Raw genomic sequence first — 109,939 nt, forward strand, 5'->3', positions numbered from 1 at the left:
TCGGGCCGCGTCGTACTCGGTGGTCTCCCGGTGGATGCGACGCGTCCCACCGTGCCGGTCGCGTCGATGGCGACGATGGGCGAACCACTGCGCATCCTGCGCACCAACATTCGCTTCCTCGGTGGCGGCTCGCCGCCGCGTGTCATCACCATCACCAGCGCGGCCTCGGGCGAAGGACGTACCAGTACCGCCATCGACCTCTCCGCCGTTCTCGCCGAGGCCGGGCACACGGTGCTGCTCGTCGGCGGCGATCTGCGAAGCTCAACCCTGGGCACCCGCTTGGGCATCGAGCAGAACAGCGGCTTGTCCACCGTCCTCTCCGGCGAGCACAGCGTGGACGATGCCATTCAGAACGATGTGTTCGACGGTGTGTCGGTGCTTCCTGCGGGGCCGGTGCCGCCGAACCCGAGTGAGTTGCTCGGATCGGACCGCGCTCAGGAGGTGCTGGAAGCGCTACGCGGCCACTACCGCTACGTGATCGTCGACACCCCGCCTCTGCTCGATGTCACCGACGGAGCGATTCTCACTGCATTGTCCGACGGCACAGTGGTTCTCGCGCGCACCGGTCGCACCACGCGTGACAAGCTGCGACGTGCCATCAAGGCAATCGACGGCGTCGGCGGCACCGTGCTGGGAGTGGTGACCACCTTCGAACCCGCGGCCCGACGCCTCCTCGGTGGCAGCTCCCCGGCGGATGACTCCAGTGAAACGGCAGCTGCTGCAGAGAGTTCCACTGTTCCGTCCACGCAAGCAGCTCCATCCGGCCCCGCCCACGCCGCGGCCGTCAGGCCGAAGCCGGCGAAGAACGACTCTGCGACGTCCTCGGCGAGCAGAGGATAGCTCCTATGTCAGGTGGGTGGACGGTCCGAGTCGGCGTCCTGGTGACCGCAGCCGTGGTGTCGATCTCCTGCTCGCAGCAGGCTCCGATCGTGCTGCCGCCCGGCGCGCAGACGGCTCCCGTCACGGCCTCTCCGGCGACGTCGGAGCCGCCGCCACCGTCCAATGTCGGTGGTACCGCGCCGGGTTCGTTGATCTCGGCCGAGCCGATCGAGGACATCGCTGCAGACATCACCGAGTTGGGTGCTACCGCCACTCGTGTGGTGTACCGATCGACGTCGGGAGTCACCGGGGAGCCGACGGAGGTATCGGGCACCGTGGTGATCCCGGGTGGCACCGCGCCCGAGGGTGGCTGGCCCGTGGTGTCCTACGGCCACGGTACGACGGGTGTGCTCGAGGCGTGTGGGCCTTCGAGGTACGCCAACCTTCTCGGCAGTGCCCCCATCGTGGCGGCGCTGGTGCTCAACGGCTTCGCCGTTGCCATGACCGACTACCAGGGGCTCGGGCTCGGTGGTTCGTATCACCCGTACCTGGACTCGAAGACGTTCGGCTACAACATGATCGACGCAGTCCGTGCGGCCAGGAACTTCATGCCCACCCTCAGTTCGCGGTGGGCCGCCTACGGTGTCTCGCTCGGCGGTATGGCGGCCTGGGCGGCAAGCGACCGCAACGCCGAGTACGGCGGCGGGCTCGAGCTGGTGGGCACCGCAGCGATGGTGCCGGTGTCGGACATGTCCGGCCTGGCCGATGCTGCCGCGAATCAGACACTGACGCGGGCCCAGTACCCGCTGCTGATGTACGCGCTGCACACGTTGGCGATCAGTCATCCCGAGATGAACCTCGACGACTACCGATCCGGGTTGGCGCGGGAGCGGTGGGACGACTTCATGGAGTGCGTACCGCCGAAGTCCGACGACGTGCCGGGGCTCTTGGCGGGTCTGCAAGCAGCGGACCTGACGCCCGTCAGCATCGAAGCGACGGATCGTCTGCGCGGTTACCTGGCGGATATGGCTCTGCCGCAGCAGCGTTCGACGACACCACTGTTGGTGATGTACGGCAGCGAGGACGATCTGATTCTCGAACCGTGGACCGAGAAGGCGTTGCAGCGCGCCTGTGATTCCGGAGACCTCGTCGAGTACGAGCTGCATCAGGGTGAGGGGCACGGCAATCTGGACAGCAGTCGGTCGCTGCCGTGGGTCAAGGGCATGTTCGCCGGTCAACGACCGGTGAACACGTGCGAGCTGAATCGATGATCGCCCCCACGGGTGTGCCGACCCTCAAGGACTACGGCCGTATTCTGTTGTCCGGCTGGGCATTGATTCTCGCCGCGGCGATACTGTCGGCTGCCGCCGGCTGGTTGGCGACGCAGTTGGTCGAGCCGACGTACACCGCAGCGTCTCGGGTGTTCGTCACCGCGCCCGGTCCTACGTCGCCCAAGAATTCGCTCGACGGCAATCGCGGGTCACTGGTTCGCGTCGAGACGTATGTTCAGTTGGCCACCGGGGAGCAGGTGTTGCGACGTGTCATCGCCTCGCAGGGGTTGGCGGTCGAACCGGAGGCGCTGAAGAACGACATCACGGTGGTGCCCACTCCGGGCTCGGCCTTGATCGAGATCTCGGTGGTGAACTCCGACGCAGAGCAGGCTCGGGACATTGCCAATTCTGTTGCAGTGCAGCTCATCAAGCTCGTCGGTGAGATCGATCTGGGTGCCAACGGAGCGGTGTCGGCAGTGACACTCGTCGATGCGGCCACCACTCCCGATCAGGTCACCACACCCAGGCCGACGAGCAACATGATTCTGGGGGGAGTGATGGGCACGATCCTGAGTAGTGTGCTGGTTCTGGCATTCGGAATTGCACGCGACTCGATCGACCATCGCGATCAAGTAGAGAACATCGTGAAGCAGGCGACCGCTGCCAAGCGGACGTCTGCTGTGGAGGGGGTCCGATGACACTGTCGCGAACGAGCCGAGTACGCCGAGCGAGCGGTGCCTGCGCACTGGCCTTGATCCTGGCGACGTCGGGGTGTTCCTCCGACGATCCGCCTGCCGACCCGTACTCGGTGTCGCAATCCGCAGCGTTCGGTGCGACGCTCGACGCCGATTACGGTGAAGCGGGCCCCGGTTCGCTCGAGAGTGCACAGCAACTGCTGACCATCGATCGCCGGGTCAGCGCTGTCTCCTCGGTCGCCGCACGGGTGGTCTACTCGTCCACCTCGGGCGTGGACGGGTCACCGCAGCGCGTATCGGGCACGATCTTCGCACCGGAAGGCACACCGCCCGAGGGTGGTTGGCCGATCATCGCGTACGGCCACGGCACCACCGGCGTGCTCGAGGACTGCGCACCGTCGACCGATCCCGAACTGCTCGGCAGCTCGCAGATCGTCGCAGCGCTGGTGCGCTCCGGGAACGTCGTCACGGTGTCGGACTATCAAGGTCTGGGGCTGGAGGGTTCCTATCATCCCTATCTCGACGCCCGTACCGTCGGCAACAACCTCATCGACTCTGTGCGGGCCGCCCGCAAGCTGATACCCGAGGCGTCGACCAAGTGGGCGGCGTTCGGTGGGTCCCAGGGCGGTCAGGCTTCCTGGGCCGCCAACGAACTCGCGCGTAGCTACGGCGAGGGCCTCGACCTGGTCGGCTCGGTGAGTTTGGTACCGGCGGCCGATATGGTCGGTCTGGCGGAGGCCGCCGCGAACGGCACGCTCACCGACGATCAGAAGCCACTGCTGCAGTGGGTTCTGGTGGGCTTGGCCCAGTCTCACCCCGAGCTGGACCTGGACGACTACCGCAGAGGCATCGTCGCCGAGAAGTGGGACGAGCTCTCGGCGTGTGGCGGCGCTCTCGCTGCCGACCGCACGTCCCTGGCGGCGCAGATCAGCGACGACGATCTGCGTCCGGCAACCCCCGAGGCGACGGCGAAGCTCGCGGAGTACCTGCGGCAGATGAGCTTGCCGATGTCTCCGGCCGCCGCACCGATGCTGGTTCTCTACGGCGGCAAGGACACGTTGATCTCGCAGGCGTGGACCGAGGCCGCCATCGCGGCCGGCTGCGCCAGCGGCGACACGATTCAATCTGTGCTCCAACCGAATTCCGGTCACGCAGACATCGACGGTGCTGCTGCGTTCGGATGGCTCGAAGACCGGTTCGCCGGCACCGAGGCCATCAGCTTCTGCCCGCCTCCTGCGTTATGACCCTTCAGAAGGTACCCATGACCGCCACACCCGACAGCACTGCGACCGCCGCCACCGCGGTCGCCGATGCCGGTACCAAGCGACCTGCCCGCATCGTCGGGCTCGACGGCCCCCGCGGATTCGCCTGCCTGTGCGTGCTCGCCGTGCACGTCGGCGGACACTATTCGCCGCAGACCGTCCTGACCTACAAGCTCGGGGTGCTGGGACAGGGGTTGATCTTCTTCTTCGCGCTGTCGGGCTTCCTGATCTTCCTCCCGATGGTACGAAAACTGTTCGCAGGCAAACCGATGCCGAACAACGTCAGCTACGCGATGCATCGACTGCTGCGGGTGTTCCCGGCGTACCTGTTCATCTTCTTGTTCGCCAACTACGTGATGCGTGCGGTGTTCGTGGAGAACGCCGCGGTGGCCGAACAGCATTTCACCGACAACGGTCTGGGCATCCTCACCGACCCGTTGACGCTGGTGGCCAATCTGACGCTGGTGCACACCTACATTCCGAGCATGATCCAGACCGGTATCAACCCGTCGTGGTCGCTGTCGCTGGAGTTCGCGTTCTACATCGCACTACCGCTGCTGACGAGCATCGCGTTCTTCCTGCGCAAGCGCACGTCCATCTCGGCACCGGTGCTGGCGCTGATCCCGGTGGTGATCATGTTCGTCATCGGAATCACCGGAAAGCTGTACACAGCCTCGCGCGTGGGACCGTCGGGCATCACCGATCCGAAACTGCTGGAATGGGGACCCAACGAGATCGCGGTGCTCAGCCGCAGCTTCTGGTCGCTGGCAGACAATTTCACGTACGGGATGCTGGCGGCAGTGGTGTTCGTCGCGATCGACAACGGACTGCTCAAGGGCGCGATGGTCACTCACATGCGGTGGTGGACGGGCATCGCGATGATTCCCACCGCGGTGATCTCACTGATGCTGATCGATATCAATTCGCGCTGGCAGACCTCCACCGTGTCTTTCGGATCGGCATTGCTCATTCTGTTCATCATCGTGCCGCTGGCACGCGGTGAGCGGTCGAAGTTCGCCGAACGGGCCGATTGGGCACCGCTGAGCTACGTGGGCATGATCTCGCTCAGCGTCTACCTGTGGCACTTTCCCATCCTGATCATGTTGGGGCGCTTCGGATGGATGGCAGGCGACAGCCCGTTGGGGCTGCTACGGAATTTCGTGCTGGTGAGCGCGGTGAGCATCGCATTCGGAGCGGTGACGTACCGCTTCATCGAGAAGCCGTCGTTGACGCATGCCCGTAGATTCAAGGCGAGCAAATAGGTTCATGCACACCGTCCGTAGGCTCGCCGCGCCGCTGATGCTCCTGCCTCTGCTCGCGGGATGCGCCGTTGTGGTGCCGCTGGGAAGTCAGGCGCAGGGGGCACTGGCATCGGTGGTGCGTGGGTCCGATCCGGAGCCGATGGACATTGCTGATCCCGGTACCGGAAGCGGCTCCATCGTGAGTGCCGAGACGATGCCGAATCTGCCTTTGCCGGTGCGGATGTCGGGTATCGACGCCGCGAAGGTGGTGTACCGCTCGGTGCAACCGGGTGTGGGCGAGCGCGAGGTATCGGGCACGGTGTTCACACCCTCCGGTGATGCGCCCGAGGGTGGCTGGCCCGTCATCTCCTACGCCCACGGCACCACGGGTATCGAGGAGGCATGCGCGCCGTCGAGGTCTGCCTCGCTGCTCGGCGCGTCGGCGCTCGTACAGGGTTACACCACAGCCGGATTCGCGGTCGCCATCACCGACTACGAGGGCCTGGGGCATCCGGGAAACCATGCGTACCTGGACAACATCACCGCCGGCTACGACGTGATCGATGCCGTACGGGCATTGCGTACGGTCTTTCCCGATGTGGGTACGCAGTGGGCTGCGTTCGGTGGTTCACAGGGCGGTGGTGCTGCTTGGGCCGCGAACGAACTTGCAGGCTCCTACGCGCCGGAGCTCGATCTGGTGGGTGCCGTGGCTCTGGCACCCACCGCGAACATGGTGGGCCTGGTGGACAAGGCGGTGGCGGGTACGTTGACGGAGGACCAGGGGCCGGTGCTGCAGTGGATACTCGAATCACTCGCTCGGCGTGACGAGAACGTCGATCTCGACGATTACCGCAGCGGGAATGCCGAGCGGGACTGGGACACGCTCACCCAGTGCACGCTGGACAAGGCGGGTGCGCGCACAGATGCGGCGAAGAGGCTCGGCAGCAACGACTTTGCGCCCAAATCCCCTGCGGCCGCCGAGGCGCTGCGTGACGAACTGACGCAGATGGCCCTGCCGAAGGGGCCGGCGTCGGCACCGATGTTGGTGGCGTACGGAGATGCCGACACCTACATCGATGTGGCGTGGACCGATGCGGCGCTGCAGTCGGCATGCAGGCTGGGCGATGTCATCACCATCGACCGGCAGGCCGGTCGCGGTCACGGGGACGTGAACGGCGACAACGTCAATCAATGGATAGGGGATCGCTTCGCCGGGACACCGGCGCAGAACGACTGCACGTGAGTAGGGGGGAGGGTCATGGGGTTTCGGCAGAACGCGAAGGTACGGGCCAAGGACGTCGTCAAGAAGCGTCTCGGACGCGGCATTCCGGTGGAGACGATCGACGAACCGTATCTGGTGGTGGCGGTGCTGGGGCAGTCCAATGCACACGGTGGGGGTCGCGGGTTGGATCGATCGGGTCTCGATGCGCCGCATCCACGGGTGCATCAGTGGGCTGCGTCGGGCCGGTCGAAGAACACCATCGTGGCGGGCAGCAATCCACTGTTTCACGAAGTGCCATCCAAGGCAGTCGGATTCGCTCCGACGTTTGCCGCGCATCTCGCGGATGCGACGGGAAGGCCGGTATTGCTGGTTCCGTATGCGCGCGGTGATTCGGGCTTCGCACGGATCCACGGTATCTCCTGGGATCCGGCGGAGACCGGGGCACGCGTCAATCTGTTCTGGGATGCATTGCAGCGCATCCGAACGGGACTGGCAACCAAGCCCGGCAACGAGCTCGCGGCGGTGCTGTGGCATCAAGGTGAGAGTGATGTGCCGTTGCTGACCGGGCCGGTGTATGCGGAGAAGCTCGACAGCCTGATCGACATGCTGCGCGGTGAGTTCGGCGACGTCCCGTTCGTCGTGGGCCAGATGGTGCCGGACGAGATCGAATCAGGGGATGCGAACTACGCCGTCATCGATGCGGTGCACGCCGATACGCCCAGACGTAGGGCAGGAGTGGCGTACGTGCCGGGTCCGAGGGGGCTCTACAACAGCGAGACCGAAAAGATTCACTACAACGGCGAGGGGCAGCGGGAACTGGGACGGCGGATGTGGGAGGCGTTCGTCGGCATGTCCCCGAGCATCCGACGTTCGACCGACAATGCTTGACACAGGCCGTGAATGCGGCGCTAATAGGTGGTCGAGAGTGTCCGGAATGGGGCTTCCGGAGAAGTCGGCAACGCAGCGGACGCGTCTGGTTAATGCAGTAGAAACATGTAACGACCTGCGGGTTCGTGTCGATCAACATACCGTTACCAAGTGACACGATAAGTACGACAAGATAATCTGCACGACGGGGTGGCACGGAGCTGTGTCGATCACGCAGGGGTTCGGCAACGCGTACGTACCGAGGGGAAATCAGTGTCAGTCAGCGATCTGGAAGCGCAGAGTTCGGTTGTCTCACGGCGTGACGCACGACGGTTGCGCAGGGTGACGTCACGTCGTGAATGGGAAACGCATTACACCGAGGGGCTCCGTGTCACCGACACGGTGGTCGTTCTCGCTGCTGTGACGGTGGCGCAGATCATTCGCTTCGGTGATATCGATTTTCGCGAACCGTGGTCCATCGTCGGCTACTTCGGGATATCCGGAGTACTGGCCATTCTGTGGCTGACGTTTCTCGCCATCTTCCGCACCCGTTCGCCACGGGTGATCGGCAACGGCTCGGAAGAGTACCGCCGCATCGTGTCGGCCACGTTCCGGCTCTTCGGAACCATCGCGATCCTCTCGCTGCTGTTCCGTCTGGACATCGCCCGCCTGTATCTGGCGATCGCATTACCCGTCGGGCTGATCGGGCTTCTTCTGAGTAGATGGGTATGGCGAAAAGTAGTGTCGCGCAAACGTGCTCGTGGTGGATACCAGACCTCGGTGCTGATCGTGGGCAGTCGTAGTTCGGCTCTGGCCATGGCCAAGTCGTTCGAGCGTTCGCCCGAAGCCGGTTACAGCGTGGTCGGTATCTGCCTGCCCAACTACGAGCCCGGCAACGATTCGTCGTTCACCATCGACGGCGTCGAGATTCCGGTACTCGGGGATGAACACAGTGTCGTCGAGGCCATCGAGACCTCCGGTGCAGACACCGTGGCGGTGACGGCCACCGAACACATCGGCCATCACGGTCTGCGAAAGATGGTGTGGGACCTCGAGAAGAAGAAGGTCGACCTCGTGGTGTCGCCGGGAGTGGTGGATGTGGCAGGTCCGCGTCTTGTGATGCGTCCGGTGGCGAACTTCCCGCTCATCCATGTCGAGAAGCCGCAGTACAACGGCGCGAAGCGATTCAGCAAGACGGCGTTCGACTTCCTGTTCGCCGCCTCGGTCCTGCTGTTGATTTCACCGGTCCTGATCACCCTCGCCGTGATCATCAAGCTCACCAGCAAGGGCTCGATCTTCTACAAGTCCGAGCGAATGGGCATCGACGGCAAGCCTTTCCAGATGATCAAGTTCCGCAGCATGGTCCAGGATGCCGACAAGCGAGTGCAAGAACTGGCTGCCCTCAACGAAGGGGCCGGCGGGGTGTTGTTCAAGATGCGCGAGGACCCACGGGTCACCCCGGTGGGCAAGGTGATGCGCAAGTTCAGCCTCGACGAGCTGCCGCAGTTCGTCAACGTGCTCAGGCGCGAGATGAGCGTGGTGGGTCCGCGACCGCCGCTGCGCAGTGAAGTGGAAACGTACGACGGTGAAGTCCGCCGTAGGCTGCTCGTCAAGCCGGGCATCACCGGGCTGTGGCAGGTGAGTGGCCGATCGGATCTGTCGTGGGAGGAGAGCGTGCGCCTCGATCTCTCGTACGTCGAGAACTGGTCCATGACAGGGGATCTGCTGATCATCGCGAAGACTGCGGTCGCAGTCCTCAAGAGCGACGGCGCGTACTAGTAGCTCCGACGCTCATCCTGCGGTCGGTCGGTTTTGTTCGTATCATTGCGCAATGACAACTGTGTCGCAGAACGGACGTGATGTTTCCATGGGACAGAACACGTTTCACGATTTCTTGGCTGATCGCATCGACGTGATCGCGAAGGTTCATCTGAACAGGTCCACTTCGCTGCACGCAGTCATCTCCGACAGTGTCGATGCCTACACCTCGGCGTTCGCGGAGTATCACGGAACCGAGGCACCCTTGGATCTCCTCGCTCCGGAGGTTCGCTCCGAACTGAGCGACTTCATTCACCGCTGCGCCGAGGCCGTCGAGGAGCCGGAGAACCCGCAGTTTCCCGTTCGTCGCTGAGAAACCTTCGCTTTGCTGGTTGTTCAGCTCGTCCTGTGACCGCAGTCTCCTGGGTGACGGGCGTGATCGCCTGTGTTTACTATTCCCGTATGTGCGCGTGACCTGAAGGCGGTGTCCTCCAGGTGCTTACTGTGACGGGCCGTCACGGGCTCTTGTCGAGTACGCCATTGTTCAGAACGACCGACGGGGAATGGAACAAATGCGAATCACAGTGTTCGGTACCGGCTACCTCGGTGCCACTCACGCGGCATGTATGGCCGAGCTCGGCCACGAGGTTCTCGGCGTGGACGTGGACCCGGCGAAGCTCGCGAAGCTCGAAGCCGGCGAGGTCCCGTTCTGGGAGCCCGGTCTCGAAGAGGTGCTGCAGCGCAACATCGCGGCCGGACGGCTGCGCTTCACCGCGTCGTATCAGGAAGCTGCGGACTTCGCAGAGGTGCATTTCCTCGGTGTCGGTACTCCCCAGAAGAAGGGTGAGTTCGCGGCCGACATGAAGTTCGTCGACTCGGTCATCGAAACTCTCGCGCCGTTGCTCACCAAGCCGGCCGTCATTTTCGGTAAGTCCACCGTCCCCGTTGGAACGGCCGAGCGGCTCGGCAAGATCGCTCGCGAACTCGCGCCGGCCGGTGACGACGTCGAGGTCGCGTGGAACCCCGAGTTCCTGCGTGAGGGCTTCGCCGTCAAGGACACCCTGCACCCCGACCGTCTGGTGCTGGGCGTCGATCGTGCCCGCCCGGGTCGCGCCGAGGAGCTCGCCCGTGAGGTCTACGCGCAGCTGCTCGACGAGAAGATCCCGTTCCTGGTGACCGATTTGGCCACCGCCGAGCTGGTCAAGGCGTCTGCCAATGCATTCCTGGCCACCAAGATCTCGTTCATCAACGCCATTGCCGAGGTGTGCGAAGCTGCGGGAGCCGACGTCACCGTCCTTGCCGACGCCATCGGCCATGACGAGCGCATCGGTCGCAAGTTCCTCAATGCCGGCATCGGCTTCGGCGGAGGCTGTCTGCCCAAGGACATCCGGGCGTTCATGGCCCGGGCCGGTGAACTGGGCGCTGACCAGGCACTGACGTTCCTGCGCGAGGTCGACAACATCAACATGCGACGCCGTACTCGCATGGTCGAGCTGGCACGTGAGGCCTGCGGCTCTCTACTCGGTGCTCGGGTCGCCGTGCTGGGCGCGGCGTTCAAGCCCGATTCGGACGACGTCCGCGATTCACCGGCCCTGAACGTTGCCGGACAGATCCAGCTTCAGGGGGCGGCGGTCAACGTCTACGACCCCAAAGCGATGGAGAACTCCCGCGCACTGTTCCCCACCCTGACCTACACCAGTTCAGCGCTCGAGGCCTGCGAGGGTGCTGACGTGGTGTTGGTTCTGACGGAGTGGAAGGAATTCAAGGCCCTCGCTCCGAAGGATCTGGAGGGCGCGGTGCGCAAGAAGACGCTGATCGACGGGCGCAACTGCCTGAGCCCGGAGCAGTGGCGGGCGGCGGGTTGGAACTACCGCGGGCTGGGTCGTCCTTGAACCATGCTGTGTCGTTGTGAAACGCAGGCGTCGTTCAGTCGAATGAATTCTCGCTGATTGCGAGCTCCTTACCGGCGAGAATGGTTCTTAGTACCGGTTTCCGATTTGTAGTCGGTGCTTAGCACGATTTACGGTACTAATCACGTGCACTGGTCTGGCATGTGGATGCGTGCGTCCTGCTGTGTATACATATTTACCGAATAACCGATGTAGATCTTGGTAAATATCACAGACCAGGTGCAATTCAGTTGCTACGTAGCACTTTTGAGACTCTACGGCTGCTTGTGTTCGCTGAGCGGCCTCGGGTGTCGCACCGTTAGCCTCGGTGTGGTAAACACCTTGAACGCTGTTATTGATTTGTGATCTGCATCGCTCGCGTGGTGGTAGTGCTATCCACGTGGGACTATTTCAATTCGATACCAGTCGAAATTCGGATTGGTCTGGATCGGATTCATGTGCTGGCCGATGGTGAGCACTCGAGTGCAGAGGAGGGGAGCACGTGGCATCTGTCGGGGCTGCACAGCGCTCTCTGTGGGGATCTCCGCGTCGACAGGACGCGGTGGTGGCTCGAAGGCTCACGTCGCGACACGTTTGGGAGGATCAATACGTCCGGCGGCTTCGGGTGACCGACGTCGTTGTTGTCGCTCTCTCGGTCGGCCTGGCTCAGATCGTGCGCTTCGGCGGTGCCGAATCCACCGGTCTGCTCTCGACGATGTCGTACACGGGGCTGTCGGTCGTCATCGCCGGAGTGTGGATCGCTTTCCTCGCGATCTTCCGCACGCGATCACCGCGAGTCATCGGTAACGGCGCGGAGGAGTACCGACGCATCGTATCGGCTACGTTCCGACTGTTCGGTGTGATCGCGATCGTGTCTCTCCTGTTCCGGATCGACATCGCACGGCTCTACCTCGCGATCGCTCTACCGGTCGGCCTGCTGGCCCTGCTGGTGAGTCGGTGGATCTGGCGCAATGTCGTCAGTCAACTCCGGGGCAAGGGTGAGTACAAGACCTCGGTGCTTATCGTGGGCAGCCGTGCGGCAGCGGTGTCGATGGCGCAGTCCTTCGAGAAGTCCCCAGCCTCGGGCTTCGCGGTCGTCGGAATCTGTATGCCTGGGTACGACGCTCCGCGGGACGGCGTGGTGCACATCGAGGGCACCGACATACCGGTCTTGGGTGGTGAGCACGACGTACTCGACGCGATCGAGGAGTGCGGTGCGGACACGGTTGCGGTGACGGCAACCGAGCACCTCGGACACAAGGGTATCCGCAAGATGATCTGGGATCTGGAGAAGACGAACGTTGATCTAGTCGTCGCGCCGGGAGTCGTTGACGTTGCCGGCCCGCGATTGGTGATGCGTCCCGTCGCAGGCTTTCCGCTGATCCACGTCGAGAAGCCGCAGTACAACGGAGCGACACGATTCAGTAAGACCGCCTTCGACCTCACGTTCGCTGCTGCGGTCTTGGTACTGATCTCTCCGATCCTTCTGGTTGTTGCCATCGCTGTGAAGACCACCAGTCGTGGCCCGGTGTTTTACGATTCAGGCGAACCAACGTGCCTACGATGCCTCGCATCAGCCTCGCTGATCGGGGCCTTGCACGGCTACCGATCGCGGCTCTGCGGAGCTGGAACGGAGTAGGACGCAAGCAGTGACAACTTGTCCGCGCTGGCACTGCCCGCATCGGGGTGGAACACGGCGAGGACGAGGTTCTCTGTCGTATCGCCGAGTACCAGCTTCTCTCGGTTGAGGGTGAGTTCTCCGACGAGAGGATGGTCCATGGTGATCGGCCAGCTCTGCCGGGGTTGAACGTCGTTTCGTGCCCACACCTGGCGAAACCGATCGCTCTCGAGCGAGAGCTCGCCGACCAACTCGATAACCCGCGCGTCGTTCGTGTCGCCGCCGACCGAGCGTCGGAAGCCTGCGACGAGGCGAGCCGTCGTGTCCTCCCAGTCCGAGTACAGAGCCTGTTCGTCGGCATCGAGAAACACCGATCGAAGTCGGTTCTCGCCGACCGCGAGACGAGGAGAAAGTGCGGTGGCAAGCGGGTTCACCGAGAGCACGTCGAAATATCGGCCCTCGACGAATGCGGGTAATCCCAACGTGAACAGCAGCTTCCGGATTCCTTCGGGAACCGTTTCGCGTCGCGGTCGACGACGACGCCGACGGTCGGGCGAACTCTCGGTGAGACCGAGAAGGTAGGCGGTGCCGACCGGGTCGAGGCCGAACACCCGAGCCAGCGCTTCGAGAATCTCCGGTGACGGATTCCGATCCCGTCCCTGTTCGAGACGAAGGTAGTAGTCGGCACTGATGTCTGCCAGCAGCGCCACTTCGGATCGGCGCAACCCCGGAACGCGCCGGTTGCTCCCGCCCGACAAACCCACCTGATCCGGCCGCACACGCGCTCGCTGAGCACGCAGAAAGTCCCCGAGCATATTTTCCCGCGCAGACATGAAACGAAGTGTAGATCGCATCGACGGCACTGCTCGTGTCCCTGCGGGGACCACTGTCGACGGGGTGTACCCATCACGTCGACACGAGGACCACTGTTGGTGACAGATCGAGAAAAGCCGCACCGCGGCGTGCGAGACGAGGAGCGAACAATGAGTGGTTTGGCCGTAGTGACAGGGGCGTCGTCCGGGATCGGCCGCGAGTACGCCCGCCGTTTGGCGTCGACCGGAGTGAACCTGATCGCCGTCGGGCGTCGAAGGGAACGGCTCGAGGAGCTCGCGACGGAATTCCCTGACGTCAGCGTGCAGCCTGTAGTCGCGGACCTCTCGATGCGCGACGGCATCGAAACGGTGATCGATGCTGTTGCAGCTCAGCCGGTTACGATGCTGATCAACAACGCCGGCGTCGCTCACTACAAAGCGTTCATCGACTTGCCGAGAGAGCAAGCGGAGGAGCTGGTCGGTGTGAAAGTACTCGCACCGACGCTGCTGACCAATGCGATTGCACCGCACATGGTCGCGCGAAATGCGGGGCAGATCGTCAACGTCGCCGGCATGATCGCCTTCAGCGGCCCGGCCAGCCTCGAAGAGGTACCGTTGCGGCGCGCTGTGTACGCATCGAGTCTTGCGTACGCCGTTGCGTTCTCGCAGACCCTGCATGCAGAACTGTCTCCCCATGGGATTCATGTCCAGGTGTTGCTTCCGGGTGTGGTTGCCACCGAGTTCCACGAACGTCAAGGCATGGATCTGAGCGCCGCCCCGCGGATGAGCGCTGCCGATGTGGTCACCGCGAGCCTGCGTGGACTGGAGCTCGGCGAGATCGTGACCGCTCCCGGTGTGGAACAGGACAACCTGCTGCACAGCGTGTTCACGGCGGACCTCGTTGCCTTCGGCGCACAGGCGCCGGAGCTGGCGACGCGCTACCGCGAGTAGATGATGTGTCGTCTGTACTGACCACACGCCCATCGCAACCGAGGAGAATGGATGTCGACTCAGTCGAATGACGAACCACGGCAGCGCCTTACGGCGGCGTCACCACGCGTAGGCTTCATCGGCCTCGGTGATCAAGGCCTGCCGATGGCCACCGCCGTTGCCGAGAGCGGCCTCGATCTGCATGTCTGGGCCAGGCGTCCTGCCTCGCTGGCGGGGCTGTTCGGAGTGCCGCACACCGTGCACCACTCGGTCGCCGAGCTTGCTGCTGTCGTCGATCTCGTTGCGTTCTGCGTCGGCACCGACGACGACGTGATTCAGATCGTCGAACGCGACATCCTGCCGCACTTGCGCCGCGGGGGGATCGTCGTCAACCACGGCACCGGAGTTCCGATGAACGCGGTGCGCCTCACGCAGATGTGCGCCCCATTCGGTGTGCAGGTACTCGACGCTCCTGTCAGTGGTGGGCGCCCGGCTGCCGAAAGCCGCACTCTCACAGTTCTCGTCGGCGGATCCGAGGCAGTGGTTGATGTCGCTCGTCCGGTGTTCGAGTCCTATGCGACGCACGTGGTCGGCGTCGGCGAGACCGGTACCGGTCAGATGGCCAAACTCGTCAACAACGCATTGCTGATGCTCAACCAAGCCGCCATAGCCGACGTGCTCGAACTGGCCGCTCTCGCTGGTCTCGACACCTCCCATCTCGTCGACGTCCTTCGCCTGGGATCCGCCGACAGCCGTGCGCTGCAGCTGATGAACACCATGATCAACCCGGACACGGTCGACCACCTCGCGCAGGTGGAGGCCCTGGACATGCACTTGTTCGATCGAGCCATGCGCGATGCAGGCGTGTCCGCTGGGCCGACCACCGAACGCGGATTGTCTGGGGCGCAACGGCTTTCCTCGGTGATCGGGCACCTCAACTCGCCTCGGGCGCAGCCGTACCCGTGACGGGTGGACCGACGAGAGTTCCGGACGTCGATGCATACCCCACTGCAGGCGTCAGTTGCGCCGCGATGCGACGTGGATCGTCCTGGGGGAGTGAGTCGATGAGGATGCGTCGTGGATGTGATGCGGGCCCGGTGATGAGGTATTTCTGACCGGGTCGCACGCGGGCTGCTTCGGTGAGCACCTGTTCCGGCCACTCGGATTTAGGAGCGGAGTCGGTGTCACGCAACGCGTCGGTGACGATGCGGCGGGGGTCGTATTGCCGCAGGTTCATCGATTCCCATTCGCTGCGCCTGAGCGGAACGCCCATTTCGGCTTCGGCGGCCGTGCGGGTGGTGTCGACGAAGTGGCGCACGGTGCGCACGGCGCGGGTGAGTTGGTGGGCGTATCCGGGGAGGCGCGAGGGGCCGAGGACGAACCCGGCGATGATCGCGACCAGGAACAGTTTCTCGAAGGTCAGGCCGAACATGATGAGAGCTCCGGTTTCGGTGATGTCAGGGCGCGTCTGTCGTGTATTTCGGTGATCACGATTGCTGCCCCGAACAGTGTGGCCATGGGAACCGCGACCAGGAACATCGACAGGACGTCTGCGGCGGGCGTGACCAGTGCACTGAACAGCGCGATGGCGACGACGCTGATACGCCAGCTGCTGCGTAGCCTGCGCGCGGAGAGGATGCCGAGGCAGTTGAGCATCACCAGCAGGGCCGGGAGGACGAAGGCGATGCCGGTGGCCAACACGATCTTCATGACGAAGTCGACGTAGTACGAGGCGTTGAGGATGGTGCTGTCCTGGTCGGAGGAGAAGCCGGCGAGGACGCTGACCATCCGGGGGAAGATGGCGAACCCGAACACGCAGCCGGCGACGAACAGTGGAGCGGCGGCCGCAGAGAAGCCGTAGACGTACTTCTTTTCCCGACTCGTCATGCCGGGGGTGAGGTAGGCGAACAGCTCACGCAGCCACACCGGAGACGACACGATGACGCCGGTGAACAGGGCAATCTTCAGTTCGAGATCGAAAGCGCCGGTGACGGTTTCGAAGTTGAGGCTGGCCTGGCGGGTGAGGGCGAGTTCTTCGACGGGTGCGCGCAGGATGTCGAGAATCTGATCGGACAGCGCGAATCCGATTGCTATGCCGACGAGCAGCGACACCGCCGCGCGTATCGCGCGGCGACGTGCCTCGCGCATATGCCCCGCAAGAGGCATGGTGCCCCGTGGGGTGGCAGGCAGTGTGGCTGATCCCTGCGCGGCGGTGGCTGTGCTCACGACGTGTGTCGGTACGGAACCGGAGTGGACGCAGCGTCGGCGAACACCGGTGCCGGCGTGTCGTCACGTGTTGCGGTCTTCTTCTCCTCGCGCACTTCGTCTTTCAGAATGCGCAATGACTGGCCGACGCCCTTGGCGAGTGAGGGGAGCTTGGTGGAGCCGAAGACGAGCAGCAGGATGGCGAGAACGATGAGTGCGTGCCAGCCGGTGAGGTTGTGCAACATGGTGTTTCCTTCGGGAGTGTGGGGTGAGGGTGATCAGTTGGTGGGTGCGGTGCCGCCATTCGGCGGGCCGCCGGCCGGGGGAGTGCCGCCGCCCATCGGGGACTGGCCGCCTCCGCCTCCGCCCGTTCCGCCCGAGGGCGGCGCGCTCATGGTCGGTTCGGTGGTGGCGTCGATGGCCACGGCGAGCGATCCGACGTAGCCGGAGGTGGGATCGCCGGTGAAGGTTCCCATCTCCAGGTCGTAGCCGTCGCCGAAGACGTTGTCGTTGTCGAGGCTGCCCATCTGGGTCAGGTTCGTCGCCGAATCCGGGTACAGGTCCGTCTTCTCCTGGTAGATGGTCTCGAGCATGTCCTGCGGGAATGCGACCTGCGATGTGGCGATTGCGTTCTCGACGTTGGTAGCCGATGCGGCGTCGGGATAGACCTCGTAGTGAATGTGGGTCCAGCGACCGGAGTAGCAACCGGGAACGATCGTGTCGAAGGTGACCGTGCCGTTGGCATCGGCGACCTGAATTCCGCGAAGGTACGTTTCGTCCTCGATGCCCTCGGAGTACATCGAATACTCGCCGGAGGCGTTGCACTGCCACAGGTACACGGCCGCGCCGGTGTAGGGGCCGTTGCTGTTCGCGAGGTCGGTGAGGGTGAAGGTGAGCGAGAGGGCAACCCCGCTGACCGTGGTGCCGCCGTCCAGGCTGGACGTGATGTCTCGGCGCACGATTCCGGACTCTCCCAGTACGTTGACGCCGTTCGTGCCGTCGGCCGGGTAGGGGCCGTTGGTCTCCTGGGGGATCTCGGTGGTGGCGCTCGCGGTGCTCGCCGACGTGGAAGCTGCTGTGGTGGTGCTGCTTCCGGCGCTGGAGGTGCTGGAGCAGGCGGCGAGCGCGAACGCTCCGGCCCCGGCACCGACGAGGCTGAGCACACGTCGGCGAGTGACGAGGGTGGTGATGTCGAACCCGGCACCCTGATCGACCACTTCCTCATCGGGGCGGTCGAGAAGTCGTCCCTCGTAGGTGGGTCCGGCAGAAGTGTTGGTGGGCTCTGGAATTCGGGGCATCGTCGGTCTCCTCTGAGATGGCGTCGGTTCTTTCGGTAGTGCCAATACTCTGGGACGTTCCGGTGAGGACGCTGAACCATCGCTGCGAGGTTCCTGTGAGCCGTGCGCAGGGGGTGTTCGCGTCTAAAGGAAGCTAAGGCTAACCTATAGACTCCGATCGCCGAGCTACAGGACTTTCATGACTCATCGCCTCACGTTCCGCTTCGCTGCAGCGCTCACCGCCGTGGCGGCCGCGTCCATCGCACTGGTCGGCTGCAGCTCGTCCGCTCCCGCCGACAGCCCGACCGAGTCGCCGTCCACCGGCTCGTTTCCGCTGACCGTGCACCACATGTACGGCGACACCACGCTCGACGCGGTGCCCGAACGGGTCGCGACGTGGGGATTCGGCACCACCGATGCGGTGCTCGCCCTGGGTGTCGTCCCGGTGGCAATGCCGTCGGCCGAGTACGGCGGAGGCGACGATCTGATCTATCCGTGGGTGTCCGACGCGATCGAGTCGTCGGGCGGTCCGGCCCCGGTTCTGCTCGACAACGTCACGGACGCACTGTCGGTCGAGAAGCTTCTCGCCACCGACCCCGACGTCGTGTTGGCTCCGCACTCCGGACTGACCCGGGCCGAGTACGACGCGGTGACCGCTGCCGGAGTTCCCGTCATCGCCCCGCCCGAGGAACTGTGGTCGACGCCGTGGCGCGACGTCATCACCACGACCGGTGATGTTCTCGGGGTCCCCGAGCGCGCACGCGATCTCGTGGCCGATCTGGACCGCCAGGTGCAGGACGCAGGCGCCCGACATCCCGAATTCGACGGCCGCACAATCGCATACGTGTCCGAGGCTGCCGACGTGTACTACCTGCTGCTGCCATCGGACCCGCGAGTGGAGCTGCTCGAGAACCTCGGCTTCGTCTCACCGGCATCGGTGACCGACCTCGCGACCGACGACGCCACCTACTCGACGACCGTCTCGGCGGAGAACATCTCGAAGATCGACGCCGATGTGGTGTTCACCCAGGTCGATACCGAGGACGCCCTGCAACAGTTCCTCGATTCGCCTGTCTCACGCCAGATTCCGGCCGTTGCGGCAGGTGCGGTCGCCGGATTCGTCGGGCAGGAAGCCGGAGCTGCAGTGGGCCCGACGGCACTGTCGATTCCGTACTTCCTGCCGACTCTCGTCGACGGACTCGCCGAGGCTATCGCGGTGTCCGCGAACTGACCCGAACCACCGCATCGCGCAACGTCTTCGAGTGCACACCCACACCGCCGACGGTCCTGGAACGCTCGATCGCGGTCTCGATGCTCCACGAGGAGGCGTCGAACAGGGCGGTGATGTCTTTCGCGGTGACGGTGGCCTCGTGCGGCGGCTCGCCCTCGGGTGAATGATGGTGTCCGCCATCGTGCAGATGCCCGACGATGAGCAGTGAACCACCCGGTGCGACCCACTGCGCGATGCGTCGATAGAACTCCAACTGTGGAATCGACGGATGCGCGTAGTGGGTCATCACCAGATCCCATCGCTCGGTGGGGTTCCAGGTCGTCAGGTCGGCTTCGATCCAGGTGACGTCGACCCCCGCTGTCTGCGCTTGTTGCGCGGCGGACTGGAGGGCGGCTGCGGAGATGTCGGCGCCGGTGACCTGCCAGCCTTGCTCGGCAAGCCAGATCGCCTCCCCGCCGGCACCGCATCCTGCGTCGAGCGCGGTACCGGGCGTCGATCCGGCTGTTTCCTCCACGAGATACGGATTCGCGGCGACGGTATGGGATGTTCTGTCATCCCAATGGTGCTCCCAGTAGTCCTTGTCGAATGCGTGAGTCATCGATCGTCCTCTCCCGGTGGGGTGCCGGTATCAGAGTGACAGCCCGTGCCTCGACATAGCAAGTATTTTTGCCGTATCGGCAAGTGCGGCGCTGTCTCAGTGAGGGGCGTCGGTGATCATTCGATTGCGGCCGGCGCGCTTGGCCTGAAACATCAGCGCGTCCGCTCTGTCGAGTGTGTTGCGAAGGCCTTCGTTCGGTCGCTGGAGCGTGTACCCGGCAGAGAACGTCACCCCCGAAGGCGTGGTTGCGGCGGCAAGGGCCTCGAGTGAACGAAGAGCACCGCGACGATCGCAATTGTGGAGCGTGATCACGAATTCCTCTCCGCCCCAACGTGCCAGGAGTCCATCCAAGCCGATGCAATTGCGGGCTTTCGACGCGAAGTCGCGGAGCAACGCGTCGCCGGCTGCGTGGCCGAAGTTGTCGTTGAACTGTTTGAAATGATCTAAATCGAGAACCGCGACGACTGTGTCGACAGAATCGCCGTCGACGACGGACACCGCGTAGTCCGACCAGCCGCGACGGTTGAGTGCCCCGGTCAGTTGATCCGTTCGGGACGCATGCAGGATGCCGTCCTCGATTTCCTTTCGTTCGGTGATATCGAGAGCGGCAGCGAGCGTCCACTCGGCATCGGACGGACCGGTGAAAGGAACCAGAGTCAGGAGAACCCAGCGAATCTCGTCGTTGGGTCGAACGAACCGCACCTCGATCTTCACTGGTTCTTCCGCGGCCGTCCCGGCGGCCATCAGATCCTCGACGCTGCCGTGGAGCGGAAGGTCGTCCGGGTGAGTGTGCACCGTCGCGGATCGACCCATCAGTTCCGAGGAGGCCAAGCCGACGAGCTCGCAGTAGGCGGCATTGACGTCGACGAACAATCCGGCGGCGTCGGAGAGAGCCTGCGCCACGGGGCTGGAGGCGAACATGCGCCGGTACCAGTGATCCTCCACGACGCAACGACCCGCTTTCTCCCTCCCGCATCGAGAGTCTAGTCCAGGTCGGGTCGGGCCCAGCGGCACGCGCGCGTGTGCGAAACCGGGCGTTCTCGCGCCCGATCGGCACCGTCCAGGGGATTGGCACTCTCAACCGTCGAGTGCCAAAATGGAGGCACATTCTCACTCGAAAGGAGTCCGCAGTGACCGTCACCTCTCCCCACTTCGATACACGTGATTCGGACGACGACATGCCACCGAAGTGGTGGAACCGACGCATCCGTACCCGCGCTCAGGTGACCGAGATCGCCGTCATGTTCGGCGCGCTGTCGATCGTCTCCTTCTGGGCTGCCGGGCTCGGCATCGCGGCAGGACTGATCGCCGTCGCTTCCGCGCTGTGGGCCGATCGCAGCCCAGATCTCGCAGGCGAGCGAGCCGAACGCTCCGACACTGCCTTGGCCGTCGGCACCGGAATTCTCGGCATTGTCGTCGGCGTCGGATTTGTTGTGATGGTGTTGCCGTACTGGTGACGTGACCCTCCCCGAGGCCGGTCGATCGCACAGCGGTCGGCCGGTTTCGTCGTTTCGAAGAGAATTTCCGTTTTATCTGCGACGGTCCGTTGCACTAACGCATTTTATGTGTGACGCTGTGTTGCGTACACATTGTTCGGACGCAGGCGGAAGGACCACCATGACTGCAGTCGACGACGCACGAACGCTCTACCGAGACAACCTGCATGCACTGTCGACGGCATCGGTGCATCAGCACTTCGACGCCTTCCTCGACATCCCGTGGGATGAGCCCGAGTACGCGATCGTCCCCAACGATCCACGCTGGGTACTTCCCGACGAGGATCCGCTCGGCCACACCGACTGGTACAAGTCGCGTCCCCTGGACGAGCAGATCCACATCGGTATGTACCGCCAGGCCAGCATGGTCAAGGTCGGCCTGCAGTTCGAGCAGATCCTCATCAGCGGACTCATGCACTACGCCCTCACGCTGCCGAACGATTCACCCGAATTCCGGTACTCGACGCACGAGGCGACCGAAGAGTGCCACCACACCCAGATGTTCCAGGAACTGGTGAACCGCATCGGCATCGATGTACCGGGCGGGCCCGCGTGGTTCCGCAAGATCGTGCCGGTGCTCGCACTGTTCGCGAGCCGATCGGCACCGTTCGGATTCTTCGTCGGCGTCCTCGCAGGAGAGGAGCCGATCGACCACATGCAGAAGGGAATCCTGCGCAGCGGTGCGGTGGGGCACCCCCTGGTGATGCGCGTGATGCAGATCCACATCGCCGAAGAGGCGCGGCACATCGGCTTCGCGCACCAGTACCTCAAGCACAAGGCACCGCGGCTCGGACGCGTTCAGAAGGCGTCGATTTCGGTTCTGATGCCCGTCATCATGCGAATTCTGTGCGACATGATCATGAAGCCCAGCAAGCAGATGCGACGCGACCTCGCCATCCCCGACGACGTCGTGGACGCCGTGTGGTGGAACAGTGAACCGTCACGAAAGGCATTGCGCGACACCTTCGGTGACGTGCGGATGCTGGCCGACGAACTCGGAATGATGAACCGCGTGTCCCGACGCGTGTGGCGCGCCCTCGGTATCGACGGACGTCCGTCGCGCTACCGCAGTGAGCCGTCGTTCGGCTGAGTTTCCTCGACGACGCTTTCGAGGGGCACCTGCGGGATTGCGATCCCGCGGGACGCTCCGAGTCCCTTGACCTGCAGCCAGATGGTGTCGGCCAGGAACGTGGCGAAATGATCTAGGCCGGTCCGTGATTCGGTCTGTCCGCTCCAACTGCGCACCGCACCCATGCAGCCGGAGACCAGGCCTGCCACCCACGGCCGCACCAGCGACCAGTCGTCGGCGGTCAGGTCTGCGTGCACGAGTGCCAGGAACGCGGCGACGCTCACTTCCAACTGCTCGGCCAGCATTGCGTTGGTCTCCTCGAGGGGCGTCGGTGCCTCGGCACTGACGTCCTGCTCGACGAAACGCGTCCACGCGGGATGCTCGGCAACCCACCGCACGTACGTGCTCACCACGCGATGGACCACATCGCGAGGTGTTCCGGTCAACGCGAACGACGTGACCAACGTGGCCGTCAACTCCGAGCAGATGGCCCGCTGAATGGCCGTATCCAAGTCGGTGCGATCACGAAAATGCCGGTACAGACCGGTGCGATGCACCCCGGCCTCGGCGGAAATCTGAGCGGTGGTGAGCCGCTCACCGGGTGCGATGTCGCGCGCCAGCACCGTCATGGCGGCGTCGATGATATGGCGTCGACGATCGGTGTTGTGCTGTTCCCAACGCCGCTTACGGCCATCGGACTTCGGGCGTGGGCCACCGTCACTCATGCTGCATGTTCTCACGTCCGCACTGGTCGAGGCTGTCAGTTGCTGCGTTTACGAAGCGCGAACAGAACACCGGCCGCACCCACCGCGACGACGACCACCGCAATGATCCAGATCGGAAAGCCGCTGCTGTCTTCGGTGTCTTCCGCGGCGGCGGTCGGTGTTGTTTCGGTAGGGGCTGGGGCCGCCGCTGCTGCGGTTGCCGCCGACGTCGGAGACGCCTGGGTGAGTTGGAACGGGATGCTGCCGGTGATCGGATGCCCGTCGGCGGAGACCACTCGGTAGCCGATGTTGTACTCACCCGCAGCGCCGAGCCCGTCCAGATCTACGGTCACCGTGCTGCCGTCGACGACGGGATCCGATGCTGCCCAATCGATCCCATCGGGTGCGATGACGGTGACGGTGGCGAAGTTCGACTGCACGGACTGATTGAACGTCAGGGTCACCTCGTCCGGCGCGGCGTCGAGCGTGGAGTTCTCGGCAGGATTGCTGGACTGTAGAGACGCATGAGCAGCTGCCGGGGCGACCGACAGTGCCGTCGCGGTGAGAATGGCGGCTGCGATAACGGCCAGGCGTTTCATCGGGTGCTTTCTTGTTGTGGTGCAGGGTTATTCGTGCGGGGGCTCGCCGGTGACCTTGTGGTCGGCGAAGTTGAGGCCCTCTCGCACGAGACGGGCAAGGTGACCGTCGGCCAGGCGGTAGATCACGTTGCGGCCGTCGCGTCGGGTCTCGACCAGTCCGGTGAATCGGAGCTTGGCCAGATGCTGGCTGACGGCGGTGCGGGAGGTTCCGGTGGCCGTGGTCAATGCGCTGACGTCGGCGGGGCCTCGGTCGAGTAGCCAGAGGATGTGCAGTCGGGTGGGGTCCGAGAGCATCCGAAAGGTGTCGCTGGCCGTGGCCAGGCGGGCGGAGTCCGGTTCGACGGCATGGTCGAGACTGATGCGCGGTTCCTTCTTCGGTGGCATCGAACGTCGTCTCCCTACGCGGAGACGACCACCGACATTCGGGAGCGACTCCACAGGCGTGCTGCGGACAGTGCCGCAAGTGTAGCCAAGCCCGTGAGCGCCATCGCCGCGGTGAACAGCCCGAACCGGGCACCGACCCACCCCGCAATCGGATACGTGAGCAGAAACGCCGCGTGCGACAACGAGAACTGCGCTGTGAAGATGGACGTCCGAGTGCTCTCGTCGGATTCACGACGCAGAATCCTCGCCGACGGCGTGTTGATCATCGACGTCCCGACGCCCAGCAGCGCCCATGTCGTGGCCAGTGCAACCCAGGCGGCCGGCCCTCCGTGCAGGGTTGCCACCAGTGTTGCTGCGGCAGTTCCGGTCACGGCTACTGCCGCCCCGGTGAGCATGAGGGTGTGATCGCTGATGGATCCGAGGGCTCGCGGGACGAACAGTGCCGCGACCATCGAACCGGCACCGTACACGCCGAGAGCGATGGCCAGCTGGCTGCTCGATCCGCCGAACAGATCGCGGACATAGACCACGGAGTTGACCACCACGAGAGCCGTCGCTGCGGCGACCACCGTGTTCAACGCGAGCAGTCCCTGTAGTTCGGGATTTCTGACGAACGTAGCGATGCCCGAGGTCGGTCTTCGGGTCTTGGTTGCGAGGTGTCTCGGTAATGCGGTGCCGAGCACCAGTGCCGCGGAGACGACGAACCCCAGAGCTGTACCGACGAACAGCGTGTGGAAGCCGATGACGGTCAACAAGGCTGCGGCGATGAGAGGGCTGACCAGAGATTCGAGGTCGTAGGCGAGTCGCGAGAGTGTCAACGCGCGGGTGTACTGCTGCGCGTCGGGCACCACGGACGGAATGACCGCCTGAAAGGTGGGAGTGAAGGTGGCCGACGCGGCCTGCAGCACGAAGATCAGCACGTAGACCTGCCACACCTGATCGACGAAGGGCAACGCCAGCGCGGTGAGTGCTCTGACGACGTCGGCGGTGACGAGCACGAACCTGCGGGGAAGCATGCTGGTCAGTGACGAAACAATAGGAGCGACAAACACATACGCGATCATCTTGATCGCCAGAGCGGTGCCGAGCACAGCGCCTGCGGCACTTCCTGCGATGTCGTACGCGAGCAGCCCCAACGCGACCGTGAGCAGTCCGGTGCCCAGCAGCGCGACGACCTGCGCGGTGAAAAGGCGTCGAAAAGCGATGTTGGCGCGAAGCATGGGTTCAACGTACACACATGTGCGCACTTGCGCACTGATGGGATCGATGTTCGTGTTGCAGGCCGATCGCGATATATTTCGGTACCGTTCAACGGTCGGCGTCACAAGTGAGGTGGTTCATGACCGTTACGCGAAACGCATCGAACGAGGTGATGCGCCGTGCCGTCGATCGTCTGCCGTCGATGATCGGGTACTGGGACAGCGCGCTCCGGAATGTGTTCGCCAACCGTGTGTATGCGGATTTCTTCGGAATCGAACCTCAGGACTTGGTCGGCAAGCACATCCGAGAACTGCTCGGTGAGACGCTGTACGAATTGAACCTGCCGTACATCACCGGCGTCCTCGCCGGTGAGCAGCAGCAGTTCGACCGGACACTCATCGACGTCAACGGTGCTGTGCGCGTTACTCAGGCAACCTACGTGCCCGATATCGTCGACGGTGTCGTCGTCGGGTTCACCGCGTTGGTCGTCGACGTCAGCGCGCGAGCCGAGGTCGAGCGTGAGCGCGATCGCGCGATCCGGCTGTTCCAGAACGTGATGGAGAACGCCCCGATCGGCAAAGCGGTGATGACCCGCGACGGACGATGGCTCCAGGTGAACAAGGCCCTGTGCGAATTGCTCGGCTACACCGCAGAAGAGTTGCGACAGAAAACTTTTCGTGACATCACCCATCCCGACGACATTCCCCTCGCCGACGAACACCTCAAGGGATTGGCCGAAGGGACGCTGACGAACGTGGCGTCGGAGAAGCGATACATCCGCAAGGACGGTGCCACGATCTGGGTGCAGCGCAACGTGACCGTGGTGCGCGACGACGAATCCGGAGACGTGATCATCGCGCAGATCCAGGACATCACCGCACGCAAAGCTGCCGAGGCATCACTCGAACGCCAGGTGCTGATCGACGACCTCACCTCACTGGCCAATCGCCGACGCCTGATGTCCGAGTTGCATGCGATGAAGGACTCCGCCGACGGTCGTCCGGTGGGAGTGCTCTTCGTCGACGTCGACGCCTTCAAGTCCATCAACGACCGATTCGGACACGCGGTGGGGGATCGAGTACTCCAGGCAATCGGCCGTCGCATCCTGGACAACACCCGCTCCGATGACGTCGCCTGCCGCATCGGCGGAGACGAATTCGTCGTCCTCCTGCGCAGTGCCCGCTCACGCAACGGTGTCGAATGCCTCGCCGACCGAGTTCGCGGACTCCTCGCCGGCCCCTACGACATCGACGGCACCGACATCCCGGTCTCGGTGAGCGTCGGATGGAGCTGGGAACCGGCCGCCGACCCGGACCAACTGCTACGAATGGCAGACGAGCGAATGTACTTGTCCAAGCGCGCCTGAGATCCGGATCGATGTGGGTTTCAGTCGGTCAGAGTGCAACAGAGGCGCATCGATCCGCCGGACCGGTGCATCTCAAAGACGCGTCGGCCGAGCACCGAGTGGCGGCGTGGGGGCAGGTCCGCGTTTCTTGCGTGAATCGACCCGGTAGGCCAGGTAGAGATACAGGAATCCGGTGATGGCACCGCCCAGGCATCCTGCTGCAGTATCGAGAGCTGTCGAGCCCGAGTTGATCATCAAGTGCATCAGGAGGAAGCCGAGACCGACTGCGGGGACCAGGGCAAGCGCATTGATGTAATCGGCTCGGGTTGCGCCGCACTTCTTGCTGAGTGCGCCGGTCATGACCCACTCGCGAAACGGCTTCTGCATCTCGGCCTCCGACCTGGCGTGGTCCACTTTGCCCGTTTTCTTCACGATACCGGATAGTTCGCGACGCTGACGATGTCTTGGGAGGGTGCTCTGATGATCCTCGCGGCGGCGAAATCGGGTGCAACCGACCGCGCTCAGCGCGGCTGGCTGCACCGGATTCGATCGAGGGTTTCGGTAATTTCGGCGATCACGTGATCCATGCGTTCGGTCAGGTCGGCCCAGGTGTAGCGAAGGATCGTCCAGCTCGGGCTGATGCCGTTCTGCCTGCTCCGATCCCGTTGGAATGCATCGTGATCGGAGTGGAATGCCCAGCCGTCGATCTCGATGGCCAGCATCTCGGCGAGGAACGCGATGTCGAGTTCGTACTCGCCCCATCGATAGTTGACCACCCAGCCGCTGATCTTGCGGGCCCGGAACTCTCCGATCAAGAGACGCTCTCCCTCCGAGCGGGCGCCGTTGGCTGCTACTTTCAGCAGCCGCCCCGCCTCGGGAGCGCCGGTGCGACCCGGGTTTCGCGCATGGGCTCGCTCCAATCGCCCGAGGTCGGTATGTCGCTGAAGGGCCCGATCCATGATGTGCGCCTTGCCTATCGAGGCTTCGAGAACGGTGAGTTCGAGAGACGTGACCTGAAGCCCGCGGCGCTCGACGATGTCCTTGCTGTGGATATCGCGGCGGCGGAGTCGGCATCCCTCGGCGCGGCTTCGCCCCTTGCGCGGGGTGGTGACTTCGATGATGCTCGGTGCGTCGGTTATCACCCGGTGCCAGAAGGCCGCGGCTTCCCCGCTGAGCACAGCGTTCGGTCCTGCACCCCACACAACGCATCGAATGCGCGCGTCCGCAGTGAACGGGCGGTCGACGACGAAATACACCCCGCGATGAATCGTTCGCCACGCACCCGCTCGCACCGAGCGGTCCACAGCATCGCCGCTCAGGCCGCACATCGCCGCCTGCGCACGGGTGATCACGCCGTCGTGCTGTGCCAACCATTCATCGAGCATGTCCACTTGGACGTTCACTGCGCTGGAGCGGTTCCACGGTGCGAATCGGGTGCAATGGACCGCGCTCAGCGCGGCTGGCTGCACCGGATTCAATCGACGTGGAGCTGTGTGTTTGAGTCATTCGCATGGAATGGGTCGCCAAGGAGCTGTGCGTGGCGGCGGCCAGTGGTGCGTGCACGGCTGCGGTCCTCATTTGGTCCAGTGCCAACGGTCGGTGGTGGGACCTGACCCTCCCGGCTGTGATCGGCGGAGTGGCCGGACTGATGGTCGGCCTGGTCGCGGTCGCAGGTGGGCACTACGCAGTGCGGACTACGGCGTTCTGGCCGCCGCGGACTCGCAACCGATGGAGGCACCGTTTCGCGCTGTGTTCGGCAGCGGCCGTGATGCTGGTGGTTGGCGGACTGCTCGCATGGACCGAGGCGGCCTCGGGAAATCCATCTCTGCACCCGGAGTCGTTGATAGTGCTCGGAACACTGACATCGGTGAGCTACGCATTCGCGTATGTTCTCGCGCCCTCCCGTTTCGGTAATCCGGTCAGTGAGAACGTCCAGATGCGCTGAGTTCGGTCGACTGACCCCAGAGCGAAAGTGCTAAAGGACGCTGCTTCGGGCCGGTCACGGTGCCCACCGGCAATCTCTGGATGATGGGCGACAACCGCAGCGGCTCAGCCGATTCCAGAGCCCACCGCAAAGACGAACTGGGCGGCACGGTGCCCGTTGGAAATGTCATCGGCAAAGCGCGCCTGATCGTTCTGCCTCCCTCGCGATGGGGCACCATCGAGTCGCCGTCGATCCAGGATCGCTGATCAGAATCCGAGATCTCGCTTGCGGCGCTCGCGCTCGAGTCGACGTTGCTCTTCTGCGCGCTCTCGGCACTGCCGAAGAAATTCCGCATCGGCATCTGGATTCTGCGCGGCCTGACGACCGGGGCGCGTTTCGTACTCCGGAAACGCAGAATTGATCGCCCGCCGGTTGCCGCCGCCGGGACCTCCCCAGATTCCACCCCCGATCGGACGACCCGCGAACAGCCACGCCAACGAGCCGGCGAGCGGGAGAAACACCACCAACAGCAGCCACACGATCTTCGGGAGGAATCGCACTCCACCGTCGTCGGCCGTGATCACGTCGATCAGACAGAACACCCACAGCAACATCACCAGCAAACCGAGATACGGCATGTGATCCTCCATGTTCGAGACCGTTCGGTCTGATGTACCGAGGATCGTAGCGGGATTGTCGCGAATTCAACAGACGTGGCCTGACGTCTGTTCGTCGACGGAGAGGGGCGACCCGCCGCCGCCCTTCTGTTCGCCGGGAGCTTCGTGCCCGAAATATGTTCGACGCATTCACGGCCGGGTGGAAAACGTTGTACGCCAACATGGGTGGCACCCCGGTGTCCCGGGTTCGAGAACGACGAGGCAAACCGGTTCTTCGATCGACATCCGAAGGTAGACACTCCGGAGCCGGCCTGCAATCGCTTCAGCCCACAGGGCAACCGGCATCACGTCGACCACCCCGACCATGCGGGAGGGCTCAACCGAGACGATGACGCTCACGCACTCATCGCGCCGCGCGGCTCGATGATTGGCGCGGAATCAGCGTCGGGAGAGCCATTTTCAGGGGAGTCGAGCCGTCGTCACCGTTGAGCAGTATTTCCATTGCGGTTCGGGCTATCTGGTCGAATGCGGTGCGAACCGATGTCAGGGGGACCGGCAACAGTTGGGCGAGCGGGATGTCGTTGTAACCGACGAGTGAAAGGTCCTCTCCGACAGCCAAATTGTGTCGATGCGCTGCCGACAACACTCCGAGGGCGAGGTTGTCGTTGGCGGCGAACACGGCGGTCGGACGGCCTGTGCCGTCGAGCAGATCGTGTCCTGCGCGTGCACCGGCTTCGATTCCGTAGCCGGTCTCGATGGTCCACTCCGGGCGCTGTTGCAGGCCGGCTTCGGCAAATGCCTTGTGCGCGCCCGCCAAACGGCCGACGGCGCTGGAGGTGAACAGAGGGCCTGTCAGCACTGCGATGTCGGTGTGGCCGAGATCGATGAGGTGACGAACCGCCAGATATCCGCCTGTCTCGTCGTCGCCGATCGAGGACGGGCTCTTGCCGTCGGTTCTCAAGACCAGGACGTGAGGAATTCCGTTCTCGCGGAGATGGCTGGGGAGGGGGTCGTCGGTGCGGCTCGTGGCGAGAACGACCCCATCGACATTGCGCTCGAGAAGCGACTGCGCGGCGTTCCATTCGTCGGTGGGATCGTCGCCGCTCGTCGCGACGACGGCGTGGTAGCCCTCTTTGCCTGCAGCCCTGTCGATGGCCTCGAACATCAACGCCATCACGGTGTCCGAGAGGCGGGGCACCAGGACACCGATGGTGGCGGTGGCACCCCGCCGCAGATTCGACGCGAACGTGTTGCGCCGATACCCGAGATGCTCGGCAATCTCGCGCACCCGGACGGCTGTCGCGGATCGGGACGGTGCGACACGGTCGTCGAGCACGCGGCTGACGGTCGAGATGCTCACCCCGGCAGCCTTGGCGACGTCACGCAGCGTGACGGCGTCCGTGCGCTCCGTCGAGAGCCCGCTTCGGGTGGAACGCATGTGCAGTTCCTGACTGTTCGTTGAACTCCTGGTACGGCCGAACTTACAGATCGCCAGCCTGCGGCGCATGCAAACGTCCCAGGAACGTTTGCACCGGCGTAGAGAAACGCCCGTCACTCTGCATCTCGAAAGTGATGGTTGACACATTCATGGCAGTGGGCTTAGCGTGATGCAAACGTTCCCGACAACGTTCCCATCAGATTCTCGAGAAGGACGACAACATGAATTCACTCGATCTCCGCGGACTCAGCCCGGCACCGATCACGCCGTTCACTCGCGACGGCGAGGTGGACTACGACGCAATCCAGCGCCTCGGGTCCTGGCTCGGCAGCGTCGATGGCGTCAAGAGTCTCGTCGTCCTCGGTCACGCGGGTGAAGGCACGTTCCTCACCCAGACCGAGCAGGCCAAAGTGATCGGTGCCTTTCGCGATTCGGTCGACGGAAAGCTTCCGATCATCGCAGGCATCACCGGGGAAGGAACGGCCGTGTCCGTCGAAGAAGCCAAGCGTGCAGTCGACGCGGGTGCGTCGGGCGGCCTGGTCTACCCGTCGCACGGTTGGCTGCGCTTCGGCTACCAGGACGGCGCACCGCAGGACCGCTACAAGGCACTGTACGAAGGGTCGGGCCTGCCTCTGATCCTGTTCCAGTACCCGGACGTCACCAAGGCGACGTACAACCTCGACACCCAGCTCGAAATCGCTGCTCAGGAGGGCGTTTTCGCCACGAAGAACGGCGTTCGGAACATGCGCCGCTGGGACCGTGAGATTCCGGTTCTGCGTAAGGAGAACCCGGACCTGCAGATCCTCAGCTGCCACGACGAGTACCTGCTGCACACCATGTTCGACGTCGACGGGCTCCTCGTCGGCTACGGCGGATTGGCTCCCGAACCCCTCGTCGAGCTCATCGCCGCAGGCAAGGCCAAGGACTACCCGGCCGCACGCGCCATCCACGACCGACTCCTGCCCGTCACCGCGAACGTCTACCACCGCGGATCTCACATGGAGGGCACCGTCGCGCTCAAGGAAGGCCTGGTCCACCGCGGCATCCTCGAGCACGCCACCGTCCGCTCGCCGCTGCTGCCACTCGCCGCAGGCGCTCACGAAGAGATCGCAGCAGCACTCGACTCCGCGAACCTCGGCTCGGTAGTACCCGCGCTGGTCTGAGTTCCTTCACAGGATCAGACCGCGTCAGATCACTCGGTAGGCATCGATGGCCATCTTCCTGTGACCATCGATGCCGCACACCGACCTTCGCTCGTACTTTTCGTATCCGCTCCCCACCGCGTCGAGCCGAGGGCACACTGCCTCTAGTAGCGAGTACGGAGCGTCACCAGAAAGGCTCGTCATGAGTCATCCCCGCACGACCCCGGTGGCACCAGCCGCGTCCACCATCACCGCAGACGGACCGCCTGCCATGTCGAATCGATGGAAGACCGTCCTGAGCACGCTGGCCATGGCGGGTCCCGCCTTCATTGCCGGTGCCTGGCAGTTCGGCCCGGGAAACCTGGCCAGTGCGGTCGAAGCAGGCAGCAAGTACGGCTACGCGTTGATCTGGGTCGTCGTGTTGTCGACGGTGTTCATGCTCGTCTACGCCGACATGAGCGTGCGTCTGGGTATACGCACGCCGAAGTCCTTGATCAGCTCGGTCAAAGACGTCCTCGGTCAGCGCGTCGGTGTCGCAGCCGGAATCGGTGTCTTCGTCATCACACTCTGCTTCTCGGTCGGCAACGCCGTCGGATCCGGGCTCGGGCTGTCGATGGTCTTCGGCGGCTCCCCGCTGATCTGGACGATAGCGTGCACGGTATTCGTCGCCCTGATCCTGTTGTTCCGCAACGTCTATCGCATAGTCGAGCGAGTCCTGCTCGTCATCGTCGGACTTCTCGGTGCCGCGTTCATCATCAGCGCAGTCATTGCCAAGCCCGACTGGTACATGGCACTCAGCGGAGTCATGCCCAGTGCCCCTCCAGGAAGCATGCTGCTCATCGTCGCTCTCGTGGGCACCAACTTCTCGCTCAACGCAGCGTTCTTCACCTCCTACGGCATTCATGAGCGGGGCCGTACCAGAGACGAATATCGTCGAACCTCCATCGCCGACACCATTCCCGGCATCGTCGCCCCCGGCATCATGACCGCACTCGTCATCGTCGTGGCCGCCGCCGTTCTCGGGAGCCAGAACGCCGAAGCGGCAACCCTGGTCGGACTCGCCAAGATCTTCGAGCCGATCGCGGGGCCCATCGGATCCACGATCTTCGCGCTCGGACTGTCGGGAGCTGCGTTCTCGTCCATGGTCGCCAACGCAACCGCCGGCGGCACGATGCTGTCCGACGCATTGGGCCGAGGGGCCTCTCCGAGTACCCCAACGGCCAAGGCGACCTGCGCTGCAATCCTGGCATTCGGCCTGGCGATCACGATCGTGTTCACCTCGTCGCCGATCCAACTCATCATCGTCGCTCAAGCCCTGACCGTGCTGGTGGCCCCGTTCCTCGGCTTCCTGCTCTACGTGATGAGTAACAACCGTCAGTTGATGGGGGATCTCCGAAACACGTGGTGGAAGAACGCACTCGGCGTCCTCGGCTTCTTGTCCATCCTGTCTCTGTCGGGTCTGCTGATCTACGAACTGCTGACTCGGTAGCCCGTCGAGTCGAAGCGAATCCCGAGTGGGAGCTCATACGAGCGCCCGCCCGGGATTCTCTGTATCCGGCCAACCGTCACCGTGTGTTTCTCGGCATGAACTGTCCGGCTGTCGAACCGATGAGTGCAACGCCGAAACCAGCGCATTGCAGTGCTGTCATGTTCTGTCCCAACACGATCCAACCGAGGGCGGCCGCGGTCAGCGGACTGAGGACGCCGAGCAGGGAAATGCTTGCCGAGGGCAGCGCGCGGGAACCGCGGAACCACAACGCGTACGCCATCGCGCCGCCGATCACCGAAAGCCACGCGTAGCCGAGTACAGCCTCGGCGTCGATGGACCACGGACCGTCGTCGACGATCGGAATCAACGGGAAGATCACCATGCCGCCGACGAGTAGTTGCCACGCAGTGGAATTGAGCGGATTGGTGTTGGGCGGCACACCCCAACGCTTGGTGAGGACGATGCCGGTCGCCATGCTGGCGGTACCGATGGCCGCGGCGGCGAGGCCGATCGCGTCGAGTCGCACGGTGCTCGAGATCGTCGTCAGCGCGACCCCGACTGCAGCGACGAGGGCCCATCCGATCTGCACACGACGCGTGCGTCCCCACCCGAGTGCCGTGGACATCGCGATGATGACGAGAGGTTGAGCAGAACCGATTACGGCTGCGGTGCCTCCAGGAAGCCGGTAGGCCGCTACGAACAGCATCGGAAAGAACAATCCGATGTTCAACACGCCGAGGACAGTGGTCTTCAGTCGCCAACCGCGTCCTGGAATCCCCGGTGAGATGAGTAGAAGCAGCAGCCCCGCCGGAACGGCGCGAAGAACACCGGCGGTCATGGGTCGATCCGGCGGGAGAAGCTCGGAGGTCACCAAATATGTTGTCCCCCAGACAATGGGGGCCAGTGCGGCCGCGGCGGTGATTCCGAGAGTCGAGGATGCGCCGCGTGGCTCCCGAGCGTGGGTCGAATCAGCATCGGTATGTGATGCCCGCATCTCGCCTCCTGGTTCGAAAACATCTTAACGTTGAACTATCACTGCGTTGAACAGTATGCGTATGCTTGCCGGACGTCAACGGTTCAGCGGTGAGGGGTCAGTAGGTGTCGGACGAGGTGCAGGATGCAGTGGATCGGATCCTGCAACAGTGGACGGTCGAGCGGCCCGATGTGGATGTCAGCCCGATGGCAGTCATCGGGCGCATCAGTCGAGCTGCATCCGTTCTGGACAAGCGTATTCAGGTGACTCTGGCCGAGTATGGTTTGCAACCAGGCGAATTCGATCTGATCGCTACGCTTCGACGCACCGGAGCCCCGCATCGCCTCACCGTGGGGCAGTTGCTCGATAGTGCAATGGTCACGTCGGGAGCCATCACGAATCGCTTGAATCGGCTCACGGACAAAGGGCTGATCGAACGCGAAATCGACCCGACGAACCGTCGAGTGGTCATCGTGCAGTTGACGGCTGCGGGGATTTCCGCTGTGGATGCAGCGCTACCGGCACACGTGGCGAACGAGGAAGCGCTGCTGACATCACTTGCTCCCGGCGAACGAAGCCAACTCGCTGCCTTGCTGAAGCGACTGCTGCTCGACATTCAGCAGTAGCAACCTCGTCGTATCCTTGGCCGTATGGGCGAATCGCAGATCGACTTACGAAGGCCCGCTCTCATCGTCGTCGATGTACAGGCGGGATTCGACGATGCCGAGTTCTGGGGTCCGCGGGACAACCCGGCGTGCGAAGGCAACATCGCCGCTCTACTTCGCTTGTGGCGGTCCAAGTCCTGGCCGGTGGTGTTCGTCCGACACGATTCCGATAACCCCCGATCTCCTTTGTCGCCGAGCGGTTCTGGGCACGCGTTCAAAGACATCATCGAAGGAAGTCCCGACCTACTGGTCAGCAAACGGGTCAACTCGAGCTTCTACGGCACGCCGGATCTCGATGCCTGGCTACGCGCCGAAGGCATCGACCAGGTCGTCATCTGCGGAATCACGACAAACCACTGCTGCGAGACGACGGCTCGCATGGCCGGAAACCTCGGATACGACACGTACTTCGTCATCGACGCCACTCACACCTTCGATCGCCTCGCCCTCGACGGAACCACCGTTCCTGCCGCGACGTTGTCGGCCATGACTGCGACCAACCTGCACGGGGAATTCGCGACTGTGGTTGCGACGGAAGACCTGCTCTCGGGCTTGTAGCCGAGCCGTTTGATACCGTTCGGTATGGCGAATCGGCGGACGACTGCGGGTCTGGCGGGACCCATCGTGTTGCTGTATCTGGGCTACTTCGCGTCGATCCCGATACTCGAGGCATTCGTTCGCGGGCTGTTCGAGCCGCGATTGAACTGGGCTGAGATCGGCTTGGGTGGAACGATTGTGTTCGCATTCATGGTCGTTGCAGGACTGATTGCATGCGCCGCGGCGATACGGATTCTTGTCGACTCGCCGCGATTTCCGGGAATCGTGGCGACCCCAGGCTCGTCCATCGGCCGAAAGATCGATGCGGTGGGTATCACGCTGATCGGGTGCGCTGTCGCCGTGATCTCGCTGATGGGCGAGGGTCTGGCACTCGGTTTCTTCGCCCCCATCGTCACTGGATGGTTGTGCGTCAACACAATTCGAAACTACAGATCGCTGTCCAGGTCCGGCCGAACTGCAACGGCACAGTGATCCGTGAACACCGCACTTGCGCTCGCACTGATGGTAGGACTTGGCGCGTTCGCGTACGGCGCTGCAGTTGGCTTTCGAGGTAAGGCGCTCCACGTCGACTACTACGGCCGCGACGTATCGGACAGGGTGAAGACCACACCACAGCTTCGCGAAGAAGCCAATAGGTCGTTCAAGATCTGGTGCGTCGTCGCCGCGATGTTGCTTCTGGCCCCGCTGATTTGGCTCTTCGCTGATTTCCAGCGCGAAAGAACAACGTGGGAGTTACTCGGTCTGGCGGCCTATGTCTTCATCGTCGTCATCGTCGGCAGCTACCCGTTCGCGAAGATGAGTGCTCCGCAGTGGCGTGATTAGGTGCCCTGGTTGGCACTTGACCGCATCACTGCCGAAGGCACTGGGCCGTCGTAGCGGGCGATCGGGCGAATGATCTTGCTGTCGTGCGACTGCTCGACGATGTTGGCGCACCACCCGACCATCCGACTGGATGCGAAGGTGGGCGTGAACATCGACCGAGGAATTCCGCACAGTTCCATCACGACGCCGGCGTAGTACTCGACATTGGCGTACAGCTTGCGGTCCGGCTTGAGATCGGCGAGCGCAGCGGCGATGACCTTCTCGACCTGAACCGCCTTGTCGATGAGCTCACCGCCCATCTCCTGCGCAGTCTCGCGCAGCATCACCGATCGGGGATCATCGGTTCGGTACACCGGATGCCCGAATCCCATGATGCGTTCGCCTGCAGAAATTTTCGCTCGCGCCCAGGCGTCGGCGGAGTCGATGTCGGCAATCTCGTCCAGCCCGTCGAGAGCCCGATCGGGCGCACCGCCGTGCAATGGACCAGCGAAGGCACCGATCGCGGCACACACTGCGGATGCGATGTCGGATCCCGTCGACGCCACGACTCGCGCAGTGAAGGTCGACGCGTTGAACCCGTGATCGATCGTGGCGGTGAGATATCGATCGATCGCTCGGGCACGATCGGCGTCGGGCACCTGTCCGGTGATCATGAACAGCCAGTTCTGAGCCGTGGTCAGGTCCTCGCGTGGATCGATCGGCGCCTGGCCGGCCCGAATCCTGTGCACCGCAGCCAGGATGGTCGGTGTCATCGCACACAGACGCAGCGCGGTCGCACGCTTGTCCGATTCCGACGACTCGTACAGCGGCACAGCGCCGGCCACTCCCGACAACACCGTCCGCAACGCGAAGAGTGGTTGTTCCGGACCCGACAGTGCCACTGTCTTCACGGCCGCTGCGACGTCCTCCGGCAGCACGCGCAGCGGTGCCACCGTGCGCTGGAACTCGGCGCGCTCGGAGTCGCTCGGCAACCGGCCCTCGACCATGAGGAACCACGCGTCCTCGAAGGTCAGGTGTAGCGCGATGTCGATCGCCGAATATTGCCGGTAGTGATAAAAGCCTTCGTCGCCGCGTACATCTCCGATCGATGTGGTGGTGACGACGACGTTGTGGAGCCCCCGTGGGGCGTCGAGAACGGTCATGGCTGCACTCCTTTGCGCTGGTCAACCCCTACGATCCGCGCTAATGTTGATTCTTGTCAATGTTGATCGAGTCAATGTGGAAGGCGGACATGACGCACGCCGACGGTCGAAACATTCTCACCACCACGCAGGCCGCCGCACGACTGGGCGTCAAGCCGGAAACCGTGTACGCCTACGTCAGCCGCGGTCTGCTGACCAGCACTCGACTACCCGGAGTGCGCGGGAGCGTGTTCGACGTCGACGAGGTGGAATCTCTCGCCGGACGCGATACTGCTCGGCGCACCGATATCGGTGCGGTGGAACGAATTCGGACTCGGATCACGCTGATCGACGATGGTCGTCTCTACTACCGGGGGCGTGACGCGGTCGAGCTCAGCTCACGAACTTTCGAGTCGGTCGCACAGTTCGTGTGGACGGGTGAGCTGGTGGACGGAACCCAGTTCGTCGCCGATCCTGTTGTCGTACAACGATGCCGAGATGCACTCGGGTTGTTGTCGCCTGATTGCCGGTCCATCGATCGGATCCGCATTGCCGTCGACATCGCGTCCACCTACCGCCCGATGAGATTCGACACCGGGTCCACATCCGTTGTCCGCGAGGCAGGGCAGCTGCTGCTGACGGTCGCAGCAGCCCTCGGTGGTGGTTCCTCTGAGCTTCCGGCCGCCGAATCGGTCTGGGAGGCAATCAAGTCCGACACATCCGATCCGAATGGTCGGGTGGTGCTGCAGGCCGCGCTCGTTCTGATGGCCGACCACGGTCTGGCTGCGTCGACGCTCGGAGTTCGGGTTGCGGCGAGCACCCGGGCCAATCTGTACTCGATAGTCTCGGCGGGACTCGGATGTATCGACGGCCCCCTGCACGGCTCGGCCGCCGATCCCGTGCACCGGTTCCTGACGACGGCAATCGATGATCCGATAGGCGCTCTCGCAACACAATTGAGGTCCGGGGAGCGGGTGCCCGGCTTCGGGCACGTCATCTACACCGACCGAGACCCTCGCGCCGAGGAAATACTGCGATTGCTTCGGGACCCCGCTCACGGTGCGGACCCCGTGGTGGTCGCTGCTGCGGACACGATAATCGAGGAGGTGAGTAGCAGATTCGATACCTTTCCGAACTCGGATTTCGCTCTCGCCACGTTCACGCTCGCCTACGGACTGAGGGCAGACACGCCGGAGATGCTGTTCGCACTGGCCCGGATCGTGGGGTGGACGGCACACGCCCTCGAAGAATACGACGAAGAGTCCCTGCGCTTTCGAGTTCCCGGCATCTACACGGGGACTCGGCCCGGAACCTACTGAGGCGTCGGGCAATCCAGTAACGCGAACGCAGCATGCAGTTGGCGACGCGCTGCGGTGACCTCGGCTGTGTTGTCGGCCAGGTGATGCAGGAGGGCGCGCTGGAAGATGCCGTCGAGAAGGATGTAGGCGGAGGCCTTGTCGAGTGCAGGCGTAGTGCCGCGAAGTTCGCAGTATCGAGCCACCACACGCCAGATCATGTCCTCGCGACGTTCCTCGATCTCGAGCACGTCGTTGCGGAACGAACCGTCGAACAGGGCTTGATTGCGCAGGTCGTACCAGAGTCGATGAATGCCGGCGTCCGCAGCCAGAGTGGCGAAATACTTCGCCTCGAAGTCCGCGTACAAGCCGGTGGCGTCGACCGCGTTGGCCACCACCTCGTCGTAACGAGTGACGCAGATGGCCTCGTACTGGCGAACGGCGTGCGTGATGAGGTCGAGTTTGTCGGTGAAGTAGTAGTGCAGAACGCCGTGCGAATACTCGGAATTCTGCGCGATCTCCCGCAGTGACGTGCGGGCATAGCCCAATTCGGCCAGCGTGTGCAGTGTCGCCTCGGCCAGTTCGGTCCGCTTGGACTCGAACTTGTTGCGGGCTCGCTCTTCGATGCGCGCGCGCGGATCAGCGGTCTGGGTCATGGTCCGGGTCCTTTCCGCGCGTGGTCGTCAACCCAGTGTATGCCCGACGGCCGATCGGGGGATGTCGGCGTCGCGCAAAGCCTGGGCAGTTGTCAAGAAAAAGCTTGACGTCTGTACAAATTCTATCCTAGTGTGATGCGCAGCACACGTCAGAAGGGCGGATGTTCCCTACGTCCCCTCCGGTGCTCGCAGTCTCAACCCATCTCGGTCCGCCGTGCGGACGGGCCGATCACGAGAGGACCTTCCATGCCAACCGACAAGCGTGTCGTCGTCTACGGTGCGTCGGGCTACACCGGCCGACTGATCTGTGAATACCTGCGCGAGTACAACATTCCGTTCCTGGCCGCCGGACGCGACGAAGGCCGAGTCAAGGGCATCATCGACGTGGTTCCCGGCATCGAGACCGTCGAACACGATGTCGTCGAGGTGGAACACACCGCAGAGGCCCTCGCCGAGGCATTCCGGGGCGCGGAGATCGTCCTCAACACGGTCGGACCGTTCTCGCGATACGGCCACGAAGTTGCGCAGGCGTGCATCGAGATCGGCGCGCACTACACCGACACCACGGGTGAGCAGGACTGGATGATCGACGCCGAGGCCAAGTACGGCTCGGAATTCGCTGCCCGAAACCTGGTATTCACACCAGGTTTGGCACAGATGTACAGCATCGGCGAGATCGCTGCGAACATCTGCCTCGAGACGCCGGGGCTGGACACGCTCGACATCGAGGTTTTCTGGAAAGGGCACCCGACGGTCGCGTCGACGAACACGATCCTCACCAACGCCGCGTTCTCCAAGGCCTATTACCTGGAGCAGAACGAATACGTCGAATGGCCGGACGACGGCGTCATGCAGGTCGTCGTGCCCGGGCAGCACGACCTGGGCCTGGCTCTTCCCTGGGGCGGGACATCCCATCCGGTGTGGTTCAAGAACGACCCGCGCGTAGCGAACGCCCGGGCGCTCGGCGGCGTCATGAACAAGCCTCTCATGCTGGCGGTGCCCCAAATCATCTCCGCCGCAATGGCTCAGATGGAGGGCAAGTCCGATGCGGAGAAGTACCAGATCATCGACACGGTGGCAGGCTCGGTACGAAGCGAGACACCTCCCCGAGAAAACCCGCGCATCAACACCTCACTCGATTCGGTCTACGCGTCGGGACCGCTCGGTCGCGTGCACACCGTGATTCACGGCAACTGCAACTACAAGCAGACTGCACTGCTCAACGCCTACGCAGCGGCGCATCTGCTCCAGGGTCCGCCGAAGAAGGTCGGATTCGCCTCGAGCTGCCAGGCATTCGGACATCGAGAACTGCTCGGCGTGCTTCGCGCGTTCGGGCTGGTGCTCGAGCCCATCGTCACTGCACACAGCTGAGGACAGGGCCGATGCGGCTGTCCGATTACCTCGACAAGGGTGTGTCACTGGGCCGAGACGCACCCTGTCTCACCATCGGTGACACCACCCGAAACTACGGCCAAGTGTACGACGACACGGTGGCCATCGCCGCAGCGTTGCAGCACAACGGGATCGAGGCAGGTGACCGGGTCGCTGTGCTGTCCGCCAACGACCCGCTCGCGCTGACCTGTGTATTCGCGATCTCGCGGGCAGGGGCGGTGTGGTGCCCGATCAATCCACGCAACGAAGCCGACGAGAATCGGCAGCTGTTCGAGCTGTTCGGCTGCCGATTCCTGTTCTTCCAGAAAGCCTTCGCCGATCTCGTCGGTCGCATTCGCGACCAGCTTCCTCGGTTGGAATGGCTCGTCTGTCTGGACGGCGACGTGCCGGGCGCGCTCTCGTACGACAGCTGGCTCGTCGAACACGGTTCCGATTCTGTTGCCGAGAGACGACCGGCGGACGGATTGTGCATGATCGCCGGCACCGGCGGTACGACCGGAAAACCCAAGGGGGTGAGGCTGACCGAGGAGAACATGATGACCTCCACGGCAACAGCGCTCATGAGTTATCCCTTCGGGGATCGGCCTCGGTACCTGGCTCTTGCACCGCTGACCCACTCGGCGGGCGTGCTGACGTTTCCCATTCTCAGTCTCGGCGGACACGTTGTGGTCATGGGCGCTCCCGACGTCGGAAAGTTCCTGTCCCTCATCGAGAAACACGGGATCACCCACGCGTTTCTGCCGCCGACGGTGATCTATGGCGTGCTCGATCATCCGGATCTCGACGTCACGGATCTGACGTCGCTTCGGTGCCTCTGGTACGGGGCCGCACCGATGTCGCCGACTCGACTGGAAGAGGCACTGACCCGCATCGGGCCGGTTCTCGGACAGCTCTTCGGCCAGACCGAGGCACCGAACATGATCGCCACGCTCGCTCCGGTCGATCACTTCCGCAGTGACGGATCGATCGCCACCGAGCGACTGAGTTCGGCAGGCAAGCCGACTCCTCTGACCACGGTGGCGATCATGAACGACGATGGTGGACTGGTCGTGCGCGGTGAGCGCGGTGAGATCGTCGTTCGCGGTCCACTCGTGATGCAGGGCTATCACGAGAATCCCGACGCCACCGCCGAAGTGGGTGCCCACGGGTGGCACCACACCGGCGACATCGGGTATCTCGACGACGACGGCTACCTGTATGTCGTCGACCGCGCCAAGGACATGATCATCACGGGCGGGTTCAATGTCTACTCGGCCGAGGTGGAACAGGCCCTGCTGTCGCATCCGTCGGTGAAGGAATGCGCAGTCGTCGGACTGCCCGACGACAAGTGGGGCGAACGCGTCACCGCAGCAGTCATGTTGCGACCCGGCCGGGACGCGTCGGACGAGGATTTGATCTCACACGTGAAGGCGAAGATCGGAAGCATCAAGGCACCCAAACAGATTCAGATCTGGACCGACCTTCCCCGCTCGAAGGTGGGAAAGATCCTCAAGACCGAAGTACGCAGCACCATGTCTCACTCATCATCGAAGGGAAGCACACCATGACCGAGTTCGAGGGCAAGCGAGTATTCGTGACCGGATCCGGAGCCGGCATCGGAAAAGCCATCTCCCAGATGTTCATCGAGCGCGGTGCTCGTGTCGTCGTCAGCGACATCGACGAAGGCGCAGCAGCCAAGGCGGCCGAGGAGATCGGTGCCGCCGGTATCGCGAACTGCGATGTGTCCGACGAGAGTCAGGTGCAGAGTGCGGTGGCGCAGGCCGTGGAGATTCTCGGCGGACTCGACATCGTCATCAACAACGCGGGAATCGAAGTGTCGTCGCCGCTCCTCCAGCAGTCGACGGAGAGCTTCGACAAGATCTACTCCGTCAACGTCAAGGGCACGTTCCTGGTGATGAAGGCTGCGATCGGTGCGCTGGTCGAGTCGAAGGGAAACATCGTCAACATCGCATCGCTCGCCGGTGTGGGCGGTACCGCACTGCTCGGGTCCTACTGTGCGACAAAAGCTGCAGTCATCCAGCTCACCCGCGTCGCTGCCATCGAGATGCGCGCATCGGGAGTGCGAGTGAATGCGGTGTGCCCCGGATTTGCCGATACCGCAATGGTCGACCGGTTGGTCCCGGACTTCGAAGCCGCGACCCAGATCCCGTTCGGTGACCTCGTCAAAGCCAAGCAGGGACGGCTGGGCACACCGGAGGACATCGCGGAAGTGACGTTGTTCCTCGCCTCCGACCGGGCGTCGTGGATCACCGGAAGTCACTACATCCTGGACGGAGGGCTGTCGGCGTCGCTCGTGTAGGCCCGAGGGCTCCCCGTCACCCCAGGGCGACGGGGAGCAACCCTCGTGGAGTGTTGGACGCGATGTCGGCGAGAGCATGGTTCAGTGTTGCGTGCTCGAACTCGAAGCCACTGTCCGTCAGTACTTTGGGGTCGACCCAGCGACTCTTCAGGACCAGTTCGGCTTCCGTGCGAATTACTCGTGCCCCGAATTGAAGCAGCCATGCCGGTGTCGGTAGACCGTGACTGCGGCCCAGTGCATTCCGGACCTGCCGCATCAGCTCCTCGTTGGTCACCGGGAACGGGGTAGCAACGTTGACCGGGCCGGAGATGCCGGTGTTGTCGTAGAGGTGATCGAGGACGCGTCCAACATCGGCGACGTGGACCCAACTGAACATCTGGCCGCCGTCGCCCATCTTGCCGCCGAGCCCCACTCTGGCCAGGTCGATGATCGGGTTGATCGCCCCGCCGCCTGCGCCCAGCACGATCGACATACGAAGCGCCACTTTGCGAATGGCCACATCGGCGTCGAACAGCTCACGCTCCCAGGCGCGGGCGACCTCGACGGAGAAGCCCGAGCCCATGTCGCCGGATCGTTCGTCCATCGGCCTGTCGCGCGAATCGCGATAGATGGTGCCGGTGCTGGCGTTGACCCACAGATCTGGTGCGCTTCGGACCTCCGCCAGGGCGCGGCCGAGCTGGGCCGTCGTCTGGATGCGCGATGACATGATCTCGTCCGCGTTCGTCTTGTTGTAGCGACAGCTCACCGAGCGGCCTGCGAGATTGATGACCAGATCGGAGCCGTCGAGTACATCGACGAGGCTGCGATGATCGGACCACGTTGCATCGCTGGCGGTTCCGCGGCCGACGGTCCTGACGCCAACGCCGCGATCTTCGTAGGAGCGACGCAGGTACCGGCCGATGTAGCCGGAGGCACCGCACAGGACGACGGTCGATGGTGAATCACTCATTGTTCGAGCCCTTCTGGGGACGTCATTCGTTTCAACAGGCCGGCCACGTCGGTGACCAACCCCCGCGCCACCGGGAGGCGAGCGAGGCGTACGGCTTTGGCCACCACTGGAACGAGCCCGTCGACCAGACTGCGGGTGCGTGCCTGGTTGTCCGAAGAGTCGGTGACCCAATGGAGGGTGACACCCATGTAGATCATCCAGAGCAGCTGTGGCAGAACATCCTTCAGAGATGCCGGAACCTTCTGTTTCGACGTCTCCAAGGTGGTTCGCATGAGGTCGATGGCCATGGACCTGGCGTCGGACGACTCCTCCGAGAACGGACTGGAACTGGACCGGGTGGGCAACGCCAACTGTAGGAAGGATCCACCGAAGGCGTGATACGGCTCCATCACGTCGAGGCCGGAATGCAAGACGGCAGCAAGGTTTTCGGACAGTGATCCGCCGTCGACGAGGACGCGGAGCGCACGTTCGCGGTGATCGCGCTGGATCACCGTGTACAACTCGTTGACCAGTTCGTCCTTACCGGTGAAGTAGTAATAGGCATTCCCGAGCGAGACGCCCGCTTCGTCGGCGATGCGACGCATCGTGGTTGCTTGAAACCCTTCCTCGCGAAAGAGGCGTAGAGCTACCTCGACCACCTTGTCGCGAGTCTCGGACGTGCGAGCCATCGATTCACCTCGGTTCTGAACGTGTTCAAACGCGACCATAGACCTGTTTTTGAACACGTTCAAGATCAGATGGTGGATGTCGGTGATGGCTCTGCCCGATTTTCAGCGGTGACCACGGTGCCCGATCCCGGTTCGACGGAAGATCTGGCCCCGATCGAGGAGAATTCCTTCCATGTCGCCGCCGGAAAGGACCTACGCCGAATTTCCCTCGCCCGTCGACGGGATTCGGTGCACCTGGGAGCGGCGATGCCACGCGGGGGACCGGCCGTTGATCGTTCCCGACGGATGCGTGGATCTGATCTGGTTCTCCGATGGACGACTCGAGGTGGCGGGCCCGGATACCGCAGCCCGACAAGCCGTCACCCTCGGTCCGCTGGAGATGGTCGGCGTGCGTCTCGCTCCGTCCGCAGCTCGAAGGGTCAGCGCGATTCCAGTCGGTGAATTGTGTGATCAGCAACCGCATGTCGCAGCGCTCGGGGCTTCCTGGTTGGAGGCTGCCCATGTCCTCACGGGCCAGGATCCGAACGGTGCTATGCCAGCGCGGCGCAAGATGCTCGCCGACCTCACCGTTCGGGCCATGAGGCCTGCGGAGGACGGGCTGGTCCTGGCCGCTGTGCAGGTACTCGAGGCGTCGCCGGGTATCAAAGTCGGTGATCTCGCCGTCGGCTTGGGAGTCGGTGTTCGGCAGCTGCATCGGAGGTTCGTCGACGAGGTCGGCTACGGCCCGAAAACCCTCGCCCGGGTCATTCGCGTCGGGCGGCTCGTCGACGTTGCTGCCACCGTTCCCGACCTGGCGTCGCTCTCGTATGCCGCAGGCTTTGCGAGTCAGGCGCACATGTGTGACGAGGTACGTGCACTCACCACGTTGACACCGGTCCGATTTCTGGAAGAACGCCGCGGCGCGTCTTACGTAGGGTCGCTGCTATGAACCGAGAACCCTTCGTGGCAAGTAGACATGTGGCTCGAGTTATCAGGCGCACACCCGACGAGGTGTACGAGTTCGCTGCGAATCCTGCGAACTTGCCCAAATGGGCAGCAGGACTGGCGAACAGTCCGGTGACCATCGACGGTGATCGGCTTCTCGTCGATTCGCCGATGGGACAGGTGACAGTACGCTTCGTGCCGCACAACGATCTCGGCGTTCTCGATCACGACGTGACACTGCCGTCGGGGACCGTCGTGAACAATCCCGTAAGAGTTCTGAGTCATCCGAACGGCGCGGAGATTCTGTTCACGGTCCGGCAAATCGAACTGAGCGACGAGGAATTCGAGCGTGATCTCGGCATGGTCGCCGACGACCTGAAAAGACTCGAGGAGGTACTGGAAGCTCAGTGACCACGTGCGTCCATGAACAGGGAAATCGGCGTACAGCAAGCTGGCAGTGTCTGTATAGCTGCGCAACACCAGGTTCCGACTGAATCGATGTGTCTTCCGGACCTTCAGCTTCCGCATCTCTGCGGTGATACCGCCGGATAGTGGTTCGACTTCGATTACTCGTTCACCGGCATGCAGGTGTCGATTCACCCATGCTCGAGTGGACGAACCCATTGTCGAGAGAGGTGTGGCTCCGGTCATGGTGTCACCGTCTCAGTTCGATCCATCCTATGTATCCGAGTACGCGCTGCACCGCGGGCATCGGGTGAGCAGATCGTGTGTGCAGTCGATGACATGCGCCAGAAAGCGCTCGGCTCTCTCGAGTTCAGCTCGTTGCCGACGTATTCGAGCCAAATGTTCCGCGATGACCACGGTTCGTTCGGACTCGTCTCGATGAAGTATCAGACGAATATCGGCCAAGCTGATCCCCACGCCCTGGCACGCGCGCAACACCCGCAGTCGGCGCATGTGTTCCTCGCTGTAATCGCGGTGACCCGACGGTAGTCGTTCGGGTACAACGACTCCGACGTCGTCCCAATGTCTGAGGACGTGGGTCGGAACGTCGAGTTTCTGCGCAACATCTCCGATCTTCACCCGCCGATGCTCTCAGTTGACTTCAGGTCGACCTGAAGTATTACGTTCATCTCCATGACGATCGACAGATTCGATCTACCAGAGCCCATCTTCGTGTCCGTGGGCGGCGATAGGGTGGCGACCTACGAGCTGGCGCCCGAGGTGGACGTGCCCTCCTCTGATGTTGTGTTCTGCCATGGAACTCCCTGGTCGGCCCAGGTCTGGGCGCAGGCCGCTCGCCACCTCAGTGCTGGGCATCGCGTCTATCTCTGGGACATGCCCGGATACGGCCGGTCCGCACAGGGATCCGATGTTCGGACCGACCTGCCCACCCAGATGCTGCGTTTCGCAATGTTGCTCGACCACTGGAGGTTGGAGGGCCCCTTCGTCGTCGCTCACGATATCGGCGGTGCAGTCGCCCTGGGAGCCCACCTGATGCACGGCCGTGACTACGACAGCTTGTTCTTGTGGGACGTGGTATCCCTGGACCCGTGGGGATCCGAATTCTTCCGGCTCGTCGCGGACAACAGTGACATCTTCGCCGCGTTGCCGGCTCCTTTGCACAGGGCGCTTGTCTTCGAATACATTGCGGGAGCAGCACATCAGCGGCTGGACGCAGATATCGTGGCGATGTTGACCGAACCCTGGATATCCGACGAGGGTCAGCCTGCGTTCTACCGGCAGATCGCCGAACTGAGCCCCGAACACACGCGAGCCATCGTCGATGCCCTTCCCCGGGTCCGCTGCAACACCTCGATCGGATGGGGCGAACAGGACCCCTGGATTCCCGTCGAACAGGCATATCGACTGCGACAGTTGTTGCCGAGTCGATCTACTCTGATCACTCTTCCGGGTGTGGGGCATCTGGCACCGTTGGAGTCTCCGTCACTCGTCCAACAAGCCTTGTACGCATGGTTGGGTTGACGTCATTCTTCGGGGCGGTGTTGCCGCGCCCCTGGATACTGGGCTTCATGGTGTTGAGACGAATGGGAACGTCCCTTATCGGAGGCAGAGGGGCCCAGTGGCTTCGCGAGCTGAACGAGCGACACCCGTGGAGTCACAACGACTACTTCCACAGTTGGATTCTGGCGAATCTGCCGGATCGGCGTGGCCGTGCGCTCGATATGGGCTGCGGGCGGGGTGGCCTGGTACGTGCCTTGGCTCCTCATTTCGAGCACGTCGTCGGGGCCGATGCCGATGCGGAGATGCGACGACTCGCAGAGGCGACTTCTGCCGCGGTGGACAACGTGTCCATCACCGATCGCCAACTCGACTCCTGGGCAGGCGATTCGATCGATCTAGTGACCATGATCGCCGTCCTGCATCATCTCGATATCGACGATGCCTTGCGTCATGTCGGGCGAATTCTTGCGCCGGGCGGGCGAGTGCTCATCGTCGGGCTTGCGCCACCGCGTAGTGCACGGGATCTGGTGTGGGATTCCGTGTCCATCGTGACCAATCCATTGATCGGATTCATCCACCGCCCATGGCCGAGTCCGGTGACAGCACCACCGCCACCGTTCCCGGTCAAGGATCCGGTGTTGAGCTTCGACGAGATCGGCCACATGGTGGAGAGGCGGCTCCCGGGCGCGATGATGCGACACCGCATAGGATTTCGACACACAATCGAGTGGACGAAGCCGAGGTCCAGTTCATAGCCACGGCACGCGGCGTTCCCACCACGGCATCGTGGGTGTCCTCGATATTTCGACAGTCGCGTCCCGGTATCGCTCATCCAATTCGGCTACTGCGACGCGTAATCGGTGGGCATGCCGTCCATCGCGACGCATCAGGCGTTCGAGTCGATCCCGCGGACCGTCGCCGTAGAAGTGCCCGTCGCATGCCGGACAGCCAGTCAATCCGGTCGACAGTGGGACCCGATTGTCGCGTGCAGACCGACTTTTCCCGCTGACCTGTTTCTCGACGGACTCGACTCGCTGACGCCACTGCGTCAAATATTGGAGTGCCCAACCATCAGTTCGCGCGGCACGCGGCCTGTGGGTGTTCATCGGACAAACGGGGGCATTGCCCTCTCGTGAAGAATAAACATCATGTGCGCCATATCGGAGGCGGGCCGGTGAGTGCTTCGGGTTGGTGAAGTGGACGATACCGCAGAATCCATACGTCGAGAAGGGGCCGAGGTCAGGCGGATTTTCTTTACTTTCGATTGTCCCGTTCACGGATTGCCCTCGGTGCGTACGTGAGTGACACGAAGAAGCACAATCCGACCACCACAGCGGTAGGACCGCCTGCGTTCGTGATCTGCCTCGACAGTGCGAAAATCGCGAAGATGGTCGCGCCCGCGGTAGCGGCACTGAGGATGGCGAAGGCAACAATTTTGCGGGCCCATCGAGCGGTGAGAGCATGTTCTCCATCGATGACCTTCAATGCCCACGTGCCGCCGACAAGACTCGCGCAGCCGACTATTCCGCCCAGAACTGCTCCGATCAGTAGCGCGTACACAACCGTGCCGCCATTGGCGACAACACTGGCTGACCGGAACAGCGACCAGCATGCATAGACGACCCCACCGACTATCGGCCAACAGACAGCCGATGCGGTCCACGATGGTCTTGCCAAAAGAGTCAGCGCCTCTCCTTGAGCTCGCCTATGGGCGTCGCTCGACCAGTTCGATCGATCCACACGGCGACACCATCGACGAGATGAGGTCCCGTGAAGCCACCCTCGTCACCCCACGGCCAGGCTGTGTGGGCATTGGCCACTTGCAGTTGAACCAGATCTGCCATCGACACCAGCACCCTCTCGACGTCGTCGTCCACCTGCGCGCCGGTTCCATTGCCGCCGAGCCCATCCGGATTTCGCCCCTCCACGGTGACGGCGCTTTCGAGCCACACCGCGCCGCCGTCCGGGTCGTACATGGCCGCCCAATCGATATGTTCGATGCGAGGGCCGTATTGACGCACATGCAGGTCGTGGCCCAATCGACCGAGCGCGGTCAACCACGGCGCGGGCAACGTGGACGACGCGACCTCGACCCCGTGCTCCGGCGTCCAACGACCGGTCAAAACGCACTCACGGTGCTCGAACAACAGGCGGTGCATCGTCCGAGTATGCCAGCACGTTCCGTCGCTGATTCGTTGGTTTTGCGAGGGCGTGGAACAGTGAACAGAACCGGGGAGCGGACGCTGATGAAAGGGCGCGCCGAGTACGGGAATTGCACAGTCCGAGCGCGCTGCAGTTCGGATTCGCGAGCCATGCTCTCTGCTCTGAGCAGAATCGAAAGCCCACTGGAGGATCTCGGCTTAGGCTCCGATCATGGGCCAGGTCATACGAATCGATGAGCGTCGAGCAGCGCGCGCAGTGGAACCCTTGTGGCGTGAGGTGGTCGGTCGACGATTACGCGAGCGCAGACATGCGCGCGGAGACACTCTCGCCGACACCGCCGCGCGCGCGGGCATTGCGCCGCAATACTTGTCGGAGCTCGAACGCGGCCGCAAGGATCCGTCGAGCGAAATCCTCGCGGCCGTCGTCGGCGCATTGGGCACGTCGATGGCCGACATCTCACGCCTCGCGCATCACGACCTGTCGCGCGGCGACGCGACGTTGATGGCCGCCTGACGTCCCTCGAGAACCTGATCGACGACGCCGTACTCGCGCGCAGCGGAGGCCGTCAACACCAGATCTCGGTCGGTGTCGTGTCGAAGCTTCGCCGCGTCACGTCCTGTGTGTTTTGCAAGGATCAATTCCATCTCTGCCCGGACCCGGACAACCTCGTCGGCAGCCAGAATCAGATCGGGAATGGTGCCGCGGCCCTGCGCCGCGGGCTGATGCAACACCACCCGACTGTGAGTCAGCGCCGAACGACGCCCCGGCGCTCCCGCTGCGAGCAGGACGGCTCCCGCCGCAACGGCCTGCCCCACACATGTTGTGGCGATGGGTGATCCGATGAATTGCATCGTGTCGTAGACGGCGAGCATGGCAGCGGTATCGCCGCCCTCGCAGTTGATGTACATCGAGATCTCCTGGTCGGGGGAGTCGGCCTCCAGGTGCAGCAGTTGCGCGATCATCGCGTTGGCCACCCCGGCGTCGATACCGGTACCGAGGTAGACGATGCGCTCACTGAGCAAATGCGAATAGACATCGACGACGCGTTCGCCACGCGAATCTCGGGTGATGACATTGGGAATCGTGTACGTGCTCATCGGGCCAACTCCATTCCGAACGACGCCCGCCGGGCGGGCATGACCTGATCGAACGAGTCGACGATCGCATCGACGAACCCGTACTCGCGGGCAGCCTCCGCGGTGAACCAGCGATCGTGCAGGGAGTCGTCGAAGATCTGCTCGCGTGTCTGCCCAGTGTCGTCGGCGATGAGACCGAGCACCGTATCTCGGGTATGGCGCAGATCGTTGGCCTGTACCTCCACTTCGACGGCCGACCCACCGATGCCGGAGGACCCCTGATGCATCAGTATCCGCGAATGGGGCAGGGCATAACGCTTTCCGCGCGTGCCTGATGACAGCAGGAATTGACCAGCGCTGCAGGCCAATCCGAGCGCGAGGGTCGAGACGTCGCACGGGACGAGTCTCATCACATCGCGGATGGCGAGCATCGCGGGAACCGACCCGCCCGGAGAGTGAATCCACAGGGCGATGTCGGCAGAGGAGTTGCCGGCGGCCAACGTCAGCAGATGGGTGGTGAGGACGGTGCCGTTGTCGTCGTCGAGGGGGCCGTCGAGCACCAGGACTCGGTGCCGCAGTAGTTGGTTGCGTAGATCGGGCGGGAACATTCGGGGTGATTCGCTCATGATCCGAGTCTGAATCCGAATTCGGTTGCACGCCAATATTTCTGCTGTGGGCAGCGAGTCTGCTCACAGCTTCGTGGCCTTCGGAGGGACAATGGTGAGATGACTGCACTCGAGTTCTCCGAATCCGTCGTCGTCGCTGCGTCGGTCGACGCCGTGTACGCCGTCGTCTCCGACATCACCCGAACAGGCGAATGGAGCCCGATCTGCCAGGAATGCTGGTGGAACGAGGCCGACGGCGGTGGCGTCGGATCGACCTTCACCGGCCGCAACGTGGTGCCGGGACGCACGTGGGAGACCGTGTCGACAGTGGCTGCAGCCGAACCCGGTCGTGAATTCGCGTGGGTGGTGGGTGACAACTTCGTCCGCTGGGGCTACACCCTCGAATCGGTGGACGGTGGCACACGCCTGACCGAGAACTGGAACTTCCTGCCCGGCGGCATCGCCCACTTCCACCGCAAGTTCGGCGACGACGCGCAGCAGGAAATCGACACTCGTAGCCAGGCGGCACTCGACGGTATCCCGCGCACCCTGGCGGCAATCAAGCGAATCGTGGAAGCCGGGGCTTGATTACTGTCGGCCAGGTGCGCTGACTGTCCACTATTCGAGGCCTGTGACGGAATCCCGCCTTTCGACGCAAATTGTGGACACTGAGCGCACCCGTGACCGATAGCCTGTCCGCATGGCAGCAACGGTTCTGCGGGTGTCCACGGTCCTCGAATCACGAGGCCCGGCAGCGGCCATTGTGCTCACGGACGAGCAGGTTGCGTCCCTCGGTTCCACCAAAACTCCGCCGGTTCGGTTCACGATCGGTGGTCAGACGGTGCGTGGTCGCATCGGCCGGATGGGCGGCGAGAATCTGCTCGGGCTCAACAAGAGTGTTCGCGCCACACTCGGCGTGGAGGCCGGCGACACCGTCGACGTGACCATCGAGTTGGACGACCAGCCGCAGGTGATCGAGGTGCCGCCGGCACTGGCGGCAGCCTTGGACGCGGACCCCGCTGTGCGAGCAGCGTTCGATGCGCTCGCACCGTCGACGCGCAAAGAGCACGCCCGATCCGTCGCCGACGCAAAACGCGACGACACTCGCGAGCGGCGTGTCACGGCAATCTTCCAGTCCCTCCGGCCCTGAGTGCTGCCGGCCCTGCGACGTCGCAAACGCGCGCGCATTCGTCAGATGCGCGCGATTCCGCTAGCGAAGAGGTGACCAAATCGCGCGCGTTTCGCAAACGCGCGCGCGTTTGCGATCGACGTCGGGGCTCACACCACCGCAGCAGGCGTGCTCGATGCCACGGCCGGTGCCGGGGTGTTCTCTGACGACAGACGAGCGAGAATTTCCACAGCCGAGGTGATTTCGGGCAGTGACCGCGTGAAGGGAATGCGTTGACGATCGTCGAAGGCGTAGCCCGTTCCGAAGCGCAGTCCGGGTGCCAGCAACAGGCCGTGGGCGTGAGCTTCCGCGACCAGCACACTGGATCGGATGCCGTCGGGTAGGGAACACCACGGGGCCAATCCGCCGTCGGGAACTCGGAAATGCCAATCCGGCAACTGGTCACGCATCAGTGCGACGGTGTGGTCGCGGGCAATTCTCGACGCCTCCGTGCGGACTTGCCGCACCTCGTCGTATCGACCCAACAACTCGATTGCCGCCAGTTGATCGATGATCGAGACCGAAAGTTGGCGTCGCGCATAGGTTGCGGCGACCCTCGCCAACAGGCCGGCTTCGGCGCGAACCCACCCGACTCGCAGGCCGCCCCACACGGTCTTGCTCGTCGACCCGATGGTCACCGTCGCCACGTCCGGGGTGGCGGTGCCGAAGGGTTCGATGTCCGGTGAACCGTCGACAGACAGATCGGCCGCTACCTCGTCGACGATGGTCAGTACGGCATGTCGGTGCATGGTCGCGGACAGCTGGCGACGGGTGCGGAGGGGGAGTCGCGCACCCGACGGATTGGAGAAGTCGGGCATGAAATATGCGAGAGTCGGCGCACTCTGCCGCGCAGCTCGGTCTGCTGATGCCACGAACTCGTCCGTGTTGTCGGGGTCGATGGGCACCGGGATGCATCGGCCACCGAGGGAGTGGACGAGTTCGACGACACCGGGATATGTCGGGTGCTCGACCAATACCCGGGCACCCGGCTCGGTGAACGTCGCCAACACAGCGTGGATGGCGTCGGTGGCACCGGAGGTGACGAGAATGTTCTCCGCGGTGGTCGGCATTCCCCATCCTCGGTAGTACGCGGCAATCGACTCGCGGAGCTCGTACAGGCCGAGTGGGGCGTACCCGCCCAAGGGGAACCGGTCTCGAATCTTCTCGGACGCAACGCCGTACGCATCGGCCAGCAGGGGAGAAGCCGAGGGTGACGCGTTGACGAATTCGAGTGTCGCGGTGTCACGGTCGCCGGCGAGAGAACCCCAGGACGGCAAGGACCCTGTCGGTGAAACGTAGGTACCGGATCCTCGCTGCGCGCTGATCCACCCTCCCTCGCGAAGATGCTTGTAGGCCGACGCGACCGTGACCCGACTGACGTCGAGACTGATCGACAATGCCCGCTCGGCGGGAAGCCGCGTCTGCGCCGAGACCTCCCCGCTCTCGATCAACCGCCGCAACTCGTCGGCGATCTCGAGGTAGAGCGGGCCGCCGGATCTGTTCCGCAACGTCGACGGGTCGATCCGTGCTGCCAACTCCGGGGCCGAGATCGCCGTTGTGTCGAAAGGATCCATACAGGCCACTCTCGCACACTGGACTGCACTATTCGACGAAAAACCAGTCCATTGTGGTCCCATGATCGCAATTGGAGCTGTTGTGGCCTTATCCGTCATCGGAGCAGGGTGGACCGTGGTCGCACTACGCGAGGGCGGGCGATGCGGGCCTGCCGGGCCGCCGCGGAGTCGTGTTCGGTCCGACTGACCGCGCGTTCTGGCTCAGCGAGTCGGTGCAGAGCCTCTGACGATGCAGCGGAAACCGATGTGGGACATCCCGGAGTCGACGGGTTGCGCCTGCCGAGCTGCGGGACGATAACGGCGGCAATAGTTCTCGGCGCACAGATGGGACCCGCCCTTGATGACCCGACGCGAGATGGTCCCGGCGGGATTGCCCGGATCGTGGCTGCCCTCGGCCGACGCGACCCGCGGATCGACTGCCGGTCCGCAGCAGGCATGGGTGGCGGTCTCGCTGTGATCGGTGCGGTAGAAGTCCGCCGTCCACTCCCATACGTTTCCGGTGACGTCGTACAGGCCGTAGCCGTTCGGCGGATACGAACGCACGGCCGTGGTCCTACGATCGGCGACCGGTTTGAGGTTCTGCCAGGGAAACTCCCCGATCCAGTAGTTGGCCAACTGTGTACCCATCGGTGCCAGTTGGTCTCCCCATGCATAGGGCGCGCCGTTCAACCCGCCGCGAGCCGCGCGTTCCCACTCGGCTTCGGTGGGTAGCTCCTTGCCCGCCCACTGGGCGTAGGCGTGCACGTCCTCCCAGCTCACATGCGTGACCGGATGCAGCTCGCGCCCGTCGATACCGGACCCAGGGCCCTCCGGATGCGCCCAGTTCGCCCCCGGGATCAGCCGCCACCAGCCCTGCCAATTCGTCAGATCCACCGGGCCCTGCGTCGGGGTGAACACCAGCGAACTCGGCACCAGACGCGCCGGATCCGCATCCGGATAGTCCACCGGGTCCATCGGCCGCTCCGCCACCGTCACGTACCCGCTGGCTTTGACGAACCGTCTGAACTGGGTGACGGTCACCGGAGTTTCGTCCGCCCAGAAACCCTCGACGGTCACCTCGTGAACAGGCGCCTCCTCGGGATAGTCGGCCCAGTCCGACCCCATCCGAAACTGGCCGCCGGGCACCCACTGCATGCGAGGGAAGGGTGGGGCACTCATGGCGGTGATCGTACACATCGTCGGGGAAACCATTGTGCTGTCGCGGAATTGACCGGGGTCTGTCGATATCGCATGCGTGATCCTCGCTCGGCGCTGCCCGATTGCGCACCGCCACCCCCGCCTCGCAAACGCGTGCGCGTTTGCTGAACGCGAGTGGTTTCGCGTCACGAATTTGCACGCGTATGGCGAATGCGCGCGCGTTTGCGAGATCGGGACCCCGCCGGCGACACCCAGGCCCCGCCGGCAACGCCCAGCTCGCGGCCGCAGTACCCGTCAGTAGCGAAACGTGATGCTTGCCACTTCTCAAACCCGCTGTTATCTTGAAAACACATTCCATCAGATGGAATCGTTCATGGAATTCAGAGGAGTGGACAGTGGCATCTCGTTCCAACGAAGTACCCGTCGCGATCTCGGGTGCGGGGCCGGTGGGGATGGCGTTGGCCATCGATCTCGCCCTTCGCGGTATCCCGAGCGTGCTGTTCGAGAAGCGTTCGGAGGAGGAACGGATCGTCGCACGCGCCAACATGACCAACGTTCGCTCCATGGAGCACTTCCGGCGCTGGGGCATCGCAGATGCGTTGCGCGACAACGATCCTGTGAGTCCATTGGTCTACCGTGACGTGGCCTTCGTGACCCGCCTGACCGGTCACGAGGTCTTGAGGTTTCCCCGCGCCTACGAGTGGTCGGAGCGGCTACCCATCGCGTCCGAGGTCGCGGAATGGGCCCCGAACGAGGCGATCGAGAAGACGCTGCGGGACCGCGTGAAGTCCCTTCCTCTCATCGATCTGCGCTTCGAGAACGAAGTGAAGAGATTCGAGCAGAACGACCACGGGGTGACCGTCACCGTTGCCACCCCGGACGGCGAACAGACGCTGCTGGCGCAGTACATGGTGGTCTCCGAGGGCAGTCGCAGCCGACTACGTCGTGACGGCCTCAATGTCCGAATGGAAGGTCATCCCAACCTCGCACGCAGCTTCCTGTGGCACATCAAGGCTCCGGCACTGGCCGAGCTGTGGAAGGCCACTCCGATGGCCTCGATGCTGCTGTTCTACAACGAGGACCGTGCCGGCGACAGTCTGGTGCCGCAGTCGGGCACCGATCACTGGGCCTACTTCTGCTCGCCCGTACCCGAGGACGTCGACGGTGACGACTGGGAAGCCTGCCGCGCCATGCTCTTTCGAGCAATCGGTGAGGAATTCGAGGTCGAGCCACTCGCGGGCGGTACCTTCATCACGCACTCGATCCAGGCACCTCGATTCGACTTCGGCCGCGTACTGCTGGCCGGCGACTCGGCGCACATGGTCTCGCCGATGGGCGGATTCGGCATGAACATCGGCATCGGTGACGCCGCCGACCTGGGTTGGAAACTCGCCGCGTTGATCGACGGTTGGGGCGGTCCCCTCATGCTCCCGAGCTACAGCATCGAACGCGGTGAAGCAGCGCGCTTCATCCTCGCCGGTTGCGAGAGCAATCAGGCCGTGGGCTCCCGCGAGCTGGTGCGCGACGGTATCGAGGACGACGGCCCCGTCGGTGAAGCGATCCGCGCCCAGGTGGCCGAGGACATCGCGATCCAGAAGGCCCGTCAGTTCAAGCGAATGGGCGGCCAACTCGGCTACCGCTACTCGTCGTCTCCCATCATCTACCGTGACGGAACCGACCAACCTGCACCGTCTTTCGAGGACTACGTGCCGTCGTCCTATCCCGGAAATCGTGCACCGCATCATTGGCTCGCGGACGGCTCGTCGCTGTACGACCACCTGGGGAACGGATTCACGCTCCTTGTCCTCGGCGACGTCGAACACGGCGCTCTCACCGATGCTGCGGCAGAACGCAACGTGCCACTGCAGATCCTCACCGTCGAGGATCCCGACCTCACCGATCTGTGTGAATTGTATTCGGCCGGAGCGACATTGATCCGCTCGGATCACCATGTCGCGTGGCGCGGCGACGCGCTTCCCGACGATCTCGACCATCTGCTCGATGTCGTCACCGGATCGGTCTCGTTCATCTGAACTGCCAGGCCCTTCAATTCCCATCCACCACATCACCGAAAGGCTCACTCTCATGCCCAAAGTCACCCGTCTAGGCCATGTCGGACTGTTCGTCTCCGACCCCGAGATCATGATGGAGTTCTACTCGACATTCCTCGGAATGACCGTCACCGACCGCGACGAACGCCGCGTCTTTCTGAGTTCGCGGCCGTCGGAGGAGCACCACGAGATTCTGCTTGCGAAGAACCTCGAACGCCACACCGATCCGCAGCAGCTCTCGTTCGTCGTCGATTCGTTGGCCGACCTGCGTGCGTTCTATGCCCAGATCGTGGAGCGCAAGTACGACATCGACCACATCAGCAATCACGGCAATGCGCTCGGTTGCTACTTCCGTGACCCCGAGGGAAACCGAGTGGAGGTGTACTGGCACACGGGAATCGAATGGCCGCAGCCGTTCAGTGAGCCCATCGATCTCTCGCTGTCGGAGGAGGAGTTGCGCAGCCGCCTCGACGAGATGGTCGCGGCGTAGGAAACCCGGCCGGGACCGCGGAGGAGAAGAGCGTTGAAAGAAGGAATGATCGCCGAGGTGGTTGCGTTCAGCGGCCACAACGGCGACCGCATCGAGGGCTATTCGGCTCGCCCGACCGCTGCCGAGCCGGTGGGCAGCGTCGTCGTGCTGCACCACGCACCCGGGCTCGACTTCTGGTGCAAAGAGGTGGTCCGACGGTTCGCCGAGTGCGGATACGCGGCCCTCGCGCCGAATCTCTATCACCGCCGCGGTCCCGGGCACTGGGCCGAGGTCGCTGCGGCGGCCCGGGCCGAGGGATTGGGAAAGGCCATGCCCAACGACCAGGTGATGGGCGACATCGCCGGGGCCACCGACTACGTGAAATCGCAGCCCGGATCCAACGGCAAGGCCGGGGTGATCGGATTCTGCTCCGGCGGACGGCAGGCCTTCCTCGCGGCGTGCGACGTACCGGCGTTGGACGCCGCCGTGGACTGCTGGGGCGGAAGCATCGTGCCGCAGGCTCCCGATCCGACGAAGCCGAACGCCCCGTCGCGGGGAGTCATTCATCGGGCTCCCGACATGTCGGCTCCGCTGTTGGGGATCTTCGGAAACGACGACACCAATCCGGATCCGACGCAGGTCGACGACATCGAACGTGAGCTGACCAGGCTCGGCAAAGATTTCGAGTTTCATCGTTACGACGGTGCGGGACATGGGTTCTTCGCTACCGACCATCCGCATTACCAGCAGGCACAGGCGGTGGACGGCTGGAAGAAGGTCTTCGCCTTCTTCGATGTGCATCTGCAGTCCGACGCATCCTGATCGACTTTCAGGCGAGGGCCGAAACGCACAGAAAACCCGAAGGTTTTGAGGGTTGTGTGATGGCCCTCACATGGCTAGTCTCGATTCCGTACCTCGGAATCGCATTCCACGAAGGCCACGCGAGTAGTCCACGAGACCGCGTGAGCACCCCGCACGCGCTCTCGAAGGAAGAACCCCAATGTCTCTCACTCCCTCCCGTCCCACCAGGGCCGGGTCGAAGTCCGCGAAGTTGATGGTCATCGCGGCAACCATGTCGGCCGTGCTCGCCGGCTGCGCCGCCGAAGCGGCATCACCGACCGGCACCGCCACCGGCGGCTCGACGGCCGTAGCCACGGACCAGACCAACACCTCGGCTGTCACCGACCTGGTCGACTACACCGGAGGAACCGCAGGCGCAGCCGATCAGAGCCTCGAACCCGTCACCATCGGATGGGTCAATCAGCAGGGCGGCGCCCTCGGATTCCCGGCCGCCACCGACGGTGCCGAGGCTGCCGTGAAGTACGTGAACGAGAACCTCGGCGGTATCGACGGGCATCCGCTGAAGCTCGAGACGTGCTTCGTCGTCGAGAACGAGCAGGACGGCAACAGTTGCGGCCTGCAGCTGGTCAACGATCCGGACGTTCGGACCGTGCTGTTCGGCTCGACCATCACCGGCAATCAGTCGTTCCTGGCGGTCAACAAGGGGCAGAAGCCGATCCTGATGGCCAACTCCATCAGCTCCACCGACGCTCAGAGCGACAACGTCTTCATCTACAACGGCAACCCGTCGTCGATCTTCCGTGGACTGACGACCTACCTGGACACCGTGGTCGGCGCGAAGTCTGTGGCGCTGATCTACCCGCAGAACGCTCAAAGTGCGGACGGTGCAAAGGTTCTGCAGACTGCACTCGATTCGGTCGGCATCGAGGTCAAGGCCGTCGGTTTCGACCCGTCGACCACCAACCTCACCGCCGCAGCTGTGGCCTCGGGGGCATCGGACGCCGATGCCATCGTCCCGCTCGTCTCGACTCCGCCGACCTGCGTGGCCGCGGCCAAGGCCCTCGACACCCTGGCCGTGACGGCCCCCATCATCGGAGCCGGCTCCTTCTGCTTCACCGACCAGGTGGCGCAGGGACTCGGCGGTGACGCACCGAAGTGGCAGCAGATCTCGACCCAGACCAACGTTGCCGACATGAGCCAGCCCGACGTCCAGTCGTACATCGAGGCCTCGACGACCGCCGGACTGTCCGAGACGTCCCAGGCCACTCCCGACGCCGCCCTCGCATGGGGGTTGGTCGCCACAGCGACCCGATTCCTCAATGCCGCAGGCGGTTCCGAAGCAACCGCGCCGGCGATCGCCGAACAGGCGAAGTCCTTCACCGGCCCGCTCCTGTTGGGTAGCGCCACCGTCGCCTGCGGCGCGAACACCGCCGAGCCGGGCCTGTGCGGTGCCCAGACTCGAGTCTTCGAATACACCGGCAACGGCTCGTACACCGCGCTCACCGACTGGCTCGAACCATCGGGCTCCTGACACATCGATCTCCGACAGCCCCCACACTCTCGAGAAAGAAGACCATCATGACCGCTGTAGCCAACGACACCGTCGAACATTCCAGCCCCGCGTCGAGTCCGGAAGTCCTCATCGAACGAGCACGATCGTTCCGTGATCACTTGCTCGCAGAACAGGATTCGACGGACGCTCGCGGCACCTACTCGCCCGAGACGCACGAACTGTTCAAGGAGGCCGGCTTCTACCGCACCTTGCTCCCGCAGCGTTTCGGTGGGCTCGAATACGACGTCACCTCGTTCGTCAGGATGATCATCGAAATCGCCCGCGGCTGCCCGGGTTCGGGCTGGTGCCTGTGCCTTGCCTCCGGTCACGGACTGCAGATCGGCGGACTGTTCGACGAGAAGGCGCAAGCCGAGGCGATCGGACCCGGCGGGGACTTCGCAGCCCCGATGCGCGGCGTGCCGATGGGCACCGCGACGCTGCAGGACGACGGTCGCTGGAGCGTCGACGGAACCTGGGACTACTGCTCGGGATCGCCCTACTCGACCCACGCCATTCTTGCGGTGCGGCTCGTCGAGGGCGGCGAGAAGACCGGCCAGGGACTGGCTCTCGTTCCGCGCAACGGCTGGATCCTGCAGGACGATTGGAAAGAGCGCGCGTTCGGTATGCGCGGCAGCGGCTCGAACAGCATCACCGTCACCGGCACCGCGGTGCCGGAGGAGAACGTGGTGCGCGGCAGCCTGCTGCAGTTCCGCGGCGGACTCAAGACTCCCGGTTACGAGCTGCACGGCAATCCGATGTACGCAGGCCACCCCATGGGCTACCTACAGCTCGAGATCACCTCGGTACTCGTGGGCTGCGCCTGGGCCGCGCTCGACGAGTACGAGCGCATCCTGCGGACCAAGAAGACCATGGGCCCCAACCCACTTCCACGCTTCACGTCCCCGGATTTCCAGCGCTACTGGGGCGTCGCGGCCGGCAAGATCCGTGCGGCCGAGGACATCCTGGTGAAGATGAGCCAGCACTACTCCGAGCTGTGCGCGTCGTCGGTACAGGACGGCGGCGAGTTCGAGCCCGAGGACCTGATGAACATCAACGCCAGCACCCACCACGCCGTCAACCTCGCCTGGGAAGCCGTCGAGTTGCTGTTCCGTACCTCGGGAACCAGCGAAGGCGGCCGCAACGGCTCACGCATGCAGCGTTACTACCGCGATATGTCCACGGCGCGAACCAATGTGGGCCTGCAGTGGGAGACCTTCGCGCAGATGTTCGCCCAGGAGCACTTCGATCTCTCGCCGGCACCGCTCGCGTGATGGCCGGGCCCACGATTCGACTCGGGCGGGCGTAGCGCATGGATACCGTCTTCCTGTTCGCTCTGCTCGGGTTGGGTACCGGCGCACTGATCGCGATGATCGCGGTCGGCGTCGTACTCAGCTGGCGCGGTAGCGGAACGATCAACATCGCGGCCGGTGCCGTGGTCATGGTCGCCGGCTACCTCTTCTGGTCCCTGCGCACCGGGTTCTTCGCCCCCGCATTGACCACTCCCGCAGCAATAGTGGTCACGCTGCTGGCAATGGCTCTGCTCGCCGTCATGGTCGAGTTCGCCGCCGTCAAACCGCTCAGATCCGCCTCGCCGCTCGCCAAACTCGTCGCGTCCATCGGCGTACTGCTGCTGCTGCAAGCGGTGGTCCAGCTCGTGTTCGGCACCGCTCCGCTCAACAGCCCAGCGGTATTGACAGACTCGGTCGTCGAGGTCGGCGGCGTGACAGTGCCGGTGGCACAACTGATTCTGGCCGCAGTGGTCGTACTGATCTCGACGGCACTGGCGGCGCTCTACCGCTTCACCCGCTTCGGAATCGCGACCCGCGCGGCGTCGGAGAGCGAGCGTTCGGCCGTACTGGCCGGGTTGTCGCCGTCGTCGATCTCGCTGGCCAACTCCGTACTCGCCTATGTCACGGCCGGCTTCGTCGGCATCCTGGCCGCCTCCATCGTCGGAGTCAGCGCCTCGACGCTGCCGCTGCTGGTGATCCCGGCCTTGGCCGCTGCGTTGTTCGCGGGGTTCAGCTCGATCGGAATTGCCTGCGCAGCAGGTCTTCTCATCGGGATGGCCGAGTCGCTGCTGTCCTACGCCTCGACCATGGCCTGGTTCCCGACGCAGGACGGAATCACCCCACCCGGGTTGCAGCAGCTCGCAGAGTTCCTGCTGATCGTCATCGCACTGTGGTGAAAGGGTTCGACACTGCCGCAGCGCGGCGAATTCGTCGGACGCTCGCTTCCGGCGGTACCCCGTCAGGAGCACCTGCTGCGCCGCGTCGGCCCGGTCTTCGTCGTCGGAGCGATCGCACTGCTCGTCCTGCCCGCGGACCTACGCCAGGCCATCACGACCGGCCTCGTCGCGACCGTCCTGTGCCTGTCGTTCATCGTCATCATGGGATACGTCGGGCAGCTGTCGGTGGTGCAACTCGCGCTCGCCGGGTTCGCCGCGTTCGCGGTGTCGCGGCTCGGCACCGAATTCGGTCTCGGCTTCCCGGCCGCCCCGATCATCGCCGTTCTCGCGGCAACGGCACTGGGCGTGGGGATCGGAGCCGCGGCCCTGAGAGTGCGCGGAGTGACCCTGGTGGTGGTGACCCTCGCCGCCGCCGTGGCCATCGAACAATTCGTGTTCGCCAACTCCGAGTGGGGTGGAGGGCAGACCGGGGCACCCGTGGCCTCACCCACGCTGTTCGGATTCAACTTCGGACCCGACTCGGGTCTGCGCGGACTGGACGGCGCACTACCGAGCCCGGTGTTCGGACTCGTCGCGCTGGTGGTCGCCACCCTCGCGTACATGGGCGTGGTCTACCTGCGCAACAGCGACCTCGGTCGTCAGATGTTGGCCATCCGCTCCAACGAACGTGCCGCAGCCGCAGCCGGAGTCAACGTGCGCACGGTCAAGATCGTCGCCTTCGGCATCACCTCGGCGCTGGCAGGAGTGGCGGGAGTGATGTACGCCTACCAGTTCGGCACCGTCTCGGCGAACAGCTACGGGATCTCCGTCGCCCTGACCCTGGTGGCGAGTGTCTACGTACTCGGCGTGACGCTGCCGCAGGGAGCCGTGCTGGCGGGCTTCGGAGCGATCGGCTCGGTGATACCGCTGCTCCTGCAGAAATACGTGCTCCCCGCAGACCACATCTCCCTGTACGTACAGCTGCTCATCGGCGGAGGTCTGCTGCTCCAACTGCGCTTCTTCCCGGACGGCCTGCTCGTGTCGAGGTCGATCAAGAAGGAACGCAAGACGACCGGCATCGACACCCTCGTGCCGGAACTGCCACGGATGAAGAGCGTACGAACATGACGACCAACGTTCTCGAAGCACACAACATCGAAGTACGGTTCGGCGGAGTCCATGCGTTGCGCGGCGTCGACCTGCAGGTACGCCCGGGCCAGATCGTCGGCCTGATCGGACCCAACGGAGCGGGCAAGACCACCTTCGTCGACGCCATCACCGGTTTCGTCCCGGCCGGTGGGTCCATCGAGATCGGTGGCCGCGACGTCAGCGGCCTGCGTCCCCATGCACGAGTGCGGGAAGGTCTGTGCCGTACCTGGCAGGCCGTCGAACTGTTCGACGACCTGACGGTGGCGGAGAACCTCGCCGTGGCGTCACGCCAGCCCACCGTGAGATCGACGATCGCCGGCATGTTCGGCCTCGGCGTCGACGATATCGCCGGTGCGACAAAGACTCTCGACGACGTCGGAATCGGCCACCTGGCCCAGGCGCTGCCCACCGAGCTCTCCGAGGGGCAACGCAAACTCGTCGGAATCGCCAGGGCGCTGGCGTCCAAGCCGGCCATTCTGTGCCTCGACGAGCCGGCCGCCGGCCTGGACACGACCGAAAGCTCCTTTCTCGGAAAGCAATTGCGCAACCTGGGTGATCACGGAACGCCGATGTTGCTGATCGACCACGACATCTCGTTCGTGTTCGGCACCTGCGACTACGTCGTCGTCCTCGAGTTCGGTCAGGTGATAGCGCAGGGACTCCCGCATGTCGTGCGATCCGACCCCCGCGTCATCTCGGCCTATCTCGGTCACGACGTCGCCCCAACCGGAAAGGATCTGACATGAGCGCGGTTCTGAGCGTCGATCATCTCTCGGCCGGTTACCAGCGGTCGGTGGTCGTCCGAGACATCGGCATCGAGGTCGCTTCGGGCGAGGTCGTGGCTCTGCTCGGGCCCAACGGCGCAGGCAAGACCACCACTCTCAAAGCAGTCTCGGGGCTGGTTCGTTCGTTCGAGGGCGGAGTGAGCCTGCTGGGTGAGAACCTGGCGGCACTGTCGCCGACCAACCGGGCGCGCCGCGGCATCGCGCATGTGCCCGAAGACCGAGGACTGTTCTTCGGTCTGACCGTCGCCGAGCACTTCAAATTGCGCAGGCGCGGTGAGACTCTCGATGCAGACCTCGCCTTCGACTACTTCCCGGCGCTCACGTCGCTGAGCAACCGGCTCGCAGGAGTTCTCTCGGGAGGCGAGCAGCAGATGTTGGCCGTGGGCCGGGCGCTTGCCCGCAAACCGGCGCTGCTGCTGCTCGACGAACTCAGCCTCGGGCTCGCGCCGGTCATCGTGCAGGCACTGCTGCCGGTCATCCGCCGGTTCGCCGACGACACCGGTTGCGGCGTCCTGCTCGTCGAGCAGCACGTGGAGCTCGCCCTCGGAATCTCGGACCGGGCCTACCTGATGGCCCACGGCGACATCTCGGCCGGACACGACGCCCACGTACTGCTGCAGGACAAGGGGCTGGTCCGAGCCAGCTACCTGGGCGGGGACCAATGGGACGCAAGCGAAGCGGACCTGGCGACAACAACCACCACAGAAGGAGAGAAATGAAAATAGGAATCATCGGAGCCGGACGGATGGGTCAGGCATTGGCCGGACTGTTCACTCGGGCCGGACACGACGTCATCCTCAGCAACTCGCGCGGCCCGGAATCGTTGGCGGACATCGTCGACGAGTTCAACGGACACTGCTCCGCGGGAACGGTGCAGGAGGCAGTCGACAGCACCGACCTCGTCTTCCTCGCCACCCCGTGGGGCAAGACCGCCGCGGCCGTCTCGGTCGTCGAGAACTGGGACGGCAAGATCGTCGTCGACACGACGAACAACCGGACCGCCCCCGGACCGCAGGGCGTCATCGACATCGGCGGCCGGATCTCGAGCGAGGTGGTCGCCGAGTACATCCCGGGCGCGCGAGTGGTCAAAGCGCTCAACGTCACTCCCATCCACATCATGGCGACCACACTGGCGGCCGGAGCCGATCCTGAGCACGCGGTCTACATGGCAGGCGACGACGACGACGCGAAGAAGCTGGTGACGGATCTTCTCGCGACCATCGGCGGTGTCGCCATCGACACGGGCGATCTGCACACCGGCGGAGCGCTCCAAGGGATGGGCGGTGCGCTGCCCGGCGACATGGAGATGCTCAGCGTCCCGGCCGCCGAGGCCAAACTTGCTGCAGCCAAGAGCTAGACCTACCAACACAATTCGAGGAGAACACCATGACCATCGTTCAGTTGAGCAAGACGACCACCCTCACCGCCAAGGCCGACGAGGTCTGGTCCTTCGTCAGCGACTTCGGCGGCTACGCCTCCTGGCAGCCGCACATCGACGCCGTGGAGATGCAGGCCGACGGTAGCCGCAAGGTCGATTTCTCCCGCGGCGACTCGGTCTTCGACCGCATCGCGGCCCAGGACGACGCCGCCCGATCGCTCACCTACGAGTTGGTGCCGGGCCAGCCCGGACCGATGCAGCACCTCGCTGCCACCTTCACCGTGCGCGAAGCGGGCGACGGCTCCGAGGTGGAATACGCCATCGAGGCCGACGTGCCCGAGGAGATGCAGGACGGTGCCCGCGTCGGTATCGGAGCGGACATCGACGGTGCACTCAGCGGCCTGAACAGCAAATTCGGTGGCTGACGACGCCCCCGTCGCACTGGTGACCGGAGGAGCGGGATTCATCGGATCGGCTGTCGTCGACCGACTCCGCACCTCCGGCCACCACGTGGTGACGCTCGACCTGCACGGTGATCCGGCGGTCGACCTGTCCGACGAACACGCCGTGCGCGCAGCCGCACGGACGGTGCTCGCCGAACACGGCCGCGTCGACGTCCTCGTCCACGCCGGGGTCTCGTTCCAGCGCGCGACTCTCGCCGATCTCGATGCCGCGGTACTGCGCAACGTCATGGCCGTCAATGTCGAAGCGCCGCTGTGGCTGGTCCAGGAACTCGAACCGGGCATGAGCGAGCGAGGATTCGGACGCGTGGTGTTCCTCGTGTCCGACACCTTCTTCAACCCACCGCCGGTGTCGGACATGCTGCCGTACATCACCAGCAAGGGCGCGCTCATCGGTGCGTCACGCTCGCTGGCACGCTCCCTAGGTGCGTCGGGCATCACGGTGAACTGCGTGGCACCGGGCCTGACGCCACCGCCGGTCGGCGGTATGGAACAGCACGTCAAGGACGACGTACTACGCCGGCAGGCACTTCCGCGTCCGCTGGTCCCCGACGACGTGGCCAACGTCGTCGCGTTCCTGGTGCAGCCGGAGAGTCAGGCCATCACCGGTCAGACGCTGTGTCCCGACGGTGGGCTGGTGCTGCTGTGACCTCGAATTCGGCCGTGCGGGCCGGTAAACGGATGTCGGCCGACGAGGCCGTCGCCGACATTCCTCACGGCGCGAGCATCGGCGTCGGGGGATTCGGCACCGCCGGAGTGCCGTGGGCGCTGGTGCGAGCACTGCGCGCCCAGGGTGCTTCGGGCCTGACCGTCGTGGCGAACAACTGCGGGGTCAACGGAGCCGGTCTGGCTCTGCTGTTGCACGACCGTCGCATCGACCGCGTGATCGCGTCGTACATCGGATCGAACGAAGAGTTCGCGCGGCAGTACATGAGCGGCGAGATCGAGGTCGAGCTGACACCGCAGGGGACTCTGGCCGAGCGGCTGCGGGCCGGCGGGGCTGGCATCGCTGCCTTCTTCACCCCGACCGGCGTCGGCACCCTCGTCTCCGACGGCGGCATGGCGCATCGGTACAACTCGGCCGGGGACGTGGTGAAAGCGTCTGCTCCCAAGGAGATTCGCCGATTCGGACTCGGTGGCCGCGAGCGTGAGTACGTGCTCGAAGAGGGCATCGTGACCGACTACGCGCTCGTTCGCGCTGCGGTGGCCGACACGGCGGGCAACGCGATATTCAGGGCCTCGGCGCAGAACTTCAACCCGGACGTGGCGATGGCCGGCCGCATCACCGTCGTCGAGGCCGAGCGCATCGTCGAACCCGGCGAACTCGATCCCGATTCCGTTCAGCTTTCCGGCGTGTTCGTCCAGCGTGTGGTCGAAGTACCGGACGAGGTAGTCGCATGACCGGCCTCGGTTGGAACCGGGACGAGATGGCGCGGCGAGCCGCGCAGGAACTACGTCCCGGTCAGAGCGTCAACCTGGGCATCGGTCTACCCACCCGCGTGGCCAACCACCTGCCGTCCTCGCTGGGAGTGACCGTGCACAGCGAGAACGGAGTCCTGGCCGTGGGGCCGACGCCGCTGCCGGAATGTCTGGACACCGACCTGATCAATGCCGGAACCGAACCGATCACGGTGCTCCCCGGCGCATCGTTCGTGTCCTCGTCGACGTCGTTCGCCATGATCCGCGGCGGACACATCGACGTGACGGTGCTCGGTGCGATGGAGGTCTCGGCGACCGGCGACCTGGCCAACTGGATGATGCCCGGTCACATGGTGCGGGGGATGGGCGGGGCCATGGACCTCGTTGCGGGTGCAGGCCGCGTCATCGTCGTCATGGAACACGCGGGCAAGGACGGCACTCCCAAACTGGTGCAGCAGTGCGCGTTCCCGCTGACCGGACGCGCGGTGGTGGACCGCATCGTCACCAACCTCGGCGTTCTGGACGTCACGCCACGGGGTTTCGCGCTGCGTGAAGTGGCTCCAGGGGTGACGATCCACGATGTGCGCCGACTGACTGGGGCGTCCGTGATGACGTGATGAGCCCGGCCACAGGGGCGTTGAACGATGTGGCGACCGGGATGACTAGTAAGCTCACGTCCCATGGAGGCTTTGTGAACGAGCGCGAGAACCGAGACGCCGGCCATGTGCGTGCGGTGTCCCGGGCCACCCGCATCGTCACGGCGTTGGCCGAGCACCCGTACCCGCTGGGTATCGTCGAACTCGCCCAGTTCGTTCACCTGTCGCCGGCCAGCGTGCACCGCATCCTCGGCACTCTCGTCAGTGTCGGTTGGGTGGAACAGAATTCGCGTACCGCGAAGTACCGGCTCGGAATGCACGCCATCGGCATCGGCAGCGTTGGAATGGTCACCAATCCGGTACTGCACGACGCGCGGATGTACCTCTCGCGTCTGGCGGAATGGTCCGGCCACGATGCCGTTCTGAGCACCCTCGTCGGGGTCAAGGCCGTTCAGCTCTCGCGCGTAGCGGGAGCGCACACCGAGTTCATCGAATTCGAACCCGGGCACCCGCAGCCCGCATACGCCATGGCCGACGGCAAGCTTCTGTTGTCGTACATGCCGTACGAGCAACGTCGCAATCTCTACGAGAACGACGGACTGCGGCGGTTCACGCCCAACACGATCACCGACCCGGATGCCATGGAAGCGGAGTTCTCGCGCATCCAGGAACAGGGTTACGCCGTCGACAACTTCGAACGGTTCGATACCGGTCGCGGAATCGCGGCCCCGGTCCTCGACGCCGATCGACGGCCCATCGCAGCGATGCTGTGCCTGGGCAAGATCGAGCCCGATCGTGATGCGGAGATCATTCAGCAGCTGCTCTCGTTGGCACGGGAGATGTCGGAACGGCTGCGCGCCGCGGGAGATCTGCCGGCGTCCGCTCTCGATATCGCAATGCCCGAGACCGACTCGGGTCACTGATTTCCCCGAAACCTTTCTGACGCAAAGGCGTCCGCTGCACTCCGTCCTTCCCGAGGGTTGACGGCAGTGTTCGACGTCACGTAAAGTCGGTTGAAATAAGATTCCATTAGACGGAATCAAAACCCGAATGGACTGTCTCATGGCGTCTTCGACCACCGAAACACCCGCCGCAGTGGATGCGGGAATGCTCTTCCGAAAAGTATTGGGCCACTTGCCTACCGGCGTTGTCGTCATTGCGTCGGATGGCCCATCCGGTCGGACCGGGATCGCGGTGAACTCGTTCACGGCCGTGTCCCTCGACCCGGCACTGGTCTCGATCTGCGTAGCGCGCACCTCGACCACCTGGCCGGCCATCAGAGCGGCAGGCCGGTTCTGCATCAGCATTCTCGCCGACCATCACGAACAGGCGTCACGCCAGTTCTCGGCACGCAACACCGATCGTTTCGCAGGCACGAGCTGGCACGACCAGTCGGCGGGCCCGGCCCTGGACGACGCGGTGGCCTGGCTCAACTGCGAGATGTACGCCGAATACGCGGCAGGCGATCACACGATCGTCGTGGCCCGAGTACACAGTCTCAGCGCGGCCGAGGACGGCAGCGCTCTGGTCTTCTTCCGCGGCCGGTACGGACGTTTCGTCCCCAACCCCCAACCCCCAACGAAAGGTGCAACACCATGAAGCTTCTCTTCTTCGACGATTTCAAACTCGGAGCCCTCCACGGCGGCAACGTGATCGACCTCAGTGGCGAAGTCAAGGACATCCCGGCGGCGCATCCGCAGGACGTCATCCGCGGCGTCATCGAGGGCTGGGCCACCTACCGTGAACGCCTCGAAGCCGCCGTGGCCGCAGGTGACGGAATTCCGTTGAGCGCAGTACGCATTCGTCCGCCGATCCCTCGGCCGTCGAACATCGACTGCATGGCGCGCAACTACATGGAGAACGGCACCCTGCCCGAGCGGCCGCCGATCAACGGATTCGCGAAGTCCCCCAACTCGATCATCGGACACGGCGACACCATGGTGTTGCCCGACGTCGCAGCAACGATCTTCGAGGGCGAGGCGGAGCTGGCCATCATCATCGGCAAGCGCGCGCACAACGTCTCGGCAGCCGATGCATACGACCACATCTTCGGCTACACCAATCTGATCGACGGATCTGCGCGCGGAATCCCGCCGCGGGAGAACGCTTTCTACCAGATGAAGTCGCGGGAGACCTTCTGCCCGATCGGCCCCTACCTGGTGACCGCGGACGAGGTGCCGAACCCGCAGAACATGCCGGTCACGCTGTGGAACAACGAAGAGATCAAGCAGGAGTTCGACACCGACGACATGGCGTACAGCATCGCCGAGTCCGTCGAATTCGTCTCGCACATGCACGCCCTCGAACCCGGCGACATCATCGCCACCGGAACCAATCACCGTGGACTGCATGCCTTTCAGGACGGCGACCGCATCGACTTGCAAGTGGGCGACCTCGGCCGGCTCAGTGTCACCATCAGCGACGAGCTGCACCGCACCTGGGGACGTCAGACGCGCCACGAATGGACCGAAGCGGGAAACAAGGGTCGGACTCCGCCTCAGTTGAGCGGACGCTACGCCCCCACCGCCGAATGACCGCCCGATGAAAGTGCTTCGCGTGCACGAGACTCTCGGCGATTCCAACACGTACGGAGGAATCGACGCGGGCGATGCCTTCCTGCCGCACCGCGACTCACGCGTCAAGGGTCCGGCGAATGTCGTTCCGGCAACGGCCTTCTGGCTCACCCGAGCCCGGATGGCCGACGTCCCCGCCCCCACCTCGCTCGGGTCGCACGCCGTTGTGGTGCTCTCGGGCGAGGTGCGGATGGACGTACGCGACCGCAGCCCGGCTGTGCTGACCGCCGGAGACCTGGTGTTCGCGAACGTCGCCAGTCCCGAGACCCTGACGATGACCTGGGACGGCTTCGCGTGGTTGCTCTACCTCGCGCTGGACGACTGGCTGCCCGAAGCAGGCGACAACGAAGCCCGACCCGACCCGGCGATCCGACAGGGCCGGCCGTCGCTGACGTGGATCTACGACGACGGCGGAACCTCACGGACCGAGCCGCTGCGCTGGCCGAGCGACCTGGCTCCGGTACCGCCGGTCGAACAGTGGCCCCGCTCGCTCGGAGCATTCGTCACCCGCCGCGATTACGGCGAGGACGGGTACGTTCCCGGCGTGTGGCACAACGGCCCGCGACCGCAGTTGGGCGTCACGCTCAACGGCAGGGCCGAGAACGAGACCGGGGACGGAACGGTGACCTCGCCGGTGGCAGGCGACATCGCCTACATCGACGACGTGACCGGAGCAGGCCACGTCACGCGCGGTCTCGGTGATCGGTGGATGCTGTTCGTTACAGTCGATCCGGAACACCTGCGTTTCGTACCGGAGAAGTAAGTCCCTCGCCGAGGAGGAGGCCCGACGTGCCGATCGCTGCGTCACCCGTGGAGTTCTCCACCGTCGGGCTTCCCTCCGTCGAGCGAATACAACGGTGGGAGGGACACAACTCCGAGGTGCTCATCGGACTGAGATGCCGCAGCCTCGAAGGCGGGTCCCTCGAGGCCACCGAAACCAACGTCCAGGTCGGATCGGTCGGCCTGGCCCGCGTCGTCGGAACCTCCCATGTCGTCGAGCGAGATGCCGAGCTGATTCGGCGTCGGCCGTCGGACTCGGTGGTCCTGTACTTCAGCCTGGTCGGCGATGCGTTCTTCTACTCCGAGGACGGAGTGCGCACCGTCGGCCCCGGCCAGGTGCTGCTGTGCGACGCCGACAGAGCCTTCATGCGCGGGTTCTCGCACGGCCTCGAGGAACTCGTCGTCAAGATCCCGCGCGGCATCTACTCCGACGTCACCGGAGAGGACTCGCTCGCGGCCCCGATGGTCTTCGACTTCTCGGCGAACGGCAACGTGCACGCCGCCGCCCTCGCTGCTCGGGTGAGCCGTGCGACTCGCGCCGACGGGCCGACCGCACCGGACGAGCGGACGATCCTCGAACTGGTCTCCGTCCTGACCGGTGGAACGCGCAGCGACGTCGGTGCGGCGCATCGCGCGTCTGCCCGCTCCTACATCGAGCGCCGTCTGACCGATGCGTCGTTGTCTGCCACGGACGTGTCCGACGCCATCGGCATCAGCGCCCGGCACCTGTCCCGAGTCTTCGCCGCCGACGGCACCAGCGTGCCCAAGTACATCCTCGAGCGACGCCTCGCCCGTGCACACACGGTGCTCACCTCGCCGTCGGGACGCTCGACGTCGATTGCCGAGATCGCCGCCTCCTGTGGATTCTCCTCTGCCGCTTACTTTTCCAGTGCCTTCTCGGCGCGGTTCGGAGCCAGAGCATCGGACGTTCGACGCGACGCCGTGGTGCTGCGGTCGGTGCACTAGTTTCGCAATTGCGCCACCGTTGTCGATTTGCGCCGAGATGACCGCGATCGATGGCCACCCCCGGTGTGATGCAGGACACTGGGTTGCAAGACCCGAGATCAACGTCGGGCGCAACGAAGGGTGTGTTCCATGCCGGTGTTCGACGACGGCCAGAAGGCCACAGAGCTGCCCGATTCCTCGGTGGTCGAGACCGACGTTCTCATCGTCGGCTCGGGGCCGGCCGGTGGATCCGCAGCACTGCTGCTGTCCACTCTCGGAATCCCCAACATCATGATCACCAAGTACCGCTGGACGGCCAACACTCCACGCGCTCACATCACCAACCAGCGCACCATGGAGGTCTTCCGCGACGTCGGTATCGCAGACCAGGTGCTGGCCGACGCCACCGAGCACGGGCTCGTCGGAGACACCGTGTTCTGCACCTCGATCGCGGGCGAGGAGATCGGCCGCATCCGCACGTGGGGTACCGGGGCCGACCGCGAAGCGGACTACCAGCTCGCCTCGCCGTGCCTGACCGTCGACATTCCCCAGACGTACCTCGAGCCCATCCTGGTGAAGAACGCGACGATGCGGGGAACCCAGGCCCAGTTCTCCACCGAATACCTCTCGCACGTCCAGGATGCCGACGGGGTCAGCGTCTCGGTGGTCGATCGACTCACCGGACACCGCTACACGATCCGTGCCAAGTACCTGATCGGCGCGGACGGAGCGCGTTCCAAGGTGGCCGCGGACATCGACCTTCCGCTCGAGGGCGCGATGGACATCGCCGGGTCGATGAACATCACCTTCAAGGCCGACATCGCCGAATACGTCGGACACCGACCGTCGGTGCTGTACTGGGTGATTCAGCCCGGATCCAACGTCGGCGGTATCGGTGCCGGGTTGGTTCGCATGGTCCGGCCGTGGAACGAGTGGCTCGTGGTCTGGGGATTCGACATCGCGCAGCCACCGCCGGTGGTGAACGAGGCGGCCGCCATCGAGATCGTTCGGAGCCTGCTGGGCATGCCGGACCTCGACGTCGAGATCACCGGAACATCGTTGTGGGGCAACAACGAAATGTACGCCACGCACCTGCAGAAGGGGCGGGTGTTCTGCGCGGGCGACGCCATCCACCGACATCCGCCGAGCAACGGTCTCGGCTCGAACACCTCGATCCAGGACTCCTACAATCTCGCGTGGAAGATCGCCGCGGTGCTGAAGGGTCAGGCAGGCGAGGCGTTGCTCGATACCTACACCGCCGAGCGTGCCCCGGTGGCCGAGCGAATCGTCAAGCGTGCCAACCGCTCCGGTCGTGAGTTCGCAGACCTGTTCCACGCCCTCGGGGTCACCGACGCCAAGACCGAGGAGGAGATGGTCGAACGCATCGAAGAGCGCAAGGCCAACACGCCTGCGGGCGCGGCGAAGCGGGCCGCGCTGGTGAAGGCGATGGAGATCAAGAACTACGAGTTCAACGCCCACGGAGTCGAATTGGGCCAGTTCTACACGTCCTCGGCCGTCGTGCCCGACGGGGTTCTGCCCGAGGCGGTACGAGACCCGGACCTGTACTACCAGGTCTCCACCGTGCCGGGATCGCACCTGCCGCACGCCTGGGTGGGCGACAACATGCACAAGTTCGCGATGATGGATCTCGCGCCCTACGACCGATTCACGCTCATCACGGGAGTGGCCGGATCGGATTGGGAGTCGGCGGCGGACAAGATCGGTCACGAACTGGGTGTGGCCGTCGAGGTCGTCGTCATCGGGCCCGGACGCGATGTCACCGACCTGTACTTCGACTGGTCTCGGCTCCGTGAGGTGACCGAGAGCGGTGCATTGTTGGTTCGCCCCGACAAGCACATCTGCTGGCGTGCACACGAACTCGCGGCAGACCCCGAGGACGCCCTGCGGCAGGCATTGACGGCGGTCCTGTCGCGATGACCTACGACTTCGCCTACGAGGCGAACCCGATGCGGGTGCGATTCGGTGCGGGCTCGCTGTCGGCTCTGGCCGACGAGCTCGATCACCTCGGTCTGCGGCGCGTCCTCGTTCTCTGCTCGCCGAGCCAGAAGGGCACAGCCGAACGTATTGCCTCGATGCTCGGAGACCGATGTGTGGGCGTACGGGCCGACGCCGTGATGCACGTGCCGTCGGAGGTGGCGAAAAGATCCAGCGCCGAAGCCCTTTCCCTCGGGGCCGACGGCTGCATCACCGTCGGCGGCGGCTCCTCGATCGGCCTCGGCAAGGCCATCGCACTCGTGCACGGTCTGCCGATCGTCGCGGTTCCCACCACGTACGCCGGATCGGAGATGACCCCGGTGTGGGGTCTGACGACCGACGGACGCAAGGAAACAGGCCGCGACATCAGGGTGCTGCCACGCAGCGTCGTCTACGACCCCGAGCTGACGACCGGCCTTCCGGTCGACATCTCCGTCACGAGTGGAATCAACGCCGTGGCGCACGCCGTCGAAGCGTTGTATGCACCCGACGTCAGCCCCATCGTCGCGCTGATGGCCGAGGACGGGGTGCGTGCACTCGCATCGGCGCTCCCCGCGATCGTGGCCGATCACCTCGATCCGCAGGCGCGCAGCGATGCCCTCTACGGTGCCTGGTTGTGCGGTGCCACTCTCGGTGCCACCACGATGTCTTTGCACCACAAGCTGTGTCACTCTCTCGGCGGTACCTTGAACCTGCCGCACGCTCCGACCCACACCGTGGTGTTGCCGCACGTGTTGGCCTTCAATCAGTCGGCTGCACCGGGCGCAGTGACGGCGCTCTCGCGTGCGCTTCCCGGTTCCGGTGACCCGGCAACCCGGTTGTGGGAGCTCTGTCGCGGACTCGGAGCGCCACGCTCCCTGGCCGAATTGGGTATGAAGGAGAAGGACATCGACCGAATCGCCGACGACGTGACGAGCAGATCGTACGGAAACCCGCGGCCCGTCACCCGTGAGGCCGCCACCGCCATTCTGCACGCAGCGTGGGCCGGCGACCCGCCGACCGACATCGGACAGTGAGAGAGACCATGACCGAGCAGACCATGACCGGACAAGCACAGGATGCCGTCGAAGAGCGGTTGGTGGAGAACGTACTTCGATCGTTCGACGACTGCACCGACCCCCGGTTGAAGCAGGTGATGACCTCGCTGGTGCACCACCTGCACGGGTTCATCCGCGATGTGCGACTGACCGAACAGGAATGGAACACCGCCATCGGCTTCCTGACCGAGGTCGGTCACATCACCGACGACCGCCGTCAGGAGTTCATTCTGCTCTCCGACGTCCTCGGGGCGTCGATGCAGACGATCAACGTGAACAACCCCGCCTACGAGGACGCGACCGAGGCGACCGTGTTCGGCCCGTTCTTCGTCGACGACGCGCCGCGTATCGAGAACGGTGGTGATGCATCGGGAGGTGCTGCAGGACAACCGTGCTGGGTCGAGGGAACCGTGCGCGACACCGCAGGCACACCGATCCCCGGAGCGCGCCTCGAAATCTGGGAAGCCGACGAGGACGGGTTCTACGACGTTCAGTACGACGACGCACGCGTCGGCGGTCGAGCGCATCTCTACAGCGACGACGACGGGAACTATCGATTCTGGGCGCTGACTCCGACTCCGTATCCGATTCCGCACGACGGGCCGGTCGGACGAATGCTCACCGCGACCGGTCGCTCACCGATGCGGGCATCGCACCTGCACTTCATGGTGACGGCACCGGGGATGCGCACGTTGGTGACACACATCTTCGTCAGCGGCGACGAACTGCTGGGCAGCGACACCGTGTTCGGAGTGAAGGAATCCTTGATCAAGGACTTCGTCGAGCAGCCGTCGGGAACACCGACTCCGGACGGTCGCGACGTCGGCGACAAGACCTGGGCCAGAGCCGACTTCGACATCGTGCTCGCACCGGCCGACGTCTGAGGGTGCCGGTTGGCTCAGGTCCGGCCTGAGGTGATCGAATCGACGAACGGGGTCAGCAGCAGCGCAAAATCATCTGCAGCAGCCGCAATATCGTGCGGGGGCTCGGGGATGTAGCTCAATGCCAGACGCACGATCGCCCTGCTGATGACGTCTGCCTGCCGTGGGCTCGCACCGACCCATCCGCGTTGGAAGGTGTTCGCGAGTCGGTCTCCCGCGCGCTCGATCAGTACGGCACTGTCGGTGGTGATCAGGCGGAGCAGATCCTCGGGGGCGTCGCCACCGTGCAGTGATCGCACGAGAGGATCCAGTGCACTCAGCTGGAAGAACGACGAGAAACCCTGGCGCAGGGCAGCGCCGGCATCGTCGGGATGCTCGTACAGCGCGGTTTCGCACAGGTCGACGAATATGTCCGTCAATCTGATGGCGTAACCCTGTGCGACGCCGCGTCGTGAACCGAACTCGTTGTACAGGCTCTGTCTGCTCAGGCCTGCCGCCTTCGCGATGTGACTCATCGTGACGTTGCGCCAGTTGCGCTCGTGCAACAACTCGCGCAACGCATCGAGCGCGGTATCGCGCGCAAGAGTGGACGCGGCTTCACGGTATCGACCGGGGGTCGACGTCTGTTCGGCTGCGGGCATGAACACGACTCTATCGAACGACCGCATGGGGTTGATCCAGCCAATCCTCTCCGAGGAGATCCCGATCGATGGGGTCTCCGCTCGCGATGAGGGATCTGATCTGCCTGATGTCCTTCGGGAAACCCACGCCGATGGCCCCGACGAGCTTCTCGTCACGCAGCGCACATGCCGTGAAGCGGCGGTCGGCGATGGTGCCGCGAACCACGACGTACTCGTCGTCGACGCCGGTCCACCCCGCGAACTGCAGGTTGACGCCGTGCTGAGTCGACCACCCCCACGGCACATCGAGATTGCCGACATCGAGACCGAGAATGGACCGTGCCGCCCGAGTCGCCTGATCGACGGCACCGTTCCAGTGCTCACTCCGATAGGTGCCGCCGAGAATCGTGTTGGGGACCTCCGCGACGTCGCCCGCGGCGTAGATGTTCGGTGTCGAGGTACGCATCTCCGAGTCGACCAGGACTCCGGAACGAATGTCGAGGCCGTGTTCGGCTGCCAGCTCGACATTGGGTACCGAACCTGCCGACACCAGGACGGTGCCGGCCGACCAACTGCGTCCGTCCTGTGCGACGGCACGAAGGGTACCGTCGTCCTGCTTGTCGAGACTCGTCACGGTGACGTCGGTGTGCATCGTTATACCGTTGTCTGCGTGTAGGTCTCGGTACATCTGCGAGATCTCCGCCGGAGCGATGCGACTCAGCGGAGCCGATGCTGCCTCCAGCACCGTCACCTCGGCACCGAGCGACCGCGCAGCCGCGGCCGCCTCGCATCCGATCAATCCGCCGCCGATCACCAGCAGTGATCCGGTGCGGAGGATGTCGGCATGCAGTGGTGCGACATCGGCGGAGGTGCGCAGGGTGAACACGTGCGCAGAACCCGGCAGATCGAGTTGCCGAGCCCGAGAACCCGTTGCCAACAGCAGGGCGTCGTACGGGACCGAGTCACCGTCGTCGAGCAGCACGGCCGAGTCGGTGATGGCGACAGCTGTGACGCCCGTCCGGACGTCGACACCCTCGATGGCTGCACCCAACCGGACCTGATCGACCGATTTGGTGCCCAGCAGCAGCTCCTTGGAGACCGCCGGGCGACGGTAGGTGGCCTCCTGCTCGCTTCCGATCTGCGTGATGGATCCCGTGAAGCCCTCGGCGCGTAGCACTTTGGCGGCGGTGTACCCGGTGGCGCCGGTGCCGACGATCACGACGTCAGCGGGTTGCCGAGCAGTCACCCGCGCTCGACCTCGACCATCTCGAAATCGGCCTTGGCAGCACCACAATCGGGGCACGACCAGTCGTCGGGGATGTCGTCCCAGCGCGTGCCCGGCTCGATCCCGTCCTCGGGCCAGCCCAGTTCCTCGTCGTACTCGAATCCACATTGAACGCAGCGGTAGAGCTTCATGCCTTACTCCTGAAGTCGATTTTCTCGCGGACACCGCAGTCGGGGCACGGCCAGTCGTCGGGTACCTCGGACCATGCGGTGCCGGCCGGAAAGCCCTCGCGTGGAGCGCCGTTGGTCTCGTCGTAGACGAACTCGCACACCGGGCACTCGAAGGCGGCCATCACTTGGCTCCGTGTGCGGCGAGGATCTTCTCTCGCTTGGACGGCTGGATGTTGACCTTCGTGATGTCACCGTCGTAGTGGTCGAGAACGCGGTGGTCCATCACCTTGCGCCACACCGGCGGGAAGTACGCCAGCGAAATCATGCTGGCGTATCCGCTCGGCAGATTGGGCGCTCCGTCCATGCTGCGCAGAGTCTGGTAGCGGCGGGTGGGGTTGGCATGGTGATCACTGTGTCGCTGAAGGTGATACAGGAAGATGTTGGTGACGATGTGATCGGAGTTCCAGCTGTGCTCGGGAGTGCAGCGCTCGTATCGGCCGTTCTCCTTCTTCTGACGCTGCAGGCCGTAGTGCTCGAGGTAGTTGACCGTCTCGAGCAGTGAGAATCCGTAGATGGCCTGAATCACCAGGAACGGGAGCACGATCGGACCGAACACTGCGACCAGCACTGCGTAGAGGACGACGGACATCAGCCAGGCGTTGAGTACGTCGTTCTGAATGCTCCACGTGCTCTTGCCCAATCGCTCCATGCGCGTCTTCTCCAGCTCCCACGACGACTTCAGGCTGCCCCAGACGCTGCGGGGGAGGAAAGCCCAGAAGCTCTCGCCGAACTTCGAGCTCGCCGGATCCTCGGGGGTGGCGACGCGGACATGGTGGCCGCGGTTGTGCTCGATGTAGAAGTGGCCGTAGAACGTCTGTGCCAGAGTGATTTTCGACAGCCAGCGCTCCAGGCTGTCCTTCTTGTGGCCGAGCTCGTGTGCAGTGTTGATGCCGACGCCGCCCATCACGCCGATGCTGATGGCCAGACCGATCTTCGAGATCAGGCCGAGCCCGCCGTCGATGCCGAGCCACGACAGGTTGTTCGCCGACCAGAGGTAGCAGGCGAACACCAGACTGGCGAGCTGGAACGGAATGTAGGCGTAGGTGCAGTAGCGGTAGTACTTGTCTTCCTCGAGTGCCTTCATCGCCTCGTCGGGAGGGTTGTCCCCGTCGGGCCCGAAGAACCGATCGAGAATCGGGAGCAATCCGTAGACCAGCAGCGCGCCGATCCACCACCAGACCGGAGCCACTGCGTTCCAGCCGAGCTGATTGAAAGCCCACACCAGGCCGGTCGCCAGGAACACCGCCGTCGGCGGAATCAGGCCCATCAGCCAGAGGTATCGCTTGCGGTCGTGCCACGCGTCGACCGGCGCCTGCGCCTGGTCGTCGACATTCGATGCGGTCATCGTCACTCCTCGTGTAAGGCCGATCACTGTGGATTGGACAATACACAAGATTTGTCAGGCTGTTGTACAAAATCAGAAATTTGTACAAACAATGTCTGGGACTGTGGCTGCGCCCACAGCACCACCGTTCGGACAGATCCAGCTGCTACCTTCCGACTCGTTGTGGCCGTTCACAAACGGCCGCAGCGCTCGTAGGTCCGTCTGTATCCCGTCGGGGGTACTTCACAACAGGAGTAGTTATGGACGCATTCATCGCCAAGATCATCGTCGACGTCATCCTCGGACTCATCGGCAGCGGAAGCGCCGAGAGCGGCAGCACTGCAGTGAGTGCACTCATCGGATCCTGACGTCGAACGGCTGCGCCGGTGCAACACCGGCGCAGCCTGCCCGAGAGTCGTGTCGCGGTGAGAGGACGTCGTTTGTAGTCTTAGCCGCAACGAAAGGGCACCCATCCAGCCATGAGCTACGACAACGACTACCCGTACGGCGACCATCGCAGCTCTCGTAGTCGTAGCAGGCGTCGTCGTTCCAAGAAGAGAACCGGTCGACGCATCCTGCTCGGTTTCGGTGTGTTCGTCGTCGTAGCGCTCGGACTCGGTGCCTGGCTCGCCTACACCGCCAACACCGCGTACACCTACCTCGAGCAGGCTCGTGACTACGCCCAGTCGGCGAAAACCGCACTGCTGGCGGGGGATACGCAGAAGGCCGAGACCTCCGTGGACGACGCGGTGCGTACCTCGACCCACGCGAAGGACGCCACCGATTCGCTGATCTGGAAGGCCGCCGCAGCGATTCCGTACGTGGGTCAACCGCTGGATGTCGTCTCGCAGATCACCGACGTCGTCAACGGGCTGACCGTGGATGTGCTGACGCCGTCGGTCGAGGTGGGGGCCACACTCGATCCGAGTCAGCTCCGCGGACCCGACGGTGCCATCGACATCGCCGCCCTGCGCGACGCCTCGCCCGCGCTGTCTCAGGCGTCCGCCGCGGCCGACGTGCTCAACGCACAATCCCAGGCGATCGAAGAGCCGACGTTCGTCGCGCAGATCGGTGACGCTCGAATTCAGTTGCAGGATCAGACGCACGAGCTGACGACACTGTTGACCAACACCGACATCGCCGCGAAAGTGCTCCCCGCGATGCTCGGTGCCGACGGCCCACGCAGCTACTTCATGGCCTTTCAGACACTGTCGGAATCTCGCGGAACCGGTGGCCTGATAGGCGGACTCGGCATCGTGCGTGCCGTCGACGGCAAGGTCGCGGTCGACTCGCTCGGTAGTAATCGCGAGCTCCGAATTCCCTACGACCCGATCGATCTCGGTCCGGACTTCTTCAACTTCTACGAGAGTCGCTTCCAGCCCACTCAGAATTGGCAGAACAGCAACGTCAGTCCGCACTTCCCGTACGCGGGGCAGATCTGGCAGTCGATGTGGGAGCAGGAAGCTGGCGAACGTGTCGACGGCGCTCTCGCAACCGATCCCGTTGCCCTCGGCTACATCCTCGACGTCGTCGGCCCCATCACGATGGGCGACGGTGAGGTGATCGACGGATCGAACGTCGTCCAGATCACGCAGTCCGATGCGTACTTCCGCTTCGAGGACGACAACACCGCGCGCAAGGCGTACCTGCAGGACATCGCAGCCCGCGTGGTCGCAAAGATGCAGGGCAACATCGGCTCTCCCAGCGCGCTGCTCGAAGCACTCGGCAAAGCGACCAGTGAAGGCCACATCGCCGTGTGGAGCGCCGACCCGGCTCTGCAATCGATCCTGGGACCGACCAAGATCGGCCACGAAGTTCCCGAGAGCCCCGACCCGTACGCCGCGGTGGTGGTGAACAACGGTGCAGGCGGCAAACTCGACTACTACCTGCAGCGCAAGGTCACCTACTCCGCACAGTCCTGCGACGGCCCGACGCGGACCACCCGCGTCGTCGCCGAGATCACCAACAACGCTCCGCAGCAGGACTACACCACCTACATCGCCGGCAGGCAGAACGAATCGACCCGATACGACGGACCTCCGGGAACCAACCGATCGGTGGTGGCGCTGTACGCAACTCAGGGCGCAACGTTGACCGATGCCACCATCAACGGAACCCCACTGTTTCTGCTGACTGCTGCCGAACGGGGCCATCCGGTGTTCTACGTGCCCGTCGTCATCGAGCCCGGACAGACCAAGACCATCGAGTACAACCTCGTCGAACCTACCGTTGCAGGCGAGGCGCAGGCACCGGTTCAGCCGCAGTCGGTTCCGGCACCGACCGAGGTGGATTTCCCCGCCTGCAACTGATGCACCGTCGCCCATGAGGCAGAATCCCCGGCGTGCGAAGAACTCGACTGTGGATCGCCGGTGCACTCGGGTTGGCGCTCGCCGCCGCGCTCGTGGCAGGACCACTGAAGAAGCCGGCGCTCACGGTCCGCAACGCGCACTGCTTCGGGTGGAGCGTCAACGACACCGGCCCACGGTTGGTGACGCTGGGAGACTCGATGGCGCAAGGTAATTCACGCGTCGACTGGGGAATTCACGGCAACACGGCGTGGTATTCGTACCTCGTGTGCGGGGACGACGCTCCCGCGGCCGACGGTGGCAACCTGGGAATCAACGGCGCGACGACGACGCAGATCCTCGCCCGAACCGACGACGCACTGGCAGCGAACCCGGACATCCTCGTTGTCAACGGCGGCACCAACGACCTCGCTCGGTCGGTTCCGCTACCCCGGATCATCGACAACCTGCGCACGATCCTGGACCGGGCACGCGACGTCGACACGGTCGTGATCGCCACGGTGCCGTCGTCGCGCAAGGTCAGTGCCGACGACCTGAACGGCGAGATTCGAGCACTGGCCGCCGAGCGCGGCATACCCGTCGCAGAATTCGCGCCACTGCTCGATCGACCCGGAGCCACCTTCGACGGCGTGCACCCCACCGCGAGCACGGCTGCCGAGATGGCGGCCGAGGTTGCCGGAGCGGTCGGAGTTCGAAAGACGTAACCGCCGTCGTGCCGGATGCGCGGGTCTGAGCGTTCGGAACCGTGTCCAGGACGCGGAATACCGCCGATCGGAGTCGATAGTGAACGCTGAGGTGCGGCGGCCTGTGGATAACTCGGATCTATCCACAGGTTTCGAAAACGACACTGGCGCAGGCGTCGTCGATCGTTCACCGTATCGGTATGGGGGTACACACAGCGGTCGATCTGATGGCGCGGGGGATGAGTCGCAGCACCATCACGCGTAGAACTGCGTCCGGGCAGTTGATTCGAGTACTTCCCGGAATCTACGCGACAAACGAGCCCGATTTTTTGGACCTGTGCACTGCGGTGACTCTGTGGAAGCCCGACGCTGTACTCAGCCATCTGACCGCGGCGTGGGTGTGGGGATTGGTCGAGGAAGAGCCGCCGCAGGTCACGGCGACAGTGCCACCTTCGGCCCGGCAGCAGTCACCGGAGTGGGTGAAGATCCATCGACGACGCATCCCCGAGTCGGACCGGTGCCGTGATCTTCCGGTGGTGACGTTGGCTCAGGTGTTCGTCGACGTGGCGGCAACTCTGACGGGTGAGGAGTTGGAGCGATTCTTCGACACGGCAATCGCGCGGCCGGCTCTGCGGCGTCGAATCGCGACGGCGTGCGAACTGTCTCGCGGGATGCGCGGCATGAAAGCCGTACGGAGACAACTGCGTCTGTGCTGCCTCGGCACTCGATCCGAGGCCGAGCGAGTGGTGGCACGAGCACTGTCCGCTCGACACTTCTTCATGGAGATCAATGCGCGGGTAGGGCCGTATTTCGGCGACCTCGTGGACTTTCGGGCACGGGTGATCGTGGAGATCGACGGACGCGAGTTCCACACGTCGAGCCGGGTATTCGACAGCGATCGTCGACGCCAGAACAGGCTGATCCTGGAGGGGTGGTTGGTTCTGCGCTACTCGGCCGTGCAGGCGTTGGGTGACACGCGACGCGTGGTGGACGAGATCATCGAGGTGGTCAGGCGTCGTCGACGTTCGATCGATGCAGTCGGCCGGGCACTGCCGCGGGCCTGAGCGTTCGGAACCGTGCGAGGGGCGCAGAATACCGCCGATCGGAGTCGATAGTGAACGCTCAGGTGCGCGCTCAGAGGCGGCCCTGTTGGATCGCGACGATGACGAGGGCGATCACAGCAATCGTGAGGATTGCTAAGAGCGCCAAGTGAATTGGATCGGTTGAGCCTGGCGGCCGAACCCCGTTCGGACCCCTTTTCTGGAGCATGTCACAGACTGTAGGTCACTTTCTCGGATTGTGCACAGGATAGGTGGTACAAACCGAGGCCGAACTGCCTCGCGAACTCGCACATGTGTTCGATAAAGCGTAGAGTCGGGCTCGGCGGAGTTGGGAGGGAAGCCCGGCTCCGCCGCCCAATCGTGGAAGGCCCAGTGAGGTGGACGGTGATCCGATGGACGACGTGCTGCGCAAGGTCGAGGAACTGAAGGCGTTGGTCGTAGAGCTCGAGGCGCTGGATCGACAACGCGTCGGACTGGGGGATCGGCTGGTGGATCTGGAGCATTTCTTTCGCAGAGCCGGATGCCCCGAACTGTCGCAGCAAGCCCTCGATGCGTTCATGGTGACCTATGCGGGCCGAGTGTTCGAGTTGGCCGACGGTATGCGGGGATAGGCGCAAGTTTTCCACTTTGCGGACCAGGTGGTTTCGTCTGTGGTTGACTTGTCCATCCACGTCGTGACACTAGGAAAGCTGCTCGAGACCTGTGAACAGTCTTCGCCAATGGTGGTCGCTCCCGGTCGACTACGGGTGGAACGTTGCGTATGCACGGTCCCAGCAAGCGCTGCACGTCACCAGGATCCTCATCGGGATCTTCTGCTTCTTCTACGCGGCTGCTGCGGTGATCGCCCTGACGATCCCGGGTCTCGGAGACAGCGGCCCGGGGCAATGGGCGCTGTGGTCGACCATCTTCACGACTCCTCCGCTGGGATTGGCCTGGCTGATCGGCGGTTGGCCGAGCTGGCGCATGTCGATCGCATTCGTGCTGTACGCCGACATCGTGCTCGCCGCAGTGCTCCTCACCATCGACGAGCCGTCCGAGATGCTGCCGATGGCGGCGCTGTTCACGGTGATGGGCAGCTACGTCGTGGGCTTCCACGGCCCCAAGTTGTTCACCGCGCATCACCTCTTCGCCTTCGTCACCGTTGCGGCCCTCTACGTCTCGGCCATGGTCGGCGACCCGGCGCAGCGGCTGCAGACCAATCTCTACCTGGTGATGCTCATCCTGGTGATGTTCTCGGCGCCGCTGATCTGTCACTCCTTCCTGATGCTGCTGCGCCGCGACGCCACCGGCGCGTTCTACGACCCGCTCACCGGACTCCAGAACCGCCGGGGATTCGACGCGGCGATCGGCAACCTCGACCTCCGATCCGGGATCGACACAGCAGTGGCCGCCGTGGTGATCGACATCGACAACTTCAAGGCCGTCAACGATCGATTCGGCCACGAGTACGGAGACACGGTCATCCGTCTCACCGCGAGCCGCATTCTCGATGTCTTCCCGGCACCGGCCGTGACGGTTCGACTCGGAGGCGAAGAATTCGCGATCGTCTGCCTCGACGGCGTCGACTCGGTGATCGACCGATCCGAGGAATTGCGAATCCGCCTGTGCGACGCGACCGACCGGTCCCCACTGACGGCATCGATAGGCGTCGCTCACACGGTTGTCGAGGCACGGGACATCGTCGGGGACGTCGATGTGCTGCTCGGCCGAGCCGATCGAGCGATGTACCGGGCCAAGCGGATCGGCGGCAACCGCGTCACGGTGTACCAACACGAGGAGCCGTCCATCCATCCGGTCGACGAACGGCAGTGAACGACGGCGTCGACCGGGTTCCGCACGGGAACCGGTCGACGCCGCCGATCGAGGTGCGAACCGCTATGCCACCTCTGCCGCAATCGCGGACCGGGTGCCGACGTCGAAGACCGGATCGGTCAGGTGCACGTCGAGAGTGCTTCCCGGACCGGCGATGATCGCGTTCAGCACCGACGTGAACGCGCCACAGTTCTGGAACTGCGGAATCGTGTACGTGCCCTTCACGTGTGCATCGGCCTGGTTGTTCTGAATCAGGTCGATCGCATCGAGCGAACCGGAGAGGTTGGCGGTGGTCTCGGCGGTGACGCAGTTGCTACCCGCCGGGATCAGGTCGACCGCGGCCGATCCGGCCGATCCGGTGTCGATGCCCAAGGGCTTCACCGAATCGATGCGAATCTTGAAGCTCTGTGCGACGTCGAGGTCCAACGTCGGTGCCTCGTCCGGGCCGCCGCGGACGATGGTGCCGGACACCGGCGTCGCGTCGACGATCGAGATCGTGAAGTTCGCCAGCGTCGCGGGTCCGAGTTTCAGGTCGGCCGACGCCTGTGGGAGTGCAAGTGTTCCGGTCACCGTGCCGTTGACCAGATCGACGTCCGTGGCGAGGTCGGTGGTGGGAAACACGACCGGCTGACCGGTCTTGGCGATGATCGTCGTCGTGTCGGCCTGGAACGTGATGGGGAGCGTGTCGGCAGCGTTCGCCGGGGCGGCGACGAGCGTGCCCAAGGCGATGCTCGACGCCAATGCCGTCATCGTGACGACAGTCTTGTTGCGAATCTTCACGTGGTCTCCTTCTCGAGAATGGTTGATGCGGAACGAGGTGGGACGGGAGGAGTCAGGACAGGGTGAAGGCGGGGTCGGGCTGGACCGAGAGGCTGTTGACGGTGCAGTTGCCGGACATCGGCTGGTCGGTCGCGGTGAGCGTGTTGGTCATGTTGTCGAAGGACCCGGCCAGCGTGGCGGGCCCGCAGTTGTAACCGACCAACGAGAAGCCCACGTTGGACACCTCACCGGTGGTGGCGCTGGTGGGGGTCAGAGTCCAGGGCAGGTTCTTCAGCTGGGGCAGGCCGCACAGACGGTTCGAACCGCTGATCTTGGCGTCGGTGATCAATGCCGAGGAACCGTCGGCACTGGTGGTGCCGGACAGTGAGATGGAACAACTCACGGGCACTCCGAACGAAGCCGGCGTGCTCACGACGATCGTGCCGGGTGCCGTGAAAGCGGTGCCTGCCGGGGAGATTGTTGCGGCGCCGGCGTTGGCGGCACCGACTGTCGCTCCGGCGATGGCAACAGCGGCCACGGCGGCAGCGAGCGTGCGAGAGCGGGTCGGCGGGTTGAGCGTCATCGATCGAACCTCCAAGTCCAGAATGGCTCCGGACCCCCGCGAGGGTCCGACGGTGCCGGTGTTCCGGCAGCCGGGAGGGACGTTAGGTCGACGAAACTTCTGCAGAAATTGCTTCAGCGCAAGTCTGTGAGAAGTCACAATCCGGTCGGTATGTTTGTTGTATGCAGTGGTAATGAAATTCGGCGGAAGTCTCGAAAGCGCACTGCAACTTCGGCTTTCGGCCCGATTTCGGGGCCGCGAAGGGCGCCCGATTCCGCGTGCCCGCTCTCGCGCGACGCCGTTACCAACCCGTTATACAACGTTACCGAAACGAGATAGTTACGACTGCGTCGATGACATCTCCGGCACCGATCATGAGGGAAGCGAAGAAAAGCATGCTCCACAGGTTTGAAAACGGATGAGCCCCCGCGTGACGGGGGTCGTTTTTTCGTGTCAAACTGTGGGTGTGACGTTCGCGCTGGCCGAAGCAGGATCTGCAGTCGACACGGACACGGGAGAGCTGACGGTGCATCCGTATTTCGCCCCGGTCTGTCGGCTGGACAACGGCGCGCTCGCAGCGATCGAAGTTCAGTTGCGGGGCCCCGAGAACGGTCCGCTCGCGTCGGCCGACGCGCTCAAGCGCGCGGCCAGAGCAATGGACGCCAAGCGTGAACTCGACGCGCTCGCGTGGGGAGTGGCTCGAATCAACCAGTCTGTGCGGTTGCCGATGCTCGTCTCCATGGACGTCGACTCTCTTGCCGCGCTCGATTCCGCCACCGAAGAACAATTGCGCCGCGACATCGTGGTCGTCACCGAAGCGGCACTCGTGGACAGTCCGGCCCGCACCCTCGCCGCGATCGACAAGGCCAGGCGCGACGGCAAGGTGGTGGCCGTCGACGATGTCGGCCGTCGGCCGCAGTCGATGACTCTGCTGCCGCTGATCGAACCCGACGTGATCATCCTCGCCGGGTCGATGGTGTCCCGACGCCCCGATCTGGCCACCGCACGCACCGCCCACGCCGTCTCGGCTCAGGTGGAACGCACCGGCGCGGTGGTGGTGGCAAGCGGAGTCGACACCGCATTGCATCGCACCCGCGCACTCGGACTCGGAGCGACCTACGGGGTGGGCGAGTTGTATCCGGCGGCGGAGACGACCGAGGAGCTTCCTGCCGACGCTGCCGAGGTGATGCCCCCGTTCCCGACCTGGAGCACACCTGCTGTCGCCGCGGCATCGCCGTACGCCATCGCGTCCGACGGTAAGACGGCCACCCGCAGCACCAAGCGTCTGCTGGTGGCGATGAGTACGTCCCTCGAGATGCAGGCTGCCGCAGCGGGGCCGGAAACGTTGGTACTCGGCACTTTTCAGCGGGCGGAGCACTTCACCTCGACCACCCGTGGGCGTTGGGTCTCGATGGCCGAGCAGATCTCGTACGCCGGCGTGTACGGCGTGGGCATGGGTTACGTGCAGGAGGGTGGCGTCATGCACGCGCCCCTCGATCCGACGGATCCGCTCGTGGAGGAGTGGAACGTCGTGGTGCTCGGACCGCACTTCTGCGGAGTGCTCGCAGCGATCGATCTGCACCGCGGGGAGGTGGACGCCGATCGCGAGTTCGATTACGTGATGTCGTACGATCGCGCGACCGTAGTACGTTGTGCGCGTGCGATTCTCGCGCGTTTTTGACCCACCGATGACTGCGTCCCCGGAACGGATGTTTCGGGCAGCCATGGCAGGGCATACGGCACAGCAGGTAATGAAGTAGTCCGGACTGCCGCATTGCTCAGGCCCCGTGCGTTGAACACACAGCGCACGGGGTCGCCTGACACATCACCGCTCGGTCGAGGCCCGGTCCACCAGTTCCTGTGCGATGTCGCGAAGCTTGCGATTGGTGCCCTGCGATCGGTCGACGAGCAGTCCGAATGCCGCGTCGGCACTAATGCGATGTATTGCCATCAACATTCCCTTGGCCTGTTCTATCGGTGCTCGCTGCGAGAGTGCCCTCTGAACGTCGTCCGGCAGCCCCGAGTGGGTTACGTTCGCTGCGGTCATGCTGACATTGTTGCGCGTCTTGTTCCGACGCAGGTCAGACCCAGAAAGACGCGCCGAAAACGCGTCGAACAGAGCCGTTGGCGTGACCTTTTTCGTAGCGACCCGTTATTGTTCCGTGATCAGGCGGCAGGGTTGGACAGTGGGCGCCCGATGAGAAATTCGAGTGTGCGGTATGCGTCCGTGCGGCGGCCGTTACTCGCATTGTCGTGATAGGCGGCACCGGCGACGACCACGCCGACCGGAATGCGACCCGACTCGATATCGCGAGCCGTCTGCTCGGCGCAGTTACGCAACACCGGGCAGTCGGCGCACAGGCGCCATGCCTTTTCTGCGCGCTTGCGACCGTGTCGAGGAAGTTGCTGCGAGTCGTAGGCATCCATGTCTTCGATGCACGCACCCTTGAGGCGCCAGACCTGGTCATCCGTCATCGTCGTGATCCGTTTCGCGTCGTGCCGATCATTCCACGACCTTTGTTCCCCGTCCGGATCAACTCGAAACACCCAAATGCCTTGCGCCGCCCCGGGCCCGCCGGGGTCAGGCCGGACGACGAGCGGCGACCCGCGATGCTGCGGCCGCCGCCGCGATGGTCACCAGTGCGCCGAGCACGATGGCGGGGCCCTCACCGGGAGCCAGCACGCCGCTCTGCGTGCCGAGTGTCACGGCCGAGACCGGAACACCCATCTGGGCTGCCGCGAGTATCCCGAGCCCGGCGGGCTGGCCCGTCAGACGCATCGCACCGTGCGCGGCGATGGCTCCGAATCCCAACACGAGTCCCAGCGCGATCATGTTCGGGTGACTGCCGAGGGCGCGCAGATCGAGGGATGCGCCGAGCCAGACGAAATACAGTGGCCCCAGGAAACCTTCGGTGATGGCGAACAGTTGTTTCGCAAGGCGTCGCGGTTCTCCGATGGCAGCGACGGCCAGCCCGAAGCCGAAGCCGGCCAGCATCACCGATGCATGGGTGTGGACCGCGAGGGCCGCGAGGCCGAACAGCAGAATCAGGTTGAGGCGCAGTTCGAGCGCGAGTTTGCGTTGGGCAGACACATGATGCACGCGACGGCGCAGTCCCGAGGCGTCGAAGTGGCGCAGGACGACAAAGATCACGGCGGCGGCGATCAGGACCGTCGCCGATCCGAGTGCGGCGGGACCGGCCTGCCGTGGATCGATCACGAGAGGCAGCGCGACGATACAGACCGCGTCCGCCAGCGCGATCTGCGGCAGGAGGGCCATCAGACCGGGTGCGGTCATCGTGGTGGACTCGACGATCGGCATGATGACAGCGGCCGAGGACGATGCCATCAACACCGCGTACAGGCCGAGGTGAGGTGGATCGAACGCGGCGGAGACGGCCCAGCCGAGCACGGTTGCCAGCAGCCCGACGGTCACCGCCCGCGCAGTACCGACCCCGAGACCGATGCGCAGTCGCGGGTCGCGAATCGGTATCTGACTGCCGGCCGCGAACATGACGAGCGCAAACCCCACCTGCGCCAGGAAGCTCAGCGTCTGCTCGCTGGGGTCGACGATGCCGAAGCCTGTGTGGCCGAGAGCAATTCCGGCGACGAGTTCGCCGACGACGACGGGTATCCGAAGCCCGCGCGGAAGCGCCAGCAGTGGGCCGAGCAATCCCACTGCGGCACACAGGGCGAGCGTCTCGAAGGTCATACGCCCGCTCCGACGTCAAGCAGAGTTCAGAATGGGTCGTCGACTCGACGGCAGTGCCGACGCCACGAGGTCGCGAGGGTGCAGCGCGCCCTGCTCGTCCATCATCACCTGTATTCGAAGATCGACCACGCGTAATTGTGCAGCCAACGGGCTGCACATGAGCGCACGCTCGTAGTCCGCACTGCCGGAACAGAATTCGGTGCCGATACCGATCATGTCATCGCCTCCTCGAACGTGGGAGCTTCGTGTCGACGAGTTCAAGGACGACAGTCCTGAGCGTACGACTACACACGCGATGTGCCATCGGCACAAAGGCCCTTTTTTCGAGGACGCTCGGCCCTCCTCGTGGTGACCGGCCGCGTCGCCGGGCTTCGACGGCGCTACCGCGAGCGATGGTCGCGGGCCTGTAGAAAGTGTTGCCAATCTCTGTCCCACTGCCGCATTCGTGAACGTTCGCCGGCTTTGGTGGTGAGGTAGACCAGACCGCCGATGACGAGGGCACCGAGGAACCATACGAACACGGCCGTGGCAGCTCCGTTGACGACGGCACCGGCAGCAGTGTCGGGAGCGCGCACCAGATTCCCGTCCGCATCACGCCAGATCGGAGTCGTGTCACCGACTCGCAATGCCGACGGTACGTCGGTTGCCCCGGAGTGCAGCGAGCCGTCCGGCGCGCTCCACTGCACGGTCGCGGTACCGGCCACGGTCGTGACGCCGTCGGTATCGGACCCAGCGGATTTCGTGGCGTCGATGACACGGGCATCGACTCGAACATATTCTGCGCGTTGCTGTTGCGAGCGGAGCGACAGGTCGCTGTAGGTCACCGAACCGATCGTCGCTGCAACGGGTATCAGCAGCAGAAGCGCCGCGATTCCGACGACGAATGCCGCTCGTTCGATCCTGTCCGGCAACCGCATCAGTGGATTGGAGATCCACGGACTGTGTCGCCACCGGTGCGCGAGTTCCGAGAACATAGCCGTCACCTACTCCTACCCGAAGTGCATTCGTCTTCCCCGAGTCTCCGGCGTCGAGCAGTGGATGCGTAAGGGCACAAGGTCCCGATGCGGCGGGGCTGTCGGCAACCGAGGACTCAACGCACCACGAGAATCGGACAGCACGATGCGTGCACCAGCGACTGCCCGACCGACCCGGTGAGAGGTCCCGTCCAAGGACCGAGCCCGCGGCTGCCGACCACGAGGAGGTGTGCCGTAGCCGATGCGAGTCGAAGCTCGTGTTCCGCGGACGAGTCGAGCAGGTGCAGATGCACGGTCACGGTGGGATGCACGGACGCAGCAGCGTCGACGCGTCCGCCCAGCCATTCGAGTGCTCGGAGCTGTTCCAGCTCCGCATCTTTCGTGGCAGGCCGACGGTGGGGCGATCCGACGTGCAGCGCGGTGAGGGGGACCTCGAGTGCATCGGCGAACCAGAAGGCTGCCTCGATCGCTCGGGTGCAGGAGTCGGAGTGATCGACACCGACGACAACCGGAGCGGCCGGCGTGATGTCTGTGTGCTGGGGGCGCCACACCAGGACCGGGCACGCAGATTCTGCGACGATGCGAGTTGCATTGCGGCCGAACAGCACATCTCGGATCGGGCCCGATTCACGACCTCCGATGACGATCAGATCAGCGGTGTGCGACAGTGCGCCCAGAACCGAGGCGATGGGATCGTCCGTCAGGATCGAATCGATTGCGATGCGGGGATCGAGACCGGAGAGCTCACTGCGAGCAGATCGCAGAAGCCGTTGACCGTGTAGTCGCATCGACGACCGAGTCGATTGCCGGGGCGTGAGTGCATGCACGAGCCGAATGCGTGCCCCGGTGACAGAGGCCAGTCCCGCGGCCCAGGACAGTGCGTCGCGGGACTTCGGGGTGCCGTCGAGCGCGACGACGATGTCACCCCAATCTTTCTTCGCCCAGAAGCCGGGAGCGACCGGGGTTCGTGTGGGCTGGGGTCGCGGCTCCGCGCTCACCATGATCGCTCTGCCATGGGCGGCAGGGTGCGGCGTATCGCGGCCGCGACGACTGTGGGGGTCAGATCGGGGAACCTCGCGGCGAGCGTGGACGCGATCGATGTCAGTTCGTCGTTCACCAGCCGGGTGGTCGGTCCTGCGTCGGTGATGGTCATGAAGATCGGCTACCTCGCGGTCCCGGAGACGGAGTGCTCCTGCCTCGAGGGTGCCCGGCGTGTTTCGCGCGATACAGGGCCTTTCGTCGGTAACCGTGTTGTCGAAGGAACCCGAGATCAGCTCAGGAAGGCCGCGTCGATGACGACGTACCCGGCCACTGCGAACACCAGGTAGGCGAACAGGCGTTGCAGCCGTGCGGTATCGACCCGGGTTCCGAAGTGCGCTGCCAGGAGGGAGCCGACAATTGCGGTGCCTGCGAACGCAAGGGTGATCGACCAGTCGATGGTCGTGCCGCTCAGATGTGAGAACAGACCGGCGACGGAGTTGGCAACGATGATGACCAACGAGGTGCCGACCGCGACCGACATCTCTATGCCGAGCATCAGCACCAGCACCGGAATGATGAGGAAGCCGCCTCCGACGCCGAACAGCCCGGTCATGAATCCGACAGCAAGGCCTGCCGGAATCGAACGTGGAGCGCAGTGTCTCCAGTTGATGCCCGATGCCGATGTCTTGCAGGCTGTTCCTGTATCTCCTCGCTCGGCGAGCATCCGGGCTCCTGCGGCAACCATCACGGCGGCGAAGCCGAGCAGCAGAATCCTCTCGGGAAGCAGCCGGCCGAGTGCGCTGCCGGCGAAGGTCGCTGGAATGCCGGTCGCAGCGAACACCGCCGCCAGTCGCCATTCGACGCGGCGGGCTCGCAGCTTCGGTATCACTCCCACCGCCGAGGCGGTGCCGACGACGATCAGCGAGACGGGGATCGCTTCCTCCACGCCGAGGCCAAGGGCGAACACCAACACCGGGACCGCAAGAATGGATCCGCCTCCACCGAGTAGGCCAAGGAGAATTCCGATCACAGCGCTGAATCCGAGCGCCAGCCCCAATGTCATCGTGTGTTCACTCCAATCTATGGTGCACGGTATACCCCAGGGGGTACTTGACATACCCTAGGGGGTATTGCACACTGTGTCTACCACCTCGCGAAACTTGCCCGGAGACGTCTCAGACGGAGGAACCCATGATCCTCGAGCAGTACTACCTCGAATGTCTTTCCCACGCTTCGTATCTGATCGGAGATCAGAGGACGGGACGCGCGATCGTCGTCGATCCGCGTCGCGACATCACGGAGTATCTCGACGACGCCGAGAAGTACGGACTCGTCATCGAAGGGGTCGTCAACACTCACTTCCACGCGGACTTCGTCTCGGGCCACCTCGAACTGGTCGACGCGACCGGTGCCTGGATCGGCTTCGGCGAGGCTGCCGAGACCGACTATCCGATCCGGCGACTGCGCGACGGGGAGCGGTTGTCCCTCGGCGACGTCGAACTCGAGATCCTGTCCACTCCCGGTCACACGTGGGAGTCGATCTCGGTGCTGGTTCGCGAGCATCCCGGGGCCACCCCTACGGCCGTGCTCACCGGTGACTCCCTCTTCATCGGCGATGTCGGACGACCGGACCTGGTGAATCTCGGGGACGGCTCCACCACGGACCTGGCCCGTGCGATGTATTCGACGATCCACGACAAGCTGCTGACGCTGCCCGACGACGTCATCGTCATGCCCGCTCACGGTGCCGGCTCGTCGTGTGGAAAGAACCTCTCCACCGAGCTCACCTCCACCATCGGTGAGCAGCGCGCGAGCAACCCGTCGGTGCAGCCGATGACCGAGGACGCCTTCGTTGCGCTCGTCACCGACGGCCAACCGGCGGCGCCGTCGTACTTCTCCGCCGACGCAGCCATGAACAAGCAGGTGCACCCACTGCTGTCTCCTGGCCGCATCATCCCTGCGCTGACACCCGAGGCCGTGAGGGCCGAGCTGGTTTCCGGCACACGAGTGCTCGACGCACGAAGTGTGGACGATTTCGCTGCCGGCCATCTGCGCGGATCGATCAACGTGGGGTTCGACGGTCGCTTCGCCGAGACCGGCGGCATGGTCGCGGAGGTCGGTGGTCGCATCGTGCTGATCGCCTATCCGGGCGAAGAGCAGGAGGCAGCACTGCGGTTGGCCCGAATCGGATCCGACAACGTGACCGGATACCTCGGAATCGGCAGTGACGGTGCGTTTCCAGCCGAGCTGGCGACATTGGTCGAGACGGCACCGCGCACCACGGTCGAGCAGCTCGATGTGATGCTCGCCGCGGACGAGGTGACGCTCATCGACATTCGCAACCCGGGTGAGCGCGACTTCGGCACGATACCGGGAGCGATCCCGATCCCGCTGGCGCAGTTGCGAACTCGCCTCGACCAGGTGCCGACCGGTAAACCTATCGTGATGCACTGCGCCGGAGGATGGCGCTCGAGTGTGGCGGCGTCGCTGCTGCGCGCTCAGGGATTCGAGGACGTCTCGGATCTGCTGGGCGGTTACGACGCCTGGGCCGACGCCCACGTCCCGGCCTGACTTTCGACCGACTCGTACCAGGAGGATTCTCATGTGTTACCCCGTCACCTGCAAGAAATGCCACAAGACCGGCTGGGGCGGTTGCGGCAGACATGTCGACTCCGTCATGCGTACGGTTGCCGCAGCCGACCGCTGCACCTGCAACGAGGATTCGAGCCCGCCCGTGAAGGAGCGTCGAAGCATGCGGTCGTGGTTCGGACGCTGAGACCTGATTCAGGTAGTCGAGCGGCAAGTACTTTGTGCTCTAGCGCAATTGATCTCTTGCCGCACAGACTGGAACGATGACATCGACAACGCGAGTGGCAACCGAGCGCAACCGGCGATCGCCGTGGCTCGGCGCAGTCTGCGGAGGGGTATCGATCAACGCGTTCGGTGCTGCGATCGGATTGGCCTCGGGTGCAATCGATCCGAGTTCCTACGTCGAGGCGAAAGTGTCTGTGACACTGACAGCACTGTCGCTGGTGTTGGTCGTCGGCGTTCCCATGGGGCTCGCTGCGGCGTCTGCCTTCGCAGGCGGCGGACGGTCGGGTCCGATGGCTCATATCGCCGGCGTGCTCCTGGTTGCCTGGATCATCGTGCACTCGGCGGTGACCGGTGAGACGAGTTGGCTGCTGGGATCGTTCGGAGTACTGGGGTTCGTCATTGCGGTCCACGGATGGCGGATGACGGTGGCGGCGGGCAAATCCGCATACCTCCTGTCGGACGAGACATGAAAATACTTGTCTCCACCGCAGGTCGGCATGGAGCGACCCACAGTCTGGGCCAGGAAATGGGTCGAGTCTTCGAGCACTGTGGTGTCGACGTCGATGTGCGGGCACCGGAATCCGTGGTCCGCGTGGACGGCTACGACGCTCTGGTCATCGGGAGCGCTGTCTACTCGGATCGCTGGGTTCCAGCCGCGAAGGCTCTGGTCGACAGGGTGTCGAGGTCCGAACATCCACCTGTGTGGCTGTTCTCCTGTGGGCCGCTGCACTCGAACGACAGGCCGGTCAACGTCACTTCCGACGCGGCACACGCAGTATCACTGATGCATGCGACCGCACACCGAACGTTTCCCGGGAAGCTGGTGCCAGAGCGTCTTTCGGCGGGGGAGCGTCAGATTTTCGAGAACTCCGGGGCAGTCGCAGGAGACTTCCGCGACTGGGTACTCGTGTGCAATTGGGCCCGAGAGATACTCGCGTGGCTCAATGCAGAGAAGCGTGGTTCGTGACCTGTTTCGCCGGTGATGTCTCTGCACTCGTGCGGTGCGCCGACGGACAGACGTGCGTGTGAATCTCGGCCGCCAGCTGCGCCACCGATTCCGTCAAGACGGTATTGGCCTCGATCATGTCCTGGAGTAGGGCGGTGTTCGAAAGTGTGTGTACGGCAACCTCACTGCTCACCGAGTCCGCGCGTTTCGCCGAGATCAGCAGAATCGCTCCCTGGAGTCCCGCGATCATCGACAGGAACAGGTTGAGCAGGATGAACGGGTACGGGTCGAATCCGTCGCTCTGGTTGTAGGCGGCCCACAGCGCCATGGTGCCCAGAAACAGGAACACGAACGGCCAGGAGCCCATCCCGTTTCGGACGTAGTCCGCCGCTCGCTCACCGGCGGTCAGGGCATCACCGGTCCGGACGCCCGGGTGTCTTCGCCACAGGTTCATCGCTCGCAGGTCTTCGATCGGGAGTGTGCAGCAGAATCCATGCTGCCGAGTGTGGTCCAACTCGTCGATGAGCGTCAGGGGCGAAATCCCCTGCTTCTCGGGCCTTTCTGCTCCCGAGCTGCCGGTTCGGTATACGTCCCCAACCGGCGGTGACTTCCGGCCCTACATGCCGAGTGCCGCAGCGCCGACCATCGACAGTGTGTATTGCTCGATGGTCGAGAACGGCACTGGTTTCGATAGTTGGAGGAAATCCACGATGAAAGCTGCTGTTGTCACCGAGTTCGGCGGACCCCTGGTCGTCAAGGACATCCCTATCCCGACACCCGCACCGGAGCAGGTGCTGGTGAAGATGGAGACGTGCGGAGTCTGTCACACCGATATTCATGCAGCGCAGGGGGATTGGCCGGCCAAGCCGACCCTGCCGTTCGTTCCCGGGCACGAGGGAATCGGCGTGATCGAGGCCGTGGGATCGCAGGTCGACACGAGTCGAATCGGCGAACGCGTGGCGATCGCGTGGCTCGGTTCGGCGTGCGGCGAATGCGATCACTGCGTGTCCGGATGGGAGACGCTGTGCGAGACACAGCAGAACAGTGGCTACTCGATCGACGGGGCCTACGCCGAATACGCTGTGGCCCATGCGAAATACGTCGTCCGCGTTCCCGACGGCATCTCCTCGTTCGACGCCGCTCCGCTGACGTGTGCCGGCGTCACCACCTACAAGGCAGTCAAGGTCGGCGGTGTCACACCGGCTCAGCGCGTGGCCATCTTCGGCGTCGGCGGATTGGGCCACATGGCGGTGCAGTACGCCAAGATCGCGGGCGGATTCGTCACCGCAGTCGACATCGAGGAAGAGAAGCTCGAACTTGCACGTGAACTCGGTGCCGATCACACGGTCGACTCGTCGAAGGTCGACCCCGTCGAGGAGATCAAGGCGCTCGGCGGAGCCGATGTGGCCATCGTGTTGGCCGTCATCCCGAGCGTGTTCGATCAGGCCTTCCGTTCGCTTCGCCGCGGCGGTCGACTGGTGTGTGTCTCGATGCCCGCTCACGGTGTGTTCCCGGTCCCGATCTTCGAGACGGTCGTCGGCGGAATCTCCGTCCTCGGTTCGATCGTCGGTACGCGAAAGGACCTACGTGAAGTATTCGCACTGCACGAGGCCGGGCGGACCACGGTATCGGCCGTATCGCGCAAGTTGGACGAAGTGAACGAGTGCTTCGACGACCTCATGGGTGGCCGCGTCACCGCTCGCCAGGTGTTCGAGTTCTGATGTGGACCTCGTCGGTCGCAGTGGACCGATCCCGGTGTTCCTTCGTCCGTGCGACTCGGCTGTCGGTGAAGCCGTAAGGTCGGGGTGGGCAGGCGCATGCCCGAAAGGCATGTGTGCCCACAACGGAGTGAGCAGTGATGAACGCAGGGGAACACGAAGACGACCTCCGGTCGAGTCTGGTCGACCTCAGCAAACTGCCGGTGACCGATCTGTCTCTGTCCGACACCCTCTCTCACGTGGCGCAACTTGCAGTTCGGGCCGTTCCCGGCGCGGACGGTGCCGGATTGACGCTCCTGCATCCCGACCGCCCCGACACGATTGTCGCGAGCGCGGAATTCGTCCGTGCCGTCGACGACATCCAGTACGGACTCGGCCAAGGCCCCTCCATCACCGCAGCTGCCGAGGGCATCACCGTTCGATCCGGTTCACTCGAATCCGACCCTCAGTGGCCGGAATTCGGTCCGAAGGTCGGTCGAATGGGAGTGCACAGCGTGTTGTCTCTTCCGCTGATCACCGCAGGCGGTGTGCTCGGCGCGATGAATGTCTACGCGCGCCGGCCCGACGCGTTCGATGCTCGCGCTGCAGAGTTGGGCGAACTGTTCGCGGTACCGGCTGCGGTCTCGGTGCAGAACGCGCGGGCGCTGTCGAGTGCTGCCCGGCTCACCGAGCAGCTCGAGATGGCACTGAGCAATCGCTCCATGATCGACCAGGCGATCGGGGTGCTGATCAGCCGAAGCGGATGCACCGGAGCCCAGGGGTACGACAAGCTCCGATCAATGAGCCAGAGCGAGCACAAGAAGGTCGCAGTGGTCGCTGAGGCCATGGTGGGCGAGGCGATGAAGACGGCCCGCTCCCGTTCACGCACGTAAGGGCGTAGCGTTCGAGCCGCGAGCGCATTCCGAGGCATCGAGTCCGACTTTTCCTCGCGCTCGCATACCCGCCCGGCAGGATGCCGCGGGTATATCGGACGAATCGAATCGGCGATCGGGCCGCACCTGGATTCTCGATGAAACTTCCGCCTCGATTGCTGGACGATCTTGCGACGCTGACCGAATCACTGGACAACTCGTCCGTCGATCTCGCGCGCTTGGCCGGGCAGTTGGCGGCCGACATCGATGTGGCCGTCTCGGATGTCGGCTCGATCACCCTGACGTCGATCGTCGACGGTGAACGGTTCGACGTGGTGATAGGGACCAGAGATCCGGTCCGCGGCGGAACCGATTCCGGGGCTTCCGAGCCGCGATCTCTTGCCGATGTGAGTGAGGTGAACCAGGCAATCGGTGTTCTTGTTGCCAGTGGCCGCACGGTTGCCGAAGCGCGTGCAGAATTACGCAGAGTCGCCGAGCGCTGGAACCGATCGACAGTCGACGAGGCCGGCCGCACCCTGCGTGACGCTCGGGGTTGGTTTCCACCCGCTCGGCCGTAGGTCCCGGAGCCGAGCACCCAGGTGGACGAGGGAGTCCGCGGTCACTCGTCCTCGGCGTTCAATTGAGCCGAGAGGCCTCATCGGCCCGGAGCACAAAAGGTGTGAGATGGGAGGCGATGACCACCGCCCACGACATGACCTCTGCTCGTGATCTGCTGTCACCATCGGAGGCACCGATCAGTCGCACGACGGCACGCTCGAACAGTGACAACCGCGAGTTCGTCAGCTTGCCACCGAACACGCGATGCTCGATCACCCAGTCGGCCTCGGTCTCTTTCGGCCGAGCTTTCGGCGGAGTGCTGTCGTCCACCGGGCCACTCGAGAAGAGCCACACAGGAATTGCCTCCAGTTCGGCCTGTTCCCTGGTGACCAGCGCGCGTGCGTCTCGTAGCCATCGGCCCATGTACACGCCACTGCCGATTATCGCGGCGTCGTACTCGGCAATGCTGTCCACGTCGCGGGCATCACGAACATCGACTGTCGTCGTGCTGTCGATGCTGGACAGTTCCCGCAGAATCGACGAGCCCAGCCACTGTCCGATTTCTCGGGTGGCGCCGTGGCGGCTTGCTGTTGCGATCAGTATGCGCATGTGGATGTCCTGTCGGTTCGGCTTCGGTTCAATTGCAGTGCAAAATGATTCATGTCCGTCAGGTGCTGCAGTCGATCCGGATCGGCGCACGCATGTCGCGGGTCGAACAGTTCTTCCGCAGTTTTCACAGGTACTCCTTCGTCGCAGGCGTTCTGTTGCGCGCGGCACTGGGCACAACGGTGACCGGACACGATGCGCGTGCCATCACCGAGCGGCTGGTCGAGCCGAGCATCATTCCGGCGAATCCTCCGCGACCGTGACTGCCCAGCACCACCAGTTGGGCGCTCTGCGCGTGGTCCAGCAGTGCGTGGACCGGTCGGTCTCTGACCGCCACCTGTCGTAGTGCCACCGTCGGATGCCGACGCGCGCAATCATCGACGGCCCTTGCCAACACGCCGTCGGCTTCGGGTCGATGGTCCGCCCAATCGAGGCCGGGAACCGACATCCCTATCGACAGATCCGAATCGGCCCACGCGTGCAGTGCGGTGAGTGGAGCGCTTCGGACTTCTGCCTCCTCGAACGCCCGCTCCACCGCGGCCATGGCGGCCGAGGTTCCATCGACGCCGACCACGACCGCCTCGAACCCCGTGTAGCCGCTCATCGGCCATGCATGTACGACCGTGACCGGGCAGTGTGCATGCGTACTCAGCGCGACGCTGACCGAACCCAACGACGTGCGTTGTGCCGCACCGAGTCCGCGGGTCCCGATGACAACCATCCGAGACGTCTCGGACATCTCGAGTAGAGCGGCAGCGGCGGGGCGGTCCGACAGAACCACGTCGACGGCGATGGTGGACACGGCCGACCCCGTCGGCCGGGCTATCGACATCGCCTCGTCCAGAATGCGGTTCGTCTCGAACCTCAGATGCGCGGATGTCCGTTCGGGTAGGGCATCGAGGCCCGTGAGAACCGTCGGGACGGCCGAGACGATCGTCAGGTCGGAGCCGTGCAGTTCGGCATCGAGCACGGCCCACCGGACAGCGTCCAGAGACGCGGCTGAACCGTCGACTCCGACGACGGTGTGGGATCTGCCCATCTGATGAGTCCCTTCGAGGTGGTGCCAGAGCTCCATCAGACGCTTCGGCTCGGCATCCGCGCGCCAGGACAACTACACCGAGATCAGGGACTTTCGGCCCCACTTTCGATGACCAAAGGTCGAGCTCTCCGGTGTGCGGGTCCGTAGTGTTGGGAAAGATGCGCCCACCGAGGACGCGGGTGAGGGGTTGGACGTGGTCACAGTGTTCTTGGTCGACGACCACGAGATCGTGCGTCGAGGTCTGATCGATCTCATCGATTCCGATCCCGATCTTTCCGTCATCGGTGAAGCCGGAAGTTGCGCACAGGCACTCGCTCGCATTCCCGCGTTGAGGCCGGACGTCGCCGTTCTCGACGTTCGACTGCCCGACGGCAACGGCATCGAGCTCTGCCGCGAATTGCTCGACCGACTGCCCGATCTCAAGACCATGATGCTGACCTCGTTCACCGAGGACCAGGCCATGCTCGACGCGATCCTCGCCGGCGCGAGCGGCTACGTCGTCAAGGACATCACCGGTATGGAGCTGACTCGCGCGATCAAGGATGTCGGCTCCGGTCGGTCGCTGTTGGACAATCGCGCAGCGGCCGCGCTGATGGACAAGCTGCGGGCGGGCACGGCCGCTCCAGGACCGATCGATCACCTCACCGGGCAGGAACGGACATTGCTCGACCTCCTGGGGGAGGGGCTGACGAATCGGCAGATCGCCGCTCGAATGTTCCTGGCGGAGAAGACCGTCAAGAACTACGTCTCCCGGCTGCTGGCCAAGCTCGGGATGGAGCGCCGCACCCAGGCAGCGGTGTACGCGTCGAGGCTGGCCGAAACGCATCCGCGAACGCAATCCGGGCCGTCGGATGGATGATCACCGCGGACCGGGTCTTCCGCAGCTCCGCCTCGGTGAACTGCTGGCCGAGGTGCAGGACCGAATCGGGCGCATCGCGGATGCACGAGTGCAGGCGGACGGTCTGCTCGATGCGATGTTCGTCATCACCTCGGGCCTCGACCTGGAGGTGACGTTGCGGTCGATCGTGGAGTCGGCCGTCAACCTCGTCGGTGCCCGGTACGGTGCACTCGGCGTGCGCGGCGAGGGTCACGAGCTGAAGGCGTTCATCCATCACGGCATGGAAGAGCAGGTGCGCGAGGCGATCGGCCCACTTCCCACCGGACGAGGTGTGCTGGGTCTGCTCATCGACCAACCTCATGTGCTCAGACTCGACGACCTGTCGTCGCATCCGGAGGCAGTGGGCTTCCCTCCCAACCATCCGCCGATGAAATCGTTTCTCGGCGTGCCCATTCGGGTGCGTGACGAGGTGTTCGGAAACCTGTACCTCACCGAGAAGAAGGACGGAGCCCAGTTCACCGAGGACGACGAGGTGGTCACCCGGGCTCTCGCCTCGGCGGCCGGAATCGCGATCGAGAACGCCCACCTGTACGAGGAGTCGCGGATCCGGCAATCGTGGATGGAAGCGATGCGGGACATCGGTACCGAACTGTTGGCCGGGAGCGACATCGACGAAGTGCTGCACATGGTGTCGAGGCGGGCATTGCATCTGACCGGGGCCGACAGTGCGTTCATCGCTGTTCCCGCCGACGCGGCTCCGAACTCGGACACGGTCTGCCGGTTGGTCATCTCGGTCGCCGAGGGGCACGACGCAGACGCTCTGGTGGGTTCACTCATCCCGATCGAGGGATCGAGTTCCGGTGCGGCATATCGCCTTCGGACCGCTACCCGCAAGGAGGAGCTGGACTACCGACCCAATGCGCATGTCGCCAACACCTTCGGCCCGGCCCTGATCTCGCCGCTTCGGGTAGCCGACGGCGTGCGAGGCGTCCTGGTGACGCTGCGCCGAAAGGGCGGACCGGTCTTCAGCGACTCTCAACTCGATCTCATTTCCAGCTTCGCCGACCAGGCCGCACTCGTGATGGAGATGGCCGACACCACGCGGCGCATGCACGAGCTCGACGTTCTCGCGGACCGTGATCGGATCGCCCGGGACCTTCACGATCACGTCATCCAACGGATCTTCGCGGCCGGATTGTCGCTGCAGAGCACGTTGCAGAAGACCGAGCTCGACGACATTCGTCAACGTCTGACTCGCACCATCGACGACCTGCAGGACACCGTGCAGGACATTCGTACGACGATCTTCGACCTGCAGAGCTCGACACACTCGACCACTCGTCTGCGGCAGCGCGTCAACGGAGCCGTCCTCGAACTCACCGAAAGCGTTCCCATTCGCGCCGTGGTTCGCATGTTCGGGCCCCTGTCGGTCATCGACAGTACCCTCGCCGACCACGCCGTCGCCGTCATTCGCGAAGCGGTGAGCAACGTCGTCCACCATGCTCGGGCCCAGACCGTCAACGTCACCCTGGCGGTCGGGGACGATCTCCGCATCGAGGTCTCCGACGACGGAATCGGACTGGACGAGAACATCACTCGCAGTGGACTGGCGAACCTCGAGGCGCGGGCAGTCGACTGCGGCGGCACGATGACCTTCGGGTCGTCCGCGGCCGACGCAGGTGGCACCGAACTGATCTGGTCGGTACCGCTGCCCTGACCGCGGACGACCTAGGTCACTTGTTCCGATGACCTCGGACTGCTGTGCCAGGTGTGCCTGCGCTCGTAGCGTTCTCGTCGTAGACGCGCACCATCGAGAGGCATCTGATGAACATTTCACTTTCCACCGGACCGGTCGTGGTCGGAATCGACGGATCGGAGACCGCACTCGACGCGGTTCGGTTCGCCGTGCAGGAGGCACGCGGGCGGGGCACGTCACTTCGCTTGATCCACGTGATCGACAGACACGCGGTGCCCGAAACCGTCTACGGCGCTCCGGATGTCGACGGTGACTATGCCCGCGCGGCATTGAGTCGCGCAGAGGATGCGGCCGCAGCGATCGATCCGGCGGTTCTCGTGGAATCGGTCGTTCTGCAGGGTCGGCCCGAATCGGTGATGTCGACCGAGGCCGGATCTGCGTCTCTGCTGGTACTGGGGACCACCACCGGCAGTGCGGTGGCCGCCTGGGTACTCGGATCGATGGTCGGTGCCGTGGTCGAAGCATCGCCCCACCCCGTGGCGATCGTCCGTCATTTCGACGCCGAACGCCGCGGCCCGGTCGTTGCAGCCCTGGGTGACGCCGACGTCTCGCAAGCCGATGTCGTGGTGGCTCAGGCATTTCACGAGGCATCGATCAGGGCGGCCAGTGTGTTGGCGGTGCACACTCAGGCTGTCTCCTCCATTCTCGCGTCCGCTCTCAGCGGCCCGGGCGACGGGCTGCACCCCGAATCGGCAATGGACGTTCGGCTCGAACCCTTCGGCGCGGACTATCCCGACATTCGTGTGGCGTCGGTCTATGCCGAGGCCGACTCGGGATCGGAACTGGTGGCGGTGTCCGAGACAGCCCAGCTGATGGTGGTCGGTCACGAGCGAGACCGAGTGCCGGGACGAACACTGACCGCCGTACTGCGCCATGCCCATTGCCCCGTCCTCGTCGTCCCGCACGCATGAGTACCTCGAGGCAGTCTCCGATCGTCGTCGGAGTCGACGGCTCAGGCTCGTCGCTCGACGCAGTCGGATGGGCCGCGCATGCGGCCGAGTTGCGTGGGGTACCGGTGAAGCTGGTGTCCGCATACCAAGTCAAGGCTCTGTACACCAGCTTCGTCGCGTTGCCGTCGCACATCGGCTCCGAGGAGCACACGGCCGCAGAGTCGATCCTCGCCTGGGCGTCGCTGGTCGCTCGACGTTCGGTGAACAACCCGGACGCGCTCGTCATCACGAGCGAATCGATTGTGGGACCGACGATTCAGGCCATGCTGGAGCAGTCCTCGAGTGCCTCGATGATGGTGGTCGGTTCGCGTGGCAACGGCGAATACTTCGCCGAACTGCTCGGCTCGGTGAGCACCGCGGTGGCCGTTCAAGCGCACTGCCCTGTGGTCATCGTGCCGGGAAGCGTGGAGCTGCATTCGTCGGGAGGCCCTGTTGTCCTCGGAATCGACGGGTCGCCGCACAACCAGAACGCTGTTCGGTTGGCCTTCGACGAAGCCTCACTCCGCGGAGCGGAACTGGTTGCAGTCCACGTGTCGACGGACGAGCTGATCTCGTCGCCCGACGCGTCCGCCACCGACAGGTCCGATGCGATCCTTTCGAACGGTCGAACCGTGTTGGCAGAGAGCCTGTCCGGCTGGAGCGAACAGTACCCGGACGTCGTGGTACAGCAGAAGATATTGCGCGGCAACGTGGTCGAGAAGATCCTCGAGGTATCACCGCGGGCGCAGGCCGTCGTCGTCGGTTCGAGCGGCCGCAACGGTTTCAGCGACCGACTTCTCGGATCCACCGTCCGGTCGCTGGCCCACCGCGTCGACTGTCCGCTGATCATCGCCCGCGGGTAGTCACCTCGCGGTCACGACCACCGCCATTGTCGAATCTCGGGAAGATCCTCGAAATATTCCCGGATGTAGGCATCGTGCCGAACGAGTTGGTCCTGGCAGTGCTGCCGCAGTCGTTCGGCACCGGCCGGCGCAGTGCCCGCTCGGTCGAGTGCTGCGAGCGCGAGGTGATAGCGACTGATCTTGTTGAGCACCACCATGTCGAACGGTGTTGTGGTGGTGCCCTGTTCGATGAATCCGCGAACGTGGAAGCGCTGGGCGTCGGGCCGGCCGTGCACCAGTTGGTGCACGGCACGGGGATAACCGTGGAACGCGAAGACAACATCGACAGAGGCGGTGAACAGATCGATGAATTGTTCGTCGGAGAATCCGTGCGGATGATCGACGACGGGAAGCAGCGCCATCAGATCGATGACGTTGACCACGCGGACCCTGAGCTCGGGAGTCCACGTGCGCAACAACTGTGCCGCCGCCAGGGTTTCCTCGGTCGGCACGTCGCCGGCACACGCCAGAACGATCTCGGGATCTTCCTCGGTATCGGTCTCCTCGGTGCCGGCCCAGTCCCAGCGGGACGCACCCGCCGCTGCATGCGCCCGTGCCTCGGGAAGCGTCAGATACTGCGGGTGACTCTGCTTGTCCACCACCAGGACGTTGACGTGACCTCGACTGCGGAAGCAATGATCGGCAACGGCGAGGAGGGTATTGGAATCCGGTGGTAGCCACACGCGCACCACGTCCGGTGCCAGAGGGATCACCGCGTCGATCAGTCCGGGACCCTGATGGCTGAATCCGTTGTGGTCGTTGCGCCAACACGTGCTGGTGAGCAGCACGTTGAGGGACGCCACCGGTGCTCGCCATGCGAGTGTGGCGGCGTGCTGAAGCCACTTGGTGTGCTGGATCAGCATCGACACACTCACCATGGCGAAGGCCTCGTAGCTCGCGAACAGGCCGTGTCGACCCGACAGCAGGTACGCCTCGAGCCAGCCCTCGCAGAGGTGCTCACTGAGCACCTCCATCACGCGGCCGTCGGGACCTAGACCGTCGTCGAACTCGGTGGTCGGCAGCTGCCAGCATCTGTCGGTGGCCTCGAACACGGCCTGCAGGCGGTTGCTCGCGGTCTCGTCGGGACAGAACAGACGAAAGTTGCCGCCACCGTGGGGCTGTGCGTTGTCGAGGTAGATATCGCGCATCATCTCCCCGAGCACGGTGGTCGTCTCGTGCGACGTGCGCCCCGGGGACTCGACCGTGAGCGCGTAGTTCTCGAGATCGCGAATCACGAGGGGCTGCAACAGAAGACCGCCGTTCGCATACGGAGTGGCACCGAGGCGTTCGGTGCCGGACGGAGCGAGCTCGCGGATGGAGTCGACCGGAGCACCGTTGTCGTCGAACAACGATCGGGGATCGTAGGAGAGGAGCCACTTCTCGAGCACAGCCAGATGCGCTGGGTTCTCGCGGACTCCCGACAGCGGCACCTGGTGCGCCCAATGTGTGCCTTCGATGAGCTTGCCGTCCACCTCGTGCGGTCCGGTCCAGCCCTTGGGGGTGCGTAGAACGACAGCGGGCCATGCGATGTCGTGTTGCGGTTCTCCGTTGCGGGCGGCGTGCTGGATTCTCTCGATCGCGTCGTGCGCTCGGGTGAGGGCAGAATGAAGCGCCGGGAACACCTCTCGTGGGTCGTCGCCCTCGACGAACAGTGGTGCCCACCCCTGGCCACTCAGGTAGTCCGCGATCGATCGATCGGTGGTGCGTCCGAGAACCGTTGGTCCGGAGATCTTTCCGTCGTTCAGATGCAGGATGGGCAAGACGGCGCCGTCGCGAATCGGGTTGAGAAAGGCCGGAATCTTCCAGGAACCGGACAGGGGACCGGTCTCGGCTTCACCGTCCCCGACGACGCAGGCGACGATCAGATCGGGATTGTCGAATGCTGCACCGGCGGCGTGGACGAGGGCGTAACCCAGCTCGCCGCCCTCGTGGATGCTGCCCGGAGTCTGGACGCTGACGTGGCTCGGAATGCCTCCAGGAGTGGAGAATTGCCGACACAGACGTCGGACGCCCTCGTCGTCGAGCGAAATTTTCGGGTAGATCTCGCTGTAGGTTCCCTCGAGGTAGGTGTTGGCCACCAATGCCGGACCGCCGTGGCCCGGACCGGTGACGTACAGCCAATCCGAATGGGTTCGACGAATCACGCGATTGAGGAGGGTGTAGATCATCGACAGTCCGGGACTCGTGCCCCAGTGCCCGAGCAGTCTCGGCTTGATGTGCTCGGATTCCAGGGGTCGACGCAGCAACACGTTGTCCTGCAGATAGATCTGCGCCACCGTGAGGTAGTTCGCCGCAGCCCAGTAGCGCAGGTCTGCGTCGAGGTCATCGGAGCTGTAACCGGTTTCGGTGGTGGGCGCGGTCATCGGTTCGTGGGGACGACGACGACGGGAACATCCACCGAATGCAACACCGCACGCGAGGTGGAACCGAGAAGCATCGATGTGAATCCACCCCGGCCGCGGCTTCCCACCACGATCAACTGCGCCGACTCGGATGCACGGACCAGCTCACGAACCGGCCTGTCCTGAACCACCACACGGTGGACGGTGACGTCCGGGTAGTCCTCCGACCAGCCGGCAAGGCTCTCCGCCAACGACGTCTTCTCGGCGAGTTCGGAATCGACCCAAGGACCTTCGTCGTCGCGCGTCAACACACTGCCGAGCTCGAGGTCGCTCCAGGCGTGCACGGCGACGAGGTCGACGCCTCGAAGTGACGCTTCCTTCAGTGCGAATCCGATGGCAGGTTGGCTGTTGGCGGTGCAATCCACCCCGACGACGACCGGACCGTCGCTGACGGTATTCGATTTGATCACTGCAACAGGGCATTTCGCATGCGTGACAACTGCGGTACTGACCGACCCGATCAACCCGCCGGTGAACTCGCCGAGACCCCTCGACCCGACGACGATCATGGCGGGCGCGACGTCGAAGTGCGTCAGGTTCCGTGCAGCAGAGCCGTGTTCGAGGCGGGTGTCGAGAATCAGTGAATTGCCTGCTGCGGCCTTGTGCGCAACATCGACCGCGGTGGTCAGCACACGCTTGGCCTCGACATCCGGGTCGGAGAACGCACCGATCCGAAGGCTGATGGCATCCCCGTAGGTTCCCGGCGCGAACAGAGACGACGTGACCAACTCGAGCGGAGCGTGGCGTCGAACAGCCTCGCGTGTTGCCCAGCGGACCGCGTCGAGAGATGTTGCAGATCCGTCCACTCCGACGACTACCCGGCTCGATGCATTCATGACGAATTCCCGTCCATTGCCCCACGTGTGCAGATACATGACGAGCATGGCCCGGATGGGACCGTCGCCGACAGAGGCGGAAGTCCTTCGGTGCGGGGCGGAAGTCCCCGCTGGCTACCCCTAGGGGGTATGTCTTGCTATCGTCGACGACATGCATTCAGTGATCCGACGCAGTCGCCAGGGCATTGCCTCGGCGACCGGATTACTGATCGCACTGACCGTCTTCGGGGTGCTGCTGATGCACTCGGCGACACCGAGCACGTCGATGAGCAGCGAACACTCGGCCATGGCGTCGGCGGCCCACCACGATGATCCGGTACAGGTGGCGGCCGGTGACCGCGACGGCCCGTCGGCACATCAGATGATGCATCCGTGCGCAGGAGCAACGGTGTCGTGGGCTGCACTGTCGGTCCCATCGGCGAGCGTCGGTTGCGTCCACCCGCCGATGTCGGAGGACGGTATCGGAGGGCGCACCGACACCGTCTCGGAGCGTGCGCCGCCGTGGACCCTCTGGGAGCTGGACAGATCGGTGACCTTGCGAGTGTGACAGGGAGCCCGGTGGATGCACGACCACCGGCGGATCGGCATACCAAGATCCCTGTATTTCGCACTTGTTCAAGGAGATTCACATGCGTACAACACTCGTCGCCTCGCTGGCCGCCGCCACCGTGAGCGTATTCCTCGTCGCCGGCTGCAGCAGCGACACTTCCGACATGCCGATGGACGGCCATTCGATGAGCGCGTCGAACTCGTCGTCGGTGCCATCTACCCAGGCCGACGCATCCGCTCAGTTCGATGATGCGGACGTTATGTTCGCTCGGATGATGTACCCACATCATGCACAGGCAATCGAGATGGCGGCAATGGTCGAGGGCCGCACCGACAATCCGGACGTTATGGCATTGGCGTCGGCGATCGAAGCCGCGCAGCAACCGGAAATGGAGCGGATGACCGCCTGGCTCGCCGAATGGGGTGAGCCCGCACCCTCGTCCGACATGGGCGAGATGGACCACGGCTCGGGCACAGGCATGATGCCCCAACAGGACATGGACGCGTTGACTGCGGCCACCGGTCCCGAGTTCGACCGCCGATGGTTGACGATGATGATCGAGCACCACGAAGGCGCGATCGAGATGGCGAACATCGAGATCGCCGACGGCTCGAACCCCGACGCGCAGGAGATGGCTCGCACCATCGTGGCCACGCAGCAACAGGAAATCGACACCATGCGGGCGTTGCTCGGCTGATCTGCATCGACGTCGAGTGCCGTACCCCCTGACCGGGGGTGCGGCACTCGAGTAGGCTCGAATATCGGAGAATCCATCTCCGCAGTTCGGTCCGAGGGAGAGCGTTCACATGGCACGTCCACGGGTTTTGGTCCTCGGCGGC

The 109,939-nt window shown here is 64.1% G+C and carries 123 protein-coding genes and 2 pseudogenes (2 of these 125 cut by a window edge); 78 read left to right on the forward strand and 47 right to left on the reverse strand.

All coding sequences use genetic code 11. From position 1 onward, the window contains the following. The 11 genes from ABZ677_RS04115 to ABZ677_RS04165 all read left to right on the forward strand — a co-directional run. A protein-coding gene (locus ABZ677_RS04115; protein ID WP_358366789.1) for a polysaccharide biosynthesis tyrosine autokinase crosses the window boundary here: on the forward strand, positions 1–840 show its 3' portion. It extends 633 nt beyond the left edge of the window; 840 of the gene's 1,473 nt are visible here — the last part of the coding sequence; its start codon lies off the left edge, out of view; the stop codon is at positions 838–840. Between the two features lie 5 nt (positions 841–845). Continuing rightward, entirely contained in the window at positions 846–2,090 is a 1,245-nt protein-coding gene (locus ABZ677_RS04120; protein WP_358366790.1) for a lipase family protein, read from the forward strand. Then, positions 2,087–2,788 carry a GNVR domain-containing protein gene (locus tag ABZ677_RS04125; protein ID WP_358366792.1) on the forward strand — a complete coding sequence of 234 codons (702 nt, stop codon included), beginning with the start codon at positions 2,087–2,089 and terminating at the stop codon, positions 2,786–2,788. Before ABZ677_RS04120 ends, ABZ677_RS04125 begins: the two co-directional genes overlap by 4 nt. Further along, positions 2,785–4,029, forward strand: coding sequence for a lipase family protein (locus tag ABZ677_RS04130; protein ID WP_358366794.1), 1,245 nt, complete (start codon positions 2,785–2,787; stop codon positions 4,027–4,029). The genes ABZ677_RS04125 and ABZ677_RS04130 overlap by 4 nt, the downstream gene beginning before the upstream one ends. 17 nt (positions 4,030–4,046) lie before the next feature. After that, positions 4,047–5,309 (forward strand): acyltransferase, encoded by a 1,263-nt coding sequence (locus ABZ677_RS04135; RefSeq protein ID WP_358366795.1) that lies wholly within the window; start codon positions 4,047–4,049, stop codon positions 5,307–5,309. Positions 5,310–5,313: 4 nt separating this feature from the next. Beyond that, on the forward strand, positions 5,314–6,531 hold the full coding sequence (locus ABZ677_RS04140) for a lipase family protein (RefSeq protein WP_358366797.1): 1,218 nt from the start codon (positions 5,314–5,316) through the stop codon (positions 6,529–6,531). Positions 6,532–6,546: 15 nt separating this feature from the next. Then, a complete protein-coding gene (locus ABZ677_RS04145) occupies positions 6,547–7,398 on the forward strand; it encodes a sialate O-acetylesterase (RefSeq protein ID WP_358366799.1) in 852 nt (283 codons plus the stop codon). A 312-nt stretch (positions 7,399–7,710) separates the two neighbouring features. Beyond that, complete coding sequence (locus ABZ677_RS04150) at positions 7,711–9,156, forward strand: sugar transferase (protein WP_358367223.1); 1,446 nt, start codon at positions 7,711–7,713, stop codon at positions 9,154–9,156. 52 nt (positions 9,157–9,208) lie between these two features. Further along, entirely contained in the window at positions 9,209–9,508 is a 300-nt protein-coding gene (locus tag ABZ677_RS04155) for a hypothetical protein (RefSeq protein WP_037190365.1), read from the forward strand. 199 nt (positions 9,509–9,707) lie between these two features. Further along, positions 9,708–11,027 (forward strand): UDP-glucose/GDP-mannose dehydrogenase family protein, encoded by a 1,320-nt coding sequence (locus tag ABZ677_RS04160; RefSeq protein ID WP_358366801.1) that lies wholly within the window; start codon positions 9,708–9,710, stop codon positions 11,025–11,027. Positions 11,028–11,649: 622 nt separating this feature from the next. Beyond that, a complete protein-coding gene (locus ABZ677_RS04165) occupies positions 11,650–12,663 on the forward strand; it encodes a hypothetical protein (RefSeq protein ID WP_358366803.1) in 1,014 nt (337 codons plus the stop codon). Here the strand turns inward: ABZ677_RS04165 and ABZ677_RS04170 are convergent. Further along, on the reverse strand, positions 12,627–13,475 hold the full coding sequence (locus ABZ677_RS04170) for a helix-turn-helix transcriptional regulator (protein ID WP_358366805.1): 849 nt from the start codon (positions 13,473–13,475) through the stop codon (positions 12,627–12,629). The genes ABZ677_RS04165 and ABZ677_RS04170 overlap by 37 nt on opposite strands. A 150-nt stretch (positions 13,476–13,625) precedes the next feature. Here ABZ677_RS04170 and ABZ677_RS04175 point away from each other — a divergent pair, with 150 nt between their 5' ends. The 3 genes and pseudogenes from ABZ677_RS04175 (at position 13,626) to ABZ677_RS04185 (ending at position 15,350) form a co-directional block, all read left to right on the forward strand. Then, positions 13,626–14,405, forward strand: a complete 780-nt coding sequence (locus ABZ677_RS04175) for an SDR family NAD(P)-dependent oxidoreductase (RefSeq protein WP_358366806.1) — start codon at positions 13,626–13,628, stop codon at positions 14,403–14,405. A 48-nt stretch (positions 14,406–14,453) separates the two neighbouring features. Then, positions 14,454–14,963: pseudogene (locus tag ABZ677_RS04180) on the forward strand (NAD(P)-binding domain-containing protein); the annotation flags it as partial. Positions 14,964–15,002: 39 nt separating this feature from the next. Beyond that, on the forward strand, positions 15,003–15,350 hold the full coding sequence (locus ABZ677_RS04185) for an NAD-binding protein (protein ID WP_358367226.1): 348 nt from the start codon (positions 15,003–15,005) through the stop codon (positions 15,348–15,350). On the opposite strand, the gene ABZ677_RS04190 is transcribed toward ABZ677_RS04185, so the two are convergent. The 4 genes from ABZ677_RS04190 to ABZ677_RS04205 are packed head-to-tail and all read right to left on the reverse strand — an operon-like array spanning position 15,319 to position 17,887. Next, the gene (locus tag ABZ677_RS04190) at positions 15,319–15,816 is read right to left on the reverse strand and encodes a preprotein translocase (RefSeq protein WP_358366808.1); all 498 of its coding nucleotides are present in this window, start codon (positions 15,814–15,816) and stop codon (positions 15,319–15,321) included. The two genes, ABZ677_RS04185 and ABZ677_RS04190, sit on opposite strands and share 32 nt — an antisense overlap. Next, on the reverse strand, positions 15,804–16,610 hold the full coding sequence (gene tatC, locus ABZ677_RS04195; RefSeq protein ID WP_358366810.1) for a twin-arginine translocase subunit TatC: 807 nt from the start codon (positions 16,608–16,610) through the stop codon (positions 15,804–15,806). The genes ABZ677_RS04190 and tatC overlap by 13 nt, the downstream gene beginning before the upstream one ends. Further along, complete coding sequence (locus tag ABZ677_RS04200; RefSeq protein WP_037193794.1) at positions 16,607–16,834, reverse strand: twin-arginine translocase TatA/TatE family subunit; 228 nt, start codon at positions 16,832–16,834, stop codon at positions 16,607–16,609. Before ABZ677_RS04200 ends, tatC begins: the two co-directional genes overlap by 4 nt. 33 nt (positions 16,835–16,867) lie before the next feature. Then, the gene (locus ABZ677_RS04205) at positions 16,868–17,887 is read right to left on the reverse strand and encodes a 3,4-dioxygenase subunit beta (protein WP_358366812.1); all 1,020 of its coding nucleotides are present in this window, start codon (positions 17,885–17,887) and stop codon (positions 16,868–16,870) included. Positions 17,888–18,065: 178 nt separating this feature from the next. Between ABZ677_RS04205 and ABZ677_RS04210 the strand changes: the two genes are divergently transcribed. Further along, entirely contained in the window at positions 18,066–19,097 is a 1,032-nt protein-coding gene (locus ABZ677_RS04210) for an ABC transporter substrate-binding protein (protein ID WP_358366813.1), read from the forward strand. Here the strand turns inward: ABZ677_RS04210 and ABZ677_RS04215 are convergent. After that, the gene (locus ABZ677_RS04215) at positions 19,075–19,695 is read right to left on the reverse strand and encodes a methyltransferase domain-containing protein (RefSeq protein WP_358366815.1); all 621 of its coding nucleotides are present in this window, start codon (positions 19,693–19,695) and stop codon (positions 19,075–19,077) included. The two genes, ABZ677_RS04210 and ABZ677_RS04215, sit on opposite strands and share 23 nt — an antisense overlap. Positions 19,696–19,791: 96 nt before the next feature. After that, entirely contained in the window at positions 19,792–20,709 is a 918-nt protein-coding gene (locus ABZ677_RS04220) for a diguanylate cyclase (RefSeq protein ID WP_358366817.1), read from the reverse strand. 116 nt (positions 20,710–20,825) lie between these two features. On the opposite strand from ABZ677_RS04220, the gene ABZ677_RS04225 reads away from it, so the two are divergent. Both ABZ677_RS04225 and ABZ677_RS04230 read left to right on the forward strand, forming a co-directional pair. Further along, positions 20,826–21,152, forward strand: coding sequence for a hypothetical protein (locus tag ABZ677_RS04225; protein ID WP_094740088.1), 327 nt, complete (start codon positions 20,826–20,828; stop codon positions 21,150–21,152). 160 nt (positions 21,153–21,312) lie between these two features. Further along, on the forward strand, positions 21,313–22,281 hold the full coding sequence (locus tag ABZ677_RS04230) for a diiron oxygenase (RefSeq protein ID WP_094740087.1): 969 nt from the start codon (positions 21,313–21,315) through the stop codon (positions 22,279–22,281). Here the strand turns inward: ABZ677_RS04230 and ABZ677_RS04235 are convergent. Genes ABZ677_RS04235 through ABZ677_RS04250 form a run of 4 tightly spaced genes read right to left on the reverse strand, consistent with a single transcriptional unit; the run spans position 22,254 to position 25,167 of the window. After that, positions 22,254–22,985 carry a TetR/AcrR family transcriptional regulator gene (locus tag ABZ677_RS04235; RefSeq protein WP_052047927.1) on the reverse strand — a complete coding sequence of 244 codons (732 nt, stop codon included), beginning with the start codon at positions 22,983–22,985 and terminating at the stop codon, positions 22,254–22,256. The two genes, ABZ677_RS04230 and ABZ677_RS04235, sit on opposite strands and share 28 nt — an antisense overlap. Before the next feature lie 35 nt (positions 22,986–23,020). Next, positions 23,021–23,563, reverse strand: a complete 543-nt coding sequence (locus ABZ677_RS04240; protein ID WP_358366820.1) for a copper resistance CopC family protein — start codon at positions 23,561–23,563, stop codon at positions 23,021–23,023. A gap of 27 nt (positions 23,564–23,590) precedes the next feature. Beyond that, on the reverse strand, positions 23,591–23,947 hold the full coding sequence (locus ABZ677_RS04245) for a metalloregulator ArsR/SmtB family transcription factor (RefSeq protein ID WP_032396178.1): 357 nt from the start codon (positions 23,945–23,947) through the stop codon (positions 23,591–23,593). A 14-nt stretch (positions 23,948–23,961) separates the two neighbouring features. After that, on the reverse strand, positions 23,962–25,167 hold the full coding sequence (locus ABZ677_RS04250) for an MFS transporter (RefSeq protein WP_358366822.1): 1,206 nt from the start codon (positions 25,165–25,167) through the stop codon (positions 23,962–23,964). 119 nt (positions 25,168–25,286) lie between these two features. On the opposite strand from ABZ677_RS04250, the gene ABZ677_RS04255 reads away from it, so the two are divergent. After that, entirely contained in the window at positions 25,287–26,513 is a 1,227-nt protein-coding gene (locus ABZ677_RS04255) for a GGDEF domain-containing protein (protein WP_143546079.1), read from the forward strand. Between the two features lie 72 nt (positions 26,514–26,585). Here ABZ677_RS04255 and ABZ677_RS04260 read toward each other — a convergent pair whose 3' ends face one another. Then, entirely contained in the window at positions 26,586–26,924 is a 339-nt protein-coding gene (locus ABZ677_RS04260) for a hypothetical protein (protein ID WP_358366824.1), read from the reverse strand. An 89-nt stretch (positions 26,925–27,013) separates the two neighbouring features. Beyond that, a complete protein-coding gene (locus ABZ677_RS04265; protein WP_358366826.1) occupies positions 27,014–27,895 on the reverse strand; it encodes a type IV toxin-antitoxin system AbiEi family antitoxin domain-containing protein in 882 nt (293 codons plus the stop codon). Between the two features lie 107 nt (positions 27,896–28,002). Here ABZ677_RS04265 and ABZ677_RS04270 point away from each other — a divergent pair, with 107 nt between their 5' ends. Continuing rightward, positions 28,003–28,437: a hypothetical protein gene (locus tag ABZ677_RS04270; protein WP_358366828.1), complete on the forward strand. Its 435-nt coding sequence runs from the start codon at positions 28,003–28,005 to the stop codon at positions 28,435–28,437. A gap of 17 nt (positions 28,438–28,454) precedes the next feature. Then, positions 28,455–28,682, forward strand: a pseudogene (locus tag ABZ677_RS04275) (S26 family signal peptidase); the annotation flags it as partial. On the opposite strand, the gene ABZ677_RS04280 reads toward ABZ677_RS04275, so the two are convergent. After that, positions 28,683–29,054, reverse strand: a complete 372-nt coding sequence (locus ABZ677_RS04280; protein WP_037194160.1) for a PLD nuclease N-terminal domain-containing protein — start codon at positions 29,052–29,054, stop codon at positions 28,683–28,685. It lies immediately after the preceding pseudogene. Positions 29,055–29,436: 382 nt separating this feature from the next. Then, positions 29,437–30,471, reverse strand: a complete 1,035-nt coding sequence (locus tag ABZ677_RS04285; protein WP_052047928.1) for a LacI family DNA-binding transcriptional regulator — start codon at positions 30,469–30,471, stop codon at positions 29,437–29,439. 221 nt (positions 30,472–30,692) lie between these two features. Here ABZ677_RS04285 and ABZ677_RS04290 point away from each other — a divergent pair, with 221 nt between their 5' ends. Further along, complete coding sequence (locus ABZ677_RS04290) at positions 30,693–31,634, forward strand: dihydrodipicolinate synthase family protein (protein ID WP_037193826.1); 942 nt, start codon at positions 30,693–30,695, stop codon at positions 31,632–31,634. 250 nt (positions 31,635–31,884) lie between these two features. After that, the gene (locus ABZ677_RS04295) at positions 31,885–33,102 is read left to right on the forward strand and encodes an Nramp family divalent metal transporter (protein ID WP_306437411.1); all 1,218 of its coding nucleotides are present in this window, start codon (positions 31,885–31,887) and stop codon (positions 33,100–33,102) included. Positions 33,103–33,178: 76 nt separating this feature from the next. Here ABZ677_RS04295 and ABZ677_RS04300 read toward each other — a convergent pair whose 3' ends face one another. After that, the gene (locus ABZ677_RS04300; RefSeq protein WP_358366829.1) at positions 33,179–34,096 is read right to left on the reverse strand and encodes an EamA family transporter; all 918 of its coding nucleotides are present in this window, start codon (positions 34,094–34,096) and stop codon (positions 33,179–33,181) included. A gap of 104 nt (positions 34,097–34,200) precedes the next feature. Here ABZ677_RS04300 and ABZ677_RS04305 point away from each other — a divergent pair, with 104 nt between their 5' ends. The 4 genes from ABZ677_RS04305 to ABZ677_RS04320 are packed head-to-tail and all read left to right on the forward strand — an operon-like array spanning position 34,201 to position 36,120. Then, a complete protein-coding gene (locus ABZ677_RS04305; RefSeq protein ID WP_358366831.1) occupies positions 34,201–34,701 on the forward strand; it encodes a MarR family transcriptional regulator in 501 nt (166 codons plus the stop codon). A 24-nt stretch (positions 34,702–34,725) separates the two neighbouring features. After that, the gene (locus ABZ677_RS04310; RefSeq protein ID WP_358366833.1) at positions 34,726–35,298 is read left to right on the forward strand and encodes a cysteine hydrolase family protein; all 573 of its coding nucleotides are present in this window, start codon (positions 34,726–34,728) and stop codon (positions 35,296–35,298) included. Between the two features lie 24 nt (positions 35,299–35,322). Then, complete coding sequence (locus ABZ677_RS04315; protein WP_358366835.1) at positions 35,323–35,769, forward strand: hypothetical protein; 447 nt, start codon at positions 35,323–35,325, stop codon at positions 35,767–35,769. A 3-nt stretch (positions 35,770–35,772) separates the two neighbouring features. After that, positions 35,773–36,120, forward strand: coding sequence for a hypothetical protein (locus ABZ677_RS04320; protein ID WP_358366837.1), 348 nt, complete (start codon positions 35,773–35,775; stop codon positions 36,118–36,120). Here ABZ677_RS04320 and ABZ677_RS04325 read toward each other — a convergent pair. Beyond that, positions 36,117–37,262 carry a citrate/2-methylcitrate synthase gene (locus tag ABZ677_RS04325; RefSeq protein ID WP_358366838.1) on the reverse strand — a complete coding sequence of 382 codons (1,146 nt, stop codon included), beginning with the start codon at positions 37,260–37,262 and terminating at the stop codon, positions 36,117–36,119. The genes ABZ677_RS04320 and ABZ677_RS04325 overlap by 4 nt on opposite strands. An 89-nt stretch (positions 37,263–37,351) precedes the next feature. Here ABZ677_RS04325 and ABZ677_RS04330 point away from each other — a divergent pair, with 89 nt between their 5' ends. Next, on the forward strand, positions 37,352–38,560 hold the full coding sequence (locus ABZ677_RS04330) for a citrate synthase (protein WP_358366840.1): 1,209 nt from the start codon (positions 37,352–37,354) through the stop codon (positions 38,558–38,560). Here ABZ677_RS04330 and ABZ677_RS04335 read toward each other — a convergent pair. Further along, positions 38,554–39,192, reverse strand: coding sequence for a TetR/AcrR family transcriptional regulator (locus ABZ677_RS04335; protein ID WP_037193838.1), 639 nt, complete (start codon positions 39,190–39,192; stop codon positions 38,554–38,556). The two genes, ABZ677_RS04330 and ABZ677_RS04335, sit on opposite strands and share 7 nt — an antisense overlap. Positions 39,193–39,438: 246 nt before the next feature. Here ABZ677_RS04335 and ABZ677_RS04340 point away from each other — a divergent pair, with 246 nt between their 5' ends. Genes ABZ677_RS04340 through ABZ677_RS04350 form a run of 3 tightly spaced genes read left to right on the forward strand, consistent with a single transcriptional unit; the run spans position 39,439 to position 42,883 of the window. Beyond that, positions 39,439–40,563, forward strand: coding sequence for a DUF5938 domain-containing protein (locus tag ABZ677_RS04340; protein ID WP_358366842.1), 1,125 nt, complete (start codon positions 39,439–39,441; stop codon positions 40,561–40,563). A gap of 11 nt (positions 40,564–40,574) precedes the next feature. Next, positions 40,575–42,131, forward strand: coding sequence for a long-chain fatty acid--CoA ligase (locus ABZ677_RS04345; protein WP_358366843.1), 1,557 nt, complete (start codon positions 40,575–40,577; stop codon positions 42,129–42,131). Beyond that, positions 42,128–42,883 (forward strand): SDR family NAD(P)-dependent oxidoreductase, encoded by a 756-nt coding sequence (locus ABZ677_RS04350; protein WP_094630199.1) that lies wholly within the window; start codon positions 42,128–42,130, stop codon positions 42,881–42,883. The genes ABZ677_RS04345 and ABZ677_RS04350 overlap by 4 nt, the downstream gene beginning before the upstream one ends. 16 nt (positions 42,884–42,899) lie before the next feature. Here ABZ677_RS04350 and ABZ677_RS04355 read toward each other — a convergent pair whose 3' ends face one another. After that, positions 42,900–43,832 carry a TIGR01777 family oxidoreductase gene (locus ABZ677_RS04355; RefSeq protein WP_358366845.1) on the reverse strand — a complete coding sequence of 311 codons (933 nt, stop codon included), beginning with the start codon at positions 43,830–43,832 and terminating at the stop codon, positions 42,900–42,902. After that, entirely contained in the window at positions 43,829–44,500 is a 672-nt protein-coding gene (locus tag ABZ677_RS04360; RefSeq protein ID WP_358366847.1) for a TetR family transcriptional regulator, read from the reverse strand. Before ABZ677_RS04360 ends, ABZ677_RS04355 begins: the two co-directional genes overlap by 4 nt. Positions 44,501–44,672: 172 nt before the next feature. Here ABZ677_RS04360 and ABZ677_RS04365 point away from each other — a divergent pair, with 172 nt between their 5' ends. Together ABZ677_RS04365 and ABZ677_RS04370 are read left to right on the forward strand one after the other, a co-directional pair. Beyond that, entirely contained in the window at positions 44,673–45,428 is a 756-nt protein-coding gene (locus ABZ677_RS04365) for a helix-turn-helix domain-containing protein (RefSeq protein WP_358366849.1), read from the forward strand. Then, positions 45,425–45,835, forward strand: coding sequence for an SRPBCC family protein (locus ABZ677_RS04370; RefSeq protein WP_358366851.1), 411 nt, complete (start codon positions 45,425–45,427; stop codon positions 45,833–45,835). The genes ABZ677_RS04365 and ABZ677_RS04370 overlap by 4 nt, the downstream gene beginning before the upstream one ends. Before the next feature lie 267 nt (positions 45,836–46,102). On the opposite strand, the gene ABZ677_RS04375 is transcribed toward ABZ677_RS04370, so the two are convergent. Continuing rightward, on the reverse strand, positions 46,103–46,468 hold the full coding sequence (locus ABZ677_RS04375) for a MerR family transcriptional regulator (RefSeq protein ID WP_358366853.1): 366 nt from the start codon (positions 46,466–46,468) through the stop codon (positions 46,103–46,105). Between the two features lie 54 nt (positions 46,469–46,522). Here ABZ677_RS04375 and ABZ677_RS04380 point away from each other — a divergent pair, with 54 nt between their 5' ends. Both ABZ677_RS04380 and ABZ677_RS04385 read left to right on the forward strand, forming a co-directional pair. Beyond that, positions 46,523–47,371 (forward strand): alpha/beta hydrolase, encoded by an 849-nt coding sequence (locus ABZ677_RS04380; protein WP_358366854.1) that lies wholly within the window; start codon positions 46,523–46,525, stop codon positions 47,369–47,371. Between the two features lie 62 nt (positions 47,372–47,433). Continuing rightward, on the forward strand, positions 47,434–48,105 hold the full coding sequence (locus ABZ677_RS04385) for a class I SAM-dependent methyltransferase (protein WP_358366856.1): 672 nt from the start codon (positions 47,434–47,436) through the stop codon (positions 48,103–48,105). Between the two features lie 499 nt (positions 48,106–48,604). On the opposite strand, the gene ABZ677_RS04390 is transcribed toward ABZ677_RS04385, so the two are convergent. Both ABZ677_RS04390 and ABZ677_RS04395 read right to left on the reverse strand, forming a co-directional pair. Then, complete coding sequence (locus tag ABZ677_RS04390) at positions 48,605–48,910, reverse strand: hypothetical protein (RefSeq protein ID WP_037193853.1); 306 nt, start codon at positions 48,908–48,910, stop codon at positions 48,605–48,607. Between the two features lie 122 nt (positions 48,911–49,032). Then, positions 49,033–49,509, reverse strand: a complete 477-nt coding sequence (locus tag ABZ677_RS04395) for a hypothetical protein (protein ID WP_358366858.1) — start codon at positions 49,507–49,509, stop codon at positions 49,033–49,035. A 214-nt stretch (positions 49,510–49,723) separates the two neighbouring features. Here ABZ677_RS04395 and ABZ677_RS04400 point away from each other — a divergent pair, with 214 nt between their 5' ends. Next, positions 49,724–50,026: a helix-turn-helix transcriptional regulator gene (locus ABZ677_RS04400; protein ID WP_358366860.1), complete on the forward strand. Its 303-nt coding sequence runs from the start codon at positions 49,724–49,726 to the stop codon at positions 50,024–50,026. Here the strand turns inward: ABZ677_RS04400 and ABZ677_RS04405 are convergent. Together ABZ677_RS04405 and ABZ677_RS04410 are read right to left on the reverse strand one after the other, a co-directional pair. After that, positions 49,984–50,610: an ATP-dependent Clp protease proteolytic subunit gene (locus ABZ677_RS04405; RefSeq protein WP_358366862.1), complete on the reverse strand. Its 627-nt coding sequence runs from the start codon at positions 50,608–50,610 to the stop codon at positions 49,984–49,986. The two genes, ABZ677_RS04400 and ABZ677_RS04405, sit on opposite strands and share 43 nt — an antisense overlap. Next, positions 50,607–51,215, reverse strand: coding sequence for an ATP-dependent Clp protease proteolytic subunit (locus ABZ677_RS04410; protein ID WP_358366863.1), 609 nt, complete (start codon positions 51,213–51,215; stop codon positions 50,607–50,609). Before ABZ677_RS04410 ends, ABZ677_RS04405 begins: the two co-directional genes overlap by 4 nt. Positions 51,216–51,314: 99 nt before the next feature. Here ABZ677_RS04410 and ABZ677_RS04415 point away from each other — a divergent pair, with 99 nt between their 5' ends. Both ABZ677_RS04415 and ABZ677_RS04420 read left to right on the forward strand, forming a co-directional pair. After that, entirely contained in the window at positions 51,315–51,782 is a 468-nt protein-coding gene (locus ABZ677_RS04415; protein ID WP_094634630.1) for an SRPBCC family protein, read from the forward strand. Positions 51,783–51,894: 112 nt separating this feature from the next. Continuing rightward, a complete protein-coding gene (locus tag ABZ677_RS04420) occupies positions 51,895–52,344 on the forward strand; it encodes a YdeI/OmpD-associated family protein (RefSeq protein ID WP_358366865.1) in 450 nt (149 codons plus the stop codon). Positions 52,345–52,472: 128 nt separating this feature from the next. Here ABZ677_RS04420 and ABZ677_RS04425 read toward each other — a convergent pair whose 3' ends face one another. Together ABZ677_RS04425 and ABZ677_RS04430 are read right to left on the reverse strand one after the other, a co-directional pair. After that, the gene (locus ABZ677_RS04425; RefSeq protein ID WP_358366867.1) at positions 52,473–53,936 is read right to left on the reverse strand and encodes a PLP-dependent aminotransferase family protein; all 1,464 of its coding nucleotides are present in this window, start codon (positions 53,934–53,936) and stop codon (positions 52,473–52,475) included. 201 nt (positions 53,937–54,137) lie between these two features. Continuing rightward, complete coding sequence (locus tag ABZ677_RS04430) at positions 54,138–55,094, reverse strand: formylglycine-generating enzyme family protein (protein ID WP_358366869.1); 957 nt, start codon at positions 55,092–55,094, stop codon at positions 54,138–54,140. 374 nt (positions 55,095–55,468) lie between these two features. Between ABZ677_RS04430 and ABZ677_RS04435 the strand changes: the two genes are divergently transcribed. From ABZ677_RS04435 to ABZ677_RS04540, 22 genes are all read left to right on the forward strand, one after another. Beyond that, complete coding sequence (locus ABZ677_RS04435) at positions 55,469–57,106, forward strand: FAD-dependent monooxygenase (protein ID WP_082323776.1); 1,638 nt, start codon at positions 55,469–55,471, stop codon at positions 57,104–57,106. Positions 57,107–57,158: 52 nt separating this feature from the next. Continuing rightward, entirely contained in the window at positions 57,159–57,614 is a 456-nt protein-coding gene (locus ABZ677_RS04440; RefSeq protein ID WP_037193869.1) for a VOC family protein, read from the forward strand. 33 nt (positions 57,615–57,647) lie between these two features. Next, positions 57,648–58,415, forward strand: a complete 768-nt coding sequence (locus ABZ677_RS04445) for a dienelactone hydrolase family protein (RefSeq protein WP_037193871.1) — start codon at positions 57,648–57,650, stop codon at positions 58,413–58,415. A gap of 178 nt (positions 58,416–58,593) precedes the next feature. Next, the gene (locus tag ABZ677_RS04450) at positions 58,594–59,925 is read left to right on the forward strand and encodes an ABC transporter substrate-binding protein (RefSeq protein ID WP_052047933.1); all 1,332 of its coding nucleotides are present in this window, start codon (positions 58,594–58,596) and stop codon (positions 59,923–59,925) included. A 47-nt stretch (positions 59,926–59,972) separates the two neighbouring features. Beyond that, on the forward strand, positions 59,973–61,217 hold the full coding sequence (locus tag ABZ677_RS04455) for an acyl-CoA dehydrogenase family protein (RefSeq protein WP_094670309.1): 1,245 nt from the start codon (positions 59,973–59,975) through the stop codon (positions 61,215–61,217). A gap of 38 nt (positions 61,218–61,255) precedes the next feature. Then, the gene (locus ABZ677_RS04460) at positions 61,256–62,131 is read left to right on the forward strand and encodes a branched-chain amino acid ABC transporter permease (protein ID WP_358366871.1); all 876 of its coding nucleotides are present in this window, start codon (positions 61,256–61,258) and stop codon (positions 62,129–62,131) included. Between the two features lie 150 nt (positions 62,132–62,281). After that, on the forward strand, positions 62,282–63,238 hold the full coding sequence (locus ABZ677_RS04465; protein ID WP_358367230.1) for a branched-chain amino acid ABC transporter permease: 957 nt from the start codon (positions 62,282–62,284) through the stop codon (positions 63,236–63,238). After that, on the forward strand, positions 63,235–64,005 hold the full coding sequence (locus tag ABZ677_RS04470; RefSeq protein ID WP_358366873.1) for an ABC transporter ATP-binding protein: 771 nt from the start codon (positions 63,235–63,237) through the stop codon (positions 64,003–64,005). Before ABZ677_RS04465 ends, ABZ677_RS04470 begins: the two co-directional genes overlap by 4 nt. Next, positions 64,002–64,763 carry an ATP-binding cassette domain-containing protein gene (locus tag ABZ677_RS04475; RefSeq protein WP_052047936.1) on the forward strand — a complete coding sequence of 254 codons (762 nt, stop codon included), beginning with the start codon at positions 64,002–64,004 and terminating at the stop codon, positions 64,761–64,763. The genes ABZ677_RS04470 and ABZ677_RS04475 overlap by 4 nt, the downstream gene beginning before the upstream one ends. Beyond that, on the forward strand, positions 64,760–65,401 hold the full coding sequence (locus tag ABZ677_RS04480; RefSeq protein WP_358366875.1) for an NAD(P)-binding domain-containing protein: 642 nt from the start codon (positions 64,760–64,762) through the stop codon (positions 65,399–65,401). Before ABZ677_RS04475 ends, ABZ677_RS04480 begins: the two co-directional genes overlap by 4 nt. 29 nt (positions 65,402–65,430) lie before the next feature. Beyond that, positions 65,431–65,847: an SRPBCC family protein gene (locus tag ABZ677_RS04485; RefSeq protein ID WP_037193878.1), complete on the forward strand. Its 417-nt coding sequence runs from the start codon at positions 65,431–65,433 to the stop codon at positions 65,845–65,847. Further along, positions 65,840–66,532 carry an SDR family oxidoreductase gene (locus ABZ677_RS04490; RefSeq protein ID WP_358366877.1) on the forward strand — a complete coding sequence of 231 codons (693 nt, stop codon included), beginning with the start codon at positions 65,840–65,842 and terminating at the stop codon, positions 66,530–66,532. Before ABZ677_RS04485 ends, ABZ677_RS04490 begins: the two co-directional genes overlap by 8 nt. A gap of 32 nt (positions 66,533–66,564) precedes the next feature. Beyond that, the gene (locus ABZ677_RS04495) at positions 66,565–67,284 is read left to right on the forward strand and encodes a CoA transferase subunit A (protein ID WP_358367232.1); all 720 of its coding nucleotides are present in this window, start codon (positions 66,565–66,567) and stop codon (positions 67,282–67,284) included. Beyond that, positions 67,281–67,919 carry a 3-oxoacid CoA-transferase subunit B gene (locus ABZ677_RS04500; RefSeq protein ID WP_037193885.1) on the forward strand — a complete coding sequence of 213 codons (639 nt, stop codon included), beginning with the start codon at positions 67,281–67,283 and terminating at the stop codon, positions 67,917–67,919. The genes ABZ677_RS04495 and ABZ677_RS04500 overlap by 4 nt, the downstream gene beginning before the upstream one ends. Positions 67,920–67,993: 74 nt before the next feature. Next, positions 67,994–68,821 (forward strand): IclR family transcriptional regulator, encoded by an 828-nt coding sequence (locus tag ABZ677_RS04505; protein WP_037193887.1) that lies wholly within the window; start codon positions 67,994–67,996, stop codon positions 68,819–68,821. A 139-nt stretch (positions 68,822–68,960) separates the two neighbouring features. Further along, on the forward strand, positions 68,961–69,497 hold the full coding sequence (locus ABZ677_RS04510; RefSeq protein WP_052047938.1) for a flavin reductase family protein: 537 nt from the start codon (positions 68,961–68,963) through the stop codon (positions 69,495–69,497). Further along, positions 69,494–70,432, forward strand: coding sequence for a fumarylacetoacetate hydrolase family protein (locus tag ABZ677_RS04515; protein ID WP_358366881.1), 939 nt, complete (start codon positions 69,494–69,496; stop codon positions 70,430–70,432). Before ABZ677_RS04510 ends, ABZ677_RS04515 begins: the two co-directional genes overlap by 4 nt. Before the next feature lie 7 nt (positions 70,433–70,439). Beyond that, positions 70,440–71,234, forward strand: a complete 795-nt coding sequence (locus tag ABZ677_RS04520) for a hypothetical protein (protein WP_358366884.1) — start codon at positions 70,440–70,442, stop codon at positions 71,232–71,234. Between the two features lie 26 nt (positions 71,235–71,260). Next, the gene (locus ABZ677_RS04525) at positions 71,261–72,217 is read left to right on the forward strand and encodes an AraC family transcriptional regulator (RefSeq protein WP_176459105.1); all 957 of its coding nucleotides are present in this window, start codon (positions 71,261–71,263) and stop codon (positions 72,215–72,217) included. A 129-nt stretch (positions 72,218–72,346) separates the two neighbouring features. Then, positions 72,347–74,134, forward strand: coding sequence for an FAD-dependent monooxygenase (locus tag ABZ677_RS04530; protein WP_358366888.1), 1,788 nt, complete (start codon positions 72,347–72,349; stop codon positions 74,132–74,134). Next, a complete protein-coding gene (locus ABZ677_RS04535) occupies positions 74,131–75,207 on the forward strand; it encodes a maleylacetate reductase (RefSeq protein WP_358366891.1) in 1,077 nt (358 codons plus the stop codon). Before ABZ677_RS04530 ends, ABZ677_RS04535 begins: the two co-directional genes overlap by 4 nt. A gap of 8 nt (positions 75,208–75,215) precedes the next feature. Then, positions 75,216–76,112, forward strand: a complete 897-nt coding sequence (locus ABZ677_RS04540) for a dioxygenase (protein ID WP_037193899.1) — start codon at positions 75,216–75,218, stop codon at positions 76,110–76,112. A 14-nt stretch (positions 76,113–76,126) separates the two neighbouring features. On the opposite strand, the gene ABZ677_RS04545 is transcribed toward ABZ677_RS04540, so the two are convergent. From ABZ677_RS04545 to ABZ677_RS04565, 5 genes are read right to left on the reverse strand one after another with little or no spacing between them, the layout of a single operon-like run. After that, entirely contained in the window at positions 76,127–76,750 is a 624-nt protein-coding gene (locus tag ABZ677_RS04545) for a TetR family transcriptional regulator (protein ID WP_037193901.1), read from the reverse strand. A 10-nt stretch (positions 76,751–76,760) separates the two neighbouring features. Then, on the reverse strand, positions 76,761–77,975 hold the full coding sequence (locus ABZ677_RS04550; protein ID WP_358366895.1) for an FAD-dependent oxidoreductase: 1,215 nt from the start codon (positions 77,973–77,975) through the stop codon (positions 76,761–76,763). Then, positions 77,972–78,145 (reverse strand): rubredoxin, encoded by a 174-nt coding sequence (locus ABZ677_RS04555; protein ID WP_027495558.1) that lies wholly within the window; start codon positions 78,143–78,145, stop codon positions 77,972–77,974. Before ABZ677_RS04555 ends, ABZ677_RS04550 begins: the two co-directional genes overlap by 4 nt. Beyond that, positions 78,142–78,306 carry a rubredoxin gene (locus ABZ677_RS04560; RefSeq protein WP_037193905.1) on the reverse strand — a complete coding sequence of 55 codons (165 nt, stop codon included), beginning with the start codon at positions 78,304–78,306 and terminating at the stop codon, positions 78,142–78,144. Before ABZ677_RS04560 ends, ABZ677_RS04555 begins: the two co-directional genes overlap by 4 nt. After that, a complete protein-coding gene (locus tag ABZ677_RS04565) occupies positions 78,306–79,529 on the reverse strand; it encodes an alkane 1-monooxygenase (protein ID WP_037193907.1) in 1,224 nt (407 codons plus the stop codon). Before ABZ677_RS04565 ends, ABZ677_RS04560 begins: the two co-directional genes overlap by 1 nt. A 458-nt stretch (positions 79,530–79,987) precedes the next feature. Here ABZ677_RS04565 and ABZ677_RS04570 point away from each other — a divergent pair, with 458 nt between their 5' ends. The 5 genes from ABZ677_RS04570 to ABZ677_RS04590 all read left to right on the forward strand — a co-directional run bounded on the left by ABZ677_RS04570 (position 79,988) and on the right by ABZ677_RS04590 (position 85,370). Continuing rightward, complete coding sequence (locus tag ABZ677_RS04570; RefSeq protein WP_358366900.1) at positions 79,988–81,817, forward strand: DUF4012 domain-containing protein; 1,830 nt, start codon at positions 79,988–79,990, stop codon at positions 81,815–81,817. 32 nt (positions 81,818–81,849) lie between these two features. After that, entirely contained in the window at positions 81,850–82,518 is a 669-nt protein-coding gene (locus tag ABZ677_RS04575; protein ID WP_179274704.1) for a GDSL-type esterase/lipase family protein, read from the forward strand. A 179-nt stretch (positions 82,519–82,697) separates the two neighbouring features. After that, positions 82,698–83,561, forward strand: a complete 864-nt coding sequence (locus tag ABZ677_RS04580; protein ID WP_358366903.1) for a DUF559 domain-containing protein — start codon at positions 82,698–82,700, stop codon at positions 83,559–83,561. A 389-nt stretch (positions 83,562–83,950) separates the two neighbouring features. Beyond that, complete coding sequence (locus ABZ677_RS04585; protein WP_037194183.1) at positions 83,951–84,169, forward strand: hypothetical protein; 219 nt, start codon at positions 83,951–83,953, stop codon at positions 84,167–84,169. A 91-nt stretch (positions 84,170–84,260) separates the two neighbouring features. After that, complete coding sequence (locus tag ABZ677_RS04590; RefSeq protein ID WP_358366907.1) at positions 84,261–85,370, forward strand: diguanylate cyclase; 1,110 nt, start codon at positions 84,261–84,263, stop codon at positions 85,368–85,370. Between the two features lie 63 nt (positions 85,371–85,433). Here the strand turns inward: ABZ677_RS04590 and ABZ677_RS04595 are convergent, their stop codons facing one another. Beyond that, positions 85,434–86,150 carry a hypothetical protein gene (locus ABZ677_RS04595; RefSeq protein WP_358366910.1) on the reverse strand — a complete coding sequence of 239 codons (717 nt, stop codon included), beginning with the start codon at positions 86,148–86,150 and terminating at the stop codon, positions 85,434–85,436. Positions 86,151–86,202: 52 nt separating this feature from the next. Then, positions 86,203–86,712, reverse strand: a complete 510-nt coding sequence (gene praA / locus ABZ677_RS04600) for an alkane oxidation protein activator PraA (protein WP_358366913.1) — start codon at positions 86,710–86,712, stop codon at positions 86,203–86,205. 445 nt (positions 86,713–87,157) lie between these two features. Between praA and ABZ677_RS04605 the strand changes: the two genes are divergently transcribed. Then, positions 87,158–88,372: an EAL domain-containing protein gene (locus ABZ677_RS04605; protein WP_358366915.1), complete on the forward strand. Its 1,215-nt coding sequence runs from the start codon at positions 87,158–87,160 to the stop codon at positions 88,370–88,372. Positions 88,373–88,516: 144 nt separating this feature from the next. Here the strand turns inward: ABZ677_RS04605 and ABZ677_RS04610 are convergent, their stop codons facing one another. The 8 genes from ABZ677_RS04610 to ABZ677_RS04645 form a co-directional block, all read right to left on the reverse strand. Next, positions 88,517–88,738 (reverse strand): ANTAR domain-containing protein, encoded by a 222-nt coding sequence (locus tag ABZ677_RS04610; protein ID WP_082323795.1) that lies wholly within the window; start codon positions 88,736–88,738, stop codon positions 88,517–88,519. Positions 88,739–88,857: 119 nt separating this feature from the next. Further along, a complete protein-coding gene (locus ABZ677_RS04615) occupies positions 88,858–89,166 on the reverse strand; it encodes a WhiB family transcriptional regulator (protein ID WP_037193923.1) in 309 nt (102 codons plus the stop codon). A 106-nt stretch (positions 89,167–89,272) separates the two neighbouring features. Next, positions 89,273–90,400, reverse strand: a complete 1,128-nt coding sequence (locus ABZ677_RS04620) for a cation:proton antiporter (protein WP_358366920.1) — start codon at positions 90,398–90,400, stop codon at positions 89,273–89,275. Between the two features lie 15 nt (positions 90,401–90,415). Further along, on the reverse strand, positions 90,416–90,616 hold the full coding sequence (locus tag ABZ677_RS04625) for a hypothetical protein (RefSeq protein ID WP_094633401.1): 201 nt from the start codon (positions 90,614–90,616) through the stop codon (positions 90,416–90,418). Between the two features lie 164 nt (positions 90,617–90,780). Then, positions 90,781–91,374, reverse strand: coding sequence for a hypothetical protein (locus ABZ677_RS04630; RefSeq protein WP_358366923.1), 594 nt, complete (start codon positions 91,372–91,374; stop codon positions 90,781–90,783). A 116-nt stretch (positions 91,375–91,490) separates the two neighbouring features. After that, positions 91,491–92,375, reverse strand: a complete 885-nt coding sequence (locus tag ABZ677_RS04635; protein ID WP_358366926.1) for a universal stress protein — start codon at positions 92,373–92,375, stop codon at positions 91,491–91,493. Then, positions 92,369–92,527: a hypothetical protein gene (locus ABZ677_RS04640; RefSeq protein ID WP_358366928.1), complete on the reverse strand. Its 159-nt coding sequence runs from the start codon at positions 92,525–92,527 to the stop codon at positions 92,369–92,371. The genes ABZ677_RS04635 and ABZ677_RS04640 overlap by 7 nt, the downstream gene beginning before the upstream one ends. Positions 92,528–92,644: 117 nt before the next feature. Further along, complete coding sequence (locus tag ABZ677_RS04645) at positions 92,645–93,418, reverse strand: sulfite exporter TauE/SafE family protein (protein WP_358366931.1); 774 nt, start codon at positions 93,416–93,418, stop codon at positions 92,645–92,647. Between the two features lie 128 nt (positions 93,419–93,546). On the opposite strand from ABZ677_RS04645, the gene ABZ677_RS04650 reads away from it, so the two are divergent. From ABZ677_RS04650 to ABZ677_RS04660, 3 genes are all read left to right on the forward strand, one after another. After that, positions 93,547–94,926: a rhodanese-like domain-containing protein gene (locus ABZ677_RS04650; RefSeq protein ID WP_358366933.1), complete on the forward strand. Its 1,380-nt coding sequence runs from the start codon at positions 93,547–93,549 to the stop codon at positions 94,924–94,926. 281 nt (positions 94,927–95,207) lie between these two features. Then, positions 95,208–95,639: a hypothetical protein gene (locus ABZ677_RS04655; protein WP_141214667.1), complete on the forward strand. Its 432-nt coding sequence runs from the start codon at positions 95,208–95,210 to the stop codon at positions 95,637–95,639. Continuing rightward, positions 95,636–96,136, forward strand: a complete 501-nt coding sequence (locus tag ABZ677_RS04660; RefSeq protein WP_358366936.1) for a flavodoxin domain-containing protein — start codon at positions 95,636–95,638, stop codon at positions 96,134–96,136. The genes ABZ677_RS04655 and ABZ677_RS04660 overlap by 4 nt, the downstream gene beginning before the upstream one ends. Here the strand turns inward: ABZ677_RS04660 and ABZ677_RS04665 are convergent. Further along, on the reverse strand, positions 96,111–96,569 hold the full coding sequence (locus ABZ677_RS04665; RefSeq protein WP_094630249.1) for a DUF1003 domain-containing protein: 459 nt from the start codon (positions 96,567–96,569) through the stop codon (positions 96,111–96,113). The two genes, ABZ677_RS04660 and ABZ677_RS04665, sit on opposite strands and share 26 nt — an antisense overlap. A 256-nt stretch (positions 96,570–96,825) precedes the next feature. Between ABZ677_RS04665 and adhP the strand changes: the two genes are divergently transcribed. The 3 genes from adhP (at position 96,826) to ABZ677_RS04680 (ending at position 99,262) form a co-directional block, all read left to right on the forward strand. Continuing rightward, positions 96,826–97,836, forward strand: a complete 1,011-nt coding sequence (gene adhP / locus ABZ677_RS04670) for an alcohol dehydrogenase AdhP (RefSeq protein WP_037193942.1) — start codon at positions 96,826–96,828, stop codon at positions 97,834–97,836. 137 nt (positions 97,837–97,973) lie between these two features. After that, the gene (locus ABZ677_RS04675; RefSeq protein ID WP_358367235.1) at positions 97,974–98,705 is read left to right on the forward strand and encodes a GAF and ANTAR domain-containing protein; all 732 of its coding nucleotides are present in this window, start codon (positions 97,974–97,976) and stop codon (positions 98,703–98,705) included. Between the two features lie 137 nt (positions 98,706–98,842). Further along, on the forward strand, positions 98,843–99,262 hold the full coding sequence (locus tag ABZ677_RS04680) for a hypothetical protein (protein ID WP_094633409.1): 420 nt from the start codon (positions 98,843–98,845) through the stop codon (positions 99,260–99,262). A 58-nt stretch (positions 99,263–99,320) separates the two neighbouring features. Here ABZ677_RS04680 and ABZ677_RS04685 read toward each other — a convergent pair whose 3' ends face one another. After that, complete coding sequence (locus tag ABZ677_RS04685; RefSeq protein WP_094633410.1) at positions 99,321–99,851, reverse strand: flavodoxin domain-containing protein; 531 nt, start codon at positions 99,849–99,851, stop codon at positions 99,321–99,323. Positions 99,852–99,975: 124 nt separating this feature from the next. Next, a complete protein-coding gene (locus ABZ677_RS04690) occupies positions 99,976–100,887 on the reverse strand; it encodes a universal stress protein (protein WP_176460626.1) in 912 nt (303 codons plus the stop codon). 193 nt (positions 100,888–101,080) lie between these two features. Between ABZ677_RS04690 and ABZ677_RS04695 the strand changes: the two genes are divergently transcribed. From ABZ677_RS04695 to ABZ677_RS04710, 4 genes are all read left to right on the forward strand, one after another. Continuing rightward, positions 101,081–101,746 carry a response regulator transcription factor gene (locus ABZ677_RS04695; protein WP_037193950.1) on the forward strand — a complete coding sequence of 222 codons (666 nt, stop codon included), beginning with the start codon at positions 101,081–101,083 and terminating at the stop codon, positions 101,744–101,746. Continuing rightward, positions 101,739–103,442, forward strand: coding sequence for a GAF domain-containing protein (locus ABZ677_RS04700; protein ID WP_358366943.1), 1,704 nt, complete (start codon positions 101,739–101,741; stop codon positions 103,440–103,442). Before ABZ677_RS04695 ends, ABZ677_RS04700 begins: the two co-directional genes overlap by 8 nt. A 107-nt stretch (positions 103,443–103,549) precedes the next feature. Next, positions 103,550–104,392 (forward strand): universal stress protein, encoded by an 843-nt coding sequence (locus tag ABZ677_RS04705; RefSeq protein ID WP_358366946.1) that lies wholly within the window; start codon positions 103,550–103,552, stop codon positions 104,390–104,392. Further along, positions 104,389–105,273 (forward strand): universal stress protein, encoded by an 885-nt coding sequence (locus ABZ677_RS04710; RefSeq protein WP_358366949.1) that lies wholly within the window; start codon positions 104,389–104,391, stop codon positions 105,271–105,273. The genes ABZ677_RS04705 and ABZ677_RS04710 overlap by 4 nt, the downstream gene beginning before the upstream one ends. 11 nt (positions 105,274–105,284) lie before the next feature. Here the strand turns inward: ABZ677_RS04710 and ABZ677_RS04715 are convergent, their stop codons facing one another. Together ABZ677_RS04715 and ABZ677_RS04720 are read right to left on the reverse strand one after the other, a co-directional pair. Continuing rightward, positions 105,285–107,675, reverse strand: a complete 2,391-nt coding sequence (locus ABZ677_RS04715) for a phosphoketolase family protein (protein ID WP_358366951.1) — start codon at positions 107,673–107,675, stop codon at positions 105,285–105,287. Then, a complete protein-coding gene (locus ABZ677_RS04720) occupies positions 107,672–108,550 on the reverse strand; it encodes a universal stress protein (protein WP_037194193.1) in 879 nt (292 codons plus the stop codon). Before ABZ677_RS04720 ends, ABZ677_RS04715 begins: the two co-directional genes overlap by 4 nt. A 151-nt stretch (positions 108,551–108,701) precedes the next feature. Between ABZ677_RS04720 and ABZ677_RS04725 the strand changes: the two genes are divergently transcribed. The 3 genes from ABZ677_RS04725 to ABZ677_RS04735 form a co-directional block, all read left to right on the forward strand. After that, a complete protein-coding gene (locus ABZ677_RS04725; protein WP_358366954.1) occupies positions 108,702–109,097 on the forward strand; it encodes a DUF6153 family protein in 396 nt (131 codons plus the stop codon). Between the two features lie 82 nt (positions 109,098–109,179). Next, a complete protein-coding gene (locus ABZ677_RS04730; RefSeq protein WP_358366957.1) occupies positions 109,180–109,797 on the forward strand; it encodes a DUF305 domain-containing protein in 618 nt (205 codons plus the stop codon). Positions 109,798–109,906: 109 nt separating this feature from the next. Continuing rightward, positions 109,907–109,939, forward strand: the start of a protein-coding gene (locus tag ABZ677_RS04735; RefSeq protein ID WP_358366960.1) for an NAD(P)/FAD-dependent oxidoreductase. 1,290 nt of this gene lie beyond the right edge of the window; only the first 33 of its 1,323 coding nucleotides appear in the window; its start codon is at positions 109,907–109,909; the stop codon falls past the right edge of the window.

This window comes from Rhodococcus sp. NPDC006774 (genome assembly GCF_040636045.1).
In the GTDB taxonomy this organism is placed as follows: domain Bacteria; phylum Actinomycetota; class Actinomycetes; order Mycobacteriales; family Mycobacteriaceae; genus Rhodococcoides.

What these genes read in the sequence shown, in the direction of transcription:
- ABZ677_RS04705 (WP_358366946.1), top strand. Translation starts at nt 103,550, where the DNA reads ATGAACATTTCACTTTCCACCGGACCGGTCGTGGTCGGAATCGACGGA.
- ABZ677_RS04710 (WP_358366949.1), top strand. Translation starts at nt 104,389, where the DNA reads ATGAGTACCTCGAGGCAGTCTCCGATCGTCGTCGGAGTCGACGGCTCA.
- ABZ677_RS04155 (WP_037190365.1), top strand. Translation starts at nt 9,209, where the DNA reads ATGACAACTGTGTCGCAGAACGGACGTGATGTTTCCATGGGACAGAAC.
- ABZ677_RS04725 (WP_358366954.1), top strand. Translation starts at nt 108,702, where the DNA reads ATGCATTCAGTGATCCGACGCAGTCGCCAGGGCATTGCCTCGGCGACC.
- ABZ677_RS04205 (WP_358366812.1), bottom strand. Translation starts at nt 17,887, where the DNA reads ATGCCCCGAATTCCAGAGCCCACCAACACTTCTGCCGGACCCACCTAC.
- ABZ677_RS04485 (WP_037193878.1), top strand. Translation starts at nt 65,431, where the DNA reads ATGACCATCGTTCAGTTGAGCAAGACGACCACCCTCACCGCCAAGGCC.
- ABZ677_RS04255 (WP_143546079.1), top strand. Translation starts at nt 25,287, where the DNA reads ATGACCGTTACGCGAAACGCATCGAACGAGGTGATGCGCCGTGCCGTC.
- ABZ677_RS04215 (WP_358366815.1), bottom strand. Translation starts at nt 19,695, where the DNA reads ATGACTCACGCATTCGACAAGGACTACTGGGAGCACCATTGGGATGAC.
- ABZ677_RS04185 (WP_358367226.1), top strand. Translation starts at nt 15,003, where the DNA reads ATGGCCAAACTCGTCAACAACGCATTGCTGATGCTCAACCAAGCCGCC.
- ABZ677_RS04475 (WP_052047936.1), top strand. Translation starts at nt 64,002, where the DNA reads ATGAGCGCGGTTCTGAGCGTCGATCATCTCTCGGCCGGTTACCAGCGG.
- ABZ677_RS04330 (WP_358366840.1), top strand. Translation starts at nt 37,352, where the DNA reads ATGACGCACGCCGACGGTCGAAACATTCTCACCACCACGCAGGCCGCC.
- ABZ677_RS04290 (WP_037193826.1), top strand. Translation starts at nt 30,693, where the DNA reads ATGAATTCACTCGATCTCCGCGGACTCAGCCCGGCACCGATCACGCCG.
- ABZ677_RS04380 (WP_358366854.1), top strand. Translation starts at nt 46,523, where the DNA reads ATGACGATCGACAGATTCGATCTACCAGAGCCCATCTTCGTGTCCGTG.
- ABZ677_RS04245 (WP_032396178.1), bottom strand. Translation starts at nt 23,947, where the DNA reads ATGCCACCGAAGAAGGAACCGCGCATCAGTCTCGACCATGCCGTCGAA.
- ABZ677_RS04580 (WP_358366903.1), top strand. Translation starts at nt 82,698, where the DNA reads ATGGGGGTACACACAGCGGTCGATCTGATGGCGCGGGGGATGAGTCGC.
- ABZ677_RS04540 (WP_037193899.1), top strand. Translation starts at nt 75,216, where the DNA reads ATGACCGAGCAGACCATGACCGGACAAGCACAGGATGCCGTCGAAGAG.
- ABZ677_RS04355 (WP_358366845.1), bottom strand. Translation starts at nt 43,832, where the DNA reads ATGAGTGATTCACCATCGACCGTCGTCCTGTGCGGTGCCTCCGGCTAC.
- ABZ677_RS04530 (WP_358366888.1), top strand. Translation starts at nt 72,347, where the DNA reads ATGCCGGTGTTCGACGACGGCCAGAAGGCCACAGAGCTGCCCGATTCC.
- ABZ677_RS04560 (WP_037193905.1), bottom strand. Translation starts at nt 78,306, where the DNA reads ATGGCCGCCTTCGAGTGCCCGGTGTGCGAGTTCGTCTACGACGAGACC.
- ABZ677_RS04515 (WP_358366881.1), top strand. Translation starts at nt 69,494, where the DNA reads ATGAAGCTTCTCTTCTTCGACGATTTCAAACTCGGAGCCCTCCACGGC.
- ABZ677_RS04585 (WP_037194183.1), top strand. Translation starts at nt 83,951, where the DNA reads ATGGACGACGTGCTGCGCAAGGTCGAGGAACTGAAGGCGTTGGTCGTA.
- ABZ677_RS04350 (WP_094630199.1), top strand. Translation starts at nt 42,128, where the DNA reads ATGACCGAGTTCGAGGGCAAGCGAGTATTCGTGACCGGATCCGGAGCC.
- ABZ677_RS04360 (WP_358366847.1), bottom strand. Translation starts at nt 44,500, where the DNA reads ATGGCTCGCACGTCCGAGACTCGCGACAAGGTGGTCGAGGTAGCTCTA.
- ABZ677_RS04200 (WP_037193794.1), bottom strand. Translation starts at nt 16,834, where the DNA reads ATGTTGCACAACCTCACCGGCTGGCACGCACTCATCGTTCTCGCCATC.
- ABZ677_RS04610 (WP_082323795.1), bottom strand. Translation starts at nt 88,738, where the DNA reads ATGACCGCAGCGAACGTAACCCACTCGGGGCTGCCGGACGACGTTCAG.
- ABZ677_RS04325 (WP_358366838.1), bottom strand. Translation starts at nt 37,262, where the DNA reads ATGACCGTTCTCGACGCCCCACGGGGGCTCCACAACGTCGTCGTCACC.
- ABZ677_RS04685 (WP_094633410.1), bottom strand. Translation starts at nt 99,851, where the DNA reads ATGCGCATACTGATCGCAACAGCAAGCCGCCACGGCGCCACCCGAGAA.
- ABZ677_RS04680 (WP_094633409.1), top strand. Translation starts at nt 98,843, where the DNA reads ATGAAACTTCCGCCTCGATTGCTGGACGATCTTGCGACGCTGACCGAA.
- ABZ677_RS04645 (WP_358366931.1), bottom strand. Translation starts at nt 93,418, where the DNA reads ATGACATTGGGGCTGGCGCTCGGATTCAGCGCTGTGATCGGAATTCTC.
- ABZ677_RS04650 (WP_358366933.1), top strand. Translation starts at nt 93,547, where the DNA reads ATGATCCTCGAGCAGTACTACCTCGAATGTCTTTCCCACGCTTCGTAT.
- praA (WP_358366913.1), bottom strand. Translation starts at nt 86,712, where the DNA reads ATGACGCTCAACCCGCCGACCCGCTCTCGCACGCTCGCTGCCGCCGTG.
- ABZ677_RS04160 (WP_358366801.1), top strand. Translation starts at nt 9,708, where the DNA reads ATGCGAATCACAGTGTTCGGTACCGGCTACCTCGGTGCCACTCACGCG.
- ABZ677_RS04690 (WP_176460626.1), bottom strand. Translation starts at nt 100,887, where the DNA reads ATGGGCAGATCCCACACCGTCGTCGGAGTCGACGGTTCAGCCGCGTCT.
- ABZ677_RS04335 (WP_037193838.1), bottom strand. Translation starts at nt 39,192, where the DNA reads ATGACCCAGACCGCTGATCCGCGCGCGCGCATCGAAGAGCGAGCCCGC.
- ABZ677_RS04145 (WP_358366799.1), top strand. Translation starts at nt 6,547, where the DNA reads ATGGGGTTTCGGCAGAACGCGAAGGTACGGGCCAAGGACGTCGTCAAG.
- ABZ677_RS04625 (WP_094633401.1), bottom strand. Translation starts at nt 90,616, where the DNA reads ATGATCGGTATCGGCACCGAATTCTGTTCCGGCAGTGCGGACTACGAG.
- ABZ677_RS04310 (WP_358366833.1), top strand. Translation starts at nt 34,726, where the DNA reads ATGGGCGAATCGCAGATCGACTTACGAAGGCCCGCTCTCATCGTCGTC.
- ABZ677_RS04405 (WP_358366862.1), bottom strand. Translation starts at nt 50,610, where the DNA reads ATGAGCACGTACACGATTCCCAATGTCATCACCCGAGATTCGCGTGGC.
- ABZ677_RS04280 (WP_037194160.1), bottom strand. Translation starts at nt 29,054, where the DNA reads ATGCCGTATCTCGGTTTGCTGGTGATGTTGCTGTGGGTGTTCTGTCTG.
- ABZ677_RS04430 (WP_358366869.1), bottom strand. Translation starts at nt 55,094, where the DNA reads ATGAGTGCCCCACCCTTCCCTCGCATGCAGTGGGTGCCCGGCGGCCAG.
- ABZ677_RS04235 (WP_052047927.1), bottom strand. Translation starts at nt 22,985, where the DNA reads ATGAGTGACGGTGGCCCACGCCCGAAGTCCGATGGCCGTAAGCGGCGT.
- ABZ677_RS04230 (WP_094740087.1), top strand. Translation starts at nt 21,313, where the DNA reads ATGACTGCAGTCGACGACGCACGAACGCTCTACCGAGACAACCTGCAT.
- ABZ677_RS04440 (WP_037193869.1), top strand. Translation starts at nt 57,159, where the DNA reads ATGCCCAAAGTCACCCGTCTAGGCCATGTCGGACTGTTCGTCTCCGAC.
- ABZ677_RS04555 (WP_027495558.1), bottom strand. Translation starts at nt 78,145, where the DNA reads ATGAAGCTCTACCGCTGCGTTCAATGTGGATTCGAGTACGACGAGGAA.
- ABZ677_RS04420 (WP_358366865.1), top strand. Translation starts at nt 51,895, where the DNA reads ATGGCAGCAACGGTTCTGCGGGTGTCCACGGTCCTCGAATCACGAGGC.
- ABZ677_RS04570 (WP_358366900.1), top strand. Translation starts at nt 79,988, where the DNA reads ATGAGCTACGACAACGACTACCCGTACGGCGACCATCGCAGCTCTCGT.
- ABZ677_RS04285 (WP_052047928.1), bottom strand. Translation starts at nt 30,471, where the DNA reads ATGCGTTCCACCCGAAGCGGGCTCTCGACGGAGCGCACGGACGCCGTC.
- ABZ677_RS04250 (WP_358366822.1), bottom strand. Translation starts at nt 25,167, where the DNA reads ATGCTTCGCGCCAACATCGCTTTTCGACGCCTTTTCACCGCGCAGGTC.
- ABZ677_RS04270 (WP_358366828.1), top strand. Translation starts at nt 28,003, where the DNA reads ATGGAATGGGTCGCCAAGGAGCTGTGCGTGGCGGCGGCCAGTGGTGCG.
- ABZ677_RS04495 (WP_358367232.1), top strand. Translation starts at nt 66,565, where the DNA reads ATGTCGGCCGACGAGGCCGTCGCCGACATTCCTCACGGCGCGAGCATC.
- ABZ677_RS04720 (WP_037194193.1), bottom strand. Translation starts at nt 108,550, where the DNA reads ATGAATGCATCGAGCCGGGTAGTCGTCGGAGTGGACGGATCTGCAACA.
- ABZ677_RS04520 (WP_358366884.1), top strand. Translation starts at nt 70,440, where the DNA reads ATGAAAGTGCTTCGCGTGCACGAGACTCTCGGCGATTCCAACACGTAC.
- ABZ677_RS04190 (WP_358366808.1), bottom strand. Translation starts at nt 15,816, where the DNA reads ATGTTCGGCCTGACCTTCGAGAAACTGTTCCTGGTCGCGATCATCGCC.
- ABZ677_RS04450 (WP_052047933.1), top strand. Translation starts at nt 58,594, where the DNA reads ATGTCTCTCACTCCCTCCCGTCCCACCAGGGCCGGGTCGAAGTCCGCG.
- ABZ677_RS04140 (WP_358366797.1), top strand. Translation starts at nt 5,314, where the DNA reads ATGCACACCGTCCGTAGGCTCGCCGCGCCGCTGATGCTCCTGCCTCTG.
- ABZ677_RS04665 (WP_094630249.1), bottom strand. Translation starts at nt 96,569, where the DNA reads ATGAACCTGTGGCGAAGACACCCGGGCGTCCGGACCGGTGATGCCCTG.
- ABZ677_RS04240 (WP_358366820.1), bottom strand. Translation starts at nt 23,563, where the DNA reads ATGAAACGCCTGGCCGTTATCGCAGCCGCCATTCTCACCGCGACGGCA.
- ABZ677_RS04545 (WP_037193901.1), bottom strand. Translation starts at nt 76,750, where the DNA reads ATGCCCGCAGCCGAACAGACGTCGACCCCCGGTCGATACCGTGAAGCC.
- ABZ677_RS04470 (WP_358366873.1), top strand. Translation starts at nt 63,235, where the DNA reads ATGACGACCAACGTTCTCGAAGCACACAACATCGAAGTACGGTTCGGC.
- ABZ677_RS04415 (WP_094634630.1), top strand. Translation starts at nt 51,315, where the DNA reads ATGACTGCACTCGAGTTCTCCGAATCCGTCGTCGTCGCTGCGTCGGTC.
- ABZ677_RS04130 (WP_358366794.1), top strand. Translation starts at nt 2,785, where the DNA reads ATGACACTGTCGCGAACGAGCCGAGTACGCCGAGCGAGCGGTGCCTGC.
- ABZ677_RS04660 (WP_358366936.1), top strand. Translation starts at nt 95,636, where the DNA reads ATGAAAATACTTGTCTCCACCGCAGGTCGGCATGGAGCGACCCACAGT.
- ABZ677_RS04640 (WP_358366928.1), bottom strand. Translation starts at nt 92,527, where the DNA reads ATGACCATCACCGACGCAGGACCGACCACCCGGCTGGTGAACGACGAA.
- ABZ677_RS04675 (WP_358367235.1), top strand. Translation starts at nt 97,974, where the DNA reads ATGAACGCAGGGGAACACGAAGACGACCTCCGGTCGAGTCTGGTCGAC.
- ABZ677_RS04135 (WP_358366795.1), top strand. Translation starts at nt 4,047, where the DNA reads ATGACCGCCACACCCGACAGCACTGCGACCGCCGCCACCGCGGTCGCC.
- ABZ677_RS04655 (WP_141214667.1), top strand. Translation starts at nt 95,208, where the DNA reads ATGACATCGACAACGCGAGTGGCAACCGAGCGCAACCGGCGATCGCCG.
- ABZ677_RS04120 (WP_358366790.1), top strand. Translation starts at nt 846, where the DNA reads ATGTCAGGTGGGTGGACGGTCCGAGTCGGCGTCCTGGTGACCGCAGCC.
- ABZ677_RS04400 (WP_358366860.1), top strand. Translation starts at nt 49,724, where the DNA reads ATGGGCCAGGTCATACGAATCGATGAGCGTCGAGCAGCGCGCGCAGTG.
- ABZ677_RS04620 (WP_358366920.1), bottom strand. Translation starts at nt 90,400, where the DNA reads ATGACCTTCGAGACGCTCGCCCTGTGTGCCGCAGTGGGATTGCTCGGC.
- ABZ677_RS04345 (WP_358366843.1), top strand. Translation starts at nt 40,575, where the DNA reads ATGCGGCTGTCCGATTACCTCGACAAGGGTGTGTCACTGGGCCGAGAC.
- ABZ677_RS04385 (WP_358366856.1), top strand. Translation starts at nt 47,434, where the DNA reads ATGGGAACGTCCCTTATCGGAGGCAGAGGGGCCCAGTGGCTTCGCGAG.
- ABZ677_RS04635 (WP_358366926.1), bottom strand. Translation starts at nt 92,375, where the DNA reads ATGGTGAGCGCGGAGCCGCGACCCCAGCCCACACGAACCCCGGTCGCT.
- ABZ677_RS04210 (WP_358366813.1), top strand. Translation starts at nt 18,066, where the DNA reads ATGACTCATCGCCTCACGTTCCGCTTCGCTGCAGCGCTCACCGCCGTG.
- adhP (WP_037193942.1), top strand. Translation starts at nt 96,826, where the DNA reads ATGAAAGCTGCTGTTGTCACCGAGTTCGGCGGACCCCTGGTCGTCAAG.
- ABZ677_RS04175 (WP_358366806.1), top strand. Translation starts at nt 13,626, where the DNA reads ATGAGTGGTTTGGCCGTAGTGACAGGGGCGTCGTCCGGGATCGGCCGC.
- ABZ677_RS04315 (WP_358366835.1), top strand. Translation starts at nt 35,323, where the DNA reads ATGGCGAATCGGCGGACGACTGCGGGTCTGGCGGGACCCATCGTGTTG.
- ABZ677_RS04700 (WP_358366943.1), top strand. Translation starts at nt 101,739, where the DNA reads ATGGATGATCACCGCGGACCGGGTCTTCCGCAGCTCCGCCTCGGTGAA.
- ABZ677_RS04365 (WP_358366849.1), top strand. Translation starts at nt 44,673, where the DNA reads ATGTCGCCGCCGGAAAGGACCTACGCCGAATTTCCCTCGCCCGTCGAC.
- ABZ677_RS04565 (WP_037193907.1), bottom strand. Translation starts at nt 79,529, where the DNA reads ATGACCGCATCGAATGTCGACGACCAGGCGCAGGCGCCGGTCGACGCG.
- ABZ677_RS04170 (WP_358366805.1), bottom strand. Translation starts at nt 13,475, where the DNA reads ATGTCTGCGCGGGAAAATATGCTCGGGGACTTTCTGCGTGCTCAGCGA.
- ABZ677_RS04410 (WP_358366863.1), bottom strand. Translation starts at nt 51,215, where the DNA reads ATGAGCGAATCACCCCGAATGTTCCCGCCCGATCTACGCAACCAACTA.
- ABZ677_RS04125 (WP_358366792.1), top strand. Translation starts at nt 2,087, where the DNA reads ATGATCGCCCCCACGGGTGTGCCGACCCTCAAGGACTACGGCCGTATT.
- ABZ677_RS04615 (WP_037193923.1), bottom strand. Translation starts at nt 89,166, where the DNA reads ATGACGGATGACCAGGTCTGGCGCCTCAAGGGTGCGTGCATCGAAGAC.
- ABZ677_RS04630 (WP_358366923.1), bottom strand. Translation starts at nt 91,374, where the DNA reads ATGTTCTCGGAACTCGCGCACCGGTGGCGACACAGTCCGTGGATCTCC.
- ABZ677_RS04455 (WP_094670309.1), top strand. Translation starts at nt 59,973, where the DNA reads ATGACCGCTGTAGCCAACGACACCGTCGAACATTCCAGCCCCGCGTCG.
- ABZ677_RS04425 (WP_358366867.1), bottom strand. Translation starts at nt 53,936, where the DNA reads ATGGATCCTTTCGACACAACGGCGATCTCGGCCCCGGAGTTGGCAGCA.
- ABZ677_RS04370 (WP_358366851.1), top strand. Translation starts at nt 45,425, where the DNA reads ATGAACCGAGAACCCTTCGTGGCAAGTAGACATGTGGCTCGAGTTATC.
- ABZ677_RS04715 (WP_358366951.1), bottom strand. Translation starts at nt 107,675, where the DNA reads ATGACCGCGCCCACCACCGAAACCGGTTACAGCTCCGATGACCTCGAC.
- ABZ677_RS04340 (WP_358366842.1), top strand. Translation starts at nt 39,439, where the DNA reads ATGCCAACCGACAAGCGTGTCGTCGTCTACGGTGCGTCGGGCTACACC.
- ABZ677_RS04510 (WP_052047938.1), top strand. Translation starts at nt 68,961, where the DNA reads ATGGCGTCTTCGACCACCGAAACACCCGCCGCAGTGGATGCGGGAATG.
- ABZ677_RS04395 (WP_358366858.1), bottom strand. Translation starts at nt 49,509, where the DNA reads ATGCACCGCCTGTTGTTCGAGCACCGTGAGTGCGTTTTGACCGGTCGT.
- ABZ677_RS04300 (WP_358366829.1), bottom strand. Translation starts at nt 34,096, where the DNA reads ATGCGGGCATCACATACCGATGCTGATTCGACCCACGCTCGGGAGCCA.
- ABZ677_RS04500 (WP_037193885.1), top strand. Translation starts at nt 67,281, where the DNA reads ATGACCGGCCTCGGTTGGAACCGGGACGAGATGGCGCGGCGAGCCGCG.
- ABZ677_RS04460 (WP_358366871.1), top strand. Translation starts at nt 61,256, where the DNA reads ATGGATACCGTCTTCCTGTTCGCTCTGCTCGGGTTGGGTACCGGCGCA.
- ABZ677_RS04535 (WP_358366891.1), top strand. Translation starts at nt 74,131, where the DNA reads ATGACCTACGACTTCGCCTACGAGGCGAACCCGATGCGGGTGCGATTC.
- ABZ677_RS04295 (WP_306437411.1), top strand. Translation starts at nt 31,885, where the DNA reads ATGTCGAATCGATGGAAGACCGTCCTGAGCACGCTGGCCATGGCGGGT.
- ABZ677_RS04480 (WP_358366875.1), top strand. Translation starts at nt 64,760, where the DNA reads ATGAAAATAGGAATCATCGGAGCCGGACGGATGGGTCAGGCATTGGCC.
- ABZ677_RS04730 (WP_358366957.1), top strand. Translation starts at nt 109,180, where the DNA reads ATGCGTACAACACTCGTCGCCTCGCTGGCCGCCGCCACCGTGAGCGTA.